Genomic DNA, 113,583 nt, shown 5'->3' with positions numbered 1-113,583 from the left:
GCGACCTCATCACGCCGGGCATCATCTCCCAGTCGGTCATCTTCGCCACGATCGGCACCGGGGTGGCGCTCAACTCCGACATCGAGAAGGGCATCTTCGACCGGTTCCGGTCGCTGCCGATCGCCCGCTCGGCGCCGTTGATCGGCGCCATCCTCGGCGACCTCGTGCGCTACCTGCTCACCGTCATCATGGTGGTGCTGGTGGCCATGCTGATCGGCTACCGCCCCGAGGGGGGCGTGATGGGCCTGGTGGCCGCCACCGCCGTGGTCATGGTGTTCGCCTTCGCGCTGTGCTGGCTTTCGGCGTTCATGGGGCTGCTGCTGCGCACCCCCATGGCCGTGAACATCTTCGGCTCCATCTGGATGTTCCCGCTGACCTTCGCCAGTTCGGCGTTCGTGCCCACCGACCGCATGCCCGGGTTCATGCAGACCTTCGCGGAGCTCAACCCGGTCACCCACGTCATCGACGCCATGCGGGCCCTGCTGGAGGGACAGCCCGCCGGCGAGCCCCTGCTGTGGGTGGCGGGCTGGAGCGTGCTGATCACCGCCGTGTTCTTCCCGCTGGCCACCCGCGCCTACCGGCGCCGCGCCTGACCGGCCCTCTCCCCCTCCCCTCCCCCGCCCGCGCGGCATGGCGCCGCGCGGGCGGGGAACCCCAACGGTGCCGGGCGCGTCGGAGCCTGCGAGCACCGCGGGCGGGTACGTTCCGCCGCGCGCGGCGGTCCCCACCCCCTGCACCGGAAGAGGACGGCATGGGCATCAAGCGTTTTCTCGCCGCGTTCGGCATCGGCGGCCCCAGCATCGACACCGTCATCGAGCAGCCGCTCGTGCGCCCCGGCGACCGCCTGGTCGGCCGGGTCGACCTGGTCGGCGGCGAGGTCGAGGCCCGCATCGACGAGATCGCGGTGGCGCTGGCCGCCCGGGTCGAGGTCGAGATCGGCGACCACGAGGGCCAGACCACCATGGAGTTCTCCCGGGTCGCCGTCAGCGGCCCGTTCACCCTGGCCGCCGGGGAGCAGCGGCGGCTGCCCTTCGAGTACCCGGTGTCGCTGCAGAGCCCGCTGACCGAGGTCGACGGCCGCCCCCTGCCGCGCGCGGGTCTGGGGCTGAGCACCGATGTCGTGATCGGCGGCCAGCCCGACAAGGGCGACCTCGACCCCGTGCGGGTCGACCCCCTCCCGGCGCAGCGGGCGGTGCTGGAGGCGGTGGACCGGCTGGGGTTCGGGCTGGTCAAGACCGACATCGAGCACGGCACCCTCTCCGGCACCCGTCAGGAGTTCCCGCTCTACCAGGAGTTCGAGTACCGCGCGGCCCCGCGCTACGCGGGGCGGCTGAACGAGATGGAACTGTCCTTCGTCGCCGACGACCGCGGCGTGGACGTCGTGATCGAGGTCGACAAGCGCGGCGGGCTGTTCCTGGAGAGCCAGGACCGGTTCGGCCGGTTCCGGGTGGAGCACGACCAGGCGGGCGCCGACCTCACCCCGGTGGTGGCCGAGCAGGTCGACTCCCTGCTGCGGCGCCGCGGCCTGTTCGGCTGAGCCACCGCTCGCGCCGGGCGGCCGGGGTGGCCCGGCGTCCCCCTGGTTCGGGGACTGGGCGCGGGTTTCAGGCGCTGAGCGTGCCCGGCCCGGAGGGGCGGGCAGGGCGCCACTCCTCCAGCCACGCGGCCACGCGCGCCGCCATCCGGGCGCGGTCGGCGCCGCGGCCCTCGTCGTAGGCGCGGTCGAACCCGTCGGGACCCAGCAGGTCGCGCACCTGCCGGCGGCACCGCGCGACCTCGGGGTCGGCGTCGTTGGGCAGGCCGCGCACCGCCTCGGCGTATCCCAGCACCACCGCGGCGCGCTCAGGGGCGGTGGCGGCCAGCACCTCGGCCAGGGCCTCCAGGACCTCGGCGGCGTGCATCTCACCGATGAAGGGGTGGAGTGCGTCCCAGGCGGCCGCGACCCGCACGCGGGCCTCGGCGGTGCGGCCCAGCGCCATGGCGGTGCGCGCCCGCCGCACCAGCACGAGCGCCTCGACCTGGGTGCGCATGACCTCGTTCATGGCCTCGACGGCGGCGGTGAGGTCGTTGAGGATCTCGTCGGCGCCCAGGGGGTCGCCGGCCAGCCGCGCGACGTCGGCCTCGCCCACGCGCAGGAACACCCGGGTCTCGGGATCGGGGACCGCGCCGCGGGCGGCGTCGAGTTCGCGCCGGGCGTCGGCGATCGCGCCGCGCGCGGCCATCAGCACCGCCCGCCGCACGTGGAACACCGCGGCCAGGCTGGTGAGCCGGAGTTCGTCGACCAGGCGGCCGCCCTCGGTGAGGAGTTCGAGTTCGCGCTGGGGGTCGCTGTAGCGCGCGACGTCGGCGGCGCAGGTGAGGGCGTGGGCGATCCCCCAGCGGTCGCCGATGGCGCGGTAGCGGGCCAGGCCGTCCATTACCCATTCGCGGCCTTGTGCGCCGCGGCCGTGGTGGGAGGCCAGCAGGCCGCCGAACAGGCGGGCGGCGGCGCGGGTCCAGGGGTCGGGGTGGGTCTGGACCACGCGGTCCAGCCGGTCCAGGCGGCCGGCGGTGTCGTAGCCGAGCATGCCCAGCAGCAGCGGCAGCGAGAACAGGCTGGGGTGGTTCCAGGGGGTGTCGCCGGCCTCCTCCAGGATCTCCTCGGCGCGCAGCAGGCTCTTGGCGGCGGGTTCGACCATCGCGGGCATGGCGCCGATGACGCTGACCGTCAGGCACTGGGCGTAGGCCGCGGCGCGGCCGGGCGGCACGCGGTCGCCGATCAGGTCGAGGATGTCGCCGCACCAGCGCACGAGGTCGGTCCAGGTGTTGACCATCTGCCAGTACCAGGACGACCCGGCGACCAGGTCGAGGGCGAGGTCGGTGTCGCGTTCGGCGACGGCCCAGCGCAGCGCGGAGGTGAGGTTGTCGTGCTCCTGGCGCAGCCGGGCCAGCCAGGCGAGCTGGTCGGGGCCGCGCAGGTGGGGGTCGGCCTCGCGGAAGAGGTCGCGGACGTGGTGGGCCAGGGCTCGGCGCACCGCGGGTTCCTCGCCGCTCTCGGCCAGGCGCTGGGCGCCGTAGGCGCGCACGGTCTCCAGCATGCGGTAGCGGGGCTCGGTGTCGGGGTCGTCGGGGACGTCGGCGATGACCAGGGACTTGTCGACCAGGGCGAACAGCACCGACCAGACGTCGGGGCCGTCGTCGAGGGCGCAGACGCGTTCGACGGCGTCCAGGGTGGCGCCGCCGGCGAAGACCGACAGCCGCCGCAGCAGGGTGCGCTCGGTGTCGTCCAGCAGCTCCCAGCTCCAGTCCACGACGGCTTGGAGGGTCTGGTGCTGGGGCAGGGCGAACCGGCTGCCGTTGGTGAGGATGCGGAAGCGGTCGCAGAGCCGGGCGGCCAGGTGGGCCAGCGGCATGGCGCGCAGCCGCGCGGCGGCGAGTTCGAGGGCCAGCGGCAGGCCGTCGAGTTCGCGGCAGACGCGCACGACGTGTTCGGCGTTGCCGGAGTCGACGGTGAACCCGGGCAGCACGGCGCGGGCGCGTTCGGCGAACAGCCGGACCGAGGCGTAGTCGCCGGCGCGCTCGGCGGGGGTGTCCTCGGGCGGCAGCTCCAGGGAGGGGACGCCCAGCAGGCGTTCGCCCGCGATGCCGAGGGGTTCGCGGCTGGTGGCCAGGATCCGCAGGCCGGGGCAGGCGGCCAGCAGGCGCTCGGCGACCTGGGCGGTCTCGGCCACCAGGTGCTCGCAGTTGTCGATGACGACGAGGATGTCCCGGCCGCCGATGAAGTCGACGACCCGGTCGAGGATGGCGGGCACGTGGGCGGTGGTGGAGGACACCGCCATGGCGGCGGAGTCGCCCAGGCCCAGGGCCGACAGCAGGGCGTGGGGGATGTCGGCGCCCTCGCGCAGCGGCGCGAGTTCGACGAACCACACGCCGGCGGCGAGGTCGGCGTGCTCCTCCACGAACCGGGCGCCGGCCTCGATGGACAGCCGGGTCTTGCCCGCGCCGCCGGGACCGATCAGGGTGACCAGGCGCTCGGCGGCGAGGAGTTCGCCCACGCGGGTCAACTCGTCCTCACGGGCGATGAAGCTGGTGAGGTGGTGCGGCAGGCGTTTGACCGGGGCGGCGCGCGGGGGCGGAGCGGGCGGCGGGGTCTCGCGCCGGGGCCGGGGCGGGGAGGGCGCGGTCAGCTCGCCGCGCAGCAGCCGCACGTGCAGGCGCTGGAGTTCAGCGGAGGGGTCGATGCCGAGGTCGTCGGCCAGGGCGCGGCGGAGCCGGTCGTAGGCGGCGAGCGCGTCGGCCTGGCGCCCGGCCGCCGCCAGCGCGCGCATCAGGAGTTCGACCGGGCGCTCGGCGTGGGGTTCGCGCGCGGCGGCGGCCTCGATGTCGGGCAGGACGGCCTCGGCGCCGTCGAGATCGAGGCGCAGGGTGAGCAGGTCGAGTTCGACGCCCCGGCGGGCCTCGGCCAGGCGCACCGCGACGTCGTCGGCCCCGCCCCCGCCGCCGAGGTCGGCCAGGGCCGGCCCGCGCCACAGCCCGAGCGCCTCGGCCAGGTGCGCGGCGGCGGTGGCGGGATCGCCCTCGGTGCGGGCGCGGCGGCCCTTGTCGGCCAGTTCCTCGAAGCGGACGAGGTCGACGCTGCGGGGGTCGATGTCCAGGCGGTACCCGGTGGGATCGCCGTGCAGCGGCGCGGCCGACCCCAGGGCGCGGCGCAGTCGGGAGGCCAGCGCCTGCAGGGCGTTGCCCGCGCTCACCGGCTCGGGTTCGTCGGCCCAGATCCCGTGGACGAGCCGTTCGCTGCGCACGGTGCGCCCCGGGGAGAGCAGCAGCAGGACAAGCAGGCGGCGCAGCCGCGTGCCGCCGATGGGCAGTGCCGCGCCGTCGTCGCCGTGCACGACGAGGGGGCCGAGGATGGAGAACCGCACAGGTCCATAATTCCCGATGACGCCAAAGCGGGCTCAACGGGTTTTCGGCGCGCTGTGGAAAACCAGCGCGAGCGGGGTGTGGCGCTGATCGCACTAGGGGCGCGAGGGCGGCGAATGCCCTGGTCGCCGGACATCGGTCTACATGGGTGTGGTGACCGCCCCGACGAGGGCGGCGACGGCGGCAGCGGTGCGGCGAGCGGCCACCGGCACCGAAGGCGGTGGCGCAGACCCCGACGGGCGCGAGGGGCGGCGTGGCGGTCGCGGCGCGATCCCGGCCATGGGAGGAAGGTGCGCCGACCGGGGGCCGAGGCGTGCCCCTTGGCCGGGAGAAGACCGCCGCGAGGACCCGGGAGCGGAAACCGCAGACAGGTCTACTTTCAACTACTGCCTTTGCCGCCTTTTGCCCGAATTGCCCTCGCATCGAGGCGCCGAGCAGGGCCCCAACAGCCACCTGAAAGGCGCAAACGTCCACCATGTGAGACGCCTCGCGGCCCCCGCCGCCCACTTTGGCACGAATGCCCCTTTTTATCGGCGACGATCTACGGCTGTCGGTAGAAATCCACGTCCAAACCGCTAGATCGTCGCCACACAGCCCCATTCGTCTCACATCATGAGACAACCATGGGGGGCATGCGTGGCATTTCGGACACCGCTCGTGGCAGGGCTCCCCCGAAACACAGAGCGGCGCGGCCTGCCCGGCCGGCCCCCGCCACGTGGGTCGTCGCCGCCCCGGCGCAACCCCGCCCACCCGCAAGCGGAACCGATACCCACCCGCCCGGGCCACCCACCGCCGTCATCGCCGCCCCTCGGAACCTCAGCCACACACCCCGAAGCACGATGACCGCCCACCCCGGCCACCCACCCCCTCGGCGCCCCCGACGCAGCCCCAAGCCCCACCCCCGGAACCGGCAACCGCCCAGCCCAGGGCACCTCCGCCCTCCCCCGGGTCGGCCCTGGGCCGACCCGGCGGCCGGCTCCGGCGAAGGGGACAGCCGACCTTCCCGTTTCGGCCGGGCCGCAGTGAGGGACCGGGCAGCCGGGCGTACTGGGCTCATCGCTGCGCTGACCGCAGTAGGGTTCGGTGGAACGCCGCAGCACGCGCCCGGTACGCACCTCCCTCACCGCGTCCGGGGCGCCGTGGCGGCGCAGGAGCCACCGACGCATCGTTTCGCAGGAGTCCCATGTTCCCGGTCGAACGCCGACGTTCACCCCGATCGCGCCGCGCGGGAGCGCGGTCCGCAGCGGCCGGCGGCGCCGCGCTGCTGCTGGCCGCCACGGCGGGGTGCGGGACGCTGCCCTCCGGCACCGACGCCGAACTCAGCGACGAGATCAACCTGACGAGCACGATGCTCCAGGAGGGCGAGCCGCTGCCCGACCTCTACACCTGCGACGGCGACGGGGTCTCCCCCTCGCTGCAGTGGTCGGGCCTGCCCGGCGGCGACGTCACGCAGTCGCTGGCGCTGGTGGTCGACGCCCCCGAGGAGGCCGTCGTCTTCTGGGTGCTCTACGGGCTGGACCCGCAGAGCGCGGAACTGCGGCAGAACACCGTGCCCCAGCCGGGCGAGCAGGGCCTCAACAGCGAGGGCGAACCGGCCTACGACCCGCCGTGCTTCTCCGAGGACGGCGCGAGCGAGATCCGGTTCACCCTCTACGCCCTCAACAGCGAGCTCGACCTGCCCAACGACGCCCCGTTGGACGAGTCCCTCGACGCCATCGCCGATCGCGCGGTGGCGCGGGGCTCCCTTACCGTTACCAATGAGTAGTGAAGTCGGACACCCGCGCGCGGGCTCCGGGCGGGTCCCCCGCCCGGGAGCGGGGCCGCGCGGGGTCCCGCGCGCACTGCGGGAAGCGTCCGTCGCCCTCTGCACTCATGCCGCATCTATGCATAAAGTGGGTCCGTGCCCCCCGTTGATTACCTCATGACCGAATCGTGCAAGCGCTCGCATCGGCGCCCGCGCCCGGCGACGGGTCGCGCTCCCGGCGCCGCGCCCGGCCTGCCCGCCGCCCCCGCGCGCGGCCGGCCGCCGGGCGGCGAACCGCTCCGCGTCGTGGCGAGGGCTCCCGAACGGGCCACGGTTTCCCGATACCGCTTCAGCGCGCGGTACGGCCTGCTTCCCTCAGCCCGGCCCACCGCCCCCGCTCCGCGCGCCTCCACACCGGCCAGCCACATCACCACCGCCGGTGGCAGCTCTGTCCTCTACCAGGCCGCGGGCCCTAGGGTGGTGCATTCACCATGACCATTGCGCTTATCGCGATCATCGCCATCATCGTGGTCCTGATCGTGCTGGTGCTCATCCTGCTGGGAATGCGGGCGCTCAGCGCCGGCAACGCCGACGACGGCTACGACGACTACGAAGACGACGACTACGCGGGCGACGACGCGGAGGCCGAGGCCGACGACGACCGCGACGCCGGCTCCCGCCCCCGGGGCCGCGACCGCCGCTCGCGCGGCGAGTCCGCTCCCGCCCGCTCGCGGGCGCGGCGCGGCCGCGCGGCAGCGCGCGATGACGACGACGATGACGCCGGCGGCCTGTCCGACAACGACTTCTGGTCCAGCCTCTCCGGCGACGACTCCGACAGCGACGACGACCGCCCCTTCGCCGGGCGCCGCGACACCCGCGCCGAGTCCACCGCCGCCATGGCCGCGCTGCCCGACGACGATGACGACGACGCCCCCGCGCCCAAGCGCGACTCCGGGCGGGAGTCCGGGCGCGGCTCCCGGCGCCGCGTCGCCGAGCCCGCCGCCCCGGCCGCGCCCGCGCCCTCCGCCGCCCAGGCCGGCGGCCCCGGCGACGCGTCGGGCCTGGCCGTGCTGGCGAGCCTGGGCCAGGGATCGGCTCCCGGCGGCGACACCTCGCGCACCGACACCGACCGCGCCGAGGAGCCCCGCCCGCAGGCGGGCGGCGCCGACCCCCGCGCGCTGCCCAGCGCCGGTCAGCGGCCCTCGGCGCCCGCCGCCCCCGCGCGGCCCGCGCCCGCGGCTCCCGACCCGCTCAGCGACCCCCTGGCCGACCCGCTCAGCGACCCCCTGGCCGACCCGCTCGGCGGGCCCTCCCGCTCCTCCGCGAGCGGCTCGGCCGCCACCGCTCCGTTCGCGCAGAGCGGTCCGGGCGGCGCCGGCGGCACCGCCTCCCCCGGCCGCCCCTCCAGCCCCTCGTCCTCCTCCATCGACCCGCTGGCGCCCGCCGCCGGGGCCTCCGGTCCCGGCTCCGGCTCGTCCGCCGACCGCACCGCGCGGTGGGACACCTCCCGCGACACCGGCTCCTACTCCCGCGACCCGCTGGGCGGGTCCACCCCGCTGAGCGGCTCGGGCTCCTCGTCCCTCGACACGGGCTCCCACACCCGCCCGTCCTACGACTCCGGCCCGCTGCCCCGCTCCTCCTACGACACCGGCTCCCACGCGCGCCCCGGCTACGAGCCCGGTTCCGCGGGCCGCTCGCCGCTGGACTCCGGCGCCTCGCCGCGCGGCTCCTTCGACACCGGCTCGCACGCGCGCCCGGGATACGAGCCCTCGTCGGGCACCTCGCCCTACGACACGGGCTCCCACAGCCGCCCGTCCTACGACTCCGGCCCGCTGCCCCGCTCCTCCTACGACACCGGGTCGCACAGCCGCTCCAGCTACGAGCCCGGTTCCGCGGGCCGCTCGCCCTTCGACACCGGCACCTCCTCGCGGCCCTCCTACGACACCGGCTCCCACACCCGCCCCGGCTACGAGCCCTCGCCGCCCGCCTCGCCCTACGACACGGGCTCCCACAGCCGGACGTCCTACCCGGGCGGACGCGGCTCCGGCGGCGACCCGCTGACCGACCCCTCGTTCACGCCGGCCGAGGACTCCTCGCCGATCTGGTCGAGCCTGGAGACCGGCTCCCACCAGCGGCCCGCCGTGCCGCCGACCGCGCCGGGCACCGGCGCGCGGCCGGGCACCCCCGGCACCCCGCCGGGCGGCGTGGCCCCGCCCGCGGGCCCGGGCACCCCGGCGAGCGGGTTCGACCCCTCCGCTCCGCCGCAGTACACCACCGGGTCGTTCTCGCGGGAGTCCTTCGACACCGGCTCCTTCGACACCGGCTCCTACGCCGCACCGCCGGCGCCCGAGCCGCCGCAGCCGACGCCGCCGGCGGCCCCGCCGGTGCCCCCGCCCCCGGCGGGCGCGCCCGGCGGCGGGTACGGCTACGGCACCCCGCCCGCCGCCCTGTGGGACCAGCAGCAGCCGGGGTGGAGCGACCCCACCGGCGAACAGCCCTCCATGGCGCCGCGCAGCACCGGCTACGAGCCGCCCTCCCCCTACGGCTCCGGGCCCTACGGGCGCGACCCCTACGAGAGCGGCGCCTACCCCGCGCCCCCGCGCGGCTCCGAGGGGCCGGGCGGCTACTCCGGCATCGGCGCCGCGGGCGGCCCGGGAACGGGCGGCCCCACCCCACCTGGTGGCCCGGCCGTGCCCGGACCGGGGCAACCTGGCGGCCCGGATCCGGTCGGCGGGCCGTACTCGGGCTACCCCGATGTGCTGGGCGAGTACCCCAAGGCCGGGGAGCCCTACAGCGGCTATCCGACCGCACCGGGCTACGACGCGCCCTCGGGAGAGTGGCCGGCCTACGGCGGCGGCCACCCCGACCAGCACGACCCCGAGAACGCCCCTCCGCCCTATGGCCAGGGCGGATACGGCTACAACGACGGACGGTTCCGCTAGCCTGGACCGATTCGGACCGCTGAAGGGGGGCGGGGCGCGCGAGGCGCCCCGCCCCCCTTCGCGTGCGCCCGTACTTCCACGTGCCGGCGGGCCGGAAAGTTCCCGGTTCCACGGTTGTCAAGATCACCTAATGTGCCCGTCCATTAACCGTACGCGTTCGTTACCGTGGGTGCCCAACAGCGTTCGCTGGGTCAGGTTCCGAGGTCGGCTCCCTGATCCTCCGCACGGCCGCTGTCCCAGAGCGCCTTTTCGTTCACACCCATCGGGGGTAACCATGCGTCACGACGCCCAGGGAACATCGACCGCGCCCCGGGATGCGGGCACCGGCCCGCTGACCCGCCTGCGCTCGCTCCCCTTACTCCGCAACGTCCCCGGCGACCTCGCCGCCTCGCTGGTGGTCTTCCTGGTGGCGGTGCCCCTGTCGCTGGGCATCGCCGTCGCCTCGGGCGCGCCGCTGGTGGCCGGGCTGATCGCCGCCATCGTCGGCGGCATCGTCGCCGGCTCCGTGGGCGGCTCGGCGGTACAGGTGAGCGGCCCGACGGCCAGCCTGACCATCATCGTCGCCGACCTCGTCCACACCTACGGCTGGCGGGTCACCTGCCTCATCACCATGCTGGCCGGGGTCATCCAGCTCGGGCTGGGGGCGTTCCGCATCGCCCGGGCCGCGCTGGCCGTCTCGCCGGCGGTCATCCACGGCATGCTGGCGGGCATGGGCGTCACCATCGCGCTGGCGCAGATCCACGTGGTGCTCGGCGGCGACCCCCCGAGTTCGGCCATGGCCGGCATCACCGAACTCCCCGGCCAACTGCTCGACAGCCACACCCCGGCCGTCGCGGTGGGGGCGCTGACCATCGCGGTGCTGCTGGTGTGGCCCCGCCTGCCGGGAGTGGGCCGTATCCGGCTGCTGCCCGCCGCCCTGGTGGCCATCACCGCGGCCACGGTCGTCGCCACACTGGCCGAACTCCCGGTCGAACGCGTCGACCTGCCCGACTCCCTGGCCGCCGCCTGGAGCGGGCCGCTGCTGCCCGAGCGCGCCGACCTCCACGGGGTGGCCATCGGGGCCCTGGCGGTGGCGCTGGTCGCCAGTGTGGAGTCCCTGCTGGGCGCCATCGCCGTCGACCGCCTGCACGACGGCCCCCGCGTGAACCTCAACCGCGAACTCATCGGCCAGGGCACCGCCAACACCGTCAGCGGCGCACTGGGCGGCCTGCCGGTGGCCGGCGTAATCGTGCGCAGCACCGCCAACGCCCGCGCGGGGGCGCGCACCCCGCTCTCGGCGATCATGCACGGCGTCTGGATCATGGTGTTCATCGCGCTGCTGGCCACGGCGGCGGAGCTGGTCCCCATGGCGGCACTGGCGGCCCTGCTGGTGTTCATCGGCGCCCAGATGGTGAACCTGGCGCGCCTGCGCGACCTCCGCCGCCACCGCGAGGCCAGCGTCTACGTGGTGGCGCTGGGCGCCGTCGTGGTGTTCGGGCTGCTGGAGGGCGTCATCATCGGGTTCGCGGTGGCGATCCTGGTGTCGCTGCGCCGTCTCACCCGGGTCACCGTCCTCACCGAGGAGTTCGAGGGCCGCTGGCACATCGTGGTGCAGGGCTCGCTGACCTTCCTGGGGGTTCCGCGCGTGGCCCACGTGCTGCGCACCGTGCCCAACGGCACCCACGTCGACCTCGACCTGCACGTCGACTTCATGGACCACGCCGCGTTCGAGTCCATCCACGCCTGGCGGCTCGACCACGAGCGCACCGGCGGCACCGTCGACATCGACGAGGTCCACGAGAACTGGTACGAACGGCGGTCGCGGCAGGCCCCGCCCGCCGACAAGACCGCGCCCAGCGGCCTGTCGCGCTGGTGGGCGCCATGGCAGATGCGCGGCTTCGACCACGGCGACCCGCCCTCGGACCTCCTGCTCAGCGGCGCCCGCGAGTACCACGCGAGCACGGCCGGGCGCATGCGCTCGCTGATGAGCCGGCTGGCGCACCGCCAGCACCCCAAGGCGCTGTTCATCACCTGCGCCGACTCCCGGGTGGTGCCCAACGTCATCACGGCCAGCGGGCCCGGCGACCTGTTCACGGTCCGCAACATCGGCAACCTGGTGCCCAGGCACGGCGCCGCCCAGCCCGACGACTCCGTGGGCGCGGCCGTGGAGTACGCGGTGACCGTGCTGGACGTCCCCTCGGTGGTGGTGTGCGGGCACTCCAACTGCGGGGCCATGAAGGCGCTGATGGAGCGCGCGGGCACGCCTGACGACTCCGAGCTCGCGCACCTGGGCCGCTGGCTGGGCCACGGCGAGGCCAGCGCCGCCCGCGCGGGCCGCTCCCGGCTGCTGGGGGCGCCGGCGCCCGAGGCGATGCGGCTGCTGTCGCAGGCCAACGTGGTGCAGCAGTTGGAGAACCTGCTGACCTACCCGGCGGTGCGCCGCCGCTACGAGGAGGGCCGCCTGGAGCTGACCGGCATGTACTACGACCTGGAGACCGCCGAGATCTCGGTGCTCGACCCCGGTTCCGGGGAGTTCACGCCCGTACCCGCGGCGGAGCTGGCCGAGGCTCCGCCGGGCCCCGCGCCGAGGCCGCCGGTGCCGCCGCAGGCCCCGCCGCCCGCCGACACCGACCCGGCCGGTTCCGCGCGCACGCAGGACCCCTCGCCCGCGGGCTGACCGGCTGCCGGGCCCCCGAGGGCGGCACCGCGCCGACGGCGCCGCCCGCCGGGGGACCCGGCGGGTCAGGTGTCGTCCGGCATGTCGTCGCGCCCGTCCTGCTGGACATCGGAGGAGTGATACCTGGCGAACGCGATGATCGCGATGATCGCGATGATCGGCAGGGCGAACAGGATCACCCAGGTCGTGGAGGACAACGTGATTCTCACCGATACCCGAATCGCTGCGGCACGGGCGCCGAGCGGCACCCGTGAAAACCCCCGGGCGGCGGCAACCGGGGGCGTGTTGACGCTCCCAATCTAACGCCGCCCGGCCGCGGGTCGCCCCATTCGAGGCGCTATGGCCGCACCCCGGCACACACCCGTGGCGCGCGCCCAGAGCCCTCCGGCCGTCGTCTCGTCGGCGGGACGATCCACCACCGCCGTCTCGGTCGCCGAACGTGTCCGGCGAACCACGGATCGTCGGCGGGGACTCCGCTCGCGCGGATCCGGTGATCGGGGGTCCGTTCCGCCCGCGCGCTGCCGGATCCGGCGCGGGAGCGGGGCAGGCGCGCGCGGGGTGCGGGCCGCGCGGTACCGGGGGTGGGCCTGCGCGGGGGCGTGCGGCGGCGCCCACAGGTCCGAGCGGGCGCCCCGGCACCGGGGCCGCGCCGCTGAGGGGACGCCGTGCGGGGAAGAGTCGGCCGGTAAGCCGGATTCTGTCGGTCCGCTGGGGACCGGGCGGTCATCCATCTGGGACTGCCGTTGCCGACAGCCTCGGTGCGGTCTACCCGCGAACATCGGGCGGGCCGCCCTCAAGCGTTCGCGCGGGGGAACGTGTGCTCCCCCTTTTTGACCTTGCTCCGGGTGGGGTTTACCCAGCCGGCCGGATCACTCCGGCCGCTGGTGGTCTCTTACACCACCGTTTCACCCTTACCACCGGCCGAGCCGGTGGCGGTCTGCTTTCTGTGGCACTGTCCCGCGGGTCGCCCCGGGTCGGTGTTACCGACCACCCTGCCCTGTGGAGTCCGGACTTTCCTCGACACCGCACGCGGTGCCGCGACCGCCTGGCCGACTCTTCCCTACCCGGCAGTGTATCGCCCCCGCTTGGCGCCGGGGGCGGCGCGAGCGGGGGCGGGCGGGGGTCTCGGTCAGGCGAGGTGGCCGGTGTCGTTGAGGGCGCGCACCACCATCGGGCCGTCGCTGTAGCAGTCGATCCGCGACAGGCAGCCGACGTCCAGGTGCATGCGGAACAGCGCCTCGGGCGGGGCCAGCATCGCCTGCTGGAGCAGCACCTTGATGGGGGTCACGTGGCTGACCACCAGGATCGTTCTGCGCGCGTAGCGGGACAGCAGCCGGTCGCGGGCGGCCGCCACCCGGTGGGCGACCTCGGCGAAGCTCTCCGCGCCGAAGGGGGCGGTGTGCGGGTTGGCCAGCCAGCGCGCGAGTTCCTCGGGGTGGGCCTCCTGGACCTCGCCGAAGGTCATGCCCTCCCACGCGCCGAAGTCGAGTTCGCGCAGGTCGGGGTCCTCCTCGACGGGCAGGCCGAGTTCGGCGGCGATGGGAGCGGCCGTGTCGCGGGTCCGGCGCAGCGGTGAGGCGACGATGACGTCGATCCCGCTCCCGGCCAGGTGGCGCGCCGCCGCGCGGGCCTGGGCGTGCCCGGTCTCGGTGAGCGCGATGTCGCCCACGCCCGCGAAGCGCCGCTCGGTCGACAGCGGGGTCTCGCCGTGCCGCAGCAGGACGAGCCGCGTCGGCGAGGTGTCGGGGGCGGCCCAGCCGGTGGCGGCGGCGGACCCGGCGACACCGGCCTGCGCGGCGGAGTCCGCGCCGCCGCCCGTGCCGGCCTCGGGTGCCGCGCCGGCGTCGGCCGGGGCGGGGGCCGGGTCCTCGGACGCGCCGGAGCCCTCGCCCCCCGAGGCCGGTCCGCCGGGCGCCGACGCGTCGGCGCCCGCCTGCGCGGCGCCGCCCGCGGGCGCGTCCCCGGCGCCCGCTCCGGCCGCCGCGCCCGCCGTGGGCTCGGGGGCCTCCACCGCCTCCAGCCGTACGGGGCGGCCCTCGGCGGCGGCGTCCATGGCCTCGTTGGCGAGCCGGTCGGCGTGGGCGTTGCGGGCGCGCGGCACCCAGGTGTAGCGGACGGCGCCCAGCTCCTCTGCGGCGGCGCGGGCCCGCTCGTGCAGGGGGCGCAGGTCGGGGTGCTTGACCCGCCAGCGGCCGGCCATCTGCTCGACCACGAGCTTGGAGTCCAGGCGCGCCTCGACCTCGGCGGCGGCGTCCAGCCGGGCCGCCGCGGCGAGCCCGGCGATCAGCCCCTGGTACTCGGCGGCGTTGTTGGTGGCCACGCCGATGGACTCGGCGATCTCGGCCAGCACGGCGCCGGTGTCGGCGTCGCGCACGACGGCGCCGTACCCGGCCGGGCCGGGGTTGCCGCGCGAGCCGCCGTCGGCCTCCACGACCAGCCGGCGGGTCATCGGCCCGCCTCCCGTTCGGCCGCAACCCTCGCCGCGGCCGGTGCCGCCGCGCGCGGCGGCACCGGCCGCCCGGGCCGCTTCGGCCGCCGTCCCGCCGCGCCCCGCGCCGTGCGGCACCGCGCCGCCCTCCGGACCTCGTCTGCCATGCCTGGCCTGCCTCCGCGTCGTCGTCTGCGTTCGCCCCGGGCCGCCGCCAACGGTGCGGCGGCCCGCCGGCGGGTGATACCCGGGAGCGGGCGCGGCATGCCGTGCACCGCCGCGCCGCACCGGGCGGCGAGGGTGTGTGCCGTGCGCGGCCCGCACCCACCGGGGGCCGCCGCACGGCGCGTCAAGGGCGCGCCGCGCCCCGGTACCCCGGCGGAACCGGTGCTAGAGGCCCGACTCCTCGGTGCGGATGAGGATGCGCCGGCACTCCTCGCAGCGCAGCACCTCATCAGGCGGCGACTGGCGGATCTGGCCCAGCTCGGCCGTGCTCAGCGCCAGCTTGCAGCCCTCGCAGCGGCCGTAGCGCAGCGCCGCCGCGCCGACCCCCTGGTACTGGTCGCGCAGCTTGGTGTAGAGGGTGAGGAGGTCGCCGGGGATCTCGGCGGCCACCCGCTCGCGCCGGGTGGCCTCGTTGTCGCGGTCGGCCTCGATCTCCAGCACCGCCGAGGAGCGCCGGTCCTCGGCCGCCTCGCGCTCGGCCTGCGCCGCGGCCAGCTCCTTGTCGAGTTCGGCGTCCTCGGCCTCGGCGGCCTCGCGGCGCTCCATCACACCCAGGACGATGTCCTCCAGCTCGCCCTGGCGGCGCTGGAGGGACACGATCTCCGCCTGGAGGTGCTCCAGGTCCTTGGGCGAGCCCACCTGGCCGGAGTCCAGGCGCTTGGTGTCGCGCTCGGCGCGGGCGCGCACCTGCTCCACGTCGGACTCGGCCTTGCGCTGCTCGCGGTCCAGGTCGGACAGCGTGGTGGCGACGACGGCCTTGCGGTCGCGCAGCTCGGTGATGCGGGAGTCGAGCCGCTGGATTTCGGCGATCTCGGGCAGGGTGCGGACCCGGTGGGCCAGCTGGGCCAGCCGGCTGTCGATCTCCTGCAGGTCGAGCAGGCGCACCTGGTCGGCGGGTTCTGCTTTCACTTGGGTTCCAGGCTCCTTGTGCGGCGTTGGAGGCGGTGGCGGCCGGCCGCGGGGCCGCCGAAGGGATCGGGTGGTGCGGGGGCGGGTCAGATCGCCAGTGACCAGGCGTCGGTGACGATCTCGGATACGCGGGTCTCCACGTTAGCCCGTTCCCCGCCCAGCGCGCTCGCCAGCCGCGCGGCGCCGTCGGCCAGCCAGGGCCACTCGCTGGCCCAGTGCGCGGTGTCGATCAGCGCGATGTCGCCGTGTTCGGCGAACTCCGAGGCGGGGTGGTGGCGCAGGTCGGAGGTGAGGAACACGTCCACCCCGGCGGCGCGGGCGCGGCCCAGCAGGGAGTCCCCGGCGCCGCCGGAGACCGCGACGCGGCGCACCGGGCGGTCGGGGTCGCCGCTGACGCGGATGCCGCCCGCCGTGCGCGGCAGCCCGGCGGCGGCGCGGGCGGCGAAGTCGCGCAGCGCGACGGGCTCGGGCAGGGTGCCGACGCGGCCGATGCCCCGGCGCCCGGCCGGGTCGGCGGGGTCGGGTTCGAGCGGGTCGAGGTCGCCGGTGAGCCCCACGGCCGCCGCCAGCGCGTCGGAGACCCCGGGCACGGCGGTGTCGGCGTTGGTGTGCGCGGTGTAGAGGGCGGTGCCCGCGGCGATCAACCGGTGCACCAGCCGGCCCTTGGGCGTGGTGGCGGCGACGCTGGTGACACCGCGCAGCAGCAGCGGGTGGTGGGTGATGACGAGGTCGGCGCCCCACTCCAGGGCCTCCTCGACCACGGCGGCCACCGGGTCCACGGCGAACAGCACCCGCCGCACCGGCTGGGCGGGGTCGCCGCACACCAGCCCGACCGCGTCCCAGGACGCGGCCCAGGCGGGGTCGTAGATCCGCTCGAAGGCGGCGGTCACCTCGGCCAGGCTGGGCGGCGGGGCCGGCCCGTCGGCGGGCGGGACTGCGGGGTCAGCGGGAGTCTGTGTCACGGACCGCAGATTAGCGGCTCGGCCGGTGTGGGCACCGCGCCCGCGCGCGACGCGGCGCCGGGCGCGCGGCGGGCCCGGTGGGGACGGCCCGGACGCGGCGCGCCGCGCGCCCGGCCGCTCCGCCTTGTCCCGGCCGGGGCCGTCGCCTAGCGTCGTCAGCGACCCCCGGCGCCCGGAGCCGGGGCCAACGCGACAAGGATGGGGCGGCCGTGAAGTTCCTGGTTCGTGAGCGCATGTTCGACATCGGCGACGACTACTGGGTGACCGACGAGGCGGACCGGCGGGTCTTCCTGGTCGACGGCAAGGCGATGCGGATCCGCACCACCTTCGAGCTCAAGGACGCCGAGGGCAACGAACTGCTCACCATCCGCAAGAAGCTGCTCAGCGTGCGCGACGCCATGAAGATCGAGCGCGACGGCGACACGGTGGCCACCGTGCGCAAGCGCATCATCAACCCCATCAAGGACAAGTTCGTGGTGGACCTCAAGGACGCCGACGACTGGGAGGTCAGCGGCGACTTCCTCGGCAAGGAGTACGTGATCAGCGACCCCAACGGCACGGTCGCCCACATCTCCCGCAAGTGGTTCCGCATCCGCGACACCTACGCGGTGGACGTCAACACCTACCGCACCGACGCCGGCGGCGACCCCGCGCTGGTGCTCAGCGTGGCCGTGTGCGTGGACGCCATGACCGAGGAGGACGGCGAGGCGGGCGACGACTAGCCGCGCCGCGCCGCGGCGCCGACTCCGCGCGGCGGGGCCTGGCGGGCGTAGGACGCGAGACGGTCGGCGAGCGCGGCGACGAGGCCGCGCAGCTCGTCGGGGCGCTCGATGACGAACGGGCGGTCGAGCGCGGCGAGCACCGGGGGCAGCCAGTCGAGCCGCTCCGCCCGCAGCTCCACGCGCCGCCAGCGCTCACCCGCCCGGTCCTGACCGGCCGCGGGCTCGGGCTGGGGCCCGCCCTCCTCCAGGGCGGCGATACCGGCGGGCAGGCGGGCGCGGATCTGCTCGACCGTCCCGTGGATCCGCAGGGTCACCTCGTGCCGGTAGTCGGCCGTGGCCAGCGCCGCCAGCACGCGCCGCGCCGGATCGGGGCCGGCGGGTGCCTCGAACGTCCCGGGCAGGGCCCGCGCGTCCGCGATGCGGTCGAGCCGGAGGGTCCGGTCCTCGCCGATCCCGGCGTCCCGGCCGGTGACATACCACCGGCCCGCGTGCGCGACGATCCCGTACGCGTGCAGGGTGCGTTCGCTGCGCCGTCTGCCGCGGTCGGTGTAGCGGATCGCGACCGGCCTCCGGTGGCGCACCGCGTCGGCGACGGTGAGCAGGACCCCGGCGTCCGGGGTGTCGAACTCCCCCGGCTCCTCGGTGAAGGCGAGGGCCTCCAGGAGCGTGTCGAGCCGGCGGGCGGTGTGCGCGGGCAGCACCCGCCGGATCTTCGCCGAGGCCGTCTCGTTCGCCGTGCGCTGCGCCGTCGTCAGCCCTGCCCGGCGGCTGGCGATCAGGCCGAGCAGCACGGCCAGCGCCTCGTCGTCGCCGAGCATGAGCGGGGGCAGGCGGTAGCCGGTGCCGAGCCGGTACCCGCCGTAGCGGCCGCGCACCGATTCCACGGGCACGTCCAGGTCGATCAACTGGCCCACGTACCGCCGCACGGTGCGCCCGTCGACACCGAGCCGGTCGGCCAGTTCGGCCACCGTCCGGGTGCCGCCCGACTGGAGCAGTTCCAGCAGCGTCAGCACGCGGGCAGCGGGTCGGGGCATGCGCACAAACTACCGCGATTACCGGACCGATTCTGTCCACTATTTCCTCTAGCCTGCGCTGTGCACGCTTCCGGCACAGCCAAGGAGATCCCCATGGAGTTCGCCTCTGTCCGCATCATCACCGCCGACGTGGCGCGCCTCGTCGCGTTCTACGAGCGGGTCCTGGGGGTGCGGGCCGCCTGGGCCACAGCGCAGTTCGCCGAACTCACGGCCGCGGGCGGCACCCTGGCGATCGCCGGCGAGGGCACCGTCCCCCTGTTCGCCCCGGGCTCCGCCCGCCCGGCGGACAACCGCAGTGTGATCATCGAGTTCCTCGTCGACGACGTGGACCGCGCGCACCGGGACCTGGCGGGCGTCGCCGCGGACGTCGTCACGGAGCCCACCACGATGCCCTGGGGCAACCGGTCGCTGCTGTTCCGCGACCCCGACGGCAACCTCCTCAACCTCTTCACGCCGGTCACCCCGGAGGCCGTCGAGAGGTTCGCCCGCCGGCCCCGCGCGCAGCCGCTCACGCGGGAGCCCTCGGCCGCGGCCGAGGCGGCCCCGGCGCACCGCGGCTAGCCCCTCGGGGGCGGCTCGCCGCCGACGGCCGCCAGCAGTTGCGCCACCAGGGGGCCGGGGTCGTCGCGGCGCCAGGCGACGGCGACCCGCGTGCGGGCGCCGCCGGGGTCGATGCGGCGGAAGGCGACCCCTTGGAGGCGGATGCGCCGGATGCTCGCCGGAGCCAGCGAGACCCCCAGGCCGGTCTCCACGAGCGCGCACACGGTCTGCCACTCCACCGCGTGCTGGGCGATCCGGGGCGTGAACCCCGCCTCGGCGCACAGGCCCACGATCTGGTCGTAGAGCTGCGGGCCGACCGCGCGCGGCAGCAGGACGAACGGCTCGTCGGCCAGTTCGGCGAGCCGCACGGTCCGCCGCGCGGCCAGGGGGTGGGCCGCCGGCAGCACGGCGGCGAACGGTTCGCGCAGCACCGTCCGGAACCCCAGCGCCCCCTCCTCCTCGGCGGGGGGCTCGCGCAGCAGGCCGACGTCGATGGTCCCCTCGTGCAGGGCGGCGAGCTGCGGCGCGGTGGTCATCTCGCGGATGTCCAGGTCCACGCCGGGGTGGCGCTGCCGGTAGGTGCGCAGCAGCCCGGGCAGCACGGTCAGGGCCAGCGAGGCGGCGAAGCCGATCCGCAGGCGGCCGGCGCGGCCGCCGCCCACGGCCCGGGCGGCGGCCAGTCCCTCGGCGAGTCCGGACAGGGCCCGCCGGGCGGCGGGCAGCAGCTCGCGCCCGGCCGGGGTGAGCGCGACGCCGCCCGGTCCGCGGCGGAACAGCGCGTGGCCCACCCGGTCCTCCAGGCGGCGGATCTGCTGGCTCAGCGGCGGCTGGGCGATCCCCAGGCGGGCGGCGGCGCGGCCGAAGTGCAGTTCCTCGGCGAGCACGACGAAGACGTGCAGCTGCCCGAGGGGGAGTTCGGGGCGCTCCATACGCTTAGTGATATCACTTCCCACCTACGGAAGTATTGGACATATCGCCGCTGCTCGCCCTAGCGTTCCGCGCATGACGCAACGACGCTCGATCCTCAGCGGCTCGACCTTTGAGGAGCAGATCGGCTATGCCCGCGCCGTGGTGGCGGGCGACTGGGTGCACGTGTCGGGGACGACCGGGTTCGACTACGCCACCATGACCGTCTCCGACGACGTGGTGGAGCAGGCCGAGCAGTGCCTGCGCAACATCGGGGCCGCGCTGGCAGAGGCCGGGTGCTCCCTCGCCGACGTGGTGCGGGTGTGCTACCTGCTGCCCGACCGCGCCGACTTCGAGCCCTGCTGGCCGGTCCTGCGCCGCTGCTTCGGCGAGGTCCGCCCCGCCGCCACGATGCTCGTCTGCGGCCTCGCCGACCCCCGGATGAGGATCGAGATCGAGGTGGACGCGCGCCGGCCCGCCGCGTGACCTCCGGCCGCCGGTCCGGCCGCCCCGAACCGGGCGGCCGGACCGGGGCTGGACCGGCATGGCGGCCGGCGGGTGGGGCAGGATGCCCCTTCCGGGCGGTGACCGGCACCGCTTCCTCCCGCGAAAAGAGCCGTCGCGATGATCGGTCGCCTTGAGGCCGTCGTCCTGGACGCCGCCGACACCCAGGCCCTCGCCCGCTTCTACTCCGAACTGCTCGGCCTGCCCGTCACCCGCGTGGACGGCGGCTGGATCGAACTGGGCCGCCCCGACGACCCGATGGTCTGCTTCCAGCACGTGCCCGACCACGTGCCGCCGCAGTGGCCCGATCCGGCCCGCTCCCAGCAGGCGCACCTGGACGTGCGGGTCGAGGACATCGAGGCGGCCGAGGCGGCGGTGCTGGCCCTGGGCGCCAAGCGCTTCGGCGGGGGCGAGGAGGGCCAGGACTTCCGGGTCTACGCCGACCCGGCGGGCCACCCGTTCTGCCTGATCTTCGAGGTGGACGAGAGCTAGCTGCGCCGTTTCGGGAGGGGTGCCCCGGTCGGCGGTCGTCAGCGGCCAAGCCGCTTGACCGGGGCGCCCACCCGCGAAGTGGACCATGGCAGGCGCACCGGTGTGGCGGCGGCGTACGGTTGCCGTCCCCGCGCCCGGGGAGCGGTGAGGGCGCAGCGCCGGCCAGGCGGCGGCGTCCTTGCCCCGCGCCACGGCGTGAAGGGGGTGGCGCCGCGCCCGCACCGTCTGTCCAAGACCCCGGCGGCCGGGGCGGTCCGCTCAGGCCCGGGGCCGCGCCGGCGCCGTGCAGCCGCCCGCGTAGGCGCCCACCGCGCCGGCCAGCGCGCCCAGGACCAGCCAGGCCGCCACCACCCCCGGCGGCGCGGGGTCGGTCCAGCCCGGCAGGGCCAGCAGCAGGTAGGCCGCCGTGCCGAACAGGGCGGCCGCGCCCGCGCGCGGCACCCCCCACGCCCGCAGCAGCCCCCAGCCCACCAGGGGCGTGGCCACCAGCCGCACGGCGAGGACCCCGATGCCCACGCCGATGTTGGCCCCCACCACCCGCGCGCCGAACAGCGCGTCCACCGCCCAGCCGCCGCCGAGCGCGGCCAGGCCCACCCCTACCGTCGCGGCGCCGCCCACGGCGGCGCCTCGGGCGACGCTCCCCCAGTCGGGCGCGAACCGGGTCGCGCGTGCGGTTCCAGCCATGCCCCCATCCTGCCAGCGGCACCCGCGGCCGGGGGATGAGACCGGTAACGCAGCCTCTAAGCTGGGGGAATCATGACTGATCTCGCCGTTTCGCCCATCGGGGCGCACGTTCCCGTCGCCGGCGGCCTGGCCACCCGCGGTCTCGCCTACGCCGCCGAGGTCGACGCCGAGGCCGTGCAGGTCTTCGTCTCCAACCCCCGGGGCTGGGCGGTCACCGCCGGCGACCCCGCCGAGGACGCCGCGCTGCGCGAGCGCACCGACACCGGGCTCCCGGTGTTCGTGCACGCCACCTACCTGATCAACCTCGGCGCGCCCGACGACGCCGTGGCCGAGCGCTCGCTGGCCTCCCTGGAGCACGCCCTGGTGCGCGGCGCCGCGATCGGCGCGCGGGGCGTGGTGGTGCACACCGGTTCGGCGGTGCGCGGCGGGCGCGAGGAGGGCCTGGCGCGGATGCGCGACCGGCTGGTCCCGCTGCTGGACCGCTTGGGCGAGGACGTGCCGCCGGTGCTGCTGGAGCCGATGGCGGGCCAGGGCCAGGTGCTGTGCGCCACGGTGGACGACCTCGCGGGCTACCTCGGCGCGCTGGACTGGCACCCGCGCGCCGCCGTGTGCCTGGACACCGCCCACGTCTTCGCCGCCGGGCACGACGTGTCGACCCCGGCGGGCATGGCGGCGATGCTGGACCGCTTCGGCGAGGTCATCGGCGCCGACCGGCTGCGACTGGTGCACGCCAACGACTCCAAAGCGCCCTGCGGCAGCAACAAGGACCGCCACGAGAACATCGGCGCGGGCCACATCGGCGCCGAGCCGTTCGGGGTGCTGTTCACCCACCCGGTGAGCGCGGGCGTGCCGGTGGTGTGCGAGACGCCGGGCCCGGCCGGGCCGCACGCCACCGACATCGCCGCGCTGAAGAAGCTGCGCGGCTGACCGGGCTTTGACGCCGGGCCGCTTTCGGTCCGAAACGCGTGTCGGGCGCCTTCGCTGCGCGAAGGCGCCCGACGTATGGCAGGAGCGGACGGCGGAGGCCGATCGCCGTCCGCCCGCCTGATGCCGCGGCGGCGCGGTCAGCCCATCCGCTGCTCGTGCTTGCCCGGCCGCGTGCCCGGAGGGCGCTCCGCGCCCTGGCGCGGGTCCGGGGCGCCCATGGCGCTGTCCGGCTTGCGGCGGCGGCCCCCGCCGGTGTCGGGCATCCACTGCTCCCCGACGCCCCGCGACTCGCCCTGGCCGGACCGCTGCTCGCCGTAGCCCATCGCCCCGCGCGGGCCGGTCTCGGTGTAGCCCATGGGCTGCTGCGGACCGGTCGGTCCGGCGCCCTGGGGCATGTCGCCCTGGACCATGGGTTGGCTGTAGTCGTGCTGACCGCGCATCCCGCCGGCGGCAACGGGCTCGCGCATGCCGCCCTCGGCGGCCTGCCCGCGCTCACCGCTGTGGGCGGGGTAGCCCTGTTCGCCGTAGCCGTACTCTCCGTAGCCCTGCTCACCGCCCATCCCGGCGGCGGCGGGCTCGCCGCCCTGGCCCGCGTAGGCGGGCCGGCCGCTCTGGTCGACCATCTCGCCGGTCTGGCCGGACATGTGGCCGCCCCGGGGCGCGCCCTGGCCGTAGTGCGCGGGCGCGGTGTCGGCGTCGGCGCGGCCGGCGTCGTAGGCGTCGCGGCGGCGGTCGTCGGGCCAGCCGACGGTCATGCCGTAGACGATGAGCAGGTCAACGGCGATCACCACCAGCGACCACCAGGGGTGCGCGGTGATGAAGGCCAGTTGGGCAACGGCGTTGACGGCCGCCAGGACGACCGCGAACACCCGCGCCCACATCTGCCCGGAGAGCAGCGCGAGCCCGGCGAGCACGAGGACCACGCCCCAGATGCCCAGGACCAGCCCCCAGAGCAGGTAGTTGAAGACGAGCAGCGTCCCCTCGGCACCGAGGAAGTAGGCGGGCCGGAACATGCCGACAAGGCCCTGGACGATGTTGACGGCGCCGACGACGAACAGCATCGTCGCACCGAAGACGCCCCATCCGTTCGCCCGTGATCGCTTCATTGCTGGCGCTCCTCTCGGGGTCGAGGGGCTGCCGTACCAGTGGTACCGCTCCTCATGGTGTCTTTGTGAGAACTAGGTCTGACCTCACGATGCACGACACCCAAGGCGCGAATCCACGCACGGGCGACCAGGGTCCGGTAAAACAGGGCAAAAAAGAGATGCCCTGGTCACCACGCGTTTCGGCGTGGGTCCAGGGCACTGCCCGAGGGGTGTCAGAGGGAGTCGACGTCGGCCAGGAAGGCGGCCCACTCCTCCTTAAGGAAGGCGAGAGTGCCCTTGTCCCGGTTCCGGGTGTCTCTCATCAGGGCGACGACGCCCTCGTCAGCGAGCCTCGCCTCCACGCAATCGCCGCGGACTTGAGAGTAGCTACTCTTCCTCCACTGCGTATCCATGCATAACCTCCCTTATCAGCTCACTGCTGGTACGGAAATCGTAGGCCCAGCCTGATAGCTCGCTGAACACCGAGGTCAGCCGTCGAACCTCGGCTGCGTCGGACACCAGAACGGAGCCTCCAGCGTGCTCGCATTCGACACGAGGCGTGCGGTCGGCGAAGGACAGCAGTCGGAACGATCCCGTGAGCCCGCCGAAGAACCCGCAGCTTGAGGGAAGCACCTGGATACGCGCGCGGTCTCCGACGTCAAGCAGGTGCTGAAGCTGCTCGCTCATGATGGCGGCCGATCCGACGGCGGACCGCAACGCTTATTCGGAGATCACCGCTCGGAACTCGGCCCGCAGTTGGCCGAGGCGTTCACAGCGGGCTTTGGCGAGTGCGGCGACGGTCTCCGGCTTCTCGCCGGGTGAGCCGTGGCCGATCAGGATCTCCGCATACCTGGGCGTCTGGAGCAGTCCGGGCAGCAGATAGGGATGCCAGTTTCGGATCTCCGTGGCCCGGTCTTCACTTTCTCGGACCACGTTCAACCACGGGGGTCGGCTGCCCGCTCCCGTGACTCCTGCCAGGCCTGGACGAGTTCCCCGCCCGCTTCGTACAGGTGGTCAAGGCGTTCGACGTTGCCGAGAGCGGTGGACCGCTGCCCGCCCTCCAATTTGCTGAGCGTGGATTTGGAGAGATTGGCGAGCGACGCGACCTGGTCCAGTGTCAGCGACTTGCTCTTGCGCCATTCGCGAAGTTTCTCCCCGAACTGGCGGTGGTGCGCGTTCATGTTGGCAAGGATCGCACACAAGGTTTCTTTGCGTGTGCGGGTTCCCCCAGAACGTTCACGGCAGTGTCACCCCTCTTACCCAAGCAAGTTGGCAGAGCGACGCTGTAAACATCAACCCGTTTCTCGACACCTGGAGACAGTGTGCGCCTGCCACCCGATCACATCATCGCCGCCCTTCCCTCCGATGTAGCAATTCGCATAATCGACCTCAACGCGGTCAATCCGGCCTATTACGTCTGGCCGTCAATGGACGGCGCGAATTTCGGCGGCGTCTACTTCGCCTCCCTCGACCCCGCGAAGATGCCCGAGGGCAAGGACTGGGCGCCGACCCTCGCCAGTCCCAACCCCCACCAGCTGGAGCGGTTGCTGGAGGCCCCGCCCGACCGGGTGGAGGTGAGCTCGTGGCGGACACCGATGGCCCGGTGAAGGAGTCCCCCGATCCCGGGCCCTGGACCTGCCGACTGTGCGAGCGCCCCAGCCGGACCGATCCCTGCGGCTACTGCGGCAACCCCCGCAGCGAGAACGCCAACCTCCCGCCGCTCCCCCAGGAGCGGCCCGCGCGGGTGCGGCCCTACCTGCGGCCCTGATCCCGCGACCGGCCCGCCCTCCCGGCCACCCGGCGGCGAATCGCGCCGGGTGGCCATGGCGTCCGCCCGATTGCGGACGCAGAATGGACACGGAATCGGTCCGGGGCGCCGGGCGCTCCGCGGGGCCTTCGGCGACAATGAAGAGAACTTCTTCGGAGGGCGGTGCAGGATGGATCCGGTCAGCCTCGTCGTTGGAGCCGCCATAGCCCTCGGCGGCGTGATGATCGGACGCCTCCTCCCCCGGCGCTCCCCCGCCCCGCACCCCCCGCCGGCCGTCGCCGCGGCGCCGCGCACGCCCCAGCCCATCTGCGGCTGCGGCCACCACCTGGTCTTCCACGACCAGGAGTCCAAGCTGTGCCAGGCCCAGGTCGTCATCCCCGGCCGCTGGGTCGGCCAGAGCGGCGGCACCTACCGCCAGTGCATGTGCCAGGGCTACCGCGGCCCGATGCCGGTGGACGAGTACTACGCCCCCGACATCCTGGGCGACTCCTGAGCACCGCCGACCCGGCCGGGCCCGCGCCCGCCTCCCTCGCCGCCGTGTGGGTGGTGGCCGGTGCGCCCGGGGCCGGGAAGTCCACCGTGGCCCGCCTGCTGCTGGCCGCCCTGCGCCCGGTCCCCGCCCTGCTGGACAAGGACACCCTGTTCAGCGGGTTCGTCGCCGAGGTGCTCGCCGCGCACGGCCGCTCCTACGGCGAGCGCGAAGGCGCCTGGTACGACGCCCACGTCAAGGTCCACGAGTACGGGGGCATGACCGCCGCCGCCCGCGAGATCCGCTCGGCCGGCTGCCCGGCCATGCTGGTGGCGCCCTTCACCGGGCAGATCCGCGACCCCGCGCGCTGGCGGGCCTGGGCCGCCGACCTGGGCGGCGAACCGGTCCGGCTGGTGTGGGTGCGCAGCGACGCCGCCACCCTCAGAGAGCGGCTCGACCTGCGCGGGCGCTCCCGCGACTCCGGAAAGGTCGAGAGGTTCGCGGAGTTCCTCGACCGCGTCCGGCCCGACGAGCCGCCGCCCGTCGCCCACGCCGAGATCGACAACCGGCTGTCGGCGCCGCCCCTGGCCGGCCAGGTGGCGGCCCTGCTCAGCGGCCCGCGCGCGGGCTGACCCCGGTGTGGGCCGCACCCCAGCGGGTAGTCGCACGATCATGGAGATCGGAACCGCTGAACTCATCGTCATCGCCGTGCTGATCATCGGGATCCCCACCATCTTCGTGACCGTCGCGACCCTGATGCGGCGCCAGTCCCGCCGCAGCAACCGCCGCTAGCACCGGCGCGGGCCGACGGCACCCGGTCGGCCCGGTCGCCAGCGCGCGGCACCCGCGCCCGCCGCCGGGCGCGGGTGCTCAGCCTGCCGCCGGCCCGCCCGCCGCCGGAGCGGGGACCAAGGCCCGGACCTCCTGGAGCAGCCCCCAGGTGAAGTCGGCGACGTAGCGGCGCGCGGCTCCGGCCCCGTCGTCGGCGGTGAAGGCCAGCCGCCAGCGCGCGGGCGCGGTGCCCTCCAGCGGTTGGGCCGGGGCGAACGCCCGCCCGACGTCCCCGACCACGCATGACCACGGCGCCAGGTCGCCCACCGCGCGCAGCGCGGGCGGCGGCGAGCCCGGCGCGCGCACCAGCCACTCCTGGAGCACGCCGCCCCCACCGCGCTCCCCCAGCGCCACCACCTCGAACCGCAGCTGGGGCCACAGCGGCAGCGGCCAGCGCAGGACGCGGCAGGTCAGGTCGCCCACGGCCCGCTCCCCGTCGCTCTCGGGCGCGCCCAGCACTGTCGTGTAGCGGCGCACCCCGGCGGGGGCGCGGGGCGAGCGCAGCATCCGCTGCCAGGTGGCGTTGACCTCGCGGGCCTCGGTGCGCGAGGCGCCCAGCGACCGTGCGGCGTCCTCGACCAGGCCGGGCTGGAAGTCGGCCATCCGGCGCAGCAGCACCAACTGGAACTCGCGCACCCCGATCCGCGGCACCGGCCCGCTCCCCTCGTCTACGGGGCCTGCGGCCGGCGGCTACCAGCGCAGCAGCGCGGCGACGCCCTTGGCCTCGGCCAGCACCTCGGCCGCCCCCTCGGGGAGCAGCGTGACCTCGGCGCCCCCGGCGAGCCCCATCTCGATCATCCGCTCGCCCAGGTCCAGCTCCTCGGTCATGGAGGTGTAGGACTCCCCGGGCGGCAGCTCTCCCTGAGGGTAGTACCGCCCGTCGCGGCCCCGGTGCCCGGTCAGCTCGCGGGTGCCGTCCATCACCAGGTGGGCCACCCGGTTCTCGCGCAGGGCGCCGAGGGTGTCGCTGAGCCCGGTGGTGGCGTTGCCGCCCGAGCGCGCGATGTCGCACACCCGCTCGGCCATCGCGCGGCAGGCGCGCGTGCGCGCCTCCTCCAGTTCGGGCCGCACCAGCTCGGCGATCTCGGAGGTGGGGCGCTGGGGCGAGACCCGGCGGTCCAGCAGGATGACGTCGCGGCGCGGCCGGTCGGCGCGCAGGCCCTCGCGCACCACCTCCAGCAGGCGGGCGTCGCCGGTGACCACGACCTCGCGCCAGCCGCGCGCGTCGGCGATCTCGGCGATGCGCGGCCGCACCGAGTTGAGGTAGCGCAGCAGGTTCTCGGTGACGCGGCGGTCGAAGCGCTCGGCGGCGCCGCCCGTGCGCGAGGGGGCGCCGCCGCCCGGGCCCCGGTTACCGGCGGCGGCGGGGCGGGTGCCGCGCCAGTCGTCGTTGTCCAGCGCGAAGTCCAGCCGGGTGACCTCCGAGGCGGCGCCGAAGCGCAGGTCGATCACGCGCACGCCGTCCTGGGACACCGCCACCACGCCGGCGGGCGCGCCCAGGGTGAGGGCGTTGGCCAGCGGGCGCAGGTAGGGGTGGGGCGCCAGGACCGCGCAGTCGTCCAGCGGGACCTGCACGGTGAGGGTGTGCACCTCCTCGCCGGTGACCGGCGCGAACAGCGCGCGGCCCACGCCGGGCTCGGTGGTGTGCAGCACGCTCTCGATCTCGGGGCCCAGCCGCTCCAGGCGGTCGAGCACGGCGGCCTGGCGCTCCTTGTCGCCGCCGTTGGCCGCTCCGCCGCGCACCTCGCCCAGGGCGTTGTCGACCGACAGCCGCCAGGCGGGCGTCGCCGTGCGGTCGCGGGGGTCGGCGGTGGCGTACACGCTGAGCACGCCGATGTCGTCGGAGATGGTGGCCAGGTCGCGCAGCGACGTCGGGTCGACGTTCACGCTCGTCCCCTCTCGTTCTGCTGAGGCGTCCTTTCCCTACAGGAGACCAGCACCGCGTTCAACGGCCGGTCGGCGCACGGTCAGCCCCCGACCAAAACCGGCGCGGCGGCGCGACGGGGCGGGCGGGCGGGTCCGGCGTGACAACGTCCCCGGGCCACAGGAGAATGCACCGTCGGACCAGAACGAGAAAGTGGACACCCCAACGTGACGATCAGCATCGACCGGCGGATCGCCGAGGAACTCGGCGTCCGCGAACACCAGGTGACGGCGGCCGTCGCGCTGCTGGACGGCGGGGCGACCGTGCCCTTCGTCGCGCGCTACCGCAAGGAGGCCACCGGCGCCCTCGACGACGCCCAGCTGCGCCACCTGGAGGAGCGGCTGCGCTACCTGCGGGAGCTGGAAGAGCGCCGGGCCGTGATCCTGGACTCCATCCGGTCCCAGGGCAAGCTCGACGACGAGCTTGAGGCGCGCATCAACGAGGCCGACTCCAAGGCCCGGCTGGAGGACATCTACCTCCCGTTCAAGCCCAAGCGCCGCACCAAGGCGCAGACCGCCCGCGAGGCGGGGCTGGAGCCGCTGGCCGACGCGCTGCTGGGCGACCCCGGCCTGGACCCGCAGGCGGCCGGGGCGGCCTACGTCGACCCCGAGAAGGGCGTCGCCGACACCGCCGCGGCGCTGGAGGGCGCCCGCGCGATCCTGGTCGAGCGGTTCACCGAGGACGCCGACCTGGTCGGCGAGCTGCGCGAGCGGCTGTGGCAGCGGGGCCGCCTGGTGGCGCAGGTCCGCGAGGGCCGCGAGCAGGACGGCGCCAAGTTCGCCGACTACTTCGACTTCAGCGAGGGCCTGACCGAGCTGCCCTCCCACCGGGTGCTGGCGATGTTCCGCGGCGAGAAGGAGGAGGTGCTGGCCCTCACCCTGAAGCCGGAGGACGACGAGGACGCCGCCCCCACCGCGCCTGGGCCCTACGAGCGCGCGATCGCCGCCCGCTACGGGATCGCCGACCGGGGGCGGCCGGGCGACCGCTGGCTGCTGGACACCGTGCGCTGGGCCTGGCGCACGCGGGTGTTCGTGCGGTTGGACATCGACCTGCGGATGCGGCTGTGGCAGCGCGCCGAGGACGACGGGGTGGCCGTGTTCGCCGCCAACCTGCGCGACCTGCTGCTGGCCGCGCCCGCGGGCAGCCGGCCCACGCTCGGCCTGGACCCGGGGCTGCGCACGGGGGTGAAGGTGGCGGTGGTGGACGGCACCGGCAAGGTGGTGGCCACCGACACCGTGTACCCGCACGCGCCGCAGCGGCGCTGGGACGAGGCGCTGGCCACCCTGGCGCGGCTGGTGCGCGAGCACGGCGTGGAGCTGGTGGCGATCGGCAACGGCACGGCCTCGCGCGAGACCGACAGGCTGGCCGCGGACCTGGTGAAGCTGGTCGCGCCGGCCAAGCTGACCAAGGTGATGGTGTCGGAGGCGGGCGCGTCGGTGTACTCGGCCTCGGCCTACGCCTCGCGGGAACTGCCCGACCTGGACGTGTCGCTGCGCGGCGCGGTGTCGATCGCGCGGCGGCTGCAGGACCCCCTGGCGGAGCTGGTGAAGATCGACCCCAAGTCGATCGGGGTCGGGCAGTACCAGCACGACCTGTCGGAGGTGAAGCTGTCGAGGTCGCTGGACACCGTGGTCGAGGACTGCGTGAACGCGGTGGGGGTGGACGTCAACACGGCGTCGGTGCCGCTGCTGTCGCGGGTGTCGGGCATCAACTCCACGATCGCGCAGAACATCGTGGACCACCGCGACGCCCACGGTCCGTTCCGGGCGCGCTCGGCGCTCACCGAGGTGCCGCGGCTGGGCCCCAAGGCGTTCGAGCAGTGCGCGGGGTTCCTGCGGATCCGCGGCGGCGACGACCCGCTGGACGCCTCCAGCGTGCACCCGGAGTCCTACCCGGTGGTGCGGCGGATCCTGAACGCCACGGGCGGCCAGGTGGGCGACCTGATCGGCAACGGACCGGCGCTGCGCAGGCTGAACCCGGCGGACTTCGTGGACGAGGTGTTCGGGCTGCCGACGGTCACCGACATCCTCAAGGAGCTGGAGAAGCCGGGGCGCGACCCGCGTCCGGCGTTCACCACGGCCTCGTTCAAGGAGGGCGTGGAGACCCTGGCGGACCTGCGGCGGGGCATGATCCTGGAGGGCGTGATCACCAACGTCGCGGCGTTCGGCGCGTTCGTGGACGTGGGCGTGCACCAGGACGGCCTGGTGCACGTGTCGGCGATGTCCAAGAGCTTCGTCAACGACCCGCGCGATGTCGCCAAGCCCGGCGACATCGTCCGGGTGAAGGTGATGGACGTCGACACCGACCGCAAGCGGATCTCGCTGAGCATGCGCCTGGACGACGACCCCGAGGCCGAGCGCCCCGCCAAGGGCGGCGGTCGGCCCGAGCGCGGCGAGGGCGGCCGCGGCGGCGCGGGCCGCCGCCGGGGCGAGGGCGGCCAGGGCGGCCGGCAGCACAACGGCCGCCGCGGCGGCGCCCCCGACCCGGGAGCCAACAGCGCGATGGCCGAGGCCCTGCGCCGCGCCGGCCTCGACAAGGGCCTGCGCTAACCCGCGCCTCCCGGGGCGGGCGAAGGAGCACCCGCGCTCGGGAGGTGGGCGGCCGTTCACCGGACCGCCCACCTCCCGAGCGGCCACCTCTGGCCACAGTCGGTCACGTGCAATGGCGGCGAGTAGTCGCGGGGCTACGGTGGCGACGAGAGCCGTCGATCCCGAGGAGAACCGTTGGCACGCCGCGAAGGACCGCCGCAGCCGCCGCTCCAGCCGATGCCCCCACCGCCGCCGCCCAGCCCCGACGGCGGTCCGCGCCCGGGGCGGCATGAGAAGTGACCGAGGACCTGGAACGGCTCCTCGTGGACACCGGGACCATAGATTCCGCGTGGCGCGGTGCCTTCCGCGCCGTGCCGCGCGCGGACTTCCTTCCCGACGTCATCTGGCCCTTCACCCCCGAGGACGACCGGCGCCGGGTGGACCGCGCCGCCGACCCCGACGCCTGGTCGCGGTGGGCCGAGGCCGATGTGCCCATCACCGTGCAGTGGGACGACGGCGCCACCGCCGAGGTCGGCGAGCTGTACACCTCCAGCGCGTCGATGCCCAGCGTCGTCGCCGCGATGCTGCGCGATCTGGACGCCCGGCCCGGCATGCGCGTACTGGAGATCGGCACCGGCACCGGGTGGAACGCCGCGCTGCTGTGCGAGCGCCTGGGCGAGGAGGCGGTGACCACCGTCGAGGTCGACGCGGCGCTGGCCGAGCGCGCCCGCGCGCGGCTGCGCGCCGCCGGGTACCGGCCCGTGGTGGTCGCCGGGGACGGCCTGGCCGGGTTTCCCGACCGCGCGCCCTACGACCGCGTCATCGCCACGGTGGGGGTGCGCGCCGTGCCCGTGGCGTGGATCGAGCAGACCCGGCCCGGCGGGGTGATCGTGGCGCCTTGGGGCACCCACTTCAGCACGCACGACGCCCTCGCGCGGCTGGTCGCGGCCGGCGACGGCAGCACGTCGGGGCGGTTCACCGGACCCGCGCAGTTCATGAAGGCGCGCTCCCAGCGCCTGGCGTGGCCCGACCACGAGGAGTACGTCCGCACCGGCCACTCCACGGCCGTGCGCACCGGCCTGGACGTGGCCGACCTCTTCGACCCCGGCTACGGCGGGACCGGCATGCTGCTGGGCCTGCTCGTACCCGACGCCGTCCACAACGCCCGCGACGGCACGGTGTGGCTGTACGGGCTCACCGACCGCTCCTGGGCGGTGGCGGTCACCGAGGACGGCACCACCTGGGCGCACCAGAGCGGCCCGCGCCGGCTGTGGGAGGAGGCGGAGGCGGCGTACCGGTGGTGGCTGGCCCGGGGAAGCCCGGGAGTGGACCGCTTCGGCCTGACCGTTCACCCCGACGGCGCACACGAGGTGTGGCTGGACACCCCTGGGCACCCGGTGTCCCGCCCGGTCCGGGGATCCCGCTAGCTAGCGGGGCCGCCACCCTCGGACGGAACCCGGCGGTCCGGGCGGAAGGCCCTTCCGGTATCGGCGGCACCGCGGCCGCCGAAGGGAGGGCGCCGGGCGGGGCCGCCGTCCCCGGCTCCGCCCGGCGCCCTCCCCCCGGCGGGGAGCGCGCCGCCGGCCGGTCATCCGGCGGCGGGCTTGGCGCGGCGGTGGGTGCGCAGGCCGAGCCAGCTGGCCACCAGGAGCACCGCGCCCGCCAGCAGCAGGACCGCCGCCGCGCCGATCGCGCCGTCGGTGAGGTCCCACACCAGTTCGGGCAGGCCCACGGTGATCCCCAGGACGCCGAAGACCAGCAGCACCGCGCTGCGCTCCCACCGGTAGAAGGCCAGGCAGGCCGCCGCGACCGCCAGGGTCGCGCCGTAGCCCCAGTAGGCGTAGCCGTCCCAGGCCAGCACGAACTGGGAGCCCACCAGGGCCAGCGCGGGGCCCAGCCCCAGGCCCAGGCGCCGCTCGGCCAGTACCCCGGCGGCGGCCAGGGCCGCCCACGCCGCCCCCAGCGCGATCCAGGCGCTCCCCAGGATGAGGGAGAAGTGGTGGGTCTGGGGCCACCAGGTGTCGATCAGCGCCGGCACCAGCCCGGCGGCCATCCCCCACACCGCCACCTGGCCCACCGCCGAGGGCAGCGCCGCGTAGCCGGCCGCCGCCACGGCCAGGCCCACCAGGACCGGCAGCCAGGTGAGGTCGCCGTCGTACTCCAGGGCCTCGCCCACGGCGAAGGCGGCGAGCACCGATGCCAGCGCCAGCAGCACCCCGCCGATGCGGCGCCGCACGGTCGGGACGCCGCCGCGCCGCCCCCGCATGTTCTGCGGCCCGCCCGCCATGACCAGGGCTCCGGCGACCGCGACCACGGCCAGCGCGGCCAGCAGGGCCACCCGCACCGGGCGGTCCAGCTCGCTCCACGAGGCGCCGACGAGCGCGCAGGCGCCCGCCAGCACCAGGCCGCCGCCGATGTAGCCGACGACCTCCGTCCAGCGGGCCCCGGCGCGCCGGGGCCCGGCCGCGAGCGCGGCCCGGACCTGGTCGGCCTGCCAGCCCGACAGCACGCCGCGCTCCACGAGGCCGCGCAGTGCCTCGTCGTGCGCACCCTCGGTTCCGCTCATGTGCGTCCGCCTCCTCGTCGCCTCCGGGGTCACCGGTCGCCGACCGGTGTACCCATCCCATCGTGGCGGCCGGGGTGAAGGCGTGAGTACGTCTACTCAACTTCCGGGGCCGCGCAACGTGCCCCCGCACCCCGAGGGGGTGCGGGGGCACGGCGGCCTGCGGGCGCACGCGCGGCCGGCGGACGGATACCGGCCCGCGTGCACCCCTGGGGGGAAGGCGCGAGGGCGGGTGCTTGCTAGGCAGTGTTTGTTGAACGGGTAAGGTCGCGCAGCCAGATCCTGATCGAGGCCACCTGGACGGTGCCCTCGAAGATCACGGCCCGCTTGTCATAGCGGGTGGCCACCGCGCGGTTCTGCTTGAGCAGGTTGATCGCGCGCTCGACGGTGTTGCGCAAGCGGTAGGCCTCCCGGTCGAAGGACGGGGGCCTGCCGCCCGCCGAACCGCGCCGCAGCCGGTTGGCCCGCTGGTCGGCGGGCTCGGCGATGGTCGCCTTGGTCTTGCGCCGGCGCAGGTAGGACCGGTTGGCGCGGCTGGAGTAGGCCTTATCGCCCAGCAACCGGTCCAGGCGGGTGCGCGCCCGCCCCCCGGAGCGCGCCAGGCGCAGCCGCTCCAGCAGAGGCCGCAGCATCACCGTGTCGGCGTGCTGGCCGGGGGTGAGGGCCAGGACCAGCGGCCGCCGGCGGGTGTCGGCGATCAGGTGGATCTTGGTGGACCAGCCGCCCCGCGAGCGCCCGAGTGCTTGGGCCCTGTCCCCTTCGTCCCGGGCCGCCTCCCCTTTTTTGGGGCTCCGGCGGCGTGGTGGTGGGCGCGGATCACGGTGGAGTCGATACCGGCGGTGAGTTCGGCGCCGGTGAGGGCGTCGATGCGCAGCCGGTCGGCGATGCGCTGCCAGGTGCCGTCCAGGCACCAGCGGCGGTGGCGTCCGGCGGCGGTTTCCCAGGGGCCGTAGCGTTCGGGCAGGTCGCGCCAGGGGATGCCTGTCCTGGTGCGGTAGAGGATGGCGTTGATGACGCGGCGGTGGTCGGCCCACCGCTTGCCTTTGCGGGGGTGGGCGGGCATGAGCGGGGCGAGCAGGTCCCACTCGGCGTCGGTGAGTTCATGGCGTCGGACCATGGATCCCAAGGATTACCGAAGACCAGCCCGCCCCGCAGACCTTTCAAAAAACAGGACCTAGGAGCCGTACTCCGCGCGGATGCGGTCGGCGTAGTGGGAGAACTCGCAGGCGTGCAGGAACGCCGAGCGCATGGTGCCCGGGTTGGCCTTGCCGGTGCCCGCGATGTCGAAGGCGGTGCCGTGGTCGACCGAGGTGCGCAGGATCGGCAGCCCCACGGTGACCGAGATCGTGCCGTCGAAGTCGAAGGTCTTGGCGGCAATGTGCCCCTGGTCGTGGTACTGGGAGAGCACGCCGTCGTAGCGGTCCTGGAGCAGCTGGTGGAACACGGAGTCGGCGGGCACCGGGCCGGACACGTCGGCACCGGTGGCGCGCACCCGCTCCACCGCCGGGGCGAGGTGGTCGATCTCCTCGCGGCCGAACGCGCCGTTCTCGCCGCCGTGGGGGTTGATGGCGGCCACGGCCAGGCGCGGGTTGTCGTGGCCGAACACCCGCAGCGCCGTCAGCGCCTCCTCGATGCTCTTGACCTGGTGGTCGACGCTGACCTGGTCCAGCGCCGTGCGCAGCGAGACGTGCCGGGTGGCGAAGAAGATCTTCTTGCCGCGCACCACGAACATGGTGTTCTGCCGGGTGACCCCGGTGAGGGCGCCCAGCATCTCGGTGTGGCCCAGGTGCTCGCTGCCGGCCGCCCAGATGGCCTCCTTGTTGATGGGGCCGGTGACGATCCCGGCGACACTGCCCGCCATCGCCGCGCCGGTGGCCACCTCGATCGCGCGCACGGCGGCCTGGCCGGCCCGCTTGTCGACCACGCCCCAGGGCAGCTCGGTGTCGCCCAGGACGCCGATGTCGAAGCAGTCGATGACACCGTCCTTCTCGGCGGGCAGGTCCCAGGAGGTCAGGGCGCGCACCTCCACGTCGATACCGCAGACGGCGGCGGCGCGCCGCAGCACGGCGGGGTCGGCCACCACGACGGCGCGGGCCGACGCGGAGGCGGCGACCTCGGTGAGGGTGCGCACGGTGATCTCGGGGCCGATCCCCACGGGGTCGCCCACGGTCACCGCGAGGGCGGGGCGCCCGGGGGCGGTCTGCGTTGGTTCGGACATTGCGGGTTTCCTCCCATTGGCCGGCCCGGCCGCGCGGTCGCGCGGCCGGGCGCCGTCACTTCTGTCCCGGTGCGTTCAGCCGGCGCGGCGGTGCGCCGCCGGTGCCGCGCCCGGCGGGGCGGGCTCGCGCCCCGGCGCGCCGGGGGCGGGTCGCGCCGTGGGCGCGGGGTGCTCGGCGACCTCGGCGGCGACCGTGCGCATGCGCGCCTGGACCGCGCGGCGCAGCCGGCCGAAGCACTCCACGAGCGTGCTGTCGTCGCCGACGAGCCCGCCCTTGGTCACCACCGGCACGCCGTCGAGGGGGCCGCCGCTGAGGCGGCCGTGGACGGCGAGCGGGACGACCTCGCCGCCCACCTCGAAGGCGCGCACGCCCAGCGCGTCCAGCACGGCCGAGGTGACCTCGCCGCCGCTGGTGTAGAGCCCGCTGGGCGCGGCGGTGCCCGCGGTGCGCGCGACCACGTCGGCCACCAGCGCCGCCAGCAGCCCGGGCAGGGCGAGCTTGGCGGCCTCGGGCAGGTCGACCACGTCGCGGGCCGAGCCGGCCGTGCGCACCACGACCGGTTCGGGGAACTCCGCCTCCTCCAGGTGGGCAACGACCTCGCGGGCCAGGGCGGCGCGGTAGGCGGTGTCGGCCGACGCCAGGCGGGCGGCGTCGACGTCGACGAACCGGACCGGGCCGGTGCGCGCCAGCGTGTCGAGCTGGCGGCGGGTCAGCTCGGTGGCGCTGCCCACCACCGCCAGCAGCGGCCCGGCCGGCGCAGCCCGGCCGCGCAGCCGCAGCGCGTCGGCCAGCAGCGCCCCGGTGGGCCCGGGGTCCACCGCCACCCACACGGTGTCCTGCTCGCGCGCGACCTGGGCGGCGGCCTGGGCGATGTCGGCCAGGTGCTGCTCGGTCAGCGCGTCGCACAGCACGATCGGCTCGTCGCCCACCGCCAGGGCGGTGGCCAGCGTGCCCTGGGTGACCGTGCGCAGCGGCACGTGGCGCACCGCCAGGTCGGTCTGCTGGGCGACGATGTCGGCGACGACGCTGGTGCGCATGGGGTTGAGCGGGTCCAGGGCCAGCTCGCTGCGCTCCAGCGGAAGCCCGTCGAGCAGCTGCACGCCGTCGACGGTGACCCGGCCCGAGGCGGGGAAGGCCGGGGCGAACAGGGCGCGCACCCGCACGCGGGGGTCGACCCGCTCGCGGACCGCGCGCCAGGCCGCCTCCAGTTCGGCGCCGATGTTGCCGCGCAGGGTGGTGTCGGTGCGCTTGACCACCAGGCCCACGGGCCACACCGCCGCCACCGCCTCGGCCACCAGCCCGGCCGCCCGCGCGGGCGGCACGTGCCGGCTGTCGAGGTTGGTCACGACCACGTCGTAGTCGCGGGCGGCGCGCGCCGCCTGGTCGGGGGCCACGGTGGCCACCCGCATTCCGGCGCGCGCGAACCGCGCGCCGGTGGCGTTGGCGCCGGTGAGGTCGTCGGCGACGACGAGCACGTGGGCCACGGTCTCCTCCTATCCCAGAATCAGCGCGGCGATACCGAGCAGCGGCAGGCTGGCCGCCCACAGCACCGTCGACATGCCCGACCACATCTTCACGGCGGCGCCCCCGGACAGCCCGGTGAACCGGGTGACCACCCAGAAGTAGGAGTCGCTGACGTAGGAGAAGACGAACGACCCGGCGCAGGCGGAGAGCACCGCGACGGTGGGGTCGACGCCGGCGGACTGCACCACGGGGGCGCTGAGGGTGGCGGCGGTGATCATGGCGACCGTGCCCGAGCCCTGCGCCAGCCGCACGAAGGTGGCGATGATGAAGGGCATCAGGAACATCGGGACGGGCCAGCCGGCCACGGCCTCGCCGAGGGCGTCGCCCACGCCGGACTGGCGCAGGACCTCGCCGAAGGCGCCGCCGGCGCCGGTGATGAAGACGATCATGCCGGCCGAGGCCGCGGCGGCGGTCAGCCAGCCGATGACGGTCTTGCGGGGGGTGCCGCGGCGGGGCAGCACGTAGACGGCGACGGCCAGGCCGATGAGCAGCGCGATGGCGGGGTTGCCGATGAAGGTGAAGAGCTCGGCCACGGCGGTGCCCTCGGCGGCGGCCGTGCTGACGGTGTTGCCGATGATCAGCAGCAGCGGCAGCAGCAGCGGGATCGCCGCCACCAGCGGGTTGACGCGGGGGCGCTCGGGCGCGGTGGGCTCGGCGTCCGTCCCGGCGGAACCCGACGCGGAGCCGGAGCCGGTACCCGACGATCCCGAGCCTGCCGCGGCCATCTCGGGCACGAGGTCGGGGTCGAGCTGCTTCTCCAGGCGCGGGCCCATGATGCGGGCGTAGGTGACCACGACGGGGATGAGCACGATCGACATCAGGCCGCCGGCCAGGATCACGGTGCCCAGGTCGGCGCCGAGCAGGCCCACGGCGGCGAGCGGGCCGGGGGTGGGCGGCACCAGGTGGTGGGTGATGGACAGGCCGCCGGCCAGCGCCAGCGACAGGGTCACCAGGGGCTTGCCGTAGCGCCGGGCCAGCGAGCGGGCCAGCGGGTGCAGGATGACGAAGCCGGAGTCGCAGAACACCGGGACGGAGACGACCGCGCCGGTGGCGGTCATGGCGACGTCCTCGCGGCCCTTGCCCGCCATGTTCAGGAACATCCGCGCCAGCGCGTCGGCGCCGCCGCTCTCCTCCAGCACCTTGCCGATCATCACGCCCAGGGCGATGACGATGCCGATTCCGGCGAGGGTGTTGCCGAAGCCGGTGGTGATGTGCTCGATCAGCTCGGTGACCGGCACGCCGGCGATCACACCGGTGACCAGCGCGCCGGCCAGCAGGCCGACGAACGCGTCCAGTCGCGTCCAGACGATGATCGCGACCACCGCGGCGACGCCGACGAGCAGCGCCGCGAGAAGCTGTAGTTCCATGTCCGCCCCTTTCGTGGGGTCAATCCGTTGCCGCAGGCGGGTTGGGGGCGCCTGCCGTCTCCACGACGCGGAGTTCGCACGAGGGGTCCGCTTCGAGGAGCTGGGTGTCCTCCGCGCTGATGCCGTCGTCGGTGAGGAGGACGTAGTGGCCGGGCAGGACCGCCCAGTAGGCGTACTCGTCGGCACGCACCTTGCTGGAGTCGGCCACCACCACGACCGTGCGCGCGCCGCGCATCTGGAGTTCCTTCATCGCCGCCAGTTCGGGGCTGGGGCAGTTGATGCCGCGGCCGGGGACGATCCCGTCGGCCCCGATGAAGGCGATGTCGGCGGTGATGCGGTCGAGTACGCCGCGGGCGTAGTCGCCCACGATGGAGCCGCGCCGGCGCCGCACCCGGCCGCCGATGACGATCAGCTCGATGCCCTCGGCGTCGTGCAGCGCGGTCATGGGCCCCAGGCCGCTGGTGACGACGGTGGGGCCCGACCGCTGGGCCAGGCGCTCGGCGATGAACGTGGTCGTGCTGCCCGCGTCGAGCAGCACCACGTGGTCGTCCTGGACCAGGTCGGCCGCGCCGGCTGCGATGCGCCGCTTGGCCGGGGCGTTGCGCAGGCTCTTCTGCGTCCAGGACAGCTCCCCGCCCGCGGGGGCGGGCACGGCGCCGCCGTGGGTGCGCACGACCTTGCCGGCCTGCTCCAGCTCGGCGAGGCCCCGCCGGACGGTGGAGGGGCTGATGCCGAGCGTCCGGGCGAGGTCCTCGACCCGCTGGACGCCGTCGGTGACGGCGTCGAGCAGCTCTTGATGGCGCACCTTGACTCCTACGTGCTCATTTCGCGCAAGTTAACTCCCAGATAATGACCGATGTGCTCATGTTGCGCAACACATGGCGGGAAACTTGACCAAAACGCGCAACGGGGTCGTAAGTGTGCACTGCGTCACGGAAGAACCGGAAACCGGTGCGCCGTCGGGGGTGCGGGATCGGGCCGGGGGCGGAGCGCGCCGCTGAACCGGGGATGCCCACGGGGAAATCGGCCGCGACGTGCACGGACGCGCACGTCCCCGAGCCGGCGGGAGGCCGCGTGCGACGGCACCGGGAGGAGAGCGGCCCGCGCGCACCGGGCGCACGGGACCGCGCGGCGGCGGGGCGGCCCGCGCACGGTGCGCGCGGTGCACACGGGCGCGCAGTGCACACCACTGGCGCGGGCCGCTCCCCCGGCGGCGGGTTGGGGGCTCAGCCCGACAGGTGGCGGCGGACCCGGCGGGCGATCCCGGCGGCGTCCAGGCCGGCCTCGGCCAGCAGCCGGGGGCGGGCCGCGTGCGGAAGGAAGCGCGGCGGCAGGGCCTGGGTGAGCACCCGGGGCGGCCGGGGGCGGTTGGCCAGCGCCTGGGCCAGCCGCCCGCCCAGGGCCCCGGTCACGCAGGTGTCCTCGACCGCCACCACCAGATCGCGGTCCTCGGCGAGCGCGCACAGTCCCGCCGGCAGCGGGGCGCACCAGCGCGGGTCGACCACGGCGGTGGGCACGCCGTCGGCGGCGAGGTCGGCCGCGGCCTCCAGGCAGGGCCGGGCCATCGGCCCCACCGCCACCAGCAGCACCCGCGCGCCGGGGTCCTCGCGCAGGACGTCGCAGCCGCCGGCCCGGCACAGCGCCGGGATGTCGGGGCCCACCGACGCCTTGGGGTAGCGCAGCGCGGTGGGGCCGTCCTCGGTGGCCACGGCCTCGCGCAGGAGTTCGCGCAGCCGGGCGCAGTCGCGCGGGGCCGCCAGGGCCAGGCCGGGCACCACCGGCAGCAGCGAGGCGTCCCACATGCCGTGGTGGCTGGCGCCGTCGGGACCGGTGATACCGGCGCGGTCCAGCACGAAGGTCACCGGCAGCCGGTGCAGCGCGACGTCGGTCAGCACCTGGTCCACCGCCCGCCCCAGGAACGCGGCGTAGACGGCCACCACCGGGTGCAGGCCGCCCAGGGCCAGCCCGGCGGCGGAGGTGACCGCGTGCTGTTCGGCGATCCCGACGTCGTAGACCCGTTGGGGGAAGCGCTGCGCGAAGGGCCCCAGCCCGGCCGGCAGCCGCATGGCGCCGGTCACGCACACCACGTCGGGGCGCTCGGCGCCGATGGCGGTGACCTCCTCGCCGAACACCGAGGTCCAGGTGGGGGCGGCCGGGCGCACCGGGCGCCCGGTGCCGGGGTCGATCGCGCCCACGGTGTGCATGTGGTCGCTGTCGTCGGCCTCGGCCGGGGCGTAGCCCTTGCCCTTGGCCGTCACGCAGTGGACCACCACCGGGCGCTCCAGCGCGGCGGCGGCGCGCAGCGCGGCCTCCACGGCGGCGGTGTCGTGGCCGTCGACCGGGCCGAGGTAGGCCAGCCCCAGGTCCTCGAAGACCGTGGGGCCCCCGGACCCGGCGCGCAGCGCGGCCAGGTGGCGGGCGATGCCGCCGACCGTGGGCGAGTAGGAGCGGCCGTTGTCGTTGAGCACCACGACCACCGGCCGCTCCGGCGCCGCGCCCAGGTTGTTGAGCGCCTCCCAGCTCATGCCGCCGGTGAGCGCGCCGTCGCCGACCACGGCCACCACGCGCCGCCCGGCCGTTCCGCGCAGGGCGGCGGCCTTGGCCAGGCCGTCGGCGTAGGACAGCGCGGTGGAGGCGTGGGAGTTCTCGATCAGGTCGTGGCGCGACTCCGCCCGCGAGGGGTAGCCCGACAGGCCGCCCTCCTGGCGGAGGGTGGCGAACGCCTCGGCGCGCCCGGTGAGGATCTTGTGCACGTAGGTCTGGTGGCCGGTGTCGAAGACCAGGGAGTCGCGCGCGGAGTCGAACACCCGGTGCACGGCGATGGTCAGCTCGACCGCCCCCAGGTTGGGGCCCAGGTGCCCGCCGGTGCGCGCGGCCGTATCGACGAGGAACGCGCGGATCTGCGCGGCGAGGCCGGGCAGGTCCTCGGCGGGCAGCCGGCGGAGGTCCTCGGGTCATGGCCGCCAGGGCGGCCCGCGCCCCGAGGGCCGAGGTGGCGGGGCTCATGGCTGCCTCACCGCCGAGGGCAGGGTGAACCGCACGGTCTCGCGGGTGGTCTCGCGTTCGCGCACGGCCACGCGGCCCAGCCCGCCCAGCGCGGTGATCACGGCCTCGACCAGGCCGGGCGGGGCCGAGGCGCCGGCGGTGAGGCCGACCGTGGCGGCCCCCGCCAGCCACGCGGCGCGGATGTCGCCGGTGTCGTCCACGAGGTGGGCGGGTGTGCCGCCGCGCCGGGCGAGTTCGACCAGGCGCTGGGAGTTGGAGGAGTTGTGCGAGCCCACCACCAGCACGAGGTCGGCGTCCTCGGCGATCGAGCGGAGGGCGTCCTGCCGGTTGGTGGTGGCGTAGCAGATGTCGGCGGAGGCGGGGCCGCGCAGCGCGGGGAAGCGGGCGCGCAGGGCGTCGACCACCTCGGCGGTCTCGTCCACGGCCAGCGTGGTCTGGGTCAGGTAGGACACCCGCTCGGGGTCGGGGACCTCCAGTGCGGCGACGTCGGCGGCGGACTCCACCAGGACGGTGCGCTCGGGCGCCTCGCCCAGGGTGCCCTCCACCTCCTCGTGCCCGGCGTGGCCGATCAGCACCACGGTGTCGCCCCGGTCGGCGTAGCGGCGGGCCTCGGTGTGGACCTTGGTGACCAGCGGGCAGGTGGCGTCGACCACCGCGAGCCCGCGCGCGGCGGCCTCGGACCGCACGGCGGGCGAGACGCCGTGGGCGGAGAACACCACGGTGGCGCCCTCGGGCACGGCGTCCAGCTCCTCCACGAACACCGCGCCCCGCGATTCCAGGTCGGCGACCACGTGGGTGTTGTGCACGATCTGCTTGCGCACGTAGACCGGGCTGCCGCGCTGGGCCAGCGCGCGCTCCACGACCTCCACGGCGCGCTCGACCCCGGCGCAGAAGGAGCGCGGGGCGGCGAGCAGGACGGTGCGGACGGGGACGGCGGCGGCCCGCCAGGCGGCGAAGGCGGCGCGCGCGGCGCCGGCGGGATCGGCGGATTCGGCACCGCCGGCCGGGGGGCCGGGCACCAGGCCGATCCCCGCGGGCGGTGCGGTGCCGGTCAGCACGGCCGCAGCGGCGCCCGCGGGCGCGGGGACCGCGCCGGGCGGCGCCGGGGCACCGGGCGCGGCCACGGGCAGCGGGCCGCGCACCACGGCCGCGCCGGCGCGGCGCAGTTCGCCGGCCACCAGGTCGGCCGCCGGGCACGGGATCTCGGCGGGGTCGGCGCCGTCGGTCCGCACGAGGCGGTCGGCGACGAGCACGGCGCCGGCGGGCACGGGCCCGGGGTCGCCCGCCGCCAGCACATGCGGGGTTCGTGCCGGGGATGTGTCGGTCATGGGCGGATGCCTCCTCGGCTGGGCCGGTGGTCAGTGGTCGCGTCGGGTGGCCAGCCGCGCCAGCAGGGCCAGTTCGGCGGCGGCCCGCCCGGGCGGGGCCGCCGCCCGCAGGTGGGCCAGCGCGGCCTCCAGCAGCGCGGCGGTCTCGCGCTCGCTCCAGTCCCGCCCGCCGGCCAGTTCCACGAGTTCGGCGGCGCGGACGAGGTCGGCGCCCTCCAGCGGGTGCTTCCCGGCCAGGAGCGCGGCAAGTTCGCCGGCGTGGGGGGTGCCGGAGCCCAGGGCGGCGACCACCGGGAGGGACTTCTTGCGGTTGCGCAGGTCGGAGTGGACGGGTTTGCCGGTGACGGCGGGGTCGCCCCAGATGCCGAGGAGGTCGTCGGCGATCTGGAAGGCCAGCCCCAGCAGCTCGCCGAACCGGCGGAGGTCGGCGCACTGCCGGGCGCCGGCTCCGCCGTAGACGGCGCCCAGTTCGCAGGCGCTGCCCAGCAGGGCGCCGGTCTTGGCCTCGGCCATGGCGCGGCACTCGGCGGGGGTGACGTCGGAGCGGCGCTCGAAGGCCATGTCGCGGCTCTGGCCGTCGATGAGGCGCTGCACGGTGGCGCTGAGCCCGTGCACGGTGTCGGCGGCGGCCGGGTGGCCGCCGGCGGCGAGCACGTCGAAGGCCAGCGCCAGCAGGGAGTCGCCGGCCAGGATGGCGCCGCCCACGCCGAAGACGCTCCAGGCGGTGGGGCGGTGGCGGCGGGTGGTGTCGCCGTCCATCACGTCGTCGTGCAGGAGGGAGAAGTTGTGCACCAGCTCCACCGCCACGGCCGCCGGGACGGCGGTCTCGGGTGCGCCGCCGAACGCGTCGGCGGCCAGCAGGACGAGCGCGGGGCGGAAGAGCTTCCCGCCCGCGCCGCCCGCCGGGTTGCCGGCCTCGTCGCGCCAGCCGAAGTGGTACTCGGCGATCGCGCGCGGCGCGGGGGGCAGCGTCTCGACGGCCCCCCGCACGGCCGGCCCCACGATGTCGCGGGCGCGGGCCAGGACCTCCGCCGCCGGGCGCGCTCCCGCGGTGTCCTCCACTGTCGCCATGAGGCGTGCCACATCCCTTCGGTTCGGTGGGGGCCTAGCGCCCGACCTCGACGTTCTCCAGGACGCCCAGGGCGTCGGGCACCAGCACCGCGGCCGAGTAGTAGGTGGTGACCAGGTAGGAGGTGACCGCCTTCTCGCTGATGCCCATGAAGCGCACCGACAGGCCGGGCTCGTACTCGTCGGGCAGGCCGACGTGGTGCAGGCCGACCACCCCCTGGTCCTCCTGGCCGGTGCGCATGGCCAGCATCGCGGTGCTGCCGGCGGGGCTGACCGGGAGCTTGTCGCAGGGCAGGATGGGCACGCCGCGCCAGCCGGTGACCGTGTGGCCCTCCATGGGCAGGGCGTCGGGGTAGACGCCGCGGCGGCTGCACTCGCGGCCGAAGGCGGCGATGGCGCGCGGGTGGGCCAGGATGACCCGGGTCTTGCGCCGGCGGGAGATCAGCTCGTCCAGGTCGTCGGGGGTGGGCGGGCCGGTGCGGGTGGGGATGCGCTGCTTGAGGTCGGCGTTGTGCAGGAGCCCGAAGTCGGGGTTGTTGACGAGTTCGTGCTCCTGGCGTTCGCGCAGCGCCTCAACGGTCAGCCGGATCTGCTCCTCCAGCTGGTTCATGGGGTGGTTGTAGAGGTCGGTGACGCGGGTGTGGACGCGCAGCACGGTCTGGGCGACGCTCAGCTCGTACTCGCGGGGGCGCGCCTCGTAGTCGACGAACGTGCCGGGCAGGTCGGGTTCGCCGCTGTGGCCGGCCGCCACGGCGATGTCGGCCTCGCCGTACTTGTTGCTGGGGCGCTGCGGCCGGGCCCGGGCGTCCTCGACGTGGGCGCGCAGGGCCGGGGCGCGGTCGAGCAGTTCGGCGAAGCGCTCGCGGGGCAGGGCCAGGACGGTGCAGTCGGTGGCGGCCCGGACGGTGGAGTCGGCGGGCGGGGGGTCGTCGTCCAGGGCGGAGTCGCCGAAGTGGTCGCCGTCGACCAGCCGGTCCACCACGGCGTCGTCGCCGTAGGGGCCGGGGCGGTAGACGTTGGCCTTGCCGTGCGCCATCAGGTACACGTGGTCGGCGGGGTCGCCGGCGGCCACGATGGTGTCGCCCGCGGAGTAGGCGCGCTGCTCGAACCGGTCGGCCAGCGCCTGCAGGGCCTCCTCGTCGTCGAAGCCGCGCAGCAGCGGCAGCTCGGCCAGCTCGGGCGGGACCACCTGGACGGTGGACCCGGTGGTGATGAAGCTGACCCGGCCGTCGCCGAGGGTGTAGGTCAGCCGCCGGTTGACGCGGTAGACGCCGCCCTCGACCTGCACCCAGGGCAGCGCCCGCAGCAGCCAGCGGGTCGTGATGCCCTGCATCTGGGGGCGGGTCTTGGTGGTCGAGGCGAGGTTGCGCGCCGCGGCGGTGCCGAGGCTCAGTTGCCGCTCGCCGTTCTCGACGCCGGGTTCGGTCATGGTGTGCACCACCCATCGTGTGAGGTGTCGGTTTGTGGGGGCCGTGCGCGGGCCGGAGGGCGGCCGGGAGCGGGGCCGCCCCCGCTCCCGGCCGCCGCGGGGGGCGGCGGCCGGGGCGGTGGGGGGCGTGGGAGCGGGGCCGGGCGGGACTAGGACTCGCGGCCGATCTCGACGTTCTCCAGGACGCCCAGGGCGTCGGGCACCAGAACGGCGGCGGAGTAGTAGGTGCTGACCAGGTAGGACATGATGGCCTTGTCGTTGATGCCCATGAAGCGCACCGACAGGCCGGGCTGGTACTCGTCGGGCAGGCCGGTCTGGTGCAGCCCGACCACGCCCTGCTTCTCCTGGCCGGTGCGCATGAGCATGATCGAGGTGCTGCGGGTGGCGCTGACCGGGATCTTGTTGCAGGGGAAGATCGGCACCCCGCGCCAGGCCGGCACGCGGTGGCCCTCGACGTCGACGCTTTGGGGGTAGACCCCGCGCCGGGTGCACTCGCGGCCGAAGGCGGCGATGGCGCGGGGGTGGGCGATCATGAACGAGGGCTCCTTCCACACCGTGCTGAGGAGTTCGTCCAGGTCGTCGGGGGTGGGCGGGCCGGTGCGGGTGGGGATGCGCTGCTTGAGGTCGGCGTTGTGCAGGAGCCCGAACTCGCGGTTGTTGACCAGCTCGTCCTCCTGGCGCTCGCGCAGCGCCTCAACGGTCAGCCGGATCTGCTCCTCCAGCTGGTTCATGGGGTTGTTGTAGAGGTCGGCCACGCGGGTGTGGACGCGCAGCACGGTCTGGGCCACGCTCAGCTCGTACTCGCGCGGTGAGCCCTCGTAGTCGACGAACGTGCCGGGCAGGTCGGGCTCGCCGCTGTGGCCGGCCGCCACCGCGATCCGGGCCTCGCCGTCGGAGTCGGCCTCGTTCTCGGGGCGGTTGCGGACCTCCTCGACGTGGCTGCGCAGCGCCTCGGACTGGTCCATGACCTGCTGGAACTCCGAGCGCGGCAGGCTGAGCACGGTGCAGGGGGTGACGGCCTTGGCGGTGGCGTCCCAGGTGTTGCCGTCGTCCAGCAGGGCGGGCACGCCGAAGTGGTCGCCGTCGATGAGGGTGCTCAGCACGGTGTCGTTGCCGTACTCGCCCCGGCCGATCTGGTTCACCTTGCCGTGGGCGATGAGGTACACGCGGTCGGCGGGGGCGTCGCGCTCGACGATGACGTCGCCGGGCTCGTACTCCTCCTGGGTGAAGCGGTCGGCGAGGGCCTCCAGCACCTCCTCGTCGTCGAAGTCGCGCAGCAGCGACAGCTCGCCCAGCTCGCGGGGGATGACGCGCACGTCGGCCCCGGTGTTGACGAAGCTGACCCGGCCGTCGCCCACGGTGTAGCTCAGCCGCCGGTTGACGCGGTAGGAGCCGCCCTTGGCCTCGACCCAGGGCAGCAGCCGCAGCAGCCACCGCGAGGTGATGCCCTGCATCTGGGGAACGGTCTTGGTCGTCGTCGCGAGGTTGCGCGCGGCAGCGGTACCCAGACTCAGCGGCTGCTGCCCGTTCTCCACACCGGACTCGGTCATGGCGTGTTCCACCCATTCCTTTTTGCTGCGCTTTGGTGCTGTTGCGGTCGTGCTGGGATCGGTGTTCGGCCCCCATCGGAGGGATCGGGGCACACGGGCGACCGATTCGACCCGAATTGCGACACCAGGCGCATGTTGACCCGGTACCGCGCCTTTCCTGCTTTTCTCCACCCGGCCGCGCCGCCCCCGGGGAAAGACCGCGCCTTTCCCTGGAGACCCGCGAGGGGCCGGGCGTTCACCTGCGTCACGTACACGCCCGGTCGGCCCCCACGTACCCGTGGAGCACTCCCACATGCGGCGCACCACCGACTTTCCCGGCGCACACGCATCCAGTTTCCATAGGCCCCCAATTCGGACCGGAAGCAACAGCGCTTGGGAAAATCGGGAAAAGAAATTCCAACCTGCGAGGAAGCGGTTTCGGACCCGGTTGCGGACGACTGCAATCCCGCGTCCAGAAACTCGGGAAATCACGCCGAATGCGGGCCGCAAAGCTGTTTCCGGGCGAACATCGGAGCCGGCAAAAGCACAGCAGGAACCGGGGACCCCGCCTTTCCCGGATCCAATGATAAACGTCTAAAAACGGTAAAACTCAGATAACCGGACAACTGGCCGACAGGGCGGCAGGCCGCACCACCCGGGCGGAGACGGCGCCGCCGGCGCCGCCCGGTGCCCAACCGCCCGCCTCCACCGGTCGGGCCGGGCCCGCTCAGCCCCCGGCGGCCACGGCCGCGCTCTCCTCCTGGCGCAGGATCCCCCGCACGGCCGCCTCGATGGCCCCGGCGTCGATGCCCGCCTCGCGGCGCTGCTCCTCGGGCGTGGCCGAGGCCGGCATGCCAGAGACCGCGAGCTTCATGGTGCGCGGCATGGTGCGGGTGTCGGCGAACACGTCCAGCACGGCGTCGCCGAGCCCGCCCTCGGGCCAGTGGTCCTCCACCGTGACGACGCGCCCCGTCTCGCGCGCGGCCGCGCGCAGCGTGGCGGCGTCCACGGGCTTGATCGAGTACGCGTCGATCACCCGCACCGCGATCCCGTCGGCGGCCAGCGCGTCCGCCGCGCGCAGCGCCTCGTGCACGGTGGCCCCGGCCGCGACCACGGTGGCCCGGTCCTGGGCGGAGGAGCGCAGCACCTTGCTGCCGCCGATGTGGAACCCCTCGTCGGGGCCGTAGAGCACCGGGGTCTCCCCGCGCAGCGTGCGCAGGTAGCTCACCCCGCGGTGCTCGGCCATGCCCGCGGTCAGGCGGGCCGTGGAGTTGGCGTCGCAGGGGTGCAGCACCACGCTGTTGTGCACCGCCCGCAGGGAGGCGATGTCCTCCAGGCCCATCTGCGAGGGGCCGTCCTCGCCGATGGAGACCCCGGCGTGGGAGCCGACCAGGTTGATGTCGGCCCCGCTGACGGCGGCCATGCGCACGAAGTCGTAGGCGCGCGAGAAGAACGCGGCGAACGTGGCCGCGTAAGGCGTGTAGCCGCGCACCTGGAGGCCCACGGCGGTGGCCACGAGCTGCTGCTCGGCGATGTAGAGCTCCACGAACCGGTCGGGGTGGGCCTCGGCGAACGCCTTGGCGCGCGTGGAGTCGGCCACCTCCCCGTCGAGCACGACCACGTCGGGGCGGCCGTCGCCCAGGGCGGCCACCGCCTTGCCGAAGGCGTCGCGGGTGGCGACCTCCTCGCCCGGCTGGTAGACGGGCAGCTCCACCTGGGTGCCGCCGGGGCGCTGGGAGACCCCGCCGCTGGTGGGCCGGGCGACCTCGATGCGCAGGTCGCGGCGGCCGCCCAGCTCGGCGATGGCCTCCTCGGCGTCGGGCACCGGCTTGCCGTGGGCGCCCTCCTTGTCGGCGACCCCGCTCACACCCTGCCCCTTGACGGTGCGGGCGATGACGGCGGTGGGCCGGTCGGTGGTCTCGCGCGCCTCGCGGTAGGCGGCGTCGATCGCCTCGGGGTCGTGGCCGTCGACCTCGATCGTGTGCCAGCCGAACGCGGCGACCCGGCGGCGGTAGGCGTCCAGGTCCCAGCCGTGGCGGGTGGGGCCGCGCTGGCCCAGCCGGTTGATGTCGAGGATGGCGGTCAGGTTGGCCAGCCGCTCCTGGCCGGCGTACTCCAGCGCCTCCCACACCGATCCCTCGGCCAGCTCGCTGTCGCCGCACAGCACCCACACCCGGTAGGGCAGCCGGTCGAACCGGGCCCCGGCCAGGGCGATCCCGGCGCCGATGGGCAGGCCCTGGCCCAGCGAGCCGGTGGCCACGTCCACCCAGGGCAGGCGGGGCGTGGGGTGGCCCTCCAGGGGGCTGCCGAGCTTGCGGTAGCGCAGCAGCTCGTCGTCGCTGATGGCCCCGCACGCCTTGTACAGCGCGTACAGCAGGGGCGAGGCGTGGCCCTTGGAGAAGATCAGGTGGTCGTTGCCGGAGTGGTCGGGGGCGTCGAAGTCGTAGCGCAGGTGATCGGCGGCGAGCACCGCGATCAGGTCCGCCGCCGACATGGACGAGGTCGGGTGTCCCGAGCCCGCGGCGTCGGCGGCGCGCACGGCGTCGACGCGCAGCTGCTGTGCCAGTTCCGTGAGCCGGTGCTGGTCGGTCATCGGCGTCCTCCTCTCGTGTGGCGAATACGCCGTGGGTCGGCGAACTCGCTGTGCGCCTACCCGCCGGCCGGGCGGGCATGCGCCGGAGGCGCCTGGGGGGCGGGCGCGAGCCCCAGGCCGTCGAGGGTGGCGGCGGCCAGGTGGTCGACCACGTCGGTGAGCCTGCCGTGGGCGGCGTAGACGGCGCGCTGGCGGGCGGCGCCCCCGCCGGGGCCGCTCAGGGCGCCCAGCACCTCCTCGGCCAGCGTGAGGTCGCCGGTGTCGGCGAGGTAGGGCCGCAGCCGCCGCAGGGCGCGTTCGGCGACGTCGCGGGCGGGGCGTGCGGCGCCGCCCGCCAGCGGGTCGGCGCAGCGGCCGGCGAACCCCTCGCGGGCGGCGTGCCACAGGTCGGCGCGCAGGGTGGTGTGCTCGCGGGGCAGCGGCGGGCGGTCGGCGGCGATGTCGTCGAGGGCGGCGCGCACCAGGGCGCGCACCAGCACGGCGATGAGCGCGGCCTCCTCGGCCGTCTGCGGGATGTCGCAGATGCGCACCTCGACGGTGGGCTGGTGGACCGAGCGGCGGATGTCCCAGTAGAGCATGCCGGGGTCCAGGGCGGCGCCGGTGTGCAGCAGCTCGGTGACGCAGGAGTCGTAGTGGGCGGCCGAGGCCAGGTGGGGCGGCGGGCCGGCCGAGGGCCAACTGGACCAGCGCTGGTGGCGCCAGCTGGCGTAACCGGTGTCGGCGCCCTCGCAGTAGGGCGAGTTGGCGCTGAGGGCGAGCAGGAACGGCAGCCAGGGGCGGAGGTGGTTGATGACGCGGGTGGCGGTCTCCGGGTCGGGGACCGCGACGTGGACATGGCAGCCGCAGCTGCTGGCGGCCAGGTGGGCCAGGCCGCCGAAGTGCTCGGCGATGCGCGTGTAGCGGGGCGCGGGGTTGAGGGGCGGGGCCTGCGGCTCGGCCAGGACGGGGGCCCCCGCGGCGAGCAGGCGCAGCCCGCGCCGGGCCGCCGCGGCGCCCAGGCGGCGCCGGGACGCGCGCAACTCGGCGAGGAGTTCGCCGCCGGTGGTGCAGACGGGGCCGGCGGCCTCGACCTGGCAGCGGGCGAACTCGCCGACCAACTGGGCCGGGCCCTCGCCGGCCTCGGCGATCACCTCCTGGCCCTCGTGGGCGAGGCGGCCGTCGCCGCCGACGAGCAGGAACTCCTCCTCGACGCCCATGGTGGGGGCCTCCGCCGCCGGGGGGCCGCCCTGTGGTGCCCGTGCCATGGATCACCGCCGTTTCCGCTGTCGTGGGGTGGTTGACGGACGCCGGCGGGCGGAGCAGCGGGCTCGGCCGCGGTCGCGTCCCAGGGCGGGTGCGGCCCGCCGCGGGGTTGGCGGCGGAGGACGTGCCGCCGCACGTCGGCGTGTGTGCGGTTCTTGTGTCGGTTCGTGGTGATTCGAGGTGGCTGTCCCCATGGGCTACCCCGCCCGCCGCGCCGGTTAACCGCCGACGGCGCCGGGGTGCGCCGGGAGCGTGGGAGCGCGGGAGGGCGGCGCGGCGGGCGCATGGCGGCGGGCGCGCGGGGGTAGCGGTGCGGCCCGAGGACGCGCCGACGACACGCGAGGGGTGAGTGGCGTGCGGGTCTTTCGCGACCGGGCCGAGGCCGGGGCACTGCTGGCGGAGCGCGTGGCGCACCTGGACCTGGCCGATCCGGTGGTCCTGGCGCTGCCGCGCGGGGGCGTCCCCGTGGGCCGGGCGGTGGCGGAGCGGCTGGGAGTGGCGCTGGACGTGCTGGTGGTGCGCAAGATCGCCACGGAGCGCAACCCGGAGACGGCGGTGGGCGCGGTCACCGCCGAGGGCGCGCCCGTGATCGATCCCCACCTGTGCCGGATGGCCGGGGCCGACACGGTGGAGCTGGCGCGGACGGCGGCGGCCGAGCAGGACGAGGCGCGGCGCCGGGTGCGGGCCTACCGGGGCGGGCGGCCCGCGCCGGAGGTGGCGGGGCGCGACGCGGTGGTGGTCGACGACGGCCTGGCGACGGGGATGAGCGCCCGGGCGGCCCTGCTCTCCCTGCGGGAGGATGAGCCGGCGTCGCTCACGCTGGCGGTGCCGGTGTGCGCGCCGGACGCCGCGCGGGCGCTGGGCGACGTCTGCGACCGCGTGGTGTGCGTGCACAGCCCGCCGGACTTCCGCGCGGTGAGCCTGTGGTACGCGTCCTTCCCGCAGGTGGACGACGACGAGGTGCGGGAGGTCCTGGAGCGGGCGCGGGGGTAGCCTGGCGCAGCGGGAGCCGCAGGAGCTGCGGGAGCCGCACCGGAGGGCGACACGCCCGGGACCTGGAATTCCAGGCCGGGGCGGGGGACGCCCGCCGGGGTCGGGGCATACGTCGTCGCGGGCCGTATCGCCGCAGGCCGGAGGGGGTTCGGCCGGGTTCGCGGGTGCACGGCGGTCGCCGCACCCGCGCGGGACGGCGCAAACCGGTTGTCCACGGATCCGCCGCAACCACTCGCGTACTCACCTGGGACTGTGCCAGCATGTGTCCGTCCGATTACCCAAAGTGAAAGGCGTGACCCATGAGCGATCTTCCCGGCCTTCTCGACCTCGTGCTCAGCGACGAGTCCATGTGGATCGAGGGCTGGCGCCTCGAACTGCTGGACGGCGACCAGGGCTGAGCCCTCGCCACCTGAGCACGAGGGCCCTCCCGGACCCGTGGGAGGGCCCCGCCCACGACCCCGTATCCGCACGTGAAAGGTAGACATCCATAAGTGAGCTTCCCGGCCTTGCCCTCGACCTGCTGAGCGACGAGGTCATGGTCGTCGAGGGCTGGCGCCTCGAACTGCTGGAGGGCGACCAGGGCTGAGCCCGCGTCCCCGCTCCGCGACGGCCCTCCGGGACTCCCCGGGGGGTCGCCCTTGTGCCGGGCGGCGTCGCCGACCGGGCCGGTCAGGGCTTGCGGCCCACCGCGCAGAACTGCGCCACCGGACGCACCTCCTCATCGGCGGGGTCCGGGCGCCACAGCGCGCACGACACCACACCCGGCTCCACCAGGTCCAGGCCGGCGAGGAACCGCTCCAGCCCGGCGGCGTCGCGCAGCGTCAGGGGCGTGGACCCGCCGTCGTTCCACAGCCGCGCGGCCTCCTCCATGGCGGTGCGGTTGACCTCGGTGGTGGAGTGCGCGATCGCCAGGTGGCTGCCGCTGGGCACGGCGTCCACCAGGCGCTTGACGATGGTCCGGGCCTGGTTGTCGTCGGGGATGAACTCCAGGATGCCCAGGAGCAGGACCGCCACCGGGCGGTCGAAGTCGAGCGTGCGGGCGGCCGCCTCCAGGACCGCTTCGGGCCGGCGCAGGTCGGCGTCGACGTAGTCGGTCATGACCGAGCCGTCGCCCACCAGCAGCGCGCGGGCGTGGGCCAGCACCACCGGGTCGTTGTCGACGTAGACCACCCGCGATCCGGGGGCGACCTCCTGGGCGATCTCGTGGGTGTTGCCGGCGGCCGGTATCCCGGTGCCGATGTCGAGGAACTGCCGCATCCCGGCCTCGCCGGCGAGGTAGCGCACGGCGCGACCGAGGAACGCGCGGTCGGCGCGGGCGTTGGCCACCATGTCGGGGAAGGCGGCGAGGATCTGGTCGCCGGTCTCGCGGTCGGCGGCGAAGTTGTCCTGGCCGCCCAGCCAGTAGTCCCAGATGCGGGCGGGGTGGGCCACGCTGGAGTCGATCTCGCGCGGCGGCGTGCCGGGGGCCCGCACGCGCATCCAATCCGGTGACCGGTTCATCGGTTCTCCTGCCCGTTCGGGGGTGGCGGCGACCGCGGACCGCCGTCGATCCTCCGGCATCGTAGTACCGATCATGCGCGCCGGAAGGGGCATTCGGTCCTGATTCCTCCGGCTTGCTCCCGGCACACCGGAGGGCCGCCGGTCGCCCGGCGGCCCTCCGGTTGTCCGCGTGTTCGGTTGTGCGTTCGTGTGCGGCGGTGCGGTCCCGAGCGCGCCGCCCGTCAAGGCCGGCAGGGGGCCGGGGGCCGCCCGAGCGTTCTCGGCGTGGGGGTGCCTACAGGGGCGTCTTGCCGCGGCCCCGCCGCCCGGCGCGGGCGCTCTTGCCGAGCAGCCGCTGCGAACTGGAGAACGGCTTGGCCGCCCAGCGGCCCAGCGGCCCGGGGGCCTTGCTCGCCCCGCGTCGGCCCGCGCCCAGCACGTCCTTGCTGCCCCGCTCCGGCCAGCGCGAGAGCATGGGGAACAGGAACGCCAGGACGAACAGCACCGCCGCGGCGATGACGATCCCGACAACCATTCCGACCTTCTTTCCGGTGTCCTTGCGGTCACCTGATCGGCTCTTTGCCTCGCGTCACCGGGCTACCCGTTCCGTAATGCGCAAACCGCCCACGCCCTCTCCGGGACCCGGCGAACCGCCCACCACAGCCGCGTTGACCTGCGAAAACACCAACCGCCGCGATGTCCGGCCGCTCCCCGCCACCGCCGGGCGTACGACCGGGACAGGCCGCGCGCCACCAGGCCGACCGGGGTCAGGCCCGTCCCAAGGGAGCCGCCCGGCAAGGGCGCCGGCGCGGCCCCGCGAGCACCCCCGCACCTGCCGCCCGCCTGGGCCCGGCAGCCGCCCGGCCGGGGCGGGGCACACGCAGCCCTCCGCCTGGCCCACCGGGCACAGGCGCAATCTGCCAGCGGCCGCCCGGTAGGCCCGCCGCCCCGCCGTCGGCCTCAGCCCTCGCCCAGCCGGTCGAGGAGCCGCCGCAGGACGGCCTCGGCGTGGGTCCACAGCACCGCTCCCCCGACCCCGGGCACCAGGTGCCGGACGGCACCGGGGATGCGGTCGGCGAGCGTGGCGCCCAGGTCGGGCGAGTGGCTGCGGTCGTCCTCGCCGTACCAGACGTCGACGGGCACCGCGACGGCGTCGAGGGCGATCTCCCAGCGCGCCATGGCCAGAACCGTGTCACGCGCGTACCCGGCGGCGGCGCCCTGGGAGAACCCCTCCTGCAGTGCCGCCCGGTAGGCCGCGGCGAAACCGGGTTCGGCGTAGACCGCGAGGTCGGACTCAGGGCTTCCCGCCATCACCATGTCGCGCATCGCCTCGGCGGTGAACCCGGCGAACCCCGCCTCGGCCCCCTCGGGGTCGGCGAGGACCGCGTCGACCAGCCGCCCGAACTCCTCGGGCAGGCCCGGCCGCACCGCCGGATGCGCGGCCTCGTCGGCGGCCGAGACCAGCGCCAGGGCGCTCACCACTCCGGCCGCCGCACACGCCAGCGCGAACGGCGCCCCTTGCGAGTTGCCCACCATGGCGGGCCGCCCGAGTCCGCGCCGCTCGGCGAGGCGGGCGATGTCGTGGGCGAAGTCGCCGAACCCGCGCCCGGGGGCGGGCGTTGAGGCGCCGAGCCCGGGGCGGTCGACGGCGACGAGCCGCACCCCGAGCGGGCCGACGACGTCGGGCCCGAAACCCAGCCGCCGACCGGTGCCGGCGCCCGGAGAGAACACCACGGGCACCCCGTCAAGCGGCCCCCACTCGGCCCACCCGAGCAGCCGCCCGTCGGGCAGCGCCTCAGTCCCGACCCGCTCGGGCTCCGCGACCCACCGCTCTCCCATGGCCCCCTCTTCCCACCTGCGTCAACACGAGCAGCCCAGCACCCTAGCGACCCGCCCGTGCGGGCGGCCACCGGTTTTCCGCGGGAGCGGAAGGGGTTTCGGGCGGCGCCGTGGCGGTGCCGCCCGAAACCCGTCGGGCTCAGGCCGTGAGGACCACGACCTCGGTCTTGTGGCCGGTGTCGACGCGCCGGTGGGCCTGCACCGCCTGCTGCAGGGGGTAGCGGCTGTCGATCACGGGCCGCATGTCGCCGGCTGCGGCGAGGGCGAGCAGGTGGGCCAGGTCGGCGGCGCGGGCCTCGGCGGGGCGCAGGCCGGTGAAGGCGACGGCGGCCCGGTGGCGGCCGAAGCGCGCGGTCCAGGCCGTCTGGAGCAGGACGGCCGGGCTCGGCACGGGGGTGAGGTAGGCGCCGCCCTGCTTGAGCAGGGGGCGACAGCGGGCGAAGCCGCTGGTGCCCACCGCGTCGAACACGAGGTCGTAGGCGCCGTGGGGCGCGGTGCGGGTGAAGTCGGCGGTCGTGCGGTCGATGACCTCGTCGGCGCCGAGGCCGGCCACCAGTTCGGTGTTGGCGGTGCCGCAGACGCCGGTGACGGTCGCGCCGAGGTGCTTGGCGAGCTGCACCGCGGCCGAGCCCACCGAGCCGGAGGCCCCGTTGACGAGGACGCGCCGGCCGCGGCGCAGACGGGCGTGGTCGCGCAGGAAGGGCAGGGCGGTGAGGCCGCCGTCGGCGAGCGCGACCGCGGTCTCGGGGCTGATGCCGGCGGGCAGCGCCGTCACGCCGGCGCGCGCCAGGACGACGTACTCGGCGTGGGCGCCGAAGGAGGTGCCGGTGACGCCGACGACCGGGTCGCCGACGCGCAGGTCCTCGACCCCGGCCCCGCGGGCGGCGACCACGCCGGCGGCGGCGCTGCCGAGCACGGGGTTGCGCGGCCTGCGCAGCCCGAAGGCCAGGCGGGCGAGGGCGGGGGCGCCCATGCGCGCGGCGGAGTCGGCCCGGTCGACCGTGGTCGCCTCGACGCGCACCAGGACGCCGGTGTCGCCGGGACGGGGCACGGGCACCTGCTCCACGCCGAGCACGTCGGGCGGGCCGTACCTGCGGCAGACGGCGGCGCGCATCGTGGCGGGAAGGGGGGAGCGGGCGGAGGGGGCGGGGGTGGAATGCGACACGGGGCGCCTTTCCGGCCGGTGGCGGCCTAGGTGGGGGTGCCGGTGCCGGTGTCGACGGGATCGGGGTAGTGGAACACCTCGTCCACCGGGACGCCGAACACGCGGGCGATCTGGAACGCCGTCTCCAGGGAGGGCGAGTAGCGCCCCTGCTCGATGGCGATGATGGTCTGGCGCGTCACCCCGACGCGGTCGGCCAGGGCGGCCTGCGTCATCTCGCCGTGGGCGAAGCGGAGCGCGCGGATGGAGTTGGTGATCCGGGTGGGCTTGGGCATGGGTCACAGGCCCCGGCGGTAGGCGACGATCTTGGCGGCCGAGGCGGTCAGCGCGTTGAGCACGAACCCCAGGTAGAGGACGTTGGCGATCCAGAAGTGCGGCACCCCGGCCATGGTGAGCCCGAGCGCGGCGGCGGTGACGGCGGCCAGGACGTAGAAGCCGATGTGCTCCCCGTGCCGGTTGATGGCGGCGTCGCGCTCGTCGAGTCGAGCGCGCTGCCTGGGCCCGAACAGCATGTTCAGCGGCAGGGCCACCCCGATGGCGACCAGCATCGGCACCACATACCCGATGTCGGCGACAGCCGTCCCCGGCACCTGCGCCATCACCAGCCCGAAGTACCCCACCGGCACAACCAACGCGACCAGGCCGTACACCCACACCCGCCGCTCCTCGTACGACACCGCCGCCTCCTCCATGTCAAACAAACCTGACATCCTTGAAGGTAAAGCGTTCCCGACACGGTGTCAATAATGCTTTACATGCTCGCGGAGGCGGAGGAGCCCTGGAATGCCAACTCCCAGCAGCCGGCCGACCGGGGCCTCACATCCTTTTCCGGTAGTCCGCCCAGTGCGGGGACGACAGAAACGGCAGCGGGGGCCCAGCCCAGGGCTTCGAGAACCCCCGGACGATCTCCCGCACCGGCGCAGGGGCCGACCGCGCCGACGCGGCAGGCGCCGGAATCACACCCTTTCCCGCGCGCCGCCCGCCGCCGCGCTGCCTATCATTAGCGCTTGCCCGAAGTCGCAGAAGGAGCCCCATGACGCCCCGCTCAGCCGCCCGGCCGCTTGTTCTGGCGTCCGCCTACGCTTTGACGGTCGTCGCGTCGAACCTCGCCGTCGCCTACGTCGGCATGCTGCCGGTGTGGCCGGGCATCACCGCGCCCGCCGGCGTGTACCTTGTCGGGCTCGCGCTGGTTCTGCGCGATCTGCTGCAGGACGCCACCTCATGGCGTTGGTCGGTGGCCGCTGTCGCCATGGGGGCCGCGCTGTCCGCGCTGTTCTCGCCCGAACTCGCCCTCGCGTCCGCTGCCGCCTTCCTGCTGTCGGAACTGGCGGACCTCGCTGTGTATACGCCAATGCGGCGCCGCGGCCTGATCATCGCGGTGGCGGCGTCCAACGCCGTCGGGCTGCTGCTCGACAGCGTCCTGTTCCTGTGGCTCGCGTTCGGCGACCTCGCCTACCTGCCGGGCCAGGTCCTCGGCAAGACCTGGATGACCGCCGCCGCCATCGTCGCCCTCCTGGCCATCCGCCGAGCCCGCCTGGAGGAGGCCCGCTGACCGCCGCCGACCCCCGGTTGCGCCACACCACCTGCGGCCGGGCGGCGACACACCGCCCGGCGCCTTGCACGCGTCAGCGGTAGCGGCCGAAGAACTCCCGGATGTCGGCGAGGAGCAGGTCGGGGGCCTCCATGGCCGCGAAGTGGCCGCCTCGGTCGTGGTCGGCCCAGAAGGTGATGTTGTTGACGCGCTCCTCGTCGCGGCGCAGGGCGATGTCCTGGACGGTGAACAGGCTGACCCCCGTGGGGACCGGTGAGGACTCCTCCTCGTCCCAGGCCTGTCCGTCCTCGTAGTACAACTCCGCCGAGGAGGCGGCCGTGCCGGTGAACCAGTAGACCGAGACGTCGCTGAGCAGGAGGTCGCGGTCGACCGCCTCGTGCGGCAGTTCCTTGGCGAGGTCGGTCATGTCGCGGATCTTGTCGACGATCCAGGCCAGTTGCCCGGCGGGCGAGTCGGTGAGGCCGTAGGCCAGGGTGCGGGGGCGGGTGGACTGGATGGCGATGTAGCCGCCGGCCTCGTTCATGAACTCGGCCATCCGCCGCACCCGGGCCCGTTCGCGGTCGGTCAGGGTGGGGTCGTCCTCGGCCGCGCTGGGGTACGTCGTGCCGCCGTTGACGTGCACCGCGACCACGTTGTCCGGAGCGAGCAGGCCCAGGGCGCGGGAGATGCCGCCGCCGAAGTCGCCGCCCTGCGCGCCGAACCGCTCGTAGCCCAGCCGACGCATCAGCTCGGCCCACGCTCGGGCGATCCGCCTGCTCGTCCAGCCCGCCTCCGTGGTGGGCCCGGAGAATCCGAACCCGGGTATCGACGGGATGACCAGGTGGAAGTCGCGCGACAGCGGCTCGATCAGGTCGAGGAACTCCACGACCGAGCCGGGCCAGCCGTGGGTGAGGTCCGGGGACTGCGAACGGACGTGCAGGAAGTGCACGCGCTGCCCGTCGATCTCGGTTGTGAACTGCGGGTAGGCGTTGAGGCGGGCCTCCCACGCGCGCCAGTCGTAGCCGTCGGCCCAGTAGGCGGCCAGCTCGCGCAGGTAGGAGACGGGCACACCGCGGCTCCAGTCCTTCTCGTCGCGCTCCCCGCTCCCCGCGGCCACCGGGTGCGGGCCAGCCGGTCGCGCAGGTCGTCCAGGTCTGCCTGGGGGACATCGATGCGGAAGGGACGGATCTCGTTCGTCATGGCGGCAACGCTAGGCAGCCGTTAGGTCAGGTCCAGTCCTAGCTCTGGCGCAGAATGAAACTCATGCTGGAAACCTCCGCCCGCCTGCTGCGTCTGCTCTCCCTGCTCCAGGCCCACCGCGACTGGTCAGGCCCCGAACTCGCCGAACGCCTGGGCGTGACCCCGCGTACCGTGCGCCGGGACGTGGAGCGGCTGCGCGCCCTGGGCTACCCGGTGCACGCCAGGGCCGGCGCCCCGGGGTACCGGCTGGGCCCCGGCTCCGATCTGCCGCCCCTCCTGCTGGACGACGAGGAGGCCGTGGCCGTCGCCGTCGGCCTGCGCACCGCCGCGACCGGCACGGTGGCCGGGATCGCCGAGACCTCGGTGCGCGCGCTGGCCAAGCTGGAACGGGTGCTGCCCGCCCGGCTGCGGCACCGTGTGCGGGGCGTATTCGACCGGTCGTCGCAACACCGGTTGATCAATTGGCTGTCGCTAGGAGCCTAGCGAGACGCTCGGCCGGGGTCTCCCAGCCGAGCGTTTTTCGCGGTCTGGCGTTGAGTTCGGCAGCAACGGTGTCCAGGTCATCGCGGGTGAGGACGGACAGGTCGGTGCCGCGTGGGAAGTACTGGCGCAGCAGGCCGTTGGTGTTCTCGTTGCTGCCGCGCTGCCAAGGCGAGTGAGGATCGCAGAAGTAGACGGGCATGTCGGTGGCCATGGTGAACTCGTAGTGCAGGCCCAGCTCTGACCCCTGGTCCCAGGTGAGCGAACGTTTCAGCTGGGTGGGCAGGGTGCGCATGGTGGTGACCAGGGCGTCGCGGACGGTCTCGGCGGTCCGGTCGGTGGGCAGGTGGACCAGCAAGACGTAGCGGGTGGTGCGCTCTACCAGGGTGCCTATCTGCGACAGATGGTTCTTGCCGATGATCAAGTCGCCCTCCCAGTGGCCCGGGACGGCGCGGTCGGCGACTTCGGCCGGCCGCTCGCTGATCATTACCATCGGGGTGGCATAGCGCGGTTGCCGCTGTTGCGCCTGGCGGCGCGGCTTGCGGTAGGCGCGGCCGGTGCGCAGCGCTCGGATGAGTTCGCGGCGCAGCTCACCGCGGCCCTGGACGTAGAGGGCTTGGTAGATGGTCTCGTGGCACACGCGCAGGTCCGGTCGGTCGGGGAAGCGGCGCCGCAGCATCTGGCTGATCTGCTCTGGGCTCCATTTCATCTCCAGCCAGGACTGGACTATGCCGCGCAGTTCGGGGTTGGCCACCAGCTTGCCGGGCTTGGGCCGGGCTCGACGCTGGTTGGCGCGGGCCTGGGCGGCGTGCGGCCGGTAGTGCCAGTCGTTGCGGGCGCCCTCGGTGCGGTTGCGGCGAACCTCCCGGCTGATCGTCGAGGGACTGCGGCCCAGTTCAGCAGCGATCGTCCGCAACGACGCGCCCTCGCGGAGTCGGTCGGCGATGTGGATTCGGTCGGACTCGTTCAGGTACCGCCCCGACAAAAGCGAAGGTCGGGGCGCCTCCGTAACCGGAGGCGCCCCTGGACGGCCGCTGGTCGGGTTGGTCCCGTTCCTCCACCGCTTGCCGGTTCGCCGATTGACGCCGACGATCCGGCAAGCTGCCTGACTGCTGTACCCCGACTCCATGAGCCGGAAGTATTCCGCCCGCTCCCGCTCTAGCTTCTTGCGGCCCTGTGGCCCTCTGTCCTTGCGGATCTCGAACCCCATCGCATCCCCTGGCTCAGGGTGTTGCGACGACCGCTAGAAGGTGAGTCCGCAGGCCGGGGGGCGTCTTCTGTGTTCAGGAAGCGTGGGCGCGAGAGGACTCGAACCTCCGACCACCCGCTTGTAAGGCGGGGGCTCTGACCAACTGAGCTACACGCCCGGATGTCGTGGTGAGACCCGGTGAACGGAGATTGTACCGGGTCTTCGGTGGGTGGCGGTGGCGGCGGGTCAGGCGAGGGCGGCCAAGGCCTTGCGGTAGTCGTCGATGTCGCGGGGCTGCGAGATCGGGTTGACGACCGACCAGCGGACCACGCCTTCCTTGTCGATGAGGAAGGTGCCGCGCACCGCCACGCCGCGCTTGTCGTCGAAGACGCCGTAGGCCTGCGCGGTCGCGCCGTGCGGCCAGAAGTCCGACAGGAGGGGGTAGGTGAGGTTTTCGCGGTCGGCCCAGGCGCGGTGGGTGAACATGGAGTCCACCGACACCGTGAGCAGCTGCACGTCCTCGTTCTCCAGTTCGGAGATGTTGTCGCGCAGCGCGCACATCTCGCCCTCGCACACGCCCGAGAACGCCAGGGGGTAGAACACCAGCACGACGTTCTTGCGGCCGCGGAAGTCCGCGAGCCGCACGGTCTGGCCGTGCTGGTCGGCGAGTTCGAAGTCGGGCGCGGGCTGGCCGGGTTCGATCGGCATGCGGCTTCCTTCCCTGCCTGCGGGCGGTCGGCTTGCGGGCATTCCACGGGTGCCGCCCGCCTCTGCCAGCGGACGGCACTCCCACCGCGGTCCACCCTAGGGCAAGACCGCTCACGGCAAGGCCGTCCAGGGTCGGACGGTGCGGGCTAGCGCTGCATCTTCGGTGCGACGAGCCGGGTGCCCGACCAGTCAGGGCCGGCACTGACGGCGCTGGTCTGGGACAGGCCCGCGGTGGTGGCCGCCTCGGCGACGTCGCTCGGCGCGACGTGTCCCTCCCGGCCCGGCTTGGGGGTCAGCACCAGGATGATGCCGCCGCCCTCGACCGCGCCGAGCACGTCGACGAGGACGTCGGTGAGGTCGTCCTCCTCGTCGCTGCGCCACCACAGCAGCGCGGCGTCCACGACGCCGTCGTAGTCCTCATCGGCCAACTCTTCGCCGGTGCACTCGACGATCGACGCACGGAGCTTCTCGTCCACGTCGTCGTCGAACCTGAACTCCTGCACCACCTGACCCGGTTTGAACCCGAGTCGATCGGCCAGGCCACGTTCACTTTGTGCCTGACCCGCGGTCGCGCTCACGAAAGTCCTCCTCCACAAGTTCTTCAATCTCTGGCCGTCCGCGCTTCTGTACAGCGGCGGACCGGCCGGGCGCGGTCCCGTCCACCGGGGCGACCCGCTGTTGAGGGCTAAGTTCACACGCTGGGGACCTGATCCGTCAACGCGCATGTGCCCTGCTGTGTACCGCTCCTACCATCCTGGCCGCTATGCGGCGCCCGTCAAGAACGAGAGGCGGACTTGGCGGTCCGGATTGTCACCGTTGAGGTCCACCAGGGCGATCGACTGCCAGGTGCCCAGCTCGACACGGCCGCCCACCACCGGAACGGTGGCGTAGGGCGGGATGAACGCCGGCATCACGTGGTCGCGGCCGTGTCCGCGCGAGCCGTGCTTGTGCCGCCACCGGTCGTCGGGCGGCAGCAGGTCGCGCAGGGCCGCCAGGAGGTCGTCGTCGGACCCGGCCCCCAGCTCGATGATGGCCACACCGGCTGTGGCGTGCGGCACGAAGACGTGCAGCAGGCCGTCGCCGCCCGTCTCGGCGACGAAGTCGCGGCACATGCCGGTCAGGTCCGTGATGCTCTCCGACCCGCCCGTGTGCAGGTCGAGAAGTTTTGTCCGCATGCGGCAACGATTACCCACGTTGCCGTGCCCTTCAACCATCCGCAGGTGCCGACCGTCCGCGCCGTGGCCGGCCCGGTGGCCGGGCCCACCGGCGACCCTCCGGGCCACCGGCCGGCCGCCCGGCCCGCGGCCCGGCGGGTCGCCCGGCCGCCGTCCACAGGCCCCGTATCGAAGGTGCGTCCCGTAACGTCCGGCGGCCATACTCAGTGCGTAAGGCCGGAAGCGGGAGCACCCGCCCCGGCACCACGGCTACCAGGGGGTGACAGTGGCCACCGGTCTGCGTCTCGGCCCGATGCTGCGGCACGTCACGGACACGACGGCGACCATCTGGGTCGAGACCGATGCGCCCTGCCGCGTCACGGTCGCGGCCGGAGAGCACACCGCCCACGCCCGCACGTTCACCGTGCACGGCCACCACTACGCGCTGTGCGACCTGCGCGGCCTGCCGCGCGGCGCCGCGCTGCCCTACACCGTGCGGCTCGACGGCGAGGTGGTGTGGCCCCTGGCGCGGACCGACCGCGCCACCGCACCCGGGGCCGCCCATCCGCCGAGTCTGGTCACCACCCTGGACCCCGGGTCGCCCACCCGCATGCTGTTCGGCTCCTGCCACACCCCCACCGACCACTCCAAGCGGGCGGTGCTGCGCTACGGGGTCGACATGCTGCGCGCCTACGCGCTGCGGCTGGCCGCCGCCCGGCGGGCCGCGGCCGGCCCCTCGGCGGCCGCCGATTCCCCGGGCACCGCCAGGGGCCGGGCCGCGCAGAGCATGGAGCGGACCGTGCGGGGCGCCATGACCGCCCAGGCACCCGGCGACGAGGAGGCCGAGCCCTCGCTGCTGCTGCTCATCGGCGACCAGGTCTACGCCGACGAACTCCAGCCCGAGATGAAGGACTACCTGCGCCGCCGCCGCGCCGACGCGCGCGTGCGCGACACCGGCCCCACCCCGCCCGACGGCGAGGTCGTGTCGTTCGAGGAGTACGCCGAGCTGTACCGCCAGGCGTGGTCGGACCCCGACATCCGGTGGCTGCTGTCGACCGTGCCCACCCTGATGCTGTTCGACGACCACGACATCCGCGACGACTGGAACACCTCGGGCGCGTGGCGCCGCAAGATGGCCGGCAACCCCTGGTGGCAGCGCCGCATCACCGCCGGGCTGGGCGCCTACTGGATCTACCAGCATCTGGGCAACCTCTCGCCGGAGCTGCGCGCGGCCGATCCCGTCCTGCGCCAGGTCCTTCAGTCGGGCGGCGCGGCGGCGGTGGAGTCGGCGCCGGGAGCGGCGGCGGTCGCCGGCGCACCGGTGGACGGCCGGCCGTCCGGAGCCGAGGGCACGGCCGCTGCCGCGGCCCCCGTGTCGTCGGAAGTCCCGGGAACGCGGGTGGACGACGCAAGCGGTGCCGGCGGTGCCCGTGGTGAGGGCGGCGGCAGTGAGAGCCGTACCGGCGGAACCGACGACGCGGACGCCGCCCGCAGGGCCGCGGCCGACGCCGCCGGCCCCGACTCCGACTCCGACGACCAGCCCACCGCGCTCATCCCCCACCTGGCGGACGAACCGGACAGCCCTCCCGCCGACAGCGGGGGCGGCGCCGAGTCCGCCGACGACGAACCGACCGCCCTCGTCCCGCCGCTCCCCCACGAACGCGACACCGGCGACACCGGCGAACGCGTCGAGACCGCGCCCGGGAGCCCCGACGAGCAGGCCGCCCCCTCGGCCGCACCCGGCCCCGACACCGCTTCCCCTGACGCCCCTGACACCCCTGACGTTCCCGCCGCTGACGACGGCGCCGCCGGCGCCGTTCCGCCGACCGCGGCGCTCCCCCGGCTTCCCGAGGGTGAGGACGGCGCGGAGATCGTAGAGCCCCAGGAGGCCCCGGAGGAACCGGCCGCCGGTGCCCCGGCCGCCGACGGCGCCGCCGAACCCGGTCCGGGCGGTCCCGTCCCGCCGGCCGCTCCTCTCCCGCAGGTCCCCGGAGGCGTGGGCGCGCCGCCCGCCGCCGAGGGCGGCGACGACGCGCCCACGGCCCTCCTCCCCCACCTGCCCGAGGCCCCGGGCGCCGGGGACGCTGAGGAGCCGCTTGGTGGCGTTCCCGCCGGCGCCGTGGCCGCGCCCGACGACCCCACCGCGCCCGTCCCCCAGGTGGCGCCGGCACCGGGCGCGCCGACCTCCGGCGGGGACGCGCGCGCCGAGGAGCGCGTCGCCGACGACGGCGGCGCGGGCGTCCAGGAGGCCGTGCCCGCCGACCGCCCCGCCTCTGCCGCCCCCGCGCCGGCGCCGGAGGGAGCGCGGGCGGCCCAAAGCCCCGCCGCCGCGCCCGCCGGCGGGGACGCCGCCCCGGTCGTGGACGACTTCGCCTGGCGCGCCCACCGCGAACCCGACAGCTACCGCTGGAGCTTCCGCTTCGACATCGGCCGCAACCGCCTGCTGATGGTCGACACCCGCTGCGGCCGCGTCGTCGAGGACGACACCGACCGCAGCATGCTCGACCCCCGCAGCGCCGCCTGGCTCGACGACCAGCTCACCGGCGACGTCGACCACCTGGTCATCGCCAGCACCCTGCCGTTCCTGCTGCCCAAGGGCGTGCACCACCTCGAAGCCTGGAACGAGGCCGTGTGCGCGGGCGCGTGGGGCTCGGCCCTGCGCGGCCCCGGCGAGACCCTCCGCCAGGGCGTCGACCTGGAGCACTGGGCCGCCTTCCAGAACTCCTTCCGCTCCATCACCGACTCCGTGCTGCGCGTGGCCGCCGGTGAGCGCGGCGCGCCGCCCGCCAGCGTGCTGTTCCTCGGCGGCGACGTCCACTTCTCCTACCTGGCGCGCGCCCGCACGCCCGACGGCGACCGGCCCGGGGGCACCCGCATCGCGCAACTGGTGTGCTCGCCCACGTGCAACTGGATGCCGCCGATGCTGCGCCGCATGACCTGGTTGAGCGTGCGCGGCATCACCGGGGTGATCGGCGGGTGGATGGCGCGGGCGGCCGGGGTGCGCCCGCCCGCGGTCGACTGGCGCCTCGACGGCGGCCCCTGGTACGACAACTCCCTGGCCACCCTGTCGCTCGACGGCCGCCGGGCCGAGGTCGTGTGGTCGCACTCCCCCATCGTCAAGGCCACGGTGAAGCGGCTGACGCCCAACGAGTCGCCGCGCCCCAAGGTGCGCGAACTGGCGCGCCACCGGCTCACCGACTGATCGTGTGGGGGCGGCGCCGGTCCGGCCGCGCGCCCCCACGCCGCGCGGCCGGACCGGCGCCGCCCCTCCTCCGGCCGTGCGGCCGGGGTCCGTGTCGGCCGCGCGGGCGGCCCGGTGCCGGTCTAGGGCACCTGGTAGTCGCTGTCGCGTGCGTCGGTGATCGCCATGTGGCCGGGGGCGTGCCCGATCGCGAACTCCGGCTTGGAGGCCATCACCGCCGCCTGCGGGGTCACCCCGCAGGCCCAGAACACCGGCACCTCGCCCGGCAGCACCTCGACCGGGTCGCCGAAGTCGGGCCGGTCCAGGTCGGCGATCCCCAGGGTGGCGGGGTCGCCCACGTGCACGGGCGCGCCGTGCACCGAGGGGTAGCGCGAGGTGATCCGCACCGCGTCGGCCACCTGGTCGGCCGGGATGGGCCGCATCGACACCACCATGGGCCCCGCCAGCCGCCCCGCCGGGCGGCAGGGCCGGTTGGTGCGGAACATCGCGACGTTGGTGCCGGCCTCGATGTGGCGCACCGGGATGTCCGCCTGGAGCATCGGCGCCTCGAACGTGAAGCTGCACCCGATGAGGAACGCCACCAGGTCCGGCCGCCACAGCTCCCGCACGTCGGTGTACTCCCCCTCCAGTTCCCCGTGGCGGTAGACCCGGTAGGCGGGCAGGTCGGTGCGCAGGTCGCCGGCGAAGACGGACGCCGCGGCCTCGCCGGGCTCGGTGACGTCCAGGACCGGGCACGCCTTGGGGTTGCGCTGGGCGAACAGCAGGAAGTCGAACGCCAGGTCGCGCGGCAGCGCGATGAGGTTGGCCTGGGCGTACCCGGCCGCGTAGCCCGCCGTGGGGACCCGCAGTCCGGCGCGGAACAGCGCCCGCGCCTCCTGGGGGCTCAGTGCGGCGGGGTCGGCCGGAGCGGTCGGGGCGGGTACGTGGACGGTGTCGGTGTCTGCCATGGCGGTCGGTCCTTTCGTGCGCGGCCGGTGGCCGGAACGGGTGCCGAGCGCGGTGCGGGCCGGTCGGTCCGCGGCGCTCACAGGTGGAAGCGCAGCCGCGTGCCGGGGCGCGCCTGCGCCGCCCGCGCCACGTCGGCGGCCACCACCACGGCGATGACCGGGTAGCCGCCGGTCACCGGATGGTCGGTGAGGAACAGCACCGGGTCGCCGTCCGGCGGGATCTGCAGCGACCCCGGCACCATCCCCTCGCTGGGCAGTTCGCCGTGCTCGCGGCGCTCCAGGGCGGGCCCGGCCAGCCGCGCGCCGACCCGGTCGCTGCGCGCGGTGACCTCGTACTCGGCGTGCAGCAGCACCTCCACGGCCGCGTCGGTGAACCAGTCGGCGCGCGGCCCCAGCACCACCCGCAGGTCCATCCGGGCGGCCCCCACCGGCGGGTGCGCCACCCAGTCGGCCGCGGGCAGGGCGCGGGGCGGCGGCCCCACGGGCAGCACCGCCCCCGGGCGCGGCACGGGCGGCCCCAGCCCGGCCAGGGTGTCGGTGCTGCGCGAGCCCAGCACGGGTGCGACGTCGATGCCGCCGCGCACCGCCACGTAGCTGCGCAGCCCGGTGGCGGGTATCCCCAACTCCAGTTCGGCGCCGTCGGGCAGGTGCAGCACGGTGTCGACGGCCGCGCCCCGGCCGTCGACCGTGACCGGGCAGGGCGCGCCGGTCACCGCGACGGTGACCGCGCCCCGCGCGCGCAGCCGCAGCCCGCCGAGGACGACCTCCAGGGCGGCGGCGCCGTCGGGGTTGGCCACCAGCCGGTTGGCCAGCGCGTAGGAGGCGGCGTCGGCCGCCCCCGAGCGGCCGATGCCCAGGTGGGCGTGGCCGTGGCGGCCCGCGTCCTGCACGGTGGTGCCCATTCCGGTGCGCAGCACCTCGACCGCCGCCATCGGGGCGCTCGCCTCCTCGGGTGTCGTCGGTTCGGCCGGCGCGGCCAGCGTGCTCACGGCGCCTCCCGGAACCGCACCCGCACGCCCGGCCGCAGCAGCGCGGGCGGGTCGCGGTCGGTGTCCCACACCACCAGCTCGGTGCGGCCCAGGAGCTGCCAGCCGCCCGGCGAGCTGCGCGGGTAGACCCCGGTGAACTCGCCCGCCAGCGCCACCGCACCCGCGGGGACGCGGGTGCGGGCCTCCGAACGGCGCGGCAGGCGGAACCGGGGGTCGTCGCTGACCATGTAGCCGAACCCGGGGGCGAAGCCGCAGAAGGCGACGGTCCAGGTGGCGGCGGTGTGGGCGGCGACGACCTCGCGCTCGGACATGCCCAGGTGGGCGGCGATGTCGGCGAGGTCGGCGCCGTCGTAGTGCACGGGCACCTCCAGCTCGCCGGCGTCGGCGCGGCGGCCGGGCCGGGGCCGCAGGCGGCGCACCGCCTCGGCCACGGCGGCCGGGTCGGTGCGCCCGGGCTCGACCCGCAGCAGCACGGTGCGGGCGGCCGGGACGACGTCGGTGACGCCGTCCGGCCGCCGCTCCTCCAGCGCCGCCTGGAGGGCCAGCGCCTCGTCGAGGCCCCCGACCTCGACGAGCACCCCCCAGTCGGCGCAGTTCAGCACGCGCAACGCCCCGTCCCCCTTCGCATCGGCCCCGCCCCCGGTCTGCTTCGCCGCCGCTAGGCGGCCGTGAACGGCGTGATCTGCACCCCCGCGCCGCGCAGCCGGTCGGCGACAGCCTGGGCGATGCGGACCGCGCCGGGGCTGTCGCCGTGCACGCACAGCGAGTCGGCCTCGATGCGGATCGGGGTGCCGTCGACCGCCTCCACCGGCTCGCCGCGCACCATGCGCAGGCACCGCTCGGCGATCTCGTCGGGGTCGTGCAGCACCGCGCCGCGCTCGCGGCGCGACACCAGGGTCCCCTCGGGGGTGTAGGCGCGGTCGGCGAACGCCTCGCGCACGGTGCGCAGCCCCGCCTGCTCGGCGCGGTGCAGCCACACCGAGCCGGGCAGGCCCAGCACCGGCAGCGCGGCGTCGTAGCGCGCCACGGCCTCGGCCACGGCCGCCGCCTGGTCCTCGTGGTGGACGATGGCGTTGTACAGCGCGCCGTGCGGCTTGACGTAGCGCACGCGCTCCCCGGCCACGCGCGCCATGGCCTCCAGCGCGCCCAGCTGGTAGAGGACGTCGTTGGTCAGCTCGCGCGGCGGGACGTCGATGAAGCGCCGCCCGAACCCGGCGAGGTCGCGGTAGCCCACCTGGGCGCCGATGGCCACGCCGCGCTCGGCGGCGCGCTCGCACGTCTCGCGCAGCACGGTGGGGTCGCCGGCGTGGAACCCGCAGGCGACGTTGGCGCTGGTGACGATTCCCAGCAGGGCGGTGTCGTCGCCCAGCTCCCAGCGGCCGAAGCTCTCGCCGAGGTCGGAGTTGAGGTCGATGCGCACCTGGCGGTCTCTCCTCTCAGTTGCCCCATACAGGCTCATACCAGGCGGACGGCGCGGGGTAACCGCACCGTCCGCCGCCTATCGCGCCGTCGGCGCGCCGGTCACTGCCACAGGGCGGCGATGCCGCTCAGCGAGTTGACCGCGATGTAGACGGTCAGCAGCCAGGCCAGCACGCCGATCACCAGCAGCCACTTCGGGTAGCGGTAGCCGTTCAGCAGGTCGCGACGGCGCGCCGCGATCCAGAGCATGATCCCCATGCCTACCGGCAGGATCAGGCCGTTGAGCGCCCCGGCCATGATGAGCAGGGTCTGCGGCGCCTGGCCCAGGGTCAAAAACAGCACCAGGCAGACGGCGATGAACCCGGCGACCAGCCAGTTGCGGTTGCGGCTCGTCCACGGGGTGAAGGTGGCCACGAACGACACCGAGGTGTAGGAGGCGCCGATGACCGAGCTGATGGCCGCCGCCCACATGATCACGCCGAACAGCCGCCGCCCCAGGTCGCCCGCCGCGTGCGCGAACGCCTCGGCGGGTGCGTTGGGCGAGTCGAGGATGGCCGCGCCGCCGGTCACCACGCCCAGCACCGCCAGGAACAGCAGCACCCGCATCAGGCCGGTGACCAGCACGCCGATGACCGAGGACCGGCTGACCGCCTCGACGTTGTCGACTCCGGTCTGGCCGCTGTCGATGAGGCGGTGCGCCCCGGCGTAGGTGATGTAGCCGCCGACCGTGCCGCCGATGATGGTGACCGTGGCCAGGAACAGGTCGCCGTCGAGCCGGTCGGGCATCACCGACTGGCGCAGCGCCTCGCCCACGGGCGGGTCGGAGACCAGGGCGACGTAGAGGGTCAGCCCGATCATCACCACGCCCAGCACCACGAGGATGCGGTCCAGGGCCGCACCGGCGCCGCGCATGACGAACACGGCGATGGCGATGAGGGCCGACACCGTGGCGCCCACCCGCAGGTCGACGCCGGCCAGCGCGTCCAGGCCCAGCGCGGTGCCGGCGATGTTGCCGACGTTGAACACCGCGCCGCCGAACACCACCAGCGCGGCCAGGACGAAGCCGACGCCCGGCAGGACCTTGTTGGCGAGGTCCTGGGCGCGCATCCCGGCCACGCCGATGACCCGCCAGATGTTCAACTGGACCGCGATGTCCACGAAGATCGACACGAGGATGGCGAAGGCGAAGGTGGCGCCCAGCCGCGCGGTGAAGTCGGTGGTCTGGGTGATGAAGCCGGGCCCGATGGCGCTGGTGGCCATCAGGAACATGGCACCGAGCAGGCCGCTGCTGATGACGACACGGCGCGCCCGGGGCGGCCGCCGCGTGGCCTCGGGGGTTTCGCTCATGCAAAGCCTCCAGGGGATGGATGTGCCGAAGCGGTGAGACGGCCACGGCGACGTGAGACGGCCACCACTTTGATTGTTGAACAATACTCCAATACTTCAATGTTGGCCATGGGCGCGCCGGTAAACTCCCTGTTACCGCGCTTGGGCCGATCCCCGTGCGCCGCTCCACCGCCATCCGCGACAATGAAGGCGTACGTCCCCCCGCAGATGAGGAGCGCGCGTGACCGCCACCGGCGACTGGATCGACAACCTCCCCGACGTCGGAGGGGAGCTGGAACGGTCCAGTACCGCCGAACGGGTGGCCGACCTCCTGCGCGGCCACATCATCGACGGCGTCCTCGCGCCGGGCGCGCGCCTGTCCGAGGAGCGCATCGGCAAGAAGTTCCGGGTCTCCCGCAACACCCTGCGCGAGGCGTTCCGGCTGCTGGGCCACGAGCGCCTCCTGGTCCACGAGTTCAACCGCGGCGTGTTCGTCGCCAAGCCCGACGCCGCCGACGTCGTCGACCTCTTCCGGGTGCGCCGCACCGTGGAGCTGGGCGCGGTGCGCGCCGGCGCCGACGCCCCGCCCGAGGCCGTCGCGGCCATCGGCGCGGCCGTGGAGCAGGGCGAGCGCGCCCGCGAGCGCGGCGACTGGGAGGGCATCGGCACCGCCAACATGGCCTTCCACCGCGCCGTCAGCGGCCTGGTGGGCAGCCCGCGCATCGACGAGATGATGCGCCAGATCCTGGCCGAGCTGCGGCTGGTCTTCCACGTCATGGCGGCGCCGCGCGACTTCTACGAGCCCTACCTCGACCGCAACCGCGCCATCTACGAACTGATGGCCGCGGGCGCCTTCGACACCGCCGCCGCCGAGCTGTCCGGCTACTTCGACATCGCCGAGCGCCAGCTCCTCGACGCGTTCACCGCTCCGGCCAAACGCGGCTGACCCGCACCCCCGGCGCCCGCGGCCGCCGCCCGCCCACGGCGCGGGCGCCTGGATACGATGACCGGCAGAGAGGGGTGGTGCCCGTGTCCGCGCACGCCGAGCCCGAAGCCCGGTACCGGATCCCGCTGAGCCGCGACCGGGTCCTGCGGGCGGCGGTCCGGCTCGCCGACGAGCACGGCGTCGAGGCGCTGACCATGCGCCGCCTGGCCGAGGACCTCGGCGCCGAGGCCATGTCGCTCTACCACCACGTCGCCAACAAGGGCGACGTCCTCGACGGCATCCTGGACCTGGTGGCCACCGAGATCCACGAGACCGTCGAGGCGCTGGACACCCCCGCCGCCGGGGCCGCCTGGAAGCAGGCCGTGCGGCGGCGCATCCTGACCGCCCGCGAGGTGCTGCTGCGCCACCCCTGGGCGCCCGCCCTGTTCCAGACGCGCTCGGCCGCAGGCCCCGCGGTCATCCGCTACTACGACGGCCTGCTGGGGCTCATGCGCCAGGGCGGGTTCTCCTACGACCTCGGCCACCACGCGCTGCACGCCCTGGGCAGCCGGGCACTGGGGTTCGCCCAGGAGCTGTTCGACCCCGCCGCCGGCGGCGGCTCCGGCGCCGAGGTCCCGCCCGAGATGGCCGAGCAGCTGCCGCACCTCACCGGGATGATCGCCGAGATCGCCCACGACGACCCCGACTCCACCCTGGGCTGGTGCGACGACCAGGCGGAGTTCGAGTTCGGGCTCGACCTCATCCTCGACGGCCTGGACCGGCTGCGCGGCTCGCGGTAGCGGCCGACCGCGCCGCCGCCGTGCGGCGGCCATCCCTTCCCTTACCTCCCGGAGGCGTGCGCACCGCACCCCTTGACAGCCTTACGGCGTACGACTAACTTACGCCGTAAGACACCCTTACGCGGTAAGATCCTCTTGCGGCGTACGAACCAGTCGCGCCCCGCGCGGCGGACAGGGGACACCATGAAGGCGTTCGTCCTTCACTCGTTCGGCCCGCCCCGATCCCTCGACCTCACCGACCTCGACACCCCGGTCCCCGGGGAGGGCGAGGTCCTCGTCCGCGTCCACGCGACCTCCGTCAACCCCTACGACTGGCACCTCATGCGCGGCGAGCCCCGCGTGGCGCGCCTGATGGGCACCGTCGGACTGCGCCGCCCCGCCGTGCGCGTGCTCGGCGCCGACATCGCCGGCCGCGTCGAGGCGCTCGGTCCCGGCGCCACCGGCGTGGCCGTGGGCGACGAGGTCTACGCGCTCACGCGGGGCGGCGGGTTCGCCGAGTACGCCCGTGTCCGCGTCGACGAACTCGCACCCAAGCCGGCCGGCCTCACCTTCGAGCAGGCCGCCGCGGTGCCCCTGGCCGCCTGCACCGCCCTGGCCGCCCTGGACGACGGCGCGGCCGTGGGTCCCGGCCGGCGGGTCTGCGTCAACGGCGCCACCGGCGGAGTGGGCACGTTCGCCGTCCAACTCGCCGCCGTCTACGGCGGCCGGGTCACCGGCGTCTGCGGCCCGCACAACGCCGGCCTGGTCCGCTCCCTGGGCGCCGCGGAGGTCATCGACTACACCCGCTCCGACTTCACCCGCGGCGGCGCCCGATTCGACCTGCTGGTGGACATCGCCGGCAGCCGCTCGGCGTGGGCCTGCCGCCGGGCGCTGAGCCCCGGGGGCACCCTGGCGGCCGTGGGCGGCCCGGCCGGCCGGTGGGTGCAGCCCGCCGGGCACGTGCTCGGCGCGGCCGCGCTCAACGCGTTCGTGCCGCAGCGCATGGTGGCCGCCGACGTGTTCACACCGCCGCGCACGGCCCGGCGGCTGCGCGAACTGGCCGGGCTGCTGGCCGAGGGCCGGATCGCCCCGGTGATCGACCGCACCTACCCGTTCTCCGAGATACCGGCCGCCGTGGCCTACCAGGAGGCGGGCCACGCACCGGGCAAGGTGGTCGTCACCGTCTGACGGCGCGGCCCGGCCCCGCGTGCCGGGGCCGGGCCGCGCCCGGTGGTCAGTTCTTGGTCTGGGGCGCCTTGGGCCGAGGGCTGCCGCGGCCGGGGCCGTTCTTGCGCCGCTGGGGCCGCGTGGAGCGCAGGATGCGCCGCGCCTGGGCCGGCATCGACGACACCGCGAACCCGGGGATCACGTGGCTGGGCTCGGCCTTGGGGTAGGCGCTGGTGACCGCGAGGCGCTCGGGCAGGCCGGAGTCGCTGAGCAGGCGGGAGTCGTCGTCATCGGTGCCGTGGTCGGAGTCGGCGGACTCCGCCGCGCTGCCGGAGTCGGCGGAGCCGGCGCCCCGCACCGGGCCGCGCCCCGCCCGCCAGGCGCGGTAGCGCGCGGCCAGCGGCGTGACGATCGGCCACTCCACGGGCGCGGGCTGGGCCAGCGCCGCCCACAGGTAGGCCTTGGTGCCCCAGCCCTCCATGGCGCGGCGGGCGCGGGTGATGGTGAAGAAGGTCGGGGAGGCCAGCACCAACTGCGGCCAGGCCAGCACCAGCGCGGCGAGCAGGGGGAACATGCCGCCGCCGGCGATGGAGGAGCCCGCGCCCACGACGACGGGGGTCAGCGCCAGGGCGATGCGCAGTGCGGTGATCTGGCGGAAGCGGTGCAGCGAGCGCCGCACCGACGCCTCGGCCGACAGCCCCTCGGGCAGGGGGGTGGGCTGCACCATGACGGCCAGCAGCAGCGAGGCCACGGCCACCGAGCCGGAGAGGAGGATGGTCACGCCCGGCGCCGAGAACCGCCCGCCCACCATGAGCGCGACCACGGCGAGGATCGGGATGGGCGCCGGAAGGAAGAAGAGGACCTGGCGCCACAGCTGCCCGGATTCCGTCGGCCGTCTCACAGCCGCCGACAACCTGGAGTACAGCGTTCTGACCCGACCGATGACCACTGCCCAACACCCCCCAATACTCGTGCTCCACCATGCGTGCGAGTGGGAGTCCCCTCGGCGCCTCACGGGGGTGCGCGCCCCCGGCGCGCACGGCCCACGGGCCGTGCCGCGCGGGCCCGGAAATCGTGACCTACCACCCGCCGAATAAGGTATCCGCTTTTCGGTGGCCCCGTGCCCGCTTGTCGCGGACTTCCCGCAGGTGTGGACGCGGGAGGGGGTCCACCGGTTCACACTGTTGGGCCGACTTTGGCCGGCGGTTCGGTCACTGTCGCACCGGCGGCCACCGGGCGGCGGCCGCGGCCGGAGGGGAAGGTCCCGCCGCATGGACGATCGTCCCCCTTCCTCCCCCCTGCCGCGGGCCTCAATCCCCGCCGCGCCCACCGATCGTGACGGGCGGCCCACCGCGCCGCCGCGCATCCGCCGGCCCCGGGGCGCGGGGCCTTGCTCAGGTGCCGCGCTCCGACAGCCGCCCCAGGGTCACCGCGATCCGCAGCACGAAGGAGCCCCGGCCGTCGGCGGGGGCGTGGCCGGTCAGCTCGGTGATCCGGTTGAGGCGGTAGCGCACCGTGTTGGGGTGCACGAAGAGCATCCGCGCGGTGGCCTCCAGCGACGAGGCGTGCTCGAGGTAGACCGACAGGGTGTCCAGCAGCGGCGAGCCCGCCTTGCGCAGCGGCAGGTAGACCTCCTCGACCAGCTGGCGGCGCGCCGCGGTGTCGCCCTCCAGGGCCCGCTCGGGCAGCAGGTCCTCGGCGCGCACCGGCCGGGGCGCGTCGGGCCAGGCGATGGCCGCGCGCAGGCCGTTGACCGCCGCGCGCACCGAGTGCCCGGCCACCCGCAGGTCGCCCACGGCCGGCCCGAGCACGATCGGGCCCGGCCCGAACAGCCCGGCCAGCGGCTCGGCGGCCTGCAGCGGAGCGGAGTCGCCGGTCAGCTTCTCGCTGATGCCGATCACCGCGATCACCCGCTCGCCCTGCACGCCGGCCAGCACGTCGTGCCCGGCCCGCCGCGCCGCCGCGCGCAGGTCCTCCAGCGTGCTGTCGGAGTCCTCCCCCAGGCCGCCCGCCATCGCGAGCACCGGTGTGCGCGACCACCCCAGCGCCGAGCCCCAGGTCTCCAGCCCCTCCTCGCGGTCGCCGTGCAGCAGCGCGTCGACCACCAGGGCCTCCAGCCGCTCGTCCCAGGCGCCGCGCGCCTCGGCGGCCCGCGCGTAGATCTTGGCCGAGCTGAAGGCGACCTCGCGGGTGTAGCGCAGCACCGCCTCGCGCAGCTGCTGCTCGCCGCCCGGCGCGGCCAGGTCCTCGACCTGGTTCTCCACGACGTCGATGACCACGCGGATCATGTCGACGGTCTGCTGGAGGGTGACCGAGCGGGTCAGCTCGCGCGGGGCGGTGCCGAACACCTCGACGGTGATGGCGGGCCGGCCCCGCGCGGGGTTCTTGAACCAGTCGACGAACGCCGCCACGCCCGACTGGGCCACCAGGCCCACCCAGGAGCGGTCCTCGGCCGACATCCGGCGGAACCACGACAGCCGCTGCTCCATCCGCGCCACCGCGGCGGTGCCCAGGGTGCCCATGGCGCGCTCCAGGCGGCGCACGGTCGCGGCGCGTACGGCGTCGTCGCCGCCGTGCGGCTCGGGCGGGGTCTGCTCAGCGGATTCCGTGGTCACGCTCCCTAGGGTGGCACCACTCGGCGCGCGCGGGCGCCGCCGGGGCGGCCCGGAGCTCCGCCCGGCCGCACCGGCCCCGGCGCCGGGGGCGCGGCCCCGCGGGGCCGCGCGCGGCCGCCGGGCGCCCCGGATGTGACGTGTATCGCGCTTTTCACCGCTCGTTTGCCCAAAATTGTAGGACGGCAACAAACCGAGGCCCTGTTTTTTCGTCCGGGTCCTCATCCGGCTGGTGGGGATCTACAGGGCAAGGTGGATGACGTGCTTGTCATCGTTGCTCCCGGCCAGGGCGCGCAGGTCCCCGGATTCCTCGCCCCGTGGCTCGAACTCCCCGGCATGTCCGAGCGCTTCGAGAGCTGGTCCGACGTCGTCGGACTGGACCTGAAGCGCTACGGCACCACGGCCGACGCCGACGAGATCCGCGACACCGCCGTCGCCCAGCCGCTGCTGGTCGGCGCGGGCCTGGCGGCGACCGTCGCGCTCTTCGGCGACCTCGCGGCCGCCCCCGAGTCCATCGACGCCGTGGCCGGCCACAGCGTCGGCGAACTGGTCGCGGCCGGCGTCGCCGGCGTGTTGCGCCCCGAGGACGCGCTGGCGCTGGTCGCCGAGCGCGGCCGGGCCATGGCCGACGCGGCGGCCCAGACCGCCACCGGCATGACCGCGGTGCTGGGCGGCGACCGCGCCGAGGTGCTGGCCGCCATCGAGTCCCACGGGCTGACCCCCGCCAACGACAACGGCTCCGGGCAGATCGTGGCCGCGGGCACGCTGGAGCAGCTGGCCGCGCTGGCGGCCGACCCGCCCGCGCGCACCCGGCTGCGCCCGCTGTCGGTGGCCGGCGCCTTCCACACCCACCACATGGCCCCGGCCGTGGAGCGGGTGGCGCGCCTGGCCAAGACCATCACCCCCGCCGACCCCCGCACCCGGCTGCTGTCGGTGCGCGACGGCGCGGTGGTCTCCGGCGGCGCCGAGTACCTGGACCGCCTGGTGGCCCAGATCAGCGCCCCCGTGCGCTGGGACTCCGTCACCGAGACCCTCGCCGGCCTGGGCGTGACCGCACTGATCGAACTGCCCCCCGCCGGCACGCTGACCGGCCTGGCCAAGCGGGCCCTGCCCGGCGTGGAGCGCCTGGCGGTCAAGACCCCCGAGGACCTCGACCGCGCCCGCGAACTCGTCGCCGAGCACGCCGGGACCCCCGCACCCGAACCGGAAGGCCGCTCCTGATGAACATCGCCCCCTCGGCCGCCGGCGCGCGCATCGTCGGCCTCGGCGAGTACCAGCCCAGCAACGTGGTCACCAACGACGACCTCGCCAAGCGGGTGGACACCTCCGACGAGTGGATCCAGACCCGCGTCGGCATCAAGGAGCGCCGCATCGCGGGCCCCGAGGACACCGTGGTGAGCATGGCGGTCGCGGCGGGCGGCAAGGCGCTGGCCGACGCCGGCCTCTCCCCCGACGACATCGACCTGGTGATCGTCGCCACGTGCACGCTGACCGAGCAGATCCCCAACGCGGCGGCGCGGGTGGCCGCGCGCCTGGGGGTCACCGCGCCCGGCGCCTTCGACGTCAACGCCGCCTGCGCGGGGTTCAGCTACGCCCTGGGCCTGGCCAACGACGCCATCCGCAGCGGGTCCTCGCGCAACGCCCTGGTCATCGGCTCGGAGAAGCTCTCGGAGTGGATCGACTGGGACGACCGCTCCACCTGCGTGATCTTCGCCGACGGCGCGGGCGCGGCGGTGGTGTCGGCGGCCGAGACCCCCGGCATCGGCCCGGTGGTGTGGGGCAGCTCCGGCGAGCGCGCCGAGAACATCCACCTGCGCGAGGGCAAGTACCTCTACCAGGAGGGCCAGGCGGTCTTCCGGTGGGCCACCACCGAGCTGAACAAGGTGGCCGAGGAGGCCCTGCGCCGCGCGGGCGTGGCGCCCACCGACCTCCACGCGTTCGTCCCGCACCAGGCCAACCTGCGCATCATCGAGTCCATCGCGCGCAAGCTGGGCGCGCCGCAGGCGATCATCGCCCGCGATATTGTCACCGCGGGCAACACCTCGTCCGCGTCGATCCCCCTCGCCCTTGCGCGCATGGCCGGGCGCGGCGAGCTGCCCTCGGGGAGCCTCGTGCTCGTTATGGGCTTCGGCGCCGGCCTGAGCTACTCGGCCCAGGTGCTGGAGATCCCCTAGACACCCGCGGTGCGCCGGCGCCACCGGCGTGCCCGCGGCCCCTGACCGACAACGTTCCACCTCAAAGGAGAAAGCCCGACATGGCGCAGCACACCGAGCAGGAGATCCTCGACGGCCTCGGCGAGATCATCGACGAGATCGCCGGTGTCCCGGCCGCCGAGGTCACCCCGGAGAAGAGCTTCGTGGACGACCTCGACATCGACTCCCTGTCCATGGTCGAGATCGCGGTCGCCGCCCAGGACAAGTTCGGGGTCGAGATCCCCGACGACCAGCTCAAAGACCTCAAGACGGTCCAGGACGTCGTCAACTTCATCCAGAAGTAGGCCGGGCGCCCGCCGGCCGGGCGCCGGCGGGCCTCCCCAGCGCGAACCGCGCGTCCACCCGACCTTCCCCGTCCGCGATCCGGACGGGGGTTCGACTCATCCGAGAGAAGGGCGATCAGGCCGATGAGTACCACCGAAGTCGTCGTCACGGGACTCGGCGCCACCACCCCCCTGGGAGGTGACGTCGCCACGACCTGGTCCGCACTCCTCGAAGGCCGGTCCGGTATCGACACGCTGCAGGAGGACTGGGTCGCCGACCTGCCGGTCCACTTCGCCGGCCGCATCGCGGTGGAGCCCAGCGAGCTGCTGCCGCGCCAGCGGCTGCGCCGCCTGGACCGCACCCAGCAGTTCGCGCTGATCGCCGCCCAGGAGGCTTGGCAGGACGCCGGCGCCCCCGAGGTCGACCCCGTCCGCCTGGGCGCGGTCGTCTCCAGCGGCATCGGCGGCATCCTGACCGTGCTGGAGCAGTACGACACCTTCCGCGAACGCGGCTGGAAGCGGGTGTCGCCGTTCACCGTGCCGATGCTGATGCCCAACGGCCCGGCCGCCGCCGTCGCGCTGGAGTTCACCGCCCGCGCCGGCGCGCACGCGCCGGTGAGCGCCTGCGCCTCCAGCGCCGAGGCGATCGCCGACGCCATCGACATGATCCGCAGCGGCCGCGCCGACATGGTGATCGCCGGCGGCGTCGAGGCCGCCATCCACCCGCTCAACATCGCCGCGTTCGCCTCGATGCGGGCGCTGTCGACCCGCAACGACGACCCCAAGACCGCCTCGCGGCCCTGGGACGCCAACCGCGACGGCTTCGTCATGAGCGAGGGCGCCGGCATGGTCGTGCTGGAGTCCGCCGAGCACGCGGCCGCCCGCGGCGCCCGGGTCTACGCCGTTGCCGCCGGGGCGGGCTACTCCGACGACGCCCACGACATCGTGCTGCCCGACCCCGAGGGCACCGGGCAGGCCCGCGCCATCACCTCGGTGCTGGCCGACGCGGGGCTGCGCCCCTCCGACATCGCCCACGTCAACGCGCACGCCACCTCCACCCCGGCCGGCGACGTCGGCGAGACCGTGGCCATCCGGGCGGCGCTGGGCGACTCCGCCGCCGACCGCGTGGCGGTCACCTCGACCAAGTCGATGACCGGCCACCTGCTGGGCGGCGCCGGGGCCGTGGAGTCCATCGCGACCGTGCTCGCCCTGCACGAGGGCCGGATCCCGCCGACCATCAACATCGAGGAGCTGGACCCCGCGGTCCAGGTGGACATCGTGCGCGACAAGCCGCGCGACCTGCCCGCCGACGCGGTGGCGGCCATCAACGAGTCCTTCGGGTTCGGCGGCCACAACATCGCCGTGGCGTTCCGCCGCCCCTAGGGCGTGTTTTGTGGGTCGTGGTTGAGCCAGAGCATCACGCTGACCAGCACGATCCCGGCCCGGTAGTGGGCGGCGAGCTTGTCGAAGCGTGTCGCGATCGCCCGGTAGTGCTTCAACCGGCCGATGCAGCGCTCGACCACGTTGCGCTGCCGGTAGAGCCCCCGGTCAAAGGCCGGCGGCCGCCCGCCCCGACCGCCGCGCGCCGCGCGGTTGGCCTTCTGGTCGGCCCGCTGGGGGATCGTGCACCTGATCCTGCGCCGGCGCAGAAGCCGCCGCAGAGCCCGCAGGGAGTAGGCCTTGTCGGCGATCAGCCCGTCGGGGCGGGTGCGGGGGCGCCCCCGCCCGCTGCGGGGCACCCTGATCGCGGCCAGCAGCAGGGGGGCCATGGTGCAGTCGTTGACGTTGCCCGGGCTGAGCAGGAGGGCCAGGGGCAGGCCCCGCCCGTCGGCGGCCAGGTGGATCTTGGTGGTCAGCCCGCCCCGCGAGCGTCCCAGGGCTTGTGCGGCCTTTGTCTGGGCCGAGGTCCCTTTTTTCGGGCGCCGGCGGCGTGGGCGTGGGCGCGCACGGCGGTGGAGTCGATGCTGACCTGCCAGTGGATGCGGCCCACGGCGTCCTGGCGTGTCTGGACGTGGGACCAGATCGCGTCGAAGGTGCCGTCGGCGGCCCAGCGGCGGTAGCGGCCGTAGACGCTTTGCCAGGGGCCGTAGCGTTGGGGCAGGTCGCGCCAGGGGCATCCGGTGGCGAGTTTGTAGAGCATGCCGTTGAGCATGGTGCGGTGGTCGGCCCAGCGGCCGCCGCGTCCGCGGTTTGCGGGCAGCAGCGGGGCGATCTGCTCCCAGGCGGTGTCGGTGATCTCGTGTCGTCGAACCACGCTATGAGGAGTATCAGTGCCTCGCTGCTGCCCGCAGCCATTCCACAAAACACGCCCTAGATCGTTGATGGGGGTTTTCTGAATCTCCTGCGGACATGGCGAAGGGCGTCGAGGATCGGTGTGTGACGACCAACCTTGACGCCCTTCTGACCGCACTCTACGTCCACCTGGACGACCACGTCCTGCCTTCGCGCGAACAACCCGTCAAACGCGGCCCCAACCGGCTTCTCACCGACGCCGAACTCGTCTGCGTCGCGGTGGCCCAGGTCCTGCTGCGCCATGACTCCGAACGTCACTGGATGCGCGCTGCCCCCGCCCGTATCGGCCACCTCTTCCCCCGCTTGCCCGGCCAGTCCGAGTACAACCGCCACCTGCGCGATCTGGGACCGGCCCTGCTCACAGCAGCGAGGTGGCTGGCCCGGGCCGTGCCCACCTGGTGGGAGCGCCTGCGGCTGATGGACGGCACCCCGGTGCGCTGCGGCGCCTCCCGCGTCACCGTCAACCGCTCCGGCCTGGGTGAGATCGCCGGGTACGGGATGGACAAGTCCCACCACGCCTTCTACTGGGGCGCCAAGCTCATGCTCATCACCACCGCTGAGGGGGCCGTCACCGCCTTCTCCCTGGCCCACCCCAAGGAGCTGGACGAACGCAAGCAGGCCCTGCACCTGCTCCACGTCCACGACTGCGCCCCCGGCCCAGGGCCAGTGCCGATCGTATGTGACAAGGGCTTCGCCGGAGCCGGCATCGAGACCGCCGCGGAGGAGGTGGGCCATCTGCTCATCCGCCCGGTCCGCCAGGACGAGCCCGAACCCGAGGTGAAGGTGTTCCCCTCCCGGCTGCGCCAGCGGATCGAGGCCGTCATCTGGACGCTGAAGAACCAGCTCGGCCTGGAGCGCCACGCCGCCCGCACCACCGAGGGCCTGTGGGCGCGCACCTGCCAGCGGGTGTGCGCGCTCAACGCCGCGATCTGGCACAACTGGCTGATCGGGGCCCCGGTCAAGCGGTCATTGATCGCTTACGACCACTGACCAGGGCACCAATTCCCCATCAACGATCTAGGCGCGAGGGCACGACACAGCTCGACACGGGGGGACACACCGCACACGGCGCGACCGCCGTCGCCGCGCGCGACGGCGGTCGCGCCGTGTGCGCCCCGTGTGCGGCGCCCCAGGCCAGGGGGTGCGCGCCGAGGCGTCTCGGATGTAGGATCGCCCGGCCCCTCCCCCGGCCCGGTCGGGGCCCCGGCTTCTCCGCTGATCAGCGCCGCGCGCTTTGATACGCACCGTGCCGCCGCACCGCCGAAGCGGTCACGAAAAATGAACGCGCTCATTCATGTCAGCGAAAACCCTGTTAATTCCGGGCCTTCGTCACTGACAGCAGCCGCCGCCTCGGTGATGATGGTGCATGTGTCTGTTCCGTCTGTGGCGTCGACCGGAGCACATGTGAGCAGCGGTGGCGGCTGGACCCCCACTCCAGGTGGCGCACCGGACGACGTGCTGATCTTCCGCCCGATTGTCGACCTCGACTCCGGCGCCGTGCTGGCCGTCGACGCCCATGTGCGCTACGGCGACGACCCCGCGGCGCGCGACCCCGCCATTCTGGCGGCCGGCCTGGCGCGGCTCGTGCGCCGCGCCACCGCGCACGAGACCCTGCTTCCGCTGGTGCTGCCGCTCCCGGCGTGGGCGGTGGCCTCCTCCCCCGAGACCTTCCAGCTGTTCGAGGAGACGCTGCGCCGCTGCGGCCGCCGCCCGCGCGACGTCACCCTGATGCTGGGCGCCGACCTGCCCCGGGCGCACCGCGGCGACCTGGTGCGCGGGGTGGCCCGGCTGCGCGAGCAGGGGTTCCGCTGCGCGTTCGGCACCGCATCGGTGGCGCCCGACCTGCTGCTTGAGGCGCGCCCGTTCCTGGTGCGCATCGATCCCGAGATCGTCGACGGGCTGCCCTCCGACCAGCGCCGCGCCGCGCTGATCGACGGCCTGGCGCGCATCGGCCACGGCAGCGGGGTGTTCCCGATGGCCGCCGGGGTGCGCTCGCCCGGCCAGGTGCACCGGCTGCGGGAGTCGGGGGTGCGGCTGGCGCAGGGGCCGCTGTTCGCCGACGACGGCTGGGCGCCGGGCGACCGGGTGGCCGTGGTGCCCGACTCCTCGGTGGAGTCGGCGTTCGCCGGCCACGACGCCGGACCCTACGTCACCGAGTTCATGCTGCCGCCGGTGGCCATGACCAAGGAGGCCACCGCCGAGGAGGTGCTGGAGGCGTTCAGCGCCGACACCGCCCTCAACAGCGTGGTGCTGATCGACCACCGCGAGCGCCCGATCGCGCTGATCGACCGCGCGCGGTTCCTGCTGGCGGTCACCGGGCCCTACGGCCACGCGCTGCACGCCAAGCGGCCGGCGCACCGCCTGGCCGACCCTCCGCGCACGGTCCCGCGCACCTTCCGCGCGATGGCGGCGCTGCGGGTGGCCGGCGCCGAGCGCGACCGGGTCTACGACGACCTCATCACGGTCAACGAGTTCGGGCAGTGCACGGGGATCGTGCACGTGGGCGACCTGATCCGCAGCCTGGCCGCGGGCGACTCCCCCGCCTAGCCCCGGCCCTGCACGGCCCCGCCCGCCCGCGGGCGCCGCGCCGCTCGCCTCAGCGCGGATCGAGCCGGTCGGCCTGGCGCTGCTCGGCGGCGGCCGTGAACGCCTCGGGGGCCTCGACCGTGTCGGGGACGTCCAGGGCCTCCGCCGCCCCGGCTCCCTCGGGGCCGGCGGCGGGCCCCGCCAGTTCGGCCAGCTCCGGGCGCTTGGGCAGCCGCCCGTCGCCCGAGGAGCGGCCCAGGGCGCGCCGGCCCAGCCAGGGCACCAGGTGGTGGCGGGCCCAGCGCCAGTTCTCGCGGCGGCGCAGGATGCGCGGCAGCCGCTCCGGCGGGGTCTCCCAGGGCCGCGCCCACAGTTCGCGGGGGCCCATGGGGCACCCCAGCAGTTCGGCGATGCGGGCGGCGACGATCCCGTGGCCGGCGGCGTTGAAGTGCAGCCGGTCCACGCTCCAGGCGCGGGGGTCGTTGAGGGCGCCCAGCGACCACAGGTCGACGATGTCGCTGGCGGTGCGCTCGGCGATGGCGCGCAGGTGCATGCTGAAGACCGCGATGCGGCCCCGGTAGACCCGCAGGACCGGCACCCAGCCGGTGTCGTGGCCGGACAGGATGACGACCCGGATCCCGGCGTCGCGCAGCCGCCGCACCCCCGCCTCGAACTCGGCGGCCAGGGTGTCGAGGTTGGTCGTGGGGCGCAGGACGTCGTTGCCGCCCGCGTGCACGGTGACCAGGTCGGGGGCGAAGCGCAGGGTCTGCTCCAGCTGCTCGCCGAAGATGTGCCGCACGCGCCGCCCCCGCACGGCGAGGTTGGCGTAGCAAAAGCCGGGCGCGGCGGCGCCGAGGTGTTCGGCCAGTCGGTCGGCGAAGCCCCGGTAGCCGCCGTCGGGCGCGGGGTCGTCCAGTCCCTCGGTCAGGCTGTCGCCGATGGCGACGTAGGAGCGTATGACCGCCGGCTCCGCCTGGCCGGTCCCCGGGGGAGTAGTCTCCAGGTCAGTCACATCTACCAATCATGCGGCTTCACCCGCCGCGCCGGCGGGCCGGGGTGGCGGCGGCGCGCGGGGAGCCTCGGTGCGGGGTGGGGCCCTCGCCAGGGTGCGGAGGGACCGGCGGGTCCAGGGGGCCCGGCAGGTGTCAACAGGCAGGTGCGAGGGTAGAGCGTGCCCGACAAGCATACCTCCGCACCCGTCGGCACGCCCGCCGCAGGCCGGGACCCGGTCCGCGCGCCGGCGGCCCGGAGGCCGCGCCATCCCGTTGAGGAGCGTTTTTCGATGAGCACCGGCAACGAGAACCCCGCGCCCGCCGCGCAGCCGGCCTTCCCGGCCAACGAGGTCGAGTCGGCCCTGCAGCGGGCGCTGGAGCACTCGCGGGCCGCCGAGGGCGACAGCGGACCGGTCGACCCCGCGCCGATCACCGACTTCCTGGCGGCGCTGCGCGAGGCCCAGGTGTGGATCCCGCTGCCGCAGGGCTCGGGCACCCAGGAGGACGGCTCGGTGGCGCTGCCCACGCTGGAGGTCGAGGGGGCGCCGTTCATCCCGGTGTTCACCTCGATGGAGCAGTTGGGGGCGCGCAGCGGCGACCTGCCCTACACGGTGCTGGCGGCGCGCGAACTGGCCGGCGCGATGCCCGAGGGGGTCGGCCTGGCGCTGAACCCGGGCAACGAGGCCAGCGTGCCGCTGTACCCCGCCACGGTGGCCGTGCTGGCGCGGTGAGCGCCTCGGACCCCGCCCGGATAGCACAGGCGCGCGCCTCCGGCCAGTCCGGGAGGGCGGCCGGAAGCGGCCGGAAAAGGTAATCCAGCTCACTTTTTTCTGCTTTTCCGGCAAACGACGCGTTCGACACTCCGGGCGGGGCGGGGCATCCGGCACCGGTCCGCTGCGCGTACGCTCGGTGTTCACCGGAGTCGGCACTATCCAACCGGGCCGCCCGCACGTACGATCACCGGGGAGTACGGCGCTCCGCGCCGCCGCAGCCTCCCCGGCGCCCGGCGGCCGGGCGCCCGGCCCCCGAGAAGTACACGTAGTGTTAAGCGAACGACATGCCCGTGCGGTCGCCCCACCCGCGGGCCGGATGCCCGGAGGTCGAGGTCTGCCGCAGATGAACGCCGTCTCCCCGATCTGCCTCACCGACCTCGTCCCCGCCCTGCGGTGGAGCGATCCCGCGGCCGTGGGCCCCGTCCTGCGCCATGCCCGGCTCATCGAGGGCTGGTGGAACTCCCTGCCGCTGACCCGCGTGCTCGACATCGCCGGCGCCACGTGGCTGGCGCACTCCCTGGCCCGCCTGGCCGCCGAGCAGTGGGGCCACCTGGAACTGGGCGAGTTCCTGCCCACGCTGCGCGCCGAGGACGTCGACCTCGACGACATCGCCGAACCCGTGCGCGGCGCGCTGCTGGCCACAGCCGGCAGCTGGGAGCGCCTGGTGTCGGCCACCCCCGCCGCCGTCGCCGCCTGGGGCCTGCCCGAGTCCTGCGGGCCGATCGACGTCATCAGCACCGCCACCTGGCGCGCGGTGAACCCCTTCGCCCGCGAGCAGGGCCGCATGCCCGCGCCCTCGCCCGCCCTGATGGTCGAGGCCGTGCGCACGCTGGCCAACTGGCTGCCCGCCTCGGCGCCCGAGCACGTGCACAGCGCCCTGGCCTACCTGACCTCGGCCACCGGCGCCGACGCCGACGAGGCCGACACCGCCGCCGAGCCCCCGCCGCCGCAGAGTCCGGCCACCCGGGCCATCCGCACGCTGCGGGCGCTGCGCGCCCAGCGCGACGAGGAGGCCCGCGCCGCCGCCGAGGCCGATGCCGCCGCCGCGTCCGAGCCGGCCGCCCCCGCCGCGGGCGCCGCCCGCGCGCTGCGCCGCCCGGCCTTCGGCCCGCCCAAGGGGGCGCGCGGCCCGGCCGAGCGCGAACTGGGCCGCCACCCGCTGGTGGACCTGCTGGAGGAGCTGCTGCGCACCTGGACCGAGGTGGAGCGCACGGTGGCCGCCGAGCGGCTGTTCGCCACCGACCCCATCAGCATCCGGCTGCTGGCCGACCAGATCAACGTGGACCTGCGCGACATCCGCAACGCCCAGCGCACGGTCGAGGAGCGGCTGCTGCAGTGGCTCAGCTCGCCCGGCGGCGCGCCGCTGACCAAGCACATGCGCGAACTGTCGGAGCAGCTGGGCGCGGCCACCACCGTGGACCACGTCATCAGCGCCCACCCCGACCACCCCGTCGAGGTGCCCTCGCTGGGCGCCCCGCTGTGGCGGGTGGTGATCACCCTGTTCACCGACCGCCGCCTGCACAACGGCTGGCTGGTGGCCGACGACCCCCACCGGATGCGCTGGCAGACCCGCGAGCTGCTGGGCGACGCCCCCAGCCTCACCGACGCCACCCTGCGGCTGGGCCGGATCGGCATCCGCCAGCAGGCGGTGCGGGCCTGGCTGCTGAGCACGCCGGGGGTGTCCATCCGCGACGGCCATGTGCTGGTGGACCCCACCATCCCCGTGGAGGCCCCGCCGCCGGGCTCGGGCGGCTCCTACGGCAGCCACTCCGACCCCGTCCTCGAGGCCGGGGGCACCACCACCGCCAACGGGCTGCCCATCCGGCGCCGCCCGGGCACCGAGGCGCCCCGGCCCGAGCACGAGGACCGGCCGGCCCCGCCCGAGCCGCCGCGCGTGGCCGCCTCGGCGCGCTGCTTCCGCGCGCCCGACGGCCGCTGGTGGCACCGGGTGGACGTCACCGCCGACCACCTCAACGGCGCGCCGGTGACCGTGCCGCCCGGCTACGCCACCCACCTGGGGCTGCAGCCGGGCCGCCTGCTGTGCCTGACCGCGCCCGGGGCCGACCTGCTGGTGCTGGTCTGGCGCGACCAGCCGGCGTTCGACTCCCTGCGCCCGCTGCTGCGGCGGCTGTCGGTGCAGCCGGGCGACCGGGTGTTCATCACCGTCAACGGCGACCGGCTCGACGCCCGCCGGCTGCCGGCCGCCGACATGAGCGGGCACTCCCCCACCGGCCGGGCACTGCACCTGATCGGCTACACCGCGCCGGCGCCCACCGACGAGGCGCTGAAGATCCTGGCGCGGCGCATCAGCGAGGACGGCGACGACTCCCAGGCCGGCGACCCGCACGCGCTGCTGGAGGCGCTGACCCGGCGCGGCGACACCGACATCGCCCAGGAGCTGCGCCCGGTGCTGATGACCACGTCCTGACCGGGGTTCCGCGGGGCCGCGCGGCCCCGCCCCTCCCGGGAAACGCCGACGGGGGCCGGAGCGCGTGCGCTCCGGCCCCCGTGGCGGTTTGGCGCCCGGCGGCCGCCGGGCGGTGCGGCTCAGACGTTGAAGCCGAGCATCCGCAGCTGGTCGCGGCCGTCGTCGGTGATCTTGTCCGGACCCCACGGCGGCATCCAGACCCAGTTGATCTTGACGTCGCGCTCGAACTCGTCCAGCGCGGAGTTGGCCTGGTCCTCGATGACGTCGGTCAGCGGGCAGGCCGCGCTGGTCAGCGTCATGTCCAGGGTGATGGTGCCGCCGTCGACGTTGACCCCGTAGAGCAGGCCGAGGTCGACCACGTTGACCCCCAGCTCGGGGTCGATGACGTCCTTCAACGCCTCGCTGATCTCCTCGATCAGCGCCTCGTCGCCGGTGGGCTCCGGCGCGGTGGCGGTGGAGTCCTGCTCGGTCATGAGGCGCCCTCCTTCTCCGTTTCCAGGGACTGGGCGGTCGCGTCCTTCCACGCCATCCAGGCGAGCAGGGCGCACTTGATACGGGCAGGGTATTTGGAGACCCCGGCGAAGGCCACCGCGTCCTCCAGGACGTCCTCGTCGGGCTCGCCCTGGCCCTTGGAGTGCATCAGCTCGGTGAACTCCGCCAGGACCCGCATGCCGTCGTCGACGGTCCGCCCGATCAGCAGGTCGGTCAGCACCGAGGCGCTGGCCTGGCTGATCGAGCAGCCCATGCTGTCGTAGGAGATGTCGGCGACGGTGGCCGAGCCGTCGAGGCCCTCCCCGGCGGGTTCGAGGCGCACCCGGAGGGTGACCTCGTCGCCGCAGGTGGGGTTGATGTGGTGGGCCTCGCCGTCGTGCGGCTCCCGCAGCCCCTTGTTGTGGGGGTTGCGGTAGTGGTCCAGGATGATCTCCTGGTACATGGCCTCAAGCTGCATGGCGACCTCGTGCCCTTCTAGCGTGCCGCCGCCGTGCCGAAGAACCGCTGGGCGGCCTGGATCCCCTCGGCCAGCGCGTCGATCTCGGCGAAGGTGGTGTAGACGTAGAACGAGGCCCGGGTGGTGGCCACGGTCTCATAGCACCGGTGCAGCGGCCACGCGCAGTGGTGGCCCACCCGCACCTCCACCCCGAGGTCGTCGAGCACCTGGCCGACGTCGTGGGGGTGGATGTCCTCGACCGTGAACGACACCGCCGACCCGCGGTCCGCGGTGTCGGTGGGCCCGATGATCCGCACGCCCGGCAGCGACCCCACCTGCTTGAGCGCGTAGGCCGTGACGGCCTGCTCGTGGGCCAGGACGTTGTCCATGCCCAGCGCGCTGAGGTAGTCGCAGGCCGCGGCCAGGCCGACCGCCTGGGGCGCCATGGGCACCCCGGCCTCGAAGCGCTGCGGCGGGTCGGCCCAGGTGGAGTGGTCGATGTGGACGGTGCCGATCATGGAGCCGCCGGTGATGAACGGCGGCATGCCCGCGAGCAGCTCCTGGCGCCCCCACAGCACGCCGATGCCGTTGGGGCCGAGCATCTTGTGCCCGGAGAACGCCAGGAAGTCCACGCCCAGCTCGGCGACGTCGACCGGCATGTGCGGCACCGACTGCGCGGCGTCGGCCACCACCAGGGCGCCGTGGGCGTGGGCCCGCTCGGCGATGGCGGTGACCGGGTTGACCGTGCCCAGGACGTTGGACTGGTGGGCCAGTGCCACGACCTTGGTGCGCTCGTTGATGAGCGAGTCGATGTCGGAGAGGTCGAGCCGGCCGTCGGGGGTCACCGAGAACCAGCGCAGCGTGGCGCCGGTGCGCTGGCACAGCTGCTGCCAGGGCACCAGGTTGGCGTGGTGCTCCATCTCGGTGACGACGACCTCGTCGCCGGGGCCCACCCGGAAGCGCTCGTAGGCGGGGCCGCTGGTCGCGGCGTTGCTCATGGCGTAGGCGACCAGGTTGATGGCCTCGGTGGCGTTCTTGGTGAACACGACCTCGCCGGTGCGCGCCCCGATGAACGCCGCGATGGTGGCGCGGGCCCGCTCGTAGGCGTCGGTGGCCTCCTCGGCGAGCTGGTGCGCGCCGCGGTGCACCGCCGCGTTGTGGCGTTCGTAGAAGGCGCGTTCGGCGTCGAGGACCTGCCGCGGCTTCTGGGAGGTCGCCCCGGAGTCCAGGTACACCAGCGGGCGCTCGTCGCGGACGGTGCGGGCCAGGATCGGGAAGTCCGCCCGCACCGCCTCGACGTCGAGGCGCCCCAGCTCGCTCGTGGTCACCGGCCCGCGCCCGCCTTCACGAACCGCTCGTAGCCCTCGGCCTCCAGGCGCTCGGCCAGCTCCGGACCGCCGGACTCGGCGATACGGCCGCCGGCGAACACGTGGACGTAGTCGGGGCGCACGTAGTTGAGGATGCGGGTGTAGTGGGTGATCAGCATGACGCCGACGTCGTTGGTCTCGCGGGCGCGGTTGATGCCGGCCGAGACGACCTTGAGGGCGTCGACGTCGAGGCCGGAGTCGGTCTCGTCGAGGATGGCGACCTTGGGCTTGAGCAGCTCCAGCTGGAGGATCTCGTGGCGCTTCTTCTCGCCACCGGAGAAGCCCTCGTTGACGCCGCGGCCGGCGAAGGAGGGGTCGATGGCGAGGTTGCCCATGGCCTCCTGCAGCTCCTTGGAGAACGCGCGGAGCTTGGGTGCCTCGCCGCGCACGGCCGTGACCGAGCTGCGCAGGAAGTTGGACATGGACACGCCGGGGACCTCGACCGGGTACTGCATGGCCAGGAACAGGCCGGCGCGGGCGCGCTCGTCGACGCTCATCTCCAGCACGTTCTCGCCGTCGAGCAGGACCTCGCCCGCGGTGATCTCGTACTTGGGGTGGCCGGCGATCGCGTAGGCCAGGGTGGACTTGCCCGAGCCGTTGGGGCCCATGATGGCGTGGGTCTCGCCGGAGTTGATGGTGAGGTCGACGCCCTTGAGGATCTCCTCGCGCTCCTCGGCGCCGATGAGGACGTCGGCGTGCACACCGCGGATTTCGAACTTGGTCATCTGTGTATCAGCCATTCTCGGTTTCGAGCGAGACGAGCACGTCGTCGCCGTCGATCTGCACTGCGTAGGTGGCCACCGGGCGCGTGGCCGGCGGGTTGATCGGTTTGCCGGAGGCCAGCTCGAAGCAGGAGCCGTGCAGCCAGCACTCGATGGTGCCGTCCTCGACCTCGCCCTCGGAGAGGTTGACCTCGGCGTGGGAGCAGATGTCGCTGATGGCGTAGACCTCGCCCTGGCTGCGCACCACGGCCACCGGGGTCTCGCCGACCTCCACGCCCAGCGCGCCCTCCTCGGGCAGGTCGCTCAGGCGGCACACCTTGGTGAATCCGCTACTCATGCAGGCCCAGCTTCTCCTCGACCTCGGTCATGATCCGCTCCCGCAGCTCGGGGACCTCGATGCGGTTGATCAGCTCTTGGAAGAAGCCGCGGATGACCAGCCGCCTGGCCTCGTCGGCGGGGATGCCGCGCGACTGCAGGTAGAACAGGTGGATGTCGTCGAGCCGGCCGCTGGCGCTGGCGTGGCCCGCGCCCTCGACCTCGCCGGTGAAGATCTCCAGGTTGGGCACGGAGTCGACCCGGGTGCCGTCGGTGAGCACGAGGTTGCGGTTGTGCTCGTAGGAGTCGGTGCCCGAGGTGCCCTCGCCGATGATGACGTCGCCGATCCACACCGCGTGGGCGTCCTCGCCGCTGAGCGCGCCCTTGTACTCCACCCGGCTGCGGGTGTTGGACTCGTTGTGGTCGATCAGCGAGCGGTGCTCGTGGTGCTGGCCCTTGCCGGTGTAGTACAGCCCGTGCAGCTCGGCGTCGCCGCCGGTGCCCACGTAGCGCACGCTGGGCGAGAGCCGGACGAGGTCGCCGCCCAGGGTGACCACGAAGCTGCGGAAGCGGGCGTCGCGGCCGACGGTGGCGAACTGGTGCGACACGTGGACGGCGTCGCGGTCCCAGTCCTGCAGGCTGATGACGGTCAGGCTGGCGCCGTCCTCGACCACGAACTCGACGTTGTCGGCGTAGACGGCCGAGCCGGCGTACTCCAGCACGACGGTGGCCGCCGACTGCGGCTCGGCCCGGACCACGGTGTGGCCGTAGGCGTCGCCGTGGGTGGTGCCGGTGGCCTTGATGAACACCGGCGCGCCGGCCTCGGTGCCCTTGGGCACCGTGACGAGGTTGGCCCGGCCGAACTGGGGGAAGCTGTCCCAGGCCAGGGCGCTGACGCGGTCGTTGGGCAGGAAGGACGCGCCGACCCGGGGGTCGTCGCGGTCGACCTGCTCCACGCGGACCTCGGCGGGGGCCTGGACCTCGACGCCCACGACGCCGTCGGCGATGGTGCGGCCGTCGTGCAGGCCCCGCAGGCGGCGCAGCGGGGTGAACCGCCACTCCTCCTCGCGCCCGGTGGGCACGGGGAAGCTCTGCGGGTCGAAGGACCCGTGCACGTCAAGGCGCGAGATCGGGATCTCCCCGGCGCCGTGGGAGTGCTCTCGGATTCCGAGGTTGGGGCTGGCCATGCTTAACCAACCGCTCCTTCCATCTGCAGCTCGATCAGCCGGTTGAGTTCCAGCGCGTACTCCATGGGGAGTTCGCGCGCGATGGGCTCCACGAACCCGCGGACGATCATGGCCATGGCCTCGTCCTCGTCGAGCCCCCGGCTCATCAGGTAGAAGAGCTGGTCCTCGCTGACCTTGGAGACGGTGGCCTCGTGGCCCATCTCCACGTCGTCCTCGCGGATGTCGTTGTAGGGGTAGGTGTCCGACCGGCTCATGGTGTCGATGAGCAGGGCGTCGCACTTGACCGTGGACTTGGAGTGGTCGGCGCCCTCCTGGACCTGCACCAGGCCGCGGTAGGACGCGCGCCCGCCGCCCCGGGCCACCGACTTCGACACGATGGTCGAGGAGGTGTTGGGGGCGCAGTGCACCATCTTGGAGCCGGTGTCCTGGTGCTGGCCCTCGCCGGCGAAGGCGATCGACAGGGTCTCGCCCTTGGCGTGCTCGCCCATGAGGTAGACGGCGGGGTACTTCATGGTCACCTGGGAGCCGATGTTGCCGTCGATCCACTCCATGGTGGCGCCCTCGTAGGCGACGGCGCGCTTGGTGACCAGGTTGAAGACGTTGTTCGACCAGTTCTGGATGGTCGTGTACCGGCAGCGGGCGTTCTTCTTGACGATGATCTCGACGACGGCCGAGTGCAGGGAGTCGGACTTGTAGATCGGCGCCGTGCAGCCCTCGACGTAGTGGACGTAGGCGCCCTCGTCGACGATGATCAGGGTCCGCTCGAACTGGCCCATGTTCTCGGTGTTGATGCGGAAGTAGGCCTGGAGCGGGATCTCGACGTGCACGTTCGGCGGCACGTAGATGAAGGACCCGCCGCTCCACACCGCGGTGTTGAGCGCGGCGAACTTGTTGTCGCCGGGCGGGATCACCGTGCCGAAGTACTCCTGGAACAGCTCGGGGTGCTCCTTGAGCGCGGTGTCGGTGTCCAGGAAGATGACGCCCTGCTCCTCCAGGTCCTCGCGGATCTGGTGGTAGACGACCTCGGACTCGTACTGCGCGGCGACACCGGCGACCAGGCGCTGCTTCTCGGCCTCGGGGATGCCGAGCTTGTCGTAGGTGTTCTTGATGTCCTCGGGCAGCTCCTCCCAGGAGGTGGCCTGCTGCTCGGTGGACCGCACGAAGTACTTGATGTTGTCGAAGTCGATTCCGGAGAGGTCGGCGCCCCAGTCGGGCAGCGGCTTCTTCTCGAACAGCCGCAGCGACTTCAGGCGGAGCTTCTCCATCCACTCCGGCTCGTTCTTCTTGCCGGAGATGTCGCGGACGACCTCTTCGTTCAGGCCGCGCCGAGCGGAGGCACCGGCCTCGTCGGGGTCGGACCAGCCGTACTCGTAGGTGCCGAGCCCTTCGAGCTCGGGGTGCGCGGTAGACGTCATTACGCGGATCCTCCTGGACTCAGACGTCCTTCTTCGGATGTGGCCCGCTCCCGGTGCGAGGCGGTGCGGGTGTTCTTCTCGGTGCCGTGCGGACTCGCGGCGGCCCCGGCGGGACGGGGGTCGGCCGCGGCGAGGTCGCGCGGGGTGACGTGCGTGGTGCACACGCCGTCGCCGTGGGCGATGGTGGCCAGCCGCCGCACCGGGGTGCCCAGCAGCCGCGCGAAGACCTCGACCTCGGCCTCGCACAGTTCGGGGAACTCCGTGGCGACGTGGGCCACCGGGCAGTGGTGCTGGCACAGCTGGTCGCCGCCGCCGGGTGCCGGGGCCTCGCCCGCCGAGGCGGCGTAGCCGTCGTTGGACAGGGCCTCGGCCAGCAGCCGGACGCGCTGCTGGGCCGGGACCTCGGCCAGCAGGGGCCGGTAGCGGCGTTCGAGGTCGGACACCTGGCGGCGGGCGAACTCGGCGACCGCCTGCGGGCCGGCCTTCTCGGCGAGGAAGCGCAGCGCGCTGGCGGCGAGGTCGTCGTAGCCGTGCACGAAGGCGTCGCGCCCGGCCTCGGTGATGACGAAGACCCGGGCCGGACGGCCCCGGCCGCGGCGCCCGCGCGCGCGGTGCTCGCGGGCCTCGACCATGCCCTCACTCATCAAGTTGTCGAGGTGGCGGCGGATGGCCGCCGGGGTGAGCCCCAGCCGCTCCCCTAGAGTGGTGGCGGTGATGGGGCCGTGCTCGAGGATGAGCCGCGCCACACGCGCGCGCGTGCCCTGCTCGGCACCCCGTTCGGGACCCGCCGACGGCCGCGGGGCGCCCGGCTGGGCGCCGTCCTCGACCGGCTGTGGGTTTCCCATGTTTTTCACAACATCAGTGTGGCGTAAATAAGTCCCGGTGGGCAAACGCCACATGATGCCCTTGATCACCCAGGGAAGGCTCGCCTTAGCGTGGGGAGTCCGGTGCGCCGCGCGGCCGGCGCCGGCCGCGCGGCGCACCGGTGGGCCGAGCCGGTGCGGGGGCGCGCCGGGGCCGCCCTAGACTCGGTGGACATGGAGTCGCCCGCGGTCGAGGTAGTCGATCTGGTCAAGCGCTACGGCCCCACCACGGCCGTGGCCGGCCTGTCGTTCTCCGCCGCGCGCGGCGCGGTCACCGCGCTGCTGGGCCCCAACGGCGCGGGCAAGACCAGCACGGTCGAGACCTGCGAGGGCTTCCGCCGCGCCGACTCCGGCCGCGTGCGGGTGCTGGGCCTGGACCCCGTGGCCGACGCCGCCGCGCTCAAACCCCGCGTGGGCGTGATGCCGCAGTCGGGCGGGGTGCCCACGGGCGCCCGCGCCGGCGAGTGGCTGCGCCTGGTCGCCGCCTTCCACGCCCGCCCGGTGCCGCCCGACCTGCTGCTGGAGCGCCTGGGCCTGGTCTCGGCCGCCGCCACGCCGTTCCGCCGGCTCTCCGGCGGCCAGCAGCAGCGGCTGTCCCTGGCCGCCGCCGTGGTGGGACGCCCCGAACTGGTGTTCCTCGACGAGCCCACCGCCGGGCTCGACCCCCAGGCGCGCCGCGCCACCTGGGACCTGATCGCCGAACTGCGGCGCAGCGGCGTGGGCGTCGTGCTGACGACCCACCACATGGACGAGGCCGAGCACCTGGCCGACCACGTGGTGATCATCGACCACGGCCGCGTCGTCGCCCAGGGCGGCGTGGCCGAGCTGACCGACTCCCGCCAGGAACTGGTCTTCACCTGGGCCGGGCCGCTGGACACCGCCGCCCTGGCGGCGGCGCTGCCGCCCGGAGCCTCGGTGGAGCGGCGCGGCGAGGGCGCGGCGGCCGAGTACGCCGTGGCCGGCGAGTCCCCGGCGGGCGTGGGCCCCGAGGTCGTCGCCGCCGTCAGCACCTGGTGCGCCGCCAACGGCGTGCTTCCCGAAGGGCTGCGGGTGCGCCGGCGCGGCCTGGAGGACGTCTTCCTCGAACTCACCGGCCGGGATCTGCGCGACTGATGAGCGAACAGCCAACCCTGAGAACCGACACCTCCGGCACCGCCGGCACCGCCGGCACACCCCCCTCGGCCGCCCCGGCCGAGGGCGTGTTCGCCCCCGCACCGAGGGCGGCCCCGCTGCACCGCATGGTGGCGGCGCAGGCCGGCATGGAGCTGCGCATCATGCTGCGCAACGGCGAGCAGCTGCTGCTGACCATGGTCATTCCGCTGCTGCTGCTCGTGGGCTTCAGCGCCACGCCCGTGCTGGACCTGGGGCCGGGGCCGCGCGTGGACTTCCTGGCGCCGGGCGTGCTGGCGCTGGCGGTGCTGTCCACCGCCTTCACCGGCCAGGCGATCGGCACCGGGTTCGAGCGCCGCTACGGGGTGCTCAAGCGCCTGGGCGCCACCCCGCTGCCGCGCGCCGGGCTGCTGGCGGCCAAGACGCTGGCGGTGCTGGCCGTGCAGGCGCTGCAGGCGGTGCTGATCTGCGCGACCGCCGCCGCGCTGGGCTGGCGGCCGGAGCTGAGCGCGGTGACCGCGGGCTACGCGGTGCTGCTGGTGCTGCTGGCCACCGCCGCCTTCAGCGCGCTGGCGCTGCTGATGGCCGGGACGCTGCGCGCCGAGGCCACCCTGGCCGCCGCCAACCTCGTCTACGTGGTGCTGCTGGGCGCCGGCGGGGTGGTGTTCCCCCTGGACCGGCTGCCCGAGGCGGTGCGCCCGGTCCTGGAGGCGCTGCCCATCACCGCGCTGGCCGACGGCCTGCGGTCGGTGCTGGCCGAGGGCGCGCCGCCGGCCCTGTGGCCCGTGGCGGTGCTGGCGGTGTGGGCCGCGGCGGGCGCCGCGCTGGCCGGGCGGTTCTTCCGCTGGGAGTGACCGCCCGCGCGGGCGGGCGCGGCAGTGGCCCCGCGGCGCTAGCATCGCCCCGTGGAGCTGATCGGGATGCCGTGGGTGAGCGTCGTCCGCACGCTGGGGCCGCCGCTGCTGGTGTGCGCGGTGGGCGCCGTGGTGCTGGCGCGCCGCCGCCCGGCGGGGGCGCGGCTGATGTGGGGCGCCCTGGCCGCGCAGCTCGCGGCGGCGGCGCTGCCGGTGGTGTGGCTGCTGGTGCAGGTCGGCGCGGGGGTTGGCGGGCACTCCTCCGTGGGCGTGGTGATGATCCTGCTCCAGCCGGCCGTGGAGGCGCTGGCGTGGCTGATGGCAATCGCGGCGGTGACCGGCGCGGTCGCGAGCCGCCCGGGCACCCGGCCCGGCGTGGGCACCGATGCGGCGCAGGACCCGGCCCACCGCACCGCCGCTCCCCCGCGCTGAGCGCCGCCCACCGCTGCGGCGCGGGCGGGCTCAGTCGGCGCGCTCCAGCGGGCAGGTCATGCAGTGCGGTCCGCCGCGGCCCCGGCCCAGCTCGCTGCCCATGATGGGCAGCACCTCCACCCCGTTGGCGCTGAGGAAGGCGTTGGAGGTGGCGTTGCGCTCGTAGGCGACCACCACGCCGGGCTCCAGCGCGAAGACGTTGCAGCCGTCGTCCCACTGCTCGCGCTCGGAGCTGAACACGTCCTGGGTGGGGGTGAGCACCCGGATGTCGTCCAGGCCGGCCGCGGCGGCGATGGCGCGGTGCATGTCCTCGGGCGGGTGGTCGGTGACCTTCAGCTCCTTGTCGGTGTCGCCGGGCTCGATGGTGTAGGACGGCAGCATGCCCAGCCCGGCGTACTTGGTGAACACGCCCTCGTCCACGCAGGTCATGACGGTGTCCAGGTGCATGATGGCGCGCGCCTTGGGCATCCACAGGCCCAGCAGGCGCCGGGCGCCGCCGCGCGCGAACAGCTCGTGGGCCAGCAGCTCCACCGCCTGGGGGCGGGTGCGCTCGCTCAGGCCCACCAGCACCGAGCCGTTGCCGATGGGCATGATGTCGCCGCCCTCGATGGTGGCCGGGCCCCACGCCCGGCCGGGGTTCCACAGCTCGAACGGCTCGCCGGCGAACATGGGGTGCCAGCGGTACACCGCCTCGTAGTGGATGGTCTCGCGGCGGCGGGCCTTCTTGCGCATGACGTTGATCGACACCCCGTTGGCGATCCAGCAGGAGGTGTCGCGGGTGAACATGTGGTTGGGCAGCGGGGTGAGCACGAAGTCGTGGGGGTCGAGGGTGTGGAACCACACCGACTTGGGCTCGGCCATGCGCTCCAGGAGCTCGGCCTTGGTGATGCCGCCGATGAGGAACCGGCGCAGGGTGGCGGTGTCCATGGCCTCGAACGCCGCGCGCAGGGAGTCCACCGCCATCGGGCCGAAGAACCGCTCGTCCAGGACGCTGTCGAGGACGTGGGCGCGGGCCTCGGGCAGGGCCAGCGCCTCCTCCAGGAGGTCGCCGAACCAGTGCACGCGCACGCCCCTGCGGCGCAGGAGGTCGGTGAAGGCGTCGTGCTCCTCGCGGGCGCGCTGGGCCCACAGCACGTCGTCGAACAGCAGCGCGTCGTTGTTGGACGGTGTGAGCCGGCTCAGCTCCAGGTCGGGCCGGTGCACGATCACCTGCTTGAGCGGGCCGGTCTCGGAGGTCACCGAGAACACCATGGGCGCCCTCCGTTCGCTGGGGCCACGCGCCGGGCGGCGGGTGGCGAATGTGAGCATTCCGTCGCTTCCGGGGGCGCAAACCTCGTGGTTGCGGCGGAACCGCGTGCGTAGGATGGGCGGCCGTGAGCACGAGCGCGGCGGTGGGTTCATCCAATGATCCGATGTGGCGGGGGGCGCCCGGCTGGGCGGCCCTGCTGAGGACCGCCGGGGACTCCGTGCCGCCCACCTGGCTGGTGCTGGTGGGGATCGTGTCGCTGCAGGCCGGTGCCGGGCTGGCCGGGCGGATGTTCGAGGTGCTGCCGCCCAGCGCCGTGGTGTGGCTGCGGCTGCTGGCCTCCGGGCTGGTGCTGCTGGCGCTGGCGCGGCCGTCGCTGCGCGGGCGCAGCCGGAGCGACTGGCTGGTGGCCGCGGGCTTCGGGGTCAGCCTGGGCGTGATGAACTTCGCCATCTACCAGGCGTTCGCGCGCATCCCCATGGGGATCGCGGTCACCATCGAGTTCCTGGGCCCGCTGGCGGTGGCCGTGGCGGGGTCGCGGCGGCGCGTGGACCTGGTGTGGGTGGCGCTGGCCGGGACCGGCGTGCTGCTGCTGGGCCGCAGCGACGGCGCGGTCTCGCCGGCCGGAGTGCTGTTCGCGCTGCTGGCCGGGGCCATGTGGGCGGCCTACATCCTGCTCAGCGCCGCGACCGGGCGCAGGTTCTCCGGCATGTCGGGGCTGGCCGTGGCCGGCGTGGTGGCCGCGGTGCTGGTGGCCCCGGCCGGGATCGCCGAGGGCGGCACCGCCCTGCTGGACCCCGGGATGCTGCTGCTGGGGCTGGCGATCGGGCTGCTGTCGTCGGTGGTGCCCTACACGCTGGAGTTGCAGGCGCTGCGCCGGATGCCGCCCCGGGTGTTCGGAATCCTGATGAGCCTGGAGCCGGCGGTGGCGGCGCTGGTGGGCATGGTGCTGCTGGGCCAGTGGCTGTCGGGCTGGCAGTGGCTGGCGATCGGCTGCGTGGTGGCGGCCAGCGCCGGGGCCACCCGGCGGCCGGGCGCCCCCCGCGCCGCCGAGGCGCCCTCCGGCCCGGAGGCCTCCGGCGGCGCGGCGGCCGCCCGCGGCGGGGAGGCCCCGGACCCCGACTAGGTGCGCGCGGGCACGGGCGCGGGCGGGGCCGCCGTCCGCGCCTTCGGGCTGCCCTCCTACCACTCCCCCGCCCCCGGATTCCACCCCGACACTCCATGGATTGCGGTTGTCGCGAACCCCAGGCACAACATGTAGTATCTCGGGCGCTGGTGGTTCATCGGGGCGCACACCCCGGTGAGGCAAGAGGGAACCCGGTGCGAATCCGGGACTGCCCCGCAGCGGTATGCGGGAAACGGCGCCGCGCGCACCCCACGGGGGCGGGCGGACGCCGCCGAACGCCGCCATGACGCACTGGCGCCTCGCGCGCTGGGAAGCGGCGGCCGTAGGAGGGGCGCTGGACTGTCCGCCCTGAGCCCGCGAGTCCGAAGACCTGCCACCGGTGTGCGCGCAAACCGGCGCGCACCGCAACGGGGCCTCGCGGGCGGGCCGCCGTGCTCGTCCGCCGTGCCCTGGGCGGGTCTCCCTTCCCGGGCGGCCGTGCGGACGCGTGCGCTCCGACCCCCGCCGGTCCCACCGGATCAGCGTCTAACCAGGTTGGAGCCATCCATGACCCTCGACACCGCACTGCCCGCCGCATCCTCCGCCGCCGCCGACCGGGCCGAGCCCGGTCAGCGGGTGGCGGCGGCCGTGGCGATGGCGTGCGCCGGTCTGCCCGGGGCCGATCCCGGACCGGTGGTAGCCGAGGCGCGGCGCGCCCTCTACCCCGGCATCAGCGCGGCCGAGGTGGACGAGGCGCTGGTGATGGCCGCCCGCGCGTTCGTTGAGGCCGACCCGGTGTACTCGCGGGTGGCGGCGCGGCTGCTGCTGGACACCCTGCGCCGCGAGGCGCTGAGCTTCGTCTCCGGGCACCCCGACACCGCCGGGCAGGACGACATGCCCGCGCGCTACCCGGGCTACCTGGCGGCCTACGTGGCGCGCGGGGTGGAGCTGGGCCAGCTCGACCCGCGCCTGGCCGACTTCGACCTGGAGCGGCTGGGCGCCGCGCTGCGGCCCGAGCGCGACCTGGAGTTCACGCTGCTGGGGTTGCAGACCCTCTACGACCGCTACTTCCTGCACCACCGGGGCACCCGCTACGAGCTGCCGCAGGCGTTCTTCATGCGGATCGCCATGGGGCTGGCCCTGGGCGAGGACGACCGCGAGGCGCGCGCGGTGGAGTTCTACGACCTGCTGTCCTCGTTCGACTTCATGTGCTCCACGCCGACCCTGTTCAACTCCGGCACGCCCCGGCCGCAGCTGTCGTCGTGCTTCCTGACGACGGTGGAGGACGACCTGAAGTCGATCTTCCACTCCATCAGCAACAACGCGCTGCTGTCGAAGTACTCCGGCGGCCTGGGCAACGACTGGACCCCGGTGCGCGGGATCGGCGCCCACATCCGCGGCACCAACGGCTCCAGCCAGGGCGTGGTGCCGTTCCTCAAGATCGCCAACGACACCGCCGTGGCGGTCAACCAGGGCGGCAAGCGCAAGGGCGCGGTGTGCGCCTACCTGGAGACCTGGCACATCGACATCGAGGAGTTCCTCGACCTGCGCAAGAACACCGGCGACGAGCGGCGCCGCACCCACGACATGAACACCGCCAACTGGGTGCCCGACCTGTTCCTGCGCCGGGTGGAGGCCGACGCGGAGTGGACGCTGTTCTCCCCCGACGAGGTGCCCGACCTGCACGACCTCTACGGCGCGGAGTTCGCCGAGCGCTACGAGCACTACGAGCGCGCGGCGCAGGCCGGGCAGATCGCGGTGTGGCGGCGGGTGCGCGCCGTCGACCTGTGGCGGCGGATGCTGACGATGCTGTTCGAGACCGGCCACCCCTGGATCACCTTCAAGGACCCCTGCAACCTGCGCTCGCCGCAGCGCCACACCGGGGTGGTGCACTCCTCCAACCTGTGCACCGAGATCACCCTGAACACCAGCGCCGAGGAGGTGGCGGTGTGCAACCTGGGGTCGGTCAACCTGGCCCGGCACGTCACGCCCGAGGGGCTGGACACCGCGCGGCTGGAGCGCACGGTGCGCACGGCGGTGCGGATGCTGGACAACGTCATCGACGTGAACCTCTACACCATCCCCGAGGCCGAGCGGGCCAACATGCGCCACCGCCCGATCGGGCTGGGCCTGATGGGCTACCAGGACGCCCTGTTCACGCTGCGGCTGCCGGTGGCCTCGCCCGAGGCCGTGGAGTTCGCCGACGAGAGCATGGAGCTGATCTCCTACCACGCCATCAGCGCCTCGGCCGACCTGGCCGCCGAGCGCGGCGCCTACGCCACCTTCGAGGGCTCGCTGTGGAGCCGGGGCGTGCTGCCGATCGACTCGCTGGCCGAACTGGAGGAGGCGCGCGGGGGCGACCTCGACGTCGACCGCACCGCGCGGCTGGACTGGTCGGGGCTGCGCGAGCGGGTCCGGGCCGGGATGCGCAACTCCAACGTGATGGCGATCGCGCCCACCGCCACCATCGCCAACATCACCGGCGTGGGGCAGTCCATCGAGCCGCTGTACCGCAACCTGTATGTGAAGTCGAACATGTCGGGCGACTTCACCGTGGTCAACCCGTTCCTGGTGCGCGACCTCAAGGAGCGCGGGCTGTGGGACGAGGAGATGGTGGCCGCGCTGAAGCTGCACGACGGCAGCCTGGGCCGGATCGACCGGGTGCCGGCCGACCTCAAGGAGCTGTACGCCACCGCGTTCGAGATCGCCCCGGAGTGGCTGGTGGACGCGGCGTCGCGGCGGCAGAAGTGGATCGACCAGGCGCAGTCGCTCAACCTCTACATGGCCGAGCCCAGCGGGCGCCGCCTCGACGCGCTGTACCGGCGCGCCTGGCGCTCGGGCCTGAAGACCACCTACTACCTGCGGTCGCAGAGCGCCACGCACGTGGAGAAGAGCACGCTCAAGGGCACCGACGGGCGGCTGAACGCGGTGTCGGCCGCGCCCGCCGCCGCGCCCGCGCCCTCCCCCGGCCCGGTGCCGGCCGAGGGCGCGGCCTGCGCGATCGACGACCCCGAGTGCGAGGCCTGCCAGTAGCCCGCGCGGGGGTGCGGCGCGCGCCGCACCCCCGCCCCGCCGTCCGACCACCGACTCACAGTCCGACCGAGGAAGACACCGACCGATGACGAGCACGCACGAGACCCCCGCCACCGGCCTGGGCGAGATCGACCGCGCCGCCGCGCGGGTCAGCGTCGGCGACAAGGCGATGATCAACGCCCGCGCCGACGTCAACCAACTGCTGCCGCTGAAGTACCACTGGGCGTGGGAGAAGTACCTGGCCGGCTGCAACAACCACTGGATGCCCAGCGAGGTGGCCATGCAGGCCGACATCGCGCTGTGGAAGTCCCCCGACGGGCTCAGCGCCGACGAGCGGCTGATGATCAAGCGCAACCTGGGGTTCTTCGCCACGGCGGAGTCGCTGGTGGCCAACAACGTCGTCCTGGCGGTCTACCGCCACCTCACCAACCCCGAGTGCCGCCAGTACCTGCTGCGCCAGGCGTTCGAGGAGGCGGTGCACACCCACACCTTCCAGTACATCTGCGAGAGCCTGGGGCTGGACGAGGGCGAGCTGTTCAACATGTACCGGGAGGTCCCCTCGATCACCGAGAAGGACGCCTGGGCGCTGCGCTACACCCGCAACCTGGAGGACCCCGACTTCGCCACCGGCACGCCGGAGGCCGACCAGGCGTTCCTGCGCGACCTGGTGGCCTTCTACGTGGTGTTCGAGGGGATGTGGTTCTACACCGGGTTCGCCCAGATCCTGTCGCTGGGGCGGCGCAACAAGATGGTGGGGATCGCCGAGCAGTACCAGTACATCCTGCGCGACGAGTCGATCCACCTGAACTTCGGCATCGACGTGATCAACCAGATCAAGATCGAGAACCCGCACCTGTGGACCCCGGAGTTCCAGGACGAGGTGCGCACCATGCTCGCCGAGGCGTGCGAACTGGAGGTGGCCTACGGCCGCGAGACCATGCCGCGCGGGATTCTGGGGCTCAACGCCGCGCTGTGCGAGGAGTACATGCGGTTCATCACCGACCGCCGCGCCGAGCAGATCGGCCTGGCGCCGCTGTTCGACCAGGCGGAGAACCCGTTCCCGTGGATGTCGGAGCTGATGGACCTGAAGAAGGAGAAGAACTTCTTCGAGACGCGGGTGATCGAGTACCAGTCGGGCGGCGGCCTGGACTGGGACTGACACCGGGACCGGCACCCGCCGACCCGGCCGGGAGCCGCCGGGCGCTGGAGGGCCGCCGGTGCGGTGGGCACCGGCGGCCCGCTCGCCGCCGCGCCGCGCCCCTTCCGCGGGCCTAGCGGTCGTCCCGTGCGGCCAGCAGCGCCAACGCGTCCTCCGGCCGGGACAGGCGCACGTGGGCGGGCTCGTCGGCGCGGTAGAGGTGCCCCCAGGTGGCCGCCGCGCCGCGCGCTCCGGCCGAGCGCGCCGCCTGGAGGTCGGTGGGCGCGTCGCCGATGTAGACGACCTCGGCCGGATCGGCCGCCAGCCGTTTCGCCGCCTCCAGGACACCGTCCGGGGCGGGCTTGGGGCGGGCGATGTGGTCCCCGCCGACCAGGATGTCGTGGCGGATGCCTGCGGAGGCCAGCATCGTCCGCGCCGCACGGCTGCTGGCGCCGGTGAAGACGGCCACCGGGAGGCCGTGCTCGCGGAGCGCGGCCAGGGTGTCCGGCACGCCGTCGTAGGGCGCGACGCTGCTGTCGAGCAGGCGGTCGTAGTAGAGGTCGGCCTCGCCGTCGTCGAGGGGCCGGCCGAGCAGGTGCCGGAGCATCACCTCGGGCACGCCGAGCGAGTAGGCCGCGACGACCTTCTCGCGGTCCACGTCCGTACCGCCGAGGTCGCGGACGGTCGCGACGAACGCGTCCGGCACCACCTCCGTGGAGTCGAGCAGCGTGCCGTCCATGTCCCAGACCAAGCGCGTCATGGCGCACAGCCTACGGGCGGCGGGCAGTGCCGTCCGCAGGCGGCTCTCCGCCTCCCGCGCCCGGGCCCGGGCCGGCGGCCCACGCCGCCACGGCCGCGGCGGTGGACTCGGCGTGGGCCTCCAGCATGGTGAGGTGGTCGCCGGGGACCTCCACGGTGTCGTGGGGCAGCGGCCAGGGCAAGCGCCACAGCGCGGGGTCCTGGGGCGCGCCCCGGCGGTCGGGCACCGGGTCGGCGGGGCGGACCTGGGCCGTGGGGGCGCCGACCTTGCGCGGCGCCCACGCCGCGAACAGGTCCAGGTAGGCGGCCATGGCGGTGGCGCGTGCGGCGTCGGCCAGGCCCAGTTCGGTGTCGCGGGCCATGATCCCGGTCTCGATGACGGGCAGCAGGACCGGTGCGTCCGGCAGCGGGGTGTCCAGCAGGACGAGGCCGGCGGGGCGGTGGCCGCGCCGCTCCAGCCGCTCGGCGACGGCGTGGGCGATCCAGCCGCCCGAGGAGCGGCCGACCAGCACGGCGGGTTCGGCGCCGCAGGCGCGCAGGACCGCGTCGGCCTGCACGTCCACCACGGCCGCGACATCGCCGGGCAGGGGCTCGCCCGCCGCGAAGCCCGGGTGCGGCAGGACGGCGACCTCGTGGCGGCCGCGCAGCGCGGCGGCGAAGCGCGCGTACTCGTGGGCGCCGGAGATCATCACCAGGGACGGCAGGCAGACCAGGCGCGGGCGGCCGGGCGCGGGCGGGGCCAGGCGGACGGGGGCGGGCGGGGCGCCCAGGTCGGCGGCGGTCTCGAAGATCGGGCGCAGCCGGGCGGCGGCGCGCAGCAGGTCCAGGCCCTGGGCGGTGCGGCCGGTGGCGCAGGAGCGGCGGAACAGGGCCACCACGCCCTCGTCGCCGCCGTCCGCGGGGGGCGCGGGGGCGCCGGGGGGTGCGCCGGGGGCGGCGGGGCCGGCGGGCGATACGGCGTCGGCGGCTCCGGAGGCGCCCGCGCCGGGCGGCTCGGACGGGACCGGGCCGGGGGCGTCGGGGAGGGCGGCGGATTCGGCGGGGCGGGCGGGCGGGGCGGGGTCGGCGCCCTCGGCCGTCCGGTGATCGATCGGTGCGCCGGATGGGGGGCCGGAGGCGGCCATCAGGTCGGCGAGGTGGGCGGCCAGGGCGGCGGGCGTGGTACGGCGGAACACCAGCCCGGCGGGCAGCCGCAGGCCGGTGGCGGCCGCCAGCCGGTTGCGCAGTTCGACGGCCGTCAGCGAGTCGACCCCCAGTTCCAGGAACCGGTGGTCGGGGCCGACGGCGGCGGTGTCGGGGTGGCCCAGCACGGCGGCTGCCGCGCGGCGGACCAGGTCGAGCAGCGCCGCGCGGCGCTGTCCGGGCGCGCGGGCGGCCAGGGCGCTCCGGGCGTCCTCGGCCGGGGCGGCGGGCTCGGCCCCGCAGGCGGCACCGCGCCGGGGCGCCCGCACCAGGGCGCGGAACAGCGGCGGCACCGCGCCGGTGCGCCGCGCCGCCGCGCGCAGCCCGGCGGTGTCCACCGGCAGGGCCAGCAGGTGCGGCGCGCCGGCGGCCAGGGCGGTGTCCAGCAGGGCCAGGGCGCGCTCGGTGGCCAGCGGACCGGCCACGCCCAGGCGGCGCATACGCGCCATGTCGGCGTCGCCCAGCCCGGCGGTCAGCGCGCTGCGCTCGGCCCACAGGCCCCAGGCCACCGAGGCGGCGGGCAGGCCGAGGGCGTGCCGGTGCTCGGCGAGGGCGTCGAGGTAGGCGTTGGCGGCGGCGTAGCCGGCCTGGCCGGGCGGGCCGAGCACGGCGGCGGCCGAGGAGTAGAGCACGAACGCGGCGAGGGCGCGGTCGCGGGTGAGGGTGTGCAGGTTCCAGGCGGCGCGGGCCTTGGCGGCGAGGACGCGGTCGAGGCGGTCGGGGGTGAGGTCGGCCACCACGGAGTCGGCGAGGGCGCCGGCCGCGTGGACGACGGCGGTCAGGGGGCGGTCGGCGGGGACGGCGGCGAGCAGGTCGGCGAGCGCGTCGGCGTCGGCGGCGTCGCAGGCCCGCACCTCGACCTCGGCGCCGAGGGCGGTCAGTTCGGCGGCCAGCCGGTCGGCGCCGGGCGCGTCGGGGCCGCGCCGGCCCGCCAGCACCAGGCGGCGCACGCCGTGGCGGCGGACGAGGTGGCGGGCGGTGAGGGCGCCGAGGCGGCCGGTGCCGCCGGTGATGAAGACGGTGCCCCGGGGGTGGAGCGGCGCCGGGGGCCGCAGCAGGAGCTTGCCGGTGTTGCGGCCCTGCTGGAGGAGGCGGAAGGCGTCGTGGGCGCGGTGCAGCGGCCAGGCGGTGGCGGGCAGGTGGCGCAGGGCGCCGGAGTCGAGGAGCGCGAAGACCTCGCGGAGCAGGGCCTGGAGGCGTTCGGGGGGCAGGGCGTCGAGTTGGAAGGCGCGGTAGGTGGCGTGGGGGTGGGCGGCGGCGACGTCTTCGGGGCGGCGCACGTCGGTGGCGCCGATCTCGACGAAGCGGCCGCCGGGGGCGAGCAGGCCGAGCGAGGCGTCGACGTGGTCGCCGGTGAGGGCGTTGAGCACGACGTCGACGCCGGTGCCGCCGGTCGCGCGGGCGAAGCGGTCGGCGTAGTCGAGGGTGCGGGAGGTGGCGAGGCGGTCCGCGGCCAGCCCGGCGGCGCGCAGCAGCGGCCACTTGGCGGGGCTGGCCGTGCCGTAGACCTCGGCGCCGAGATGGCGGGCGAGGTGGACGGCGGCGAGGCCGACCCCGCCGGCGGCGGCGTGGACGAGCACCTTCTCGCCGGGGCGGAGGGCGGCCAGGTCTACGAGGGCGTGGTAGGCGGTGAGGTAGGCGACGGGGGCGGCGGCGGCCTGGACGTCGGTCCAGCCGGCGGGTACGCGGGCCAGCAGTCGGCGGTCGGCGACGCCGTCGGTGCCGAAGGAGCCGTGCATGATGCCGGCCACCCGGTCGCCGGGGACGAGGTCGGTGACGCCCGGACCGGTCTCGGTGACGACGCCGGCGCACTCGGCGCCGTAGTCGTGGCGGCGGGCGAACACGCCCAGGGCCAGCAGCACGTCGCGGAAGTTCAGCCCGGCGGCGCGCACGGAGACCCGCACCTCGCCGGGGCGCAGCGGGCGCGTGGCGGCGGGGTTGGGGACCGCGCGCAGCCGCATGGTGCCGTCGCCGAGGGGTTCCACGCGCCAGGGGGCCGCGCCTTCGGGAGGCAGGAGGCGGCCGCCGGAGGCGGCGCCGACCACGCGCGGCGCGAGCAGCCGGGAGCCCCGCACGGCGAGGCGGGGTTCGTCGGAGGCGAGGGCGCGCAGCAGCGGCACCGGGTCGAGCGGCGCGCCCCCACCGGAGGCGGCGGGAGGCAGGTCCACCAGCAGGAACCGCCCGGGGTGCTCGTTCTGCGCCGCCCGCACCAGCCCCCACACGCAGGCCCCGCCCAGGTCGAGCGGCCCGCCCCCGGGGTCAGCGGTGGGGCGCGCCTCCGATACCGGGGCGTCCGGGGTTCGTTCGCCCGCGCGGCGGGAAGCCGGGGCGGCGGGGGTCCCGTCGGCCCGCGGGGAGCCCGCGGGGTCGCGGCGGCCCTCATCCTCTTCGTACTCGGCGGCTGGGGTGCTCGGCGGTTCGGCCGGAGCGCCCGGCCCGCCGCGATCGGAGCCACGAGGGTCCCCCCACTCGGAAACCCGGACGCCGGCGACCGCGTCCCCGCTGACGGGACCGCCAATGGGGTCCTCGCCTGAGCTGACCGCGGCGGGGCCGCCGGTCCCGGGACCAGCAGGGCTCAGCGGACCGGCCGTGCGGCCCGAGCCGTCACGGGCGGGACCGTGAAGGGTTGCGGTCTCGGGACGTGCGGGGTCGCGGGTTTCGGCGCCGGTCGCGCGGGGGTGCGGAGCGGTCTCGCCGATGGCCGTGACTTCCGCCGGCGACGTGCCCGGCACGTGGCCGTCCAGGGGGTCCGGGCCGCCGGGCGGCGGCAAGGCGGGGTTGGGGGCGGGCACGGTGATGGGGGCGGCGGCGCGGGTGAGAACGGCGAGGACGGAGTCGGCGAACCGGTCGTCGGCGAGCCAGGCCCGGACGGCGGCGGTGGCGCGGTGCAGGACCGCGCGGGCGTCCTCCGCATCAACGGCGCGGGGCGCGGGCGCGAGCAGCACCCTGCTCGGCACCGGCCGTCCGCCGTCGACGGCCTCGCGGAGCGCGGCGAGGTCGGGGTAGCGTTCGATGCCGGGGTCAAGACCCTCGGGAGCGGTGCCCACGCACGCGCACTCCCGCGCGGGCCACGGCTCGGGCAGGCCGACGGACACCCAGTCCACCCGGAAGAGCGAACCGCCGAACGCGGCGCCGCCGTCCCCCGCCCCCGTGAACGGGCGGGAGGTCAGCGCATCGACGGTGACGACCGGCGCCCCGTCGGCGTCGAACGCCTCCAGGCGCACCGCGCCGTCGCCGACCGGAGACAGCCGCACCCGCAGGGCCACCGCGTCGGCGGCGTGCAGGCGCACCCCCTCCCACGCGAAGGGCATGCGCACGACCGGACGCGCCGGACCGGCCTCGGCGGCCTCCCCACCCCGCACCGCCGCGCTCGGCACGGGGGCACCCGCCTCGGCGGACGCCGTCCCGCCCGCACACGAAAACCGCGCGGACGCGTCGGATCGCGGGGCCGGACCTCCCCCGGACCCCCGGGGCTCGCCGACAGCGGGCTCGGCGGATGCCGTTCCCGCCGCACCGCTGCCCTCCGGCACCCGACCGGCCGCCGTGCCCGCGACCGGTTCCGTGTCCGGTCCCGCCGTCTCGGTCCCGGCCTGCGCTGTGCGGCGCGTCTGTGCCGTCCGCTCGTCCCCGGGCGGGATCGCGTCCGCCGAAGGCGTCCCCTCAGCCGCCGGCGCCCCAGCCGTTCGCGCCGTCGCTCCGGCAGCCGTGGCGGATTCGCGGGCACGGGCGTCGGCCGTGCCGTTCTCAGCGAGCAGGAGCGGGTGCAGGGCGGCGTCGAGGAGGGCGGGGTGGAGGGCGAAGGCGGCGGCCTCGGGGCGGCGGTCGGCGTGCAGGGCCACCTCGGCGTAGAGGTCGTCCCCGTGGCGCCAGGCGGCGCGCAGTCCCTGGAAGGCGGCGCCGTAGTGGTAGCCGCGCCGGGCCAGGCGGTCGTAGCAGCCCTCCAGCGGGAGCGGGACGGCCCCGGCGGGCGGCCAGGGGGCGGGGGCGGCCGGGCGCTCCCCCGCCTCCGGGGCCTCGGGGGCGAGCACGCCTTCGGCGTGCAAGGTCCACTCCCCCGCCGGTTCCCCCTCGCCCGTGCCGCCGGCACGGGGTCTGCTGTGCACCCGCACCGGCCGGTGCCCGTCGCCGTCCGGCGGTCCCACCCTGACCTGCACCTGGAGCCTGCCGCCGGGGGCGGGCAGCCGAACAGGTGCGAGCATGGCCAGTTCGGCCACGCGCGGGCATTCGGCGCGGTCGCCGGCGTGCAGCGCGAGGTCGGCCAGCGCGGCGCCCGGCAGCAGCGCCGTGCCGGCCACGGCGTGGTCGGCGAGCCACGGCAGCCGGTGCGGGGCGATCTCGCCGGTCAGCAGGAGTCCGCCGGTGTCCGCGTCGGTGACGGCGGCGCCCAGCAGCGGGTGGGCCTCGGTGTCGAGCCCGGCCGCCGAGGCGTCCGCGCCCGCCGTCGGCGCCGCCCAGTAGCGGCGGTGCTGGAAGGCGTAGGTGGGCAGGTGCACGGTGCCGACCGGGCGCCCGGAGTACACGGCGCGCCACGACGGTGCGGCCCCGTGGACGTAGGCGTCGGCGAGGGAGGCGGTGAAGGCGGCCGGGCCGCCCTCGCCCCGGCGCAGGGTGGCGACGACCCGCCCGGCCGCGTCCTCACGGTCGGCGGCCTCCAGGGTCCGCACGAGGGCGGTGCGCAGCACGGGGTGCGGGCTGACCTCGACGAACACGGCGCGGCCGAGGCCGGCGGCGGCGCGCACGGCGGACGCGAACAGGACCGGCCGGCGCAGGTTGGCGTACCAGTAGTCGGGGCCGAGGGCGGAGCCGTCGACGGCCGCGCCCTCGACCGTGGAGAGGAACGGGACGTCCGCCGGGCGCGGGGCGATCCCGGCCAGCGCGTCCAGCAGCGGGCGCCGCACCGGCTCGACGTGGGGCGAGTGGGAGGCGAAGGCCGAGCCGACCTCGCGGGTGTCCACGTCCTCGGCGGCGCAGGCCGCCGCCAGCTCACCGAGGGCCGCCCGGTCGCCGGCGACCACGACGGCCTCGGGGCTGTTGACGGCCGCGACGGTGAGCCGGTCGCCCCAGGGGCGGAGGCGGGCGGCCGCGTCCTCGGCGGGCAGCGCGACGACGAGCAGGCCGCTGGTGCGGGCGAGCGGCGCGGCCAGGCGGCTGCGCAGCGCGATGACGCGCGCGGCGTCCTCCAGGGTGAGGGCTCCGGCGGTGTAAGCGGCGGCGATCTCGCCCTGGGAGTGGCCCACCACGGCGTCGGGGCGCACCCCCAGGGAGCGCCACACCTCCGCGAGGCCCACCATCATCGCGAACAGGGCGGGTTGCAGCACCTCCACCCGGTCCAGGGCGGGGGCGCCGGGCGCGCCGCGCAGCACGTCGCCCAGCGACCAGTCCAGGTGCGGGGCCAGCGCGCGCTCGCAGGCCGCCACCGCGTCGGCGAAGACCGGGGAAGAGCCGAGGAGGTCGGCGGCCATGCCGGGCCACTGCGCGCCCTGGCCGGGGAAGACGAACACGGTGGCGGCGGGCTCCCCCGGGGCGGGGGCCACGCCCCGCAGCACGGCGGGGTGGGGCGTGCCGTCGGCGAGGGCGGCCAGGCCGGGGCGGTGGTCGCCGTGCTCGTCGGGCAGCACGGCCGCCCGGTGCTCGAAGTGGGTGCGCGTGGTGGCCAGTGAGAACCCCACGTCGTGGGGCGAGAGGTCGGGCCGGGCCTCCAGGTGCGCCAGCAGCCGCCGCGCCTGCCCGGCCAGCGCCGCCTCCGAACGCGCGGAGACCGGCCACGGCGGGGTCGGCGCACCGGTTCCGAATACGGGGTGGCGGGCGGGGGCGGCGTCGGGCACCGGCGCGCGTGAGGGCCGCTCGGCTGTGGCGGTCGCGGACACCGGCGCGGACGCCGTCGCGGCGGCGGTCGACGCCGTGGGGCGGCCGGTGTCCTCGGTCCCCACGGCGGCCGGGGCCCGCCCGCCCAGGCGTTCCCCGCAGGGGGCGGCGGATCCGGGCTCGGGGTCTTCGCGGGAGTCGGCGAGGGCGGTTCCCCGCGCGGCCGTCCCGGCGGGACCGGCCGCGCCCGATGGCCGGAGGGCGGCGGCCTGGGCGGTGGCCAGCCGCGGCGCGCCGTGATCGGGCAGGGCCGAACGCGTTGCCCCGGATGCGGCGGGCGGGCCGAAGTCGTAGGTGTGATCGGCGGGGGGCTGCTCCAGGATGAGGTGGGCGTTGGTGCCGCTGATGCCGAACGACGACACCGCGCCGATCCGGGGCCCTTCGGCGACCGCCCAGGGGCGGGGGCCGTCGATGGCGAGTTCCAGGCCGAGGGCCTTCCAGTCGACGAGCTTCGAGCCGCCCTTCTCGGCACCCACCAGACGCGGGATGACGCCTCGGCCGACGATTCCGACCAGGTTCACCAGCCCCGCCACCCCCGCCGCCGCCTGCGCATGAGCGATGTTGGCCTTCACCGACCCCACCACCACACCACCCGCACGCCCATACACCGCACCCAGCGCCCCCGCCTCCACCGGATCACCCAACACCGTCCCCGTCCCATGCCCCTCCACCACACCCACCACCGACGCCTCCACCCCCGCATCGGCCAACGCCGCCCGCACCACCGCCTCCTGCGCCCCACCGGACGGAGCCGCCAACCCGTTACTCGCCCCATCCGAGTTCACCGCACACCCCCGCACCACCCCCCACACACACCGCCCCCGCTCCAGGGCATCGGACAACCGCTCCAGCACCACCACCCCCACACCCTCACCGAACCCCGTGCCATCGGCCCCCGCCCCAAACGACCGGCACCGCCCATCCGCCGACAACCCGCCCTGCCGCGCGAACTCCACAAACACCCCCGGCGACCCCATCACCGACACACCCCCCGCCAACGCCACATCGCACTCCCCCCGACGCAGCGCCATCACCGCCTCATGCACCGCCACCAACGACGACGAACACGCCGTGTCGATCGTCAGGGCCGCCCTGTTGAGTCCCAGCGCGTAGGCCACCCGGCCCGACACCACGCTCGCCGCCGTCCCCGTGATCACGTAGCCCTCGGTGCCGCGCGGCGGGTGGACGGCGTCCGCCAGGTAGCCGGTGCCGGTCATGCCGAGGTAGGTGGCGGTGCGGCTGCCCCGCAGGCTCCCCGGCTCGATCCCCGCCCGCTCCAGCGCCTCCCACACCGTCTCCAGCACCACCCGCTGCTGCGGATCCATCGCCAGCGCCTCACGCGGACTCACCCCGAAGAACCCCGCGTCGAAACCGGCGGCCCCCTCCAGGAAGGCGCCCCGGCGGGTGTAGCCGGTGTGGGGGCGGACCCGCTCGGGGTCGTAGAGCGCCGCCAGGTCCCACCCCCGGTCGGCGGGGAACTCCGAGGTGGCGTCGCCGCCGGCCGCGACGAACTCCCACAGCCCCTCCGGCGCCGTGATCCCCCCGGGGAAGCGGCACCCGATGCCGACGATCGCGACCGGCTCGTGCGCGGCGGCCTCGGCCGCCCGCAGCCGCCGCCGGGTCTCGCGCAGGTCGGCCGTGACCCGCTTGAGGTAGTCGAACAGCTTGCGCTCGGTGGTGCTCGGCTCGGTCATCAAGGCCCCATAACTGCGGAGTGGCCGCGCGGACGGCGGCGCGGCGTGCGGTCAGGTTCGGCGGTCGTCGAGTTCGTCGTCGATCAGGGCGAACACCTCGTCGGGCGTGGCGTCCTCCAGGGAGACGTCGGCGTCCGGGCGGCCGGCGGGCTCGGGCTCGCAGGCCCGCAGCAGCGCGCGCAGCCGCGCGGCGGCGCCGGCGGCCCGCAGGGCGGCGGGGTCCAGGCCCGGGAGCACGGCCTCCAGGGCGGCGAGTTCGGCCGACCCGGGAGGCTCCTCGGCGCCGCCCTCCGCGCCCAGCCCGGTGCGCAGGTGCGCCGCGACGGCCGCCACGGTGGGGTGGTCGAACGCCAGCGAGACCGGCAGCGCCAGCCCGGTCGCCGCCCCGAGGCGGTTGCGCAGTTCCACGGCCATCACCGAGTCCAGGCCGAGGTCGGTGAAGGGCCGCGCCTCGTCCACCGCCTCGGGCGCGGCGTGGCCGAGCACCGCCGCCGTGTGCTCGCGCACCAGCGCGCGGGTGAGGCGGTCGCGCTCGGGCGGCGGGACCGCGGCCAGGCGGCGCCGCAGGTCGGCGGCCGGGTCGGTCCCGGCCGGGGGCGCCGCTCCCGCGGCCTCCTCGGCGGCGCGGCGCGCCTCGGGAAGGTCGTCGAGCAGGGTGGTGGGCCGGGCGGCGGTGAAGGCGGTGACGAACCGCCGCCAGTCGACGTCGGCGACGGCGAACGCGGCGTCGCCG

Annotated in this window: 90 protein-coding genes, 1 tRNA gene, 1 other RNA gene, 7 pseudogenes and 1 riboswitch (1 of these 100 only partly in view); of the genes and pseudogenes, 37 read left to right on the top strand and 62 right to left on the bottom strand. The window is 74.9% G+C overall.

Features of this window, described 5'->3' with window-relative positions; translation table 11 throughout:
• Together HNR12_RS00490 and HNR12_RS00485 are read left to right on the top strand one after the other, a co-directional pair.
• A protein-coding gene (locus HNR12_RS00490; protein WP_179765594.1) for an ABC transporter permease crosses the window boundary here: on the top strand, positions 1-593 show its 3' portion. Its footprint begins 235 nt before the window's first position; 593 of the gene's 828 nt are visible here — the last part of the coding sequence; the start codon falls outside the window, past its left edge; the stop codon is at positions 591-593.
• A 158-nt stretch (positions 594-751) separates the two neighbouring features.
• Complete coding sequence (locus HNR12_RS00485; RefSeq protein WP_179765593.1) at positions 752-1,537, top strand: sporulation protein; 786 nt, start codon at positions 752-754, stop codon at positions 1,535-1,537.
• Between the two features lie 67 nt (positions 1,538-1,604).
• On the opposite strand, the gene HNR12_RS00480 is transcribed toward HNR12_RS00485, so the two are convergent.
• Positions 1,605-4,901 carry an AfsR/SARP family transcriptional regulator gene (locus tag HNR12_RS00480; protein ID WP_179765592.1) on the bottom strand — a complete coding sequence of 1,099 codons (3,297 nt, stop codon included), beginning with the start codon at positions 4,899-4,901 and terminating at the stop codon, positions 1,605-1,607.
• Between the two features lie 1,181 nt (positions 4,902-6,082).
• Between HNR12_RS00480 and HNR12_RS00475 the strand changes: the two genes are divergently transcribed.
• The 3 genes from HNR12_RS00475 to HNR12_RS00465 all read left to right on the top strand — a co-directional run bounded on the left by HNR12_RS00475 (position 6,083) and on the right by HNR12_RS00465 (position 12,241).
• A complete protein-coding gene (locus HNR12_RS00475; RefSeq protein WP_179765591.1) occupies positions 6,083-6,664 on the top strand; it encodes a YbhB/YbcL family Raf kinase inhibitor-like protein in 582 nt (193 codons plus the stop codon).
• Between the two features lie 470 nt (positions 6,665-7,134).
• Positions 7,135-9,585 (top strand): hypothetical protein, encoded by a 2,451-nt coding sequence (locus tag HNR12_RS00470; protein ID WP_179765590.1) that lies wholly within the window; start codon positions 7,135-7,137, stop codon positions 9,583-9,585.
• Positions 9,586-9,859: 274 nt separating this feature from the next.
• On the top strand, positions 9,860-12,241 hold the full coding sequence (locus HNR12_RS00465) for a SulP family inorganic anion transporter (RefSeq protein ID WP_179765589.1): 2,382 nt from the start codon (positions 9,860-9,862) through the stop codon (positions 12,239-12,241).
• Positions 12,242-12,306: 65 nt separating this feature from the next.
• Here HNR12_RS00465 and HNR12_RS00460 read toward each other — a convergent pair whose 3' ends face one another.
• The 5 genes from HNR12_RS00460 to HNR12_RS00440 form a co-directional block, all read right to left on the bottom strand.
• Positions 12,307-12,450 (bottom strand): hypothetical protein, encoded by a 144-nt coding sequence (locus tag HNR12_RS00460; protein WP_179765504.1) that lies wholly within the window; start codon positions 12,448-12,450, stop codon positions 12,307-12,309.
• Between the two features lie 461 nt (positions 12,451-12,911).
• Positions 12,912-13,298, bottom strand: an RNA gene (gene rnpB, locus HNR12_RS00455) — RNase P RNA component class A.
• A 72-nt stretch (positions 13,299-13,370) separates the two neighbouring features.
• Positions 13,371-14,690, bottom strand: coding sequence for a bifunctional RNase H/acid phosphatase (locus tag HNR12_RS00450; protein ID WP_179765588.1), 1,320 nt, complete (start codon positions 14,688-14,690; stop codon positions 13,371-13,373).
• Positions 14,691-15,059: 369 nt separating this feature from the next.
• On the bottom strand, positions 15,060-15,803 hold the full coding sequence (locus HNR12_RS00445; RefSeq protein WP_179765587.1) for a zinc ribbon domain-containing protein: 744 nt from the start codon (positions 15,801-15,803) through the stop codon (positions 15,060-15,062).
• Between the two features lie 86 nt (positions 15,804-15,889).
• Complete coding sequence (locus HNR12_RS00440) at positions 15,890-16,693, bottom strand: Nif3-like dinuclear metal center hexameric protein (RefSeq protein WP_179770292.1); 804 nt, start codon at positions 16,691-16,693, stop codon at positions 15,890-15,892.
• 281 nt (positions 16,694-16,974) lie between these two features.
• Between HNR12_RS00440 and HNR12_RS00435 the strand changes: the two genes are divergently transcribed.
• Positions 16,975-17,487, top strand: a complete 513-nt coding sequence (locus tag HNR12_RS00435; RefSeq protein ID WP_179765586.1) for an LURP-one-related/scramblase family protein — start codon at positions 16,975-16,977, stop codon at positions 17,485-17,487.
• On the opposite strand, the gene HNR12_RS00430 is transcribed toward HNR12_RS00435, so the two are convergent.
• Positions 17,484-18,521 (bottom strand): helix-turn-helix transcriptional regulator, encoded by a 1,038-nt coding sequence (locus HNR12_RS00430; protein ID WP_179765585.1) that lies wholly within the window; start codon positions 18,519-18,521, stop codon positions 17,484-17,486. The genes HNR12_RS00435 and HNR12_RS00430 overlap by 4 nt on opposite strands.
• A gap of 93 nt (positions 18,522-18,614) precedes the next feature.
• On the opposite strand from HNR12_RS00430, the gene HNR12_RS00425 reads away from it, so the two are divergent.
• Entirely contained in the window at positions 18,615-19,082 is a 468-nt protein-coding gene (locus HNR12_RS00425; RefSeq protein ID WP_179765584.1) for a VOC family protein, read from the top strand.
• Here the strand turns inward: HNR12_RS00425 and HNR12_RS00420 are convergent.
• Entirely contained in the window at positions 19,079-19,990 is a 912-nt protein-coding gene (locus HNR12_RS00420; RefSeq protein WP_179765583.1) for a LysR family transcriptional regulator, read from the bottom strand. The genes HNR12_RS00425 and HNR12_RS00420 overlap by 4 nt on opposite strands.
• A gap of 73 nt (positions 19,991-20,063) precedes the next feature.
• Between HNR12_RS00420 and HNR12_RS00415 the strand changes: the two genes are divergently transcribed.
• Positions 20,064-20,453, top strand: a complete 390-nt coding sequence (locus HNR12_RS00415) for a RidA family protein (protein ID WP_179765582.1) — start codon at positions 20,064-20,066, stop codon at positions 20,451-20,453.
• 138 nt (positions 20,454-20,591) lie between these two features.
• Positions 20,592-20,963 (top strand): VOC family protein, encoded by a 372-nt coding sequence (locus HNR12_RS00410; protein WP_179765581.1) that lies wholly within the window; start codon positions 20,592-20,594, stop codon positions 20,961-20,963.
• A 258-nt stretch (positions 20,964-21,221) separates the two neighbouring features.
• Here the strand turns inward: HNR12_RS00410 and HNR12_RS00405 are convergent, their stop codons facing one another.
• Entirely contained in the window at positions 21,222-21,647 is a 426-nt protein-coding gene (locus HNR12_RS00405) for a hypothetical protein (RefSeq protein WP_179765580.1), read from the bottom strand.
• 72 nt (positions 21,648-21,719) lie between these two features.
• Between HNR12_RS00405 and HNR12_RS00400 the strand changes: the two genes are divergently transcribed.
• Positions 21,720-22,574, top strand: coding sequence for a deoxyribonuclease IV (locus HNR12_RS00400; protein WP_179765579.1), 855 nt, complete (start codon positions 21,720-21,722; stop codon positions 22,572-22,574).
• A 137-nt stretch (positions 22,575-22,711) separates the two neighbouring features.
• Here HNR12_RS00400 and HNR12_RS00395 read toward each other — a convergent pair whose 3' ends face one another.
• The 4 genes and pseudogenes from HNR12_RS00395 to HNR12_RS00380 all read right to left on the bottom strand — a co-directional run bounded on the left by HNR12_RS00395 (position 22,712) and on the right by HNR12_RS00380 (position 24,840).
• The gene (locus HNR12_RS00395; protein ID WP_179765578.1) at positions 22,712-23,680 is read right to left on the bottom strand and encodes a DUF7144 family membrane protein; all 969 of its coding nucleotides are present in this window, start codon (positions 23,678-23,680) and stop codon (positions 22,712-22,714) included.
• A gap of 212 nt (positions 23,681-23,892) precedes the next feature.
• Positions 23,893-24,072: a DUF397 domain-containing protein gene (locus tag HNR12_RS00390; RefSeq protein WP_179765577.1), complete on the bottom strand. Its 180-nt coding sequence runs from the start codon at positions 24,070-24,072 to the stop codon at positions 23,893-23,895.
• Positions 24,047-24,592, bottom strand: a pseudogene (locus HNR12_RS28060) (DUF5753 domain-containing protein). Before HNR12_RS28060 ends, HNR12_RS00390 begins: the two are co-directional and overlap by 26 nt.
• A 2-nt stretch (positions 24,593-24,594) precedes the next feature.
• Positions 24,595-24,840 (bottom strand): helix-turn-helix domain-containing protein, encoded by a 246-nt coding sequence (locus tag HNR12_RS00380; RefSeq protein WP_179765575.1) that lies wholly within the window; start codon positions 24,838-24,840, stop codon positions 24,595-24,597.
• A gap of 246 nt (positions 24,841-25,086) precedes the next feature.
• On the opposite strand from HNR12_RS00380, the gene HNR12_RS00375 reads away from it, so the two are divergent.
• The 4 genes from HNR12_RS00375 to HNR12_RS00360 all read left to right on the top strand — a co-directional run bounded on the left by HNR12_RS00375 (position 25,087) and on the right by HNR12_RS00360 (position 26,528).
• Positions 25,087-25,266 carry a hypothetical protein gene (locus tag HNR12_RS00375; RefSeq protein ID WP_179765574.1) on the top strand — a complete coding sequence of 60 codons (180 nt, stop codon included), beginning with the start codon at positions 25,087-25,089 and terminating at the stop codon, positions 25,264-25,266.
• Positions 25,242-25,427, top strand: a complete 186-nt coding sequence (locus tag HNR12_RS00370; RefSeq protein ID WP_179765573.1) for a hypothetical protein — start codon at positions 25,242-25,244, stop codon at positions 25,425-25,427. Before HNR12_RS00375 ends, HNR12_RS00370 begins: the two co-directional genes overlap by 25 nt.
• 169 nt (positions 25,428-25,596) lie before the next feature.
• Positions 25,597-25,920: a hypothetical protein gene (locus tag HNR12_RS00365; RefSeq protein WP_179765572.1), complete on the top strand. Its 324-nt coding sequence runs from the start codon at positions 25,597-25,599 to the stop codon at positions 25,918-25,920.
• 53 nt (positions 25,921-25,973) lie between these two features.
• The gene (locus tag HNR12_RS00360; protein WP_308118670.1) at positions 25,974-26,528 is read left to right on the top strand and encodes an AAA family ATPase; all 555 of its coding nucleotides are present in this window, start codon (positions 25,974-25,976) and stop codon (positions 26,526-26,528) included.
• Positions 26,529-26,766: 238 nt separating this feature from the next.
• On the opposite strand, the gene HNR12_RS00355 is transcribed toward HNR12_RS00360, so the two are convergent.
• Positions 26,767-27,378 carry a hypothetical protein gene (locus HNR12_RS00355; protein WP_179765571.1) on the bottom strand — a complete coding sequence of 204 codons (612 nt, stop codon included), beginning with the start codon at positions 27,376-27,378 and terminating at the stop codon, positions 26,767-26,769.
• Between the two features lie 39 nt (positions 27,379-27,417).
• A complete protein-coding gene (locus tag HNR12_RS00350) occupies positions 27,418-28,614 on the bottom strand; it encodes a VLRF1 family aeRF1-type release factor (protein WP_308118671.1) in 1,197 nt (398 codons plus the stop codon).
• Positions 28,615-28,818: 204 nt separating this feature from the next.
• On the opposite strand from HNR12_RS00350, the gene HNR12_RS00345 reads away from it, so the two are divergent.
• A complete protein-coding gene (locus tag HNR12_RS00345) occupies positions 28,819-31,200 on the top strand; it encodes a Tex family protein (RefSeq protein WP_179765570.1) in 2,382 nt (793 codons plus the stop codon).
• Between the two features lie 275 nt (positions 31,201-31,475).
• Positions 31,476-32,606 (top strand): methyltransferase domain-containing protein, encoded by a 1,131-nt coding sequence (locus tag HNR12_RS00340; protein ID WP_218901819.1) that lies wholly within the window; start codon positions 31,476-31,478, stop codon positions 32,604-32,606.
• A gap of 161 nt (positions 32,607-32,767) precedes the next feature.
• On the opposite strand, the gene HNR12_RS00335 is transcribed toward HNR12_RS00340, so the two are convergent.
• From HNR12_RS00335 to HNR12_RS00275, 13 genes and pseudogenes are all read right to left on the bottom strand, one after another.
• Entirely contained in the window at positions 32,768-33,745 is a 978-nt protein-coding gene (locus HNR12_RS00335) for a DUF2157 domain-containing protein (protein WP_179765569.1), read from the bottom strand.
• A gap of 236 nt (positions 33,746-33,981) precedes the next feature.
• Positions 33,982-34,859, bottom strand: a pseudogene (locus HNR12_RS00330) (IS5 family transposase).
• Between the two features lie 57 nt (positions 34,860-34,916).
• Positions 34,917-35,960, bottom strand: a complete 1,044-nt coding sequence (gene pdxA, locus HNR12_RS00325; protein WP_179765568.1) for a 4-hydroxythreonine-4-phosphate dehydrogenase PdxA — start codon at positions 35,958-35,960, stop codon at positions 34,917-34,919.
• A 75-nt stretch (positions 35,961-36,035) separates the two neighbouring features.
• Positions 36,036-37,445, bottom strand: a complete 1,410-nt coding sequence (locus HNR12_RS00320) for a four-carbon acid sugar kinase family protein (RefSeq protein ID WP_179765567.1) — start codon at positions 37,443-37,445, stop codon at positions 36,036-36,038.
• A gap of 9 nt (positions 37,446-37,454) precedes the next feature.
• Entirely contained in the window at positions 37,455-38,852 is a 1,398-nt protein-coding gene (locus HNR12_RS00315; protein WP_179765566.1) for a GntP family permease, read from the bottom strand.
• Between the two features lie 19 nt (positions 38,853-38,871).
• Entirely contained in the window at positions 38,872-39,657 is a 786-nt protein-coding gene (locus HNR12_RS00310) for a DeoR/GlpR family DNA-binding transcription regulator (protein ID WP_179765565.1), read from the bottom strand.
• A 421-nt stretch (positions 39,658-40,078) separates the two neighbouring features.
• Positions 40,079-41,806: pseudogene (locus tag HNR12_RS00305) on the bottom strand (1-deoxy-D-xylulose-5-phosphate synthase); the annotation flags it as partial.
• Positions 41,807-41,854: 48 nt separating this feature from the next.
• On the bottom strand, positions 41,855-43,186 hold the full coding sequence (gene ispH, locus HNR12_RS00300) for a 4-hydroxy-3-methylbut-2-enyl diphosphate reductase (RefSeq protein WP_179765564.1): 1,332 nt from the start codon (positions 43,184-43,186) through the stop codon (positions 41,855-41,857).
• A gap of 30 nt (positions 43,187-43,216) precedes the next feature.
• Entirely contained in the window at positions 43,217-44,257 is a 1,041-nt protein-coding gene (locus HNR12_RS00295) for a family 2 encapsulin nanocompartment cargo protein polyprenyl transferase (RefSeq protein ID WP_179765563.1), read from the bottom strand.
• 34 nt (positions 44,258-44,291) lie between these two features.
• Positions 44,292-45,683 carry a family 2B encapsulin nanocompartment shell protein gene (locus HNR12_RS00290; RefSeq protein ID WP_179765562.1) on the bottom strand — a complete coding sequence of 464 codons (1,392 nt, stop codon included), beginning with the start codon at positions 45,681-45,683 and terminating at the stop codon, positions 44,292-44,294.
• A 149-nt stretch (positions 45,684-45,832) separates the two neighbouring features.
• A complete protein-coding gene (locus HNR12_RS00285) occupies positions 45,833-47,233 on the bottom strand; it encodes a family 2B encapsulin nanocompartment shell protein (protein ID WP_179765561.1) in 1,401 nt (466 codons plus the stop codon).
• 706 nt (positions 47,234-47,939) lie between these two features.
• A pseudogene (locus tag HNR12_RS00280) lies at positions 47,940-49,808 on the bottom strand (transketolase); the annotation flags it as partial.
• 53 nt (positions 49,809-49,861) lie between these two features.
• Positions 49,862-51,049 carry a carboxylate-amine ligase gene (locus tag HNR12_RS00275; RefSeq protein ID WP_179765559.1) on the bottom strand — a complete coding sequence of 396 codons (1,188 nt, stop codon included), beginning with the start codon at positions 51,047-51,049 and terminating at the stop codon, positions 49,862-49,864.
• 352 nt (positions 51,050-51,401) lie between these two features.
• Here HNR12_RS00275 and HNR12_RS00270 point away from each other — a divergent pair, with 352 nt between their 5' ends.
• Positions 51,402-52,040, top strand: a complete 639-nt coding sequence (locus tag HNR12_RS00270; protein ID WP_179765558.1) for a phosphoribosyltransferase — start codon at positions 51,402-51,404, stop codon at positions 52,038-52,040.
• Between the two features lie 669 nt (positions 52,041-52,709).
• Here HNR12_RS00270 and HNR12_RS00265 read toward each other — a convergent pair.
• From HNR12_RS00265 to HNR12_RS00240, 6 genes are all read right to left on the bottom strand, one after another.
• Entirely contained in the window at positions 52,710-53,540 is an 831-nt protein-coding gene (locus tag HNR12_RS00265; RefSeq protein ID WP_179765557.1) for an SAM-dependent methyltransferase, read from the bottom strand.
• A 274-nt stretch (positions 53,541-53,814) separates the two neighbouring features.
• Positions 53,815-54,054, bottom strand: coding sequence for a DUF6411 family protein (locus HNR12_RS00260; RefSeq protein ID WP_179765556.1), 240 nt, complete (start codon positions 54,052-54,054; stop codon positions 53,815-53,817).
• Positions 54,055-54,479: 425 nt separating this feature from the next.
• Positions 54,480-55,358 carry an alpha/beta fold hydrolase gene (locus HNR12_RS00255; protein ID WP_179765555.1) on the bottom strand — a complete coding sequence of 293 codons (879 nt, stop codon included), beginning with the start codon at positions 55,356-55,358 and terminating at the stop codon, positions 54,480-54,482.
• Positions 55,359-55,497: 139 nt separating this feature from the next.
• Entirely contained in the window at positions 55,498-56,523 is a 1,026-nt protein-coding gene (locus tag HNR12_RS00250; RefSeq protein WP_338119693.1) for an NAD(P)-dependent alcohol dehydrogenase, read from the bottom strand.
• 26 nt (positions 56,524-56,549) lie between these two features.
• Complete coding sequence (locus HNR12_RS00245) at positions 56,550-56,795, bottom strand: helix-turn-helix transcriptional regulator (RefSeq protein ID WP_179765554.1); 246 nt, start codon at positions 56,793-56,795, stop codon at positions 56,550-56,552.
• A gap of 3 nt (positions 56,796-56,798) precedes the next feature.
• Positions 56,799-57,221 carry a hypothetical protein gene (locus HNR12_RS00240; RefSeq protein ID WP_246424971.1) on the bottom strand — a complete coding sequence of 141 codons (423 nt, stop codon included), beginning with the start codon at positions 57,219-57,221 and terminating at the stop codon, positions 56,799-56,801.
• 332 nt (positions 57,222-57,553) lie between these two features.
• Here HNR12_RS00240 and HNR12_RS00235 point away from each other — a divergent pair, with 332 nt between their 5' ends.
• Positions 57,554-58,072, top strand: a complete 519-nt coding sequence (locus tag HNR12_RS00235) for a VUT family protein (protein WP_179765553.1) — start codon at positions 57,554-57,556, stop codon at positions 58,070-58,072.
• 73 nt (positions 58,073-58,145) lie between these two features.
• On the opposite strand, the gene HNR12_RS00230 is transcribed toward HNR12_RS00235, so the two are convergent.
• Positions 58,146-59,120 carry an epoxide hydrolase family protein gene (locus tag HNR12_RS00230; RefSeq protein WP_338119692.1) on the bottom strand — a complete coding sequence of 325 codons (975 nt, stop codon included), beginning with the start codon at positions 59,118-59,120 and terminating at the stop codon, positions 58,146-58,148.
• Positions 59,121-59,191: 71 nt separating this feature from the next.
• Positions 59,192-59,251: pseudogene (locus HNR12_RS29360) on the bottom strand (hypothetical protein); the annotation flags it as partial.
• Positions 59,252-59,314: 63 nt separating this feature from the next.
• Between HNR12_RS29360 and HNR12_RS00225 the strand changes: the two are divergent.
• Positions 59,315-59,671, top strand: a pseudogene (locus HNR12_RS00225) (helix-turn-helix transcriptional regulator); the annotation flags it as partial.
• Between the two features lie 37 nt (positions 59,672-59,708).
• Here the strand turns inward: HNR12_RS00225 and HNR12_RS00220 are convergent.
• From HNR12_RS00220 to HNR12_RS00200, 5 genes are all read right to left on the bottom strand, one after another.
• Positions 59,709-60,941, bottom strand: coding sequence for an IS30 family transposase (locus tag HNR12_RS00220; protein ID WP_218901818.1), 1,233 nt, complete (start codon positions 60,939-60,941; stop codon positions 59,709-59,711).
• Positions 60,942-61,024: 83 nt separating this feature from the next.
• Positions 61,025-61,098: transfer RNA gene (locus HNR12_RS00215), tRNA-Val, on the bottom strand.
• Positions 61,099-61,166: 68 nt separating this feature from the next.
• On the bottom strand, positions 61,167-61,628 hold the full coding sequence (locus HNR12_RS00210) for a peroxiredoxin (RefSeq protein WP_179765552.1): 462 nt from the start codon (positions 61,626-61,628) through the stop codon (positions 61,167-61,169).
• A gap of 146 nt (positions 61,629-61,774) precedes the next feature.
• The gene (locus HNR12_RS00205; RefSeq protein ID WP_179765551.1) at positions 61,775-62,206 is read right to left on the bottom strand and encodes a DUF3052 domain-containing protein; all 432 of its coding nucleotides are present in this window, start codon (positions 62,204-62,206) and stop codon (positions 61,775-61,777) included.
• A gap of 183 nt (positions 62,207-62,389) precedes the next feature.
• Positions 62,390-62,803 (bottom strand): YjbQ family protein, encoded by a 414-nt coding sequence (locus HNR12_RS00200; protein WP_179765550.1) that lies wholly within the window; start codon positions 62,801-62,803, stop codon positions 62,390-62,392.
• Positions 62,804-63,068: 265 nt separating this feature from the next.
• On the opposite strand from HNR12_RS00200, the pseudogene HNR12_RS00195 reads away from it, so the two are divergent.
• A pseudogene (locus tag HNR12_RS00195) lies at positions 63,069-64,058 on the top strand (DUF7800 domain-containing protein); the annotation flags it as partial.
• A 2,048-nt stretch (positions 64,059-66,106) separates the two neighbouring features.
• Here the strand turns inward: HNR12_RS00195 and HNR12_RS00190 are convergent.
• The 5 genes from HNR12_RS00190 to HNR12_RS00170 all read right to left on the bottom strand — a co-directional run bounded on the left by HNR12_RS00190 (position 66,107) and on the right by HNR12_RS00170 (position 70,686).
• Positions 66,107-66,931, bottom strand: a complete 825-nt coding sequence (locus HNR12_RS00190) for a putative hydro-lyase (protein WP_179765549.1) — start codon at positions 66,929-66,931, stop codon at positions 66,107-66,109.
• A 77-nt stretch (positions 66,932-67,008) separates the two neighbouring features.
• The gene (locus tag HNR12_RS00185; protein WP_179770284.1) at positions 67,009-67,863 is read right to left on the bottom strand and encodes a 5-oxoprolinase subunit C family protein; all 855 of its coding nucleotides are present in this window, start codon (positions 67,861-67,863) and stop codon (positions 67,009-67,011) included.
• Positions 67,864-67,916: 53 nt separating this feature from the next.
• Positions 67,917-68,528 carry a 5-oxoprolinase subunit B family protein gene (locus HNR12_RS00180; protein ID WP_179765548.1) on the bottom strand — a complete coding sequence of 204 codons (612 nt, stop codon included), beginning with the start codon at positions 68,526-68,528 and terminating at the stop codon, positions 67,917-67,919.
• Between the two features lie 50 nt (positions 68,529-68,578).
• A complete protein-coding gene (locus HNR12_RS00175) occupies positions 68,579-69,340 on the bottom strand; it encodes a LamB/YcsF family protein (protein ID WP_179765547.1) in 762 nt (253 codons plus the stop codon).
• 101 nt (positions 69,341-69,441) lie between these two features.
• Positions 69,442-70,686 carry an NRAMP family divalent metal transporter gene (locus HNR12_RS00170; protein ID WP_179765546.1) on the bottom strand — a complete coding sequence of 415 codons (1,245 nt, stop codon included), beginning with the start codon at positions 70,684-70,686 and terminating at the stop codon, positions 69,442-69,444.
• A gap of 220 nt (positions 70,687-70,906) precedes the next feature.
• Between HNR12_RS00170 and HNR12_RS00165 the strand changes: the two genes are divergently transcribed.
• From HNR12_RS00165 to HNR12_RS00155, 3 genes are all read left to right on the top strand, one after another.
• Positions 70,907-71,611: a GntR family transcriptional regulator gene (locus HNR12_RS00165; protein ID WP_179765545.1), complete on the top strand. Its 705-nt coding sequence runs from the start codon at positions 70,907-70,909 to the stop codon at positions 71,609-71,611.
• Between the two features lie 83 nt (positions 71,612-71,694).
• Positions 71,695-72,390: a TetR/AcrR family transcriptional regulator C-terminal domain-containing protein gene (locus tag HNR12_RS00160; protein ID WP_218901816.1), complete on the top strand. Its 696-nt coding sequence runs from the start codon at positions 71,695-71,697 to the stop codon at positions 72,388-72,390.
• Positions 72,391-72,573: 183 nt separating this feature from the next.
• Complete coding sequence (locus tag HNR12_RS00155) at positions 72,574-73,557, top strand: NAD(P)-dependent alcohol dehydrogenase (protein ID WP_179765544.1); 984 nt, start codon at positions 72,574-72,576, stop codon at positions 73,555-73,557.
• A 46-nt stretch (positions 73,558-73,603) separates the two neighbouring features.
• On the opposite strand, the gene HNR12_RS00150 is transcribed toward HNR12_RS00155, so the two are convergent.
• Positions 73,604-74,437: a hypothetical protein gene (locus tag HNR12_RS00150; protein WP_179765543.1), complete on the bottom strand. Its 834-nt coding sequence runs from the start codon at positions 74,435-74,437 to the stop codon at positions 73,604-73,606.
• Positions 74,438-74,930: 493 nt separating this feature from the next.
• Positions 74,931-76,151, bottom strand: coding sequence for a PucR family transcriptional regulator (locus HNR12_RS00145; RefSeq protein ID WP_338119691.1), 1,221 nt, complete (start codon positions 76,149-76,151; stop codon positions 74,931-74,933).
• 333 nt (positions 76,152-76,484) lie between these two features.
• On the opposite strand from HNR12_RS00145, the gene HNR12_RS00140 reads away from it, so the two are divergent.
• The 4 genes from HNR12_RS00140 to fabF all read left to right on the top strand — a co-directional run bounded on the left by HNR12_RS00140 (position 76,485) and on the right by fabF (position 80,007).
• Positions 76,485-77,369: an ACP S-malonyltransferase gene (locus tag HNR12_RS00140; RefSeq protein ID WP_218902071.1), complete on the top strand. Its 885-nt coding sequence runs from the start codon at positions 76,485-76,487 to the stop codon at positions 77,367-77,369.
• On the top strand, positions 77,369-78,322 hold the full coding sequence (locus HNR12_RS00135; RefSeq protein WP_179765541.1) for a beta-ketoacyl-ACP synthase III: 954 nt from the start codon (positions 77,369-77,371) through the stop codon (positions 78,320-78,322). The genes HNR12_RS00140 and HNR12_RS00135 overlap by 1 nt, the downstream gene beginning before the upstream one ends.
• An 80-nt stretch (positions 78,323-78,402) precedes the next feature.
• The gene (locus HNR12_RS00130) at positions 78,403-78,645 is read left to right on the top strand and encodes an acyl carrier protein (RefSeq protein WP_179765540.1); all 243 of its coding nucleotides are present in this window, start codon (positions 78,403-78,405) and stop codon (positions 78,643-78,645) included.
• Between the two features lie 123 nt (positions 78,646-78,768).
• Entirely contained in the window at positions 78,769-80,007 is a 1,239-nt protein-coding gene (gene fabF, locus HNR12_RS00125; RefSeq protein WP_179765539.1) for a beta-ketoacyl-ACP synthase II, read from the top strand.
• Here fabF and HNR12_RS00120 read toward each other — a convergent pair.
• A protein-coding gene (locus HNR12_RS00120; RefSeq protein ID WP_372454510.1) for an IS5 family transposase occupies positions 80,004-80,878 on the bottom strand; the annotation gives its coding sequence in 2 pieces (ribosomal slippage) (positions 80,004-80,528 and positions 80,531-80,878; 873 coding nt in all). The genes fabF and HNR12_RS00120 overlap by 4 nt on opposite strands.
• A gap of 122 nt (positions 80,879-81,000) precedes the next feature.
• Here HNR12_RS00120 and HNR12_RS00115 point away from each other — a divergent pair.
• Both HNR12_RS00115 and HNR12_RS00110 read left to right on the top strand, forming a co-directional pair.
• Entirely contained in the window at positions 81,001-81,906 is a 906-nt protein-coding gene (locus HNR12_RS00115; RefSeq protein ID WP_179765538.1) for a transposase, read from the top strand.
• A gap of 414 nt (positions 81,907-82,320) precedes the next feature.
• Complete coding sequence (locus HNR12_RS00110; protein WP_338119690.1) at positions 82,321-83,463, top strand: EAL domain-containing protein; 1,143 nt, start codon at positions 82,321-82,323, stop codon at positions 83,461-83,463.
• Between the two features lie 49 nt (positions 83,464-83,512).
• Here HNR12_RS00110 and HNR12_RS00105 read toward each other — a convergent pair whose 3' ends face one another.
• Entirely contained in the window at positions 83,513-84,454 is a 942-nt protein-coding gene (locus tag HNR12_RS00105) for an SGNH/GDSL hydrolase family protein (RefSeq protein ID WP_179765537.1), read from the bottom strand.
• 270 nt (positions 84,455-84,724) lie between these two features.
• Between HNR12_RS00105 and HNR12_RS00100 the strand changes: the two genes are divergently transcribed.
• Both HNR12_RS00100 and HNR12_RS00095 read left to right on the top strand, forming a co-directional pair.
• Positions 84,725-85,165: an SseB family protein gene (locus HNR12_RS00100; protein WP_179765536.1), complete on the top strand. Its 441-nt coding sequence runs from the start codon at positions 84,725-84,727 to the stop codon at positions 85,163-85,165.
• A 385-nt stretch (positions 85,166-85,550) separates the two neighbouring features.
• Complete coding sequence (locus HNR12_RS00095) at positions 85,551-87,635, top strand: hypothetical protein (RefSeq protein ID WP_179765535.1); 2,085 nt, start codon at positions 85,551-85,553, stop codon at positions 87,633-87,635.
• Positions 87,636-87,754: 119 nt separating this feature from the next.
• On the opposite strand, the gene HNR12_RS00090 is transcribed toward HNR12_RS00095, so the two are convergent.
• Genes HNR12_RS00090 through HNR12_RS00055 form a run of 8 tightly spaced genes read right to left on the bottom strand, consistent with a single transcriptional unit; the run spans position 87,755 to position 94,414 of the window.
• A complete protein-coding gene (locus tag HNR12_RS00090; RefSeq protein WP_179765534.1) occupies positions 87,755-88,108 on the bottom strand; it encodes a metal-sulfur cluster assembly factor in 354 nt (117 codons plus the stop codon).
• On the bottom strand, positions 88,105-88,584 hold the full coding sequence (gene sufU, locus HNR12_RS00085; protein ID WP_179765533.1) for a Fe-S cluster assembly sulfur transfer protein SufU: 480 nt from the start codon (positions 88,582-88,584) through the stop codon (positions 88,105-88,107). The genes HNR12_RS00090 and sufU overlap by 4 nt, the downstream gene beginning before the upstream one ends.
• 17 nt (positions 88,585-88,601) lie before the next feature.
• Positions 88,602-89,891: a cysteine desulfurase gene (locus HNR12_RS00080; RefSeq protein ID WP_179765532.1), complete on the bottom strand. Its 1,290-nt coding sequence runs from the start codon at positions 89,889-89,891 to the stop codon at positions 88,602-88,604.
• Entirely contained in the window at positions 89,888-90,655 is a 768-nt protein-coding gene (gene sufC / locus HNR12_RS00075) for a Fe-S cluster assembly ATPase SufC (RefSeq protein WP_179765531.1), read from the bottom strand. Before sufC ends, HNR12_RS00080 begins: the two co-directional genes overlap by 4 nt.
• A gap of 7 nt (positions 90,656-90,662) precedes the next feature.
• Positions 90,663-90,989 carry a non-heme iron oxygenase ferredoxin subunit gene (locus HNR12_RS00070; protein ID WP_179765530.1) on the bottom strand — a complete coding sequence of 109 codons (327 nt, stop codon included), beginning with the start codon at positions 90,987-90,989 and terminating at the stop codon, positions 90,663-90,665.
• Entirely contained in the window at positions 90,982-92,154 is a 1,173-nt protein-coding gene (gene sufD / locus HNR12_RS00065; RefSeq protein ID WP_179765529.1) for a Fe-S cluster assembly protein SufD, read from the bottom strand. Before sufD ends, HNR12_RS00070 begins: the two co-directional genes overlap by 8 nt.
• A gap of 2 nt (positions 92,155-92,156) precedes the next feature.
• Positions 92,157-93,569 carry a Fe-S cluster assembly protein SufB gene (gene sufB / locus HNR12_RS00060; protein WP_179765528.1) on the bottom strand — a complete coding sequence of 471 codons (1,413 nt, stop codon included), beginning with the start codon at positions 93,567-93,569 and terminating at the stop codon, positions 92,157-92,159.
• Positions 93,569-94,414, bottom strand: coding sequence for a helix-turn-helix transcriptional regulator (locus tag HNR12_RS00055; RefSeq protein WP_179765527.1), 846 nt, complete (start codon positions 94,412-94,414; stop codon positions 93,569-93,571). Before HNR12_RS00055 ends, sufB begins: the two co-directional genes overlap by 1 nt.
• A 192-nt stretch (positions 94,415-94,606) precedes the next feature.
• Between HNR12_RS00055 and HNR12_RS00050 the strand changes: the two genes are divergently transcribed.
• From HNR12_RS00050 to HNR12_RS00040, 3 genes are read left to right on the top strand one after another with little or no spacing between them, the layout of a single operon-like run.
• Positions 94,607-95,545, top strand: coding sequence for an ABC transporter ATP-binding protein (locus HNR12_RS00050; RefSeq protein ID WP_179765526.1), 939 nt, complete (start codon positions 94,607-94,609; stop codon positions 95,543-95,545).
• The gene (locus tag HNR12_RS00045) at positions 95,545-96,396 is read left to right on the top strand and encodes an ABC transporter permease (protein ID WP_179765525.1); all 852 of its coding nucleotides are present in this window, start codon (positions 95,545-95,547) and stop codon (positions 96,394-96,396) included. The genes HNR12_RS00050 and HNR12_RS00045 overlap by 1 nt, the downstream gene beginning before the upstream one ends.
• Before the next feature lie 51 nt (positions 96,397-96,447).
• Positions 96,448-96,828, top strand: coding sequence for a hypothetical protein (locus HNR12_RS00040; protein WP_179765524.1), 381 nt, complete (start codon positions 96,448-96,450; stop codon positions 96,826-96,828).
• A gap of 30 nt (positions 96,829-96,858) precedes the next feature.
• On the opposite strand, the gene HNR12_RS00035 is transcribed toward HNR12_RS00040, so the two are convergent.
• Positions 96,859-98,079: an arginine deiminase gene (locus HNR12_RS00035; protein WP_179765523.1), complete on the bottom strand. Its 1,221-nt coding sequence runs from the start codon at positions 98,077-98,079 to the stop codon at positions 96,859-96,861.
• A 161-nt stretch (positions 98,080-98,240) separates the two neighbouring features.
• Between HNR12_RS00035 and HNR12_RS00030 the strand changes: the two genes are divergently transcribed.
• The 3 genes from HNR12_RS00030 to HNR12_RS00020 all read left to right on the top strand — a co-directional run bounded on the left by HNR12_RS00030 (position 98,241) and on the right by HNR12_RS00020 (position 103,371).
• On the top strand, positions 98,241-99,200 hold the full coding sequence (locus HNR12_RS00030; RefSeq protein ID WP_179765522.1) for an EamA family transporter: 960 nt from the start codon (positions 98,241-98,243) through the stop codon (positions 99,198-99,200).
• A 133-nt stretch (positions 99,201-99,333) separates the two neighbouring features.
• A riboswitch (cobalamin riboswitch) is annotated at positions 99,334-99,592 on the top strand.
• A gap of 154 nt (positions 99,593-99,746) precedes the next feature.
• Complete coding sequence (locus HNR12_RS00025; protein WP_179765521.1) at positions 99,747-102,212, top strand: ribonucleoside-diphosphate reductase subunit alpha; 2,466 nt, start codon at positions 99,747-99,749, stop codon at positions 102,210-102,212.
• Positions 102,213-102,297: 85 nt separating this feature from the next.
• On the top strand, positions 102,298-103,371 hold the full coding sequence (locus HNR12_RS00020; RefSeq protein WP_179765520.1) for a ribonucleotide-diphosphate reductase subunit beta: 1,074 nt from the start codon (positions 102,298-102,300) through the stop codon (positions 103,369-103,371).
• Positions 103,372-103,483: 112 nt separating this feature from the next.
• Here the strand turns inward: HNR12_RS00020 and HNR12_RS00015 are convergent, their stop codons facing one another.
• The 3 genes from HNR12_RS00015 to HNR12_RS00005 all read right to left on the bottom strand — a co-directional run.
• Complete coding sequence (locus tag HNR12_RS00015; RefSeq protein WP_179765519.1) at positions 103,484-104,110, bottom strand: HAD family hydrolase; 627 nt, start codon at positions 104,108-104,110, stop codon at positions 103,484-103,486.
• A gap of 10 nt (positions 104,111-104,120) precedes the next feature.
• The gene (locus tag HNR12_RS00010; RefSeq protein ID WP_179765518.1) at positions 104,121-112,850 is read right to left on the bottom strand and encodes a type I polyketide synthase; all 8,730 of its coding nucleotides are present in this window, start codon (positions 112,848-112,850) and stop codon (positions 104,121-104,123) included.
• Between the two features lie 51 nt (positions 112,851-112,901).
• Positions 112,902-113,583: acyl carrier protein (locus HNR12_RS00005; RefSeq protein WP_218901813.1), on the bottom strand; the 682-nt coding region annotated here is incomplete at its 5' end.

It is taken from the genome of Streptomonospora nanhaiensis, assembly GCF_013410565.1.
Taxonomy (GTDB): Bacteria; Actinomycetota; Actinomycetes; order Streptosporangiales; family Streptosporangiaceae; genus Streptomonospora; species Streptomonospora nanhaiensis.
Note: the sequence above shows the minus strand (reverse complement) of the source record. Positions and strands in the feature narration are given on the sequence as shown.

What these genes read in the sequence shown, in the direction of transcription:
- HNR12_RS00485 (WP_179765593.1), top strand. Translation starts at nt 752, where the DNA reads ATGGGCATCAAGCGTTTTCTCGCCGCGTTCGGCATCGGCGGCCCCAGC.
- HNR12_RS00475 (WP_179765591.1), top strand. Translation starts at nt 6,083, where the DNA reads ATGTTCCCGGTCGAACGCCGACGTTCACCCCGATCGCGCCGCGCGGGA.
- HNR12_RS00470 (WP_179765590.1), top strand. Translation starts at nt 7,135, where the DNA reads ATGACCATTGCGCTTATCGCGATCATCGCCATCATCGTGGTCCTGATC.
- HNR12_RS00465 (WP_179765589.1), top strand. Translation starts at nt 9,860, where the DNA reads ATGCGTCACGACGCCCAGGGAACATCGACCGCGCCCCGGGATGCGGGC.
- HNR12_RS00450 (WP_179765588.1), bottom strand. Translation starts at nt 14,690, where the DNA reads ATGACCCGCCGGCTGGTCGTGGAGGCCGACGGCGGCTCGCGCGGCAAC.
- HNR12_RS00430 (WP_179765585.1), bottom strand. Translation starts at nt 18,521, where the DNA reads ATGCCCCGACCCGCTGCCCGCGTGCTGACGCTGCTGGAACTGCTCCAG.
- HNR12_RS00425 (WP_179765584.1), top strand. Translation starts at nt 18,615, where the DNA reads ATGGAGTTCGCCTCTGTCCGCATCATCACCGCCGACGTGGCGCGCCTC.
- HNR12_RS00420 (WP_179765583.1), bottom strand. Translation starts at nt 19,990, where the DNA reads ATGGAGCGCCCCGAACTCCCCCTCGGGCAGCTGCACGTCTTCGTCGTG.
- HNR12_RS00415 (WP_179765582.1), top strand. Translation starts at nt 20,064, where the DNA reads ATGACGCAACGACGCTCGATCCTCAGCGGCTCGACCTTTGAGGAGCAG.
- HNR12_RS00410 (WP_179765581.1), top strand. Translation starts at nt 20,592, where the DNA reads ATGATCGGTCGCCTTGAGGCCGTCGTCCTGGACGCCGCCGACACCCAG.
- HNR12_RS00405 (WP_179765580.1), bottom strand. Translation starts at nt 21,647, where the DNA reads ATGGCTGGAACCGCACGCGCGACCCGGTTCGCGCCCGACTGGGGGAGC.
- HNR12_RS00400 (WP_179765579.1), top strand. Translation starts at nt 21,720, where the DNA reads ATGACTGATCTCGCCGTTTCGCCCATCGGGGCGCACGTTCCCGTCGCC.
- HNR12_RS00395 (WP_179765578.1), bottom strand. Translation starts at nt 23,680, where the DNA reads ATGAAGCGATCACGGGCGAACGGATGGGGCGTCTTCGGTGCGACGATG.
- HNR12_RS00390 (WP_179765577.1), bottom strand. Translation starts at nt 24,072, where the DNA reads ATGGATACGCAGTGGAGGAAGAGTAGCTACTCTCAAGTCCGCGGCGAT.
- HNR12_RS00380 (WP_179765575.1), bottom strand. Translation starts at nt 24,840, where the DNA reads ATGAACGCGCACCACCGCCAGTTCGGGGAGAAACTTCGCGAATGGCGC.
- HNR12_RS00375 (WP_179765574.1), top strand. Translation starts at nt 25,087, where the DNA reads ATGGACGGCGCGAATTTCGGCGGCGTCTACTTCGCCTCCCTCGACCCC.
- HNR12_RS00365 (WP_179765572.1), top strand. Translation starts at nt 25,597, where the DNA reads ATGGATCCGGTCAGCCTCGTCGTTGGAGCCGCCATAGCCCTCGGCGGC.
- HNR12_RS00335 (WP_179765569.1), bottom strand. Translation starts at nt 33,745, where the DNA reads ATGAGCGGAACCGAGGGTGCGCACGACGAGGCACTGCGCGGCCTCGTG.
- pdxA (WP_179765568.1), bottom strand. Translation starts at nt 35,960, where the DNA reads ATGTCCGAACCAACGCAGACCGCCCCCGGGCGCCCCGCCCTCGCGGTG.
- HNR12_RS00315 (WP_179765566.1), bottom strand. Translation starts at nt 38,852, where the DNA reads ATGGAACTACAGCTTCTCGCGGCGCTGCTCGTCGGCGTCGCCGCGGTG.
- ispH (WP_179765564.1), bottom strand. Translation starts at nt 43,186, where the DNA reads ATGACCGACACATCCCCGGCACGAACCCCGCATGTGCTGGCGGCGGGC.
- HNR12_RS00295 (WP_179765563.1), bottom strand. Translation starts at nt 44,257, where the DNA reads ATGGCGACAGTGGAGGACACCGCGGGAGCGCGCCCGGCGGCGGAGGTC.
- HNR12_RS00290 (WP_179765562.1), bottom strand. Translation starts at nt 45,683, where the DNA reads ATGACCGAACCCGGCGTCGAGAACGGCGAGCGGCAACTGAGCCTCGGC.
- HNR12_RS00285 (WP_179765561.1), bottom strand. Translation starts at nt 47,233, where the DNA reads ATGACCGAGTCCGGTGTGGAGAACGGGCAGCAGCCGCTGAGTCTGGGT.
- HNR12_RS00275 (WP_179765559.1), bottom strand. Translation starts at nt 51,049, where the DNA reads ATGGCACGGGCACCACAGGGCGGCCCCCCGGCGGCGGAGGCCCCCACC.
- HNR12_RS00265 (WP_179765557.1), bottom strand. Translation starts at nt 53,540, where the DNA reads ATGAACCGGTCACCGGATTGGATGCGCGTGCGGGCCCCCGGCACGCCG.
- HNR12_RS00260 (WP_179765556.1), bottom strand. Translation starts at nt 54,054, where the DNA reads ATGGTTGTCGGGATCGTCATCGCCGCGGCGGTGCTGTTCGTCCTGGCG.
- HNR12_RS00255 (WP_179765555.1), bottom strand. Translation starts at nt 55,358, where the DNA reads ATGGGAGAGCGGTGGGTCGCGGAGCCCGAGCGGGTCGGGACTGAGGCG.
- HNR12_RS00245 (WP_179765554.1), bottom strand. Translation starts at nt 56,795, where the DNA reads ATGCCCAAGCCCACCCGGATCACCAACTCCATCCGCGCGCTCCGCTTC.
- HNR12_RS00235 (WP_179765553.1), top strand. Translation starts at nt 57,554, where the DNA reads ATGACGCCCCGCTCAGCCGCCCGGCCGCTTGTTCTGGCGTCCGCCTAC.
- HNR12_RS00220 (WP_218901818.1), bottom strand. Translation starts at nt 60,941, where the DNA reads ATGGGGTTCGAGATCCGCAAGGACAGAGGGCCACAGGGCCGCAAGAAG.
- HNR12_RS00210 (WP_179765552.1), bottom strand. Translation starts at nt 61,628, where the DNA reads ATGCCGATCGAACCCGGCCAGCCCGCGCCCGACTTCGAACTCGCCGAC.
- HNR12_RS00200 (WP_179765550.1), bottom strand. Translation starts at nt 62,803, where the DNA reads ATGCGGACAAAACTTCTCGACCTGCACACGGGCGGGTCGGAGAGCATC.
- HNR12_RS00190 (WP_179765549.1), bottom strand. Translation starts at nt 66,931, where the DNA reads ATGGCAGACACCGACACCGTCCACGTACCCGCCCCGACCGCTCCGGCC.
- HNR12_RS00185 (WP_179770284.1), bottom strand. Translation starts at nt 67,863, where the DNA reads ATGGCGGCGGTCGAGGTGCTGCGCACCGGAATGGGCACCACCGTGCAG.
- HNR12_RS00170 (WP_179765546.1), bottom strand. Translation starts at nt 70,686, where the DNA reads ATGAGCGAAACCCCCGAGGCCACGCGGCGGCCGCCCCGGGCGCGCCGT.
- HNR12_RS00155 (WP_179765544.1), top strand. Translation starts at nt 72,574, where the DNA reads ATGAAGGCGTTCGTCCTTCACTCGTTCGGCCCGCCCCGATCCCTCGAC.
- HNR12_RS00140 (WP_218902071.1), top strand. Translation starts at nt 76,485, where the DNA reads ATGTCCGAGCGCTTCGAGAGCTGGTCCGACGTCGTCGGACTGGACCTG.
- HNR12_RS00135 (WP_179765541.1), top strand. Translation starts at nt 77,369, where the DNA reads ATGAACATCGCCCCCTCGGCCGCCGGCGCGCGCATCGTCGGCCTCGGC.
- HNR12_RS00130 (WP_179765540.1), top strand. Translation starts at nt 78,403, where the DNA reads ATGGCGCAGCACACCGAGCAGGAGATCCTCGACGGCCTCGGCGAGATC.
- fabF (WP_179765539.1), top strand. Translation starts at nt 78,769, where the DNA reads ATGAGTACCACCGAAGTCGTCGTCACGGGACTCGGCGCCACCACCCCC.
- HNR12_RS00100 (WP_179765536.1), top strand. Translation starts at nt 84,725, where the DNA reads ATGAGCACCGGCAACGAGAACCCCGCGCCCGCCGCGCAGCCGGCCTTC.
- HNR12_RS00095 (WP_179765535.1), top strand. Translation starts at nt 85,551, where the DNA reads ATGAACGCCGTCTCCCCGATCTGCCTCACCGACCTCGTCCCCGCCCTG.
- HNR12_RS00090 (WP_179765534.1), bottom strand. Translation starts at nt 88,108, where the DNA reads ATGACCGAGCAGGACTCCACCGCCACCGCGCCGGAGCCCACCGGCGAC.
- sufU (WP_179765533.1), bottom strand. Translation starts at nt 88,584, where the DNA reads ATGCAGCTTGAGGCCATGTACCAGGAGATCATCCTGGACCACTACCGC.
- sufC (WP_179765531.1), bottom strand. Translation starts at nt 90,655, where the DNA reads ATGACCAAGTTCGAAATCCGCGGTGTGCACGCCGACGTCCTCATCGGC.
- HNR12_RS00070 (WP_179765530.1), bottom strand. Translation starts at nt 90,989, where the DNA reads ATGAGTAGCGGATTCACCAAGGTGTGCCGCCTGAGCGACCTGCCCGAG.
- sufD (WP_179765529.1), bottom strand. Translation starts at nt 92,154, where the DNA reads ATGGCCAGCCCCAACCTCGGAATCCGAGAGCACTCCCACGGCGCCGGG.
- sufB (WP_179765528.1), bottom strand. Translation starts at nt 93,569, where the DNA reads ATGACGTCTACCGCGCACCCCGAGCTCGAAGGGCTCGGCACCTACGAG.
- HNR12_RS00055 (WP_179765527.1), bottom strand. Translation starts at nt 94,414, where the DNA reads ATGGGAAACCCACAGCCGGTCGAGGACGGCGCCCAGCCGGGCGCCCCG.
- HNR12_RS00050 (WP_179765526.1), top strand. Translation starts at nt 94,607, where the DNA reads ATGGAGTCGCCCGCGGTCGAGGTAGTCGATCTGGTCAAGCGCTACGGC.
- HNR12_RS00045 (WP_179765525.1), top strand. Translation starts at nt 95,545, where the DNA reads ATGAGCGAACAGCCAACCCTGAGAACCGACACCTCCGGCACCGCCGGC.
- HNR12_RS00035 (WP_179765523.1), bottom strand. Translation starts at nt 98,079, where the DNA reads ATGGTGTTCTCGGTGACCTCCGAGACCGGCCCGCTCAAGCAGGTGATC.
- HNR12_RS00030 (WP_179765522.1), top strand. Translation starts at nt 98,241, where the DNA reads ATGTGGCGGGGGGCGCCCGGCTGGGCGGCCCTGCTGAGGACCGCCGGG.
- HNR12_RS00025 (WP_179765521.1), top strand. Translation starts at nt 99,747, where the DNA reads ATGACCCTCGACACCGCACTGCCCGCCGCATCCTCCGCCGCCGCCGAC.
- HNR12_RS00020 (WP_179765520.1), top strand. Translation starts at nt 102,298, where the DNA reads ATGACGAGCACGCACGAGACCCCCGCCACCGGCCTGGGCGAGATCGAC.
- HNR12_RS00015 (WP_179765519.1), bottom strand. Translation starts at nt 104,110, where the DNA reads ATGACGCGCTTGGTCTGGGACATGGACGGCACGCTGCTCGACTCCACG.
- HNR12_RS00010 (WP_179765518.1), bottom strand. Translation starts at nt 112,850, where the DNA reads ATGACCGAGCCGAGCACCACCGAGCGCAAGCTGTTCGACTACCTCAAG.